Origin of the sequence: Curtobacterium sp. MCLR17_051, assembly GCF_003234395.1 — a bacterium.
GTDB classification, from domain to species: Bacteria; Actinomycetota; Actinomycetes; order Actinomycetales; family Microbacteriaceae; genus Curtobacterium; species Curtobacterium flaccumfaciens.
In genome coordinates, this window is sequence record NZ_QKTA01000004.1 from 57672 (window position 1) to 173014 (window position 115343).

Here is a 115343-nt window from a genome sequence, read left to right on the forward strand (position 1 = left end):
GCAGCGGAAGTCCCGGGACCACCTGTGGATGCACTTCGCCCGGCACGGTGCGAACCAGGCCGGCGCCGACGTGCCGATCATGGTGCGCGGCGAGGGCCACCACGTCTACGACAGCCACGGCAAGGAGTACATCGACGGGCTGTCCGGCCTGTTCGTCGTCGCCGCCGGGCACGGGCGGAAGCGCCTGGCCGAGATGGCCGCGAAGCAGGCGGAGACGCTGAGCTTCTTCCCGATCTGGTCGTACGCGCACCCCGCGGCGATCGAGCTCGCCGACCGGCTGGCCGAGCACGCCCCCGGTGACCTCAACAAGGTCTTCTACTCCACGGGCGGCGGCGAGGCGGTGGAGACCGCCTTCAAGCTCGCGAAGTACTACTGGAAGCTCCAGGGCAAGCCGATGAAGCACAAGGTGATCTCCCGCGCGGTCGCCTACCACGGCACCCCGCAGGGCGCCCTGGCGATCACCGGCATCCCGGCGATGAAGGAGATGTTCGAGCCCCTGACCCCCGGCGGCTTCCGGGTGCCGAACACGAACTCGTACCGCGCCGAGGAGATGGGCTTCCCCGGGGGTACCGAGGAGCAGTTCGGCTTCTGGGCGGCGGAACGGATCCGCGAGATGATCGAGTTCGAGGGCCCCGACACCGTCGCCGCGGTGTTCCTCGAGCCGGTGCAGAACTCCGGCGGCTGCTTCACCCCGCCGCCCGGGTACTTCCAGCGGGTGCGCGAGATCTGCGACGAGTACGACGTGCTGCTCGTCTCGGACGAGGTCATCTGCGCCTTCGGCCGGATCGGCACGATGTTCGCCTGCGACACCTACGGCTTCGTGCCGGACATGATCACGTGCGCCAAGGCGATGACCTCCGGGTACTCCCCGATCGGCGCGACGATCATCAGCGACCGGCTGTTCGAGCCGTTCTCCAAGGGGGACACGACCTTCTACCACGGCTACACGTTCGGCGGGCACCCGGTGTCGGCCGCCGTCGCGATGGAGAACCTCGACATCTTCGAGGAAGAGGGGCTGCTCGCCAACGTGCAGCAGAACGCCCCGCTCTTCCGCGCCGAGCTCGACACCCTGCTCGACCTGCCGATCGTCGGGGACGTCCGCGGCGACGGCTACTTCTACGGCATCGAGCTCGTCAAGGACAAGGCCACCAAGACGACCTTCGACGACGACGAGTCCGAGCGGCTGCTGCGCGGGTTCCTGTCGAAGGCGTTGTTCGACGCGGGGCTGTACTGCCGGGCCGACGACCGCGGTGACCCCGTCGTGCAGCTCGCACCGCCGCTGACGATCGGGCAGCCGGAGTTCCGCGAGATGACGTCGATCCTGCGGAGCGTCCTGTCCGAGGCCTGGACGAAGATCTGACCGTGAGCGGCTACCGGGGCGTCTCGTTCTGGCTCGACCAGCTCGCGTCCACCGGACGCGACGACCTGACGCCCCGGCCGCCGCTCGACGGCGACACGACGGCCGACGTCGCGATCGTGGGCGGTGGACTGACGGGTCTCTGGACCGCGTGGTACCTGCACCAGGCCGACCCGGGCCTCCAGATCGTCGTCCTGGAACGCGAGATCGCCGGCTTCGGCGCGTCCGGTCGGAACGGCGGCTGGTGCTCGGCGCTGTTCCCGCGGTCCGCCTCGGCGATCGCCGAGGAGCACGGGCGGGACGCCGCCCTCGCGCTCCGCGCAGCGATGCGCGACACCGTCGACGAGGTCGGCCGCGCAGCTGCCGAAGCCGAGGTCGACTGCGACTACGTGAAGGGCGGGACCGTCCTGTACGCACGCTCCGCCGTGCAGGAGCGCGCCGCCCACGACGAGGTCGCGTCCTCCGCGACATGGGGCGACGACGTGACGTGGCGGGCCGCTCGACCGGGTGACGCCGCCGGATCGGCGGGGGTCGCGTGGACCCCGGACTGCGCGCGCGTGCAGCCCGCCGCGTTGGTGCGTGGCCTCGCGGCCGCCCTGGAGGCCCGTGGCGTCCGGATCGCGGAGCACACGCCCGTCTCGTCCTGGGATCGCGGGCGTGTGGTCACGTCGCGCGGCACCGTCACGGCGGGCGCCGTGGTGATCGCGGTCGAGGGCTACGGCGCCCAGCTGGAGCAGACGAAGCGGCGGATCCTGCCGCTGTACTCGCTCATGATCGCGACGGCCCCGCTGCCGGCGTCCGCATGGGAGCGCATCGGGCTCGAGCACGGGCAGACGTTCTCCGACTACCGGCACCTGCTCGTGTACGGGCAGCGCACGGCCGACGACCGGCTGGCGTTCGGCGGCCGCGGAGCCCGCTACCACTGGGGATCCTCGATCACGCCCGGGTACGACCGGGTGCCGCGGGTGTTCGAGCACCTGCGGAGGGCCCTGGTCGACCTGTTCCCCGTCGTCGCGGACGCCCCGGTCACCCACACGTGGGGCGGCCCGCTCGGGGTGCCGCGCGACTGGTGCGCCTCGGTGACCTGGGACGGACACGTCGGCAGCGCCGGCGGGTACGTCGGGGACGGTCTGTCGACGACGAACCTGGCCGGCCGGACCCTCGCCGACCTCGTGCGCGGGGAGTCGACGGCACTGACCGCGCTACCGTGGGTGAACCACCGATCGCCCGACTGGGAGCCCGAGCCACTGCGGTTCCTCGGCGCGAACGCGGGACTCGTCGCGACCGACCTGGCCGACCGCGAAGAAGCGCTGACCGGGCGGCCGAGTCTGGCCGCTCGGCTGATGGCGCCACTGACCGGAGGGCACTGATGGCTGCCGGTCTCGACGCCGACGTCGTGGTCGTCGGGGCGGGGGTCGCCGGGCTCGCCGCCGCCCGGGCGCTCGCACTGGGCGGGCAGCGGGTCGTCGTGCTCGAGGCCCGCGACCGGATCGGCGGGCGCACCTGGACCGATTCGTCACTCGGGGTTCCGGTCGACCTCGGCGCCTCGTGGATCCACGGGGTCGACGGCAACCCGCTCTGGGCCCTGGCGCCGGCGTTCGGCATCGACACCGTGGAGTTCACGGTCGGCAGCTTCCAGTTCGACGGCCGGCCGATCGCCTGGCACGACCCGTCCGGCGCCGCTCTCTCCGCCGAGGACACGTCGGCGTTCGTCGCGGACCTCCACACCGTCGACGCGGCCCTCGACGCCGTCGTCGCGCACGCTCCCCCGCCCTCGACCTACGCGGCCGCCGTCGACACCGTGCTCCGTTCGCTGCGGTGGCAGGGCGACCGGGCCGCACGCGTCCGCGAGTACACGGCCCACCGCTCCGAGGACCTCTGCGGTGCCCCCGTGACCGTCCTCGACGCGCACGGACTCGACGAGGAGCACGTCCCCGGCGACGAGGTGGTGTTCCCCGGCGGCTACGCTCAGTACGCCCGCGCGCTGGCCGAGGGTCTCGACGTCCGGCTGTCGTCGGTCGTGCGGTCGGTGACCCAGGCCGGCGACTCCATGACCGTGGGGCTCGCCGACGGCACCACCGTCGTCGCGCCGCAGGTCGTCGTCACGGTGCCGCTCGGGGTGCTGCAGGCCGGCGACGTGGTCTTCGACCCGCCCCTGTCCGCGCCGGTGACCGGAGCGCTCGACCGGCTCGGGATGGGCACCTACGACAAGGTGTTCCTGCGGTTCCCCACACGGTTCTGGGGCGACTCGTGGGTGGTCCGGCAGCAGGGGTCCGCCGGCGTCGACTGGCACTCCTGGTACGACATGTCCCGGGTGACCGGTGCGCCGGTGCTCGCCGCCCTGGTCGGTGGCGCCGGAGCCCGTCGGCTCGAGACCCTGCCGGACGCCATGGTCGTCGACGAGGGGGTGGCGGCGCTGCGGAAGATGTTCGGCCCGTCCGTCCCCCAGCCCGAGGCGTTCCGGATCACCCGTTGGGCCGAGGACCCGTTCTCGCGGGGCTCGTACTCGTACCTCCACGTCGGGGCGTCACCCGACGACCACGACCTGCTCGGCACCCCGTCCGGCCGGGTGCAGCTCGCCGGCGAGGCCACGTGGAGCGACGACCCGGCGACGGTGCACGGTGCGCTGCTGTCCGGGCTGCGGGCAGCCGGGCGGTTGCTCGGCGCCCAGGTCGAACCGCTCTCGCTCGCCGACCCGCTGTCCAGGCCCTGAGCGCCACACCCCCGCTGGTGTCGGCCCGTGCGACACTCGCTCCGTGACCCCGACGAGGACCCGACCGCGCCACGAACACCGGGCACCGGTCGCCGTCGCGGTCCTGGTGAACCTGGCGCTGAGCCTGTTCCTGCCCGACGAGGTGCTGTTCTTCCCGTCGTGGGTGGTGCCCGTCCTGGGCGTCCTGCTGCTCACGCCGCTCATCGTCTTCAACCCGCGGCGTCTGACGCGCGAGACCGCCTGGTCACGGTGGCTGTCGTTCGCCCTGGCGGCCCTGCTCACCGTCGCCAGCCAGCTCACCGTCATCCGGACCATCACCGAGCTGCTCGGCGGCCACGCGGACGGTGCGGCCGTGCTGCTCACCGCGCTGCAGGTCTGGGTGAGCACGATCATCGTGTTCGCGCTCGTCTACTGGGAGCTCGACCGCGGGGGTCCGGTGGCGCGGCGGCGCCCCGAACTGTGGTCGACGGCCGAGGCGGACTTCCAGTTCCCCCAGGAGACCGACCCGAAGACCGCGGACTGGCGGCCGGTCTACCTCGACTACCTCTACGTGGCGATGACGAACATGATGGCGTTCAGCCCGACGGACACGATGCCGATGACCGTCCGGGCGAAGATGATCATGGCCTACCAGGCGCTCAGCGGGTTCATCCTGCTGGCGCTGGTCATCTCGCGCGCGGTCAACATCATCAGCTGAAGGTCTTGCGCTAGTTGACCATGCGATCAACAATGGCGCATGGACGTCGTCACCGCACCCTCGCTCCCGTCGCCGCTGCAGGCCGACACCAGCGCACCCCGCCGATCGCTCCGCGTCGCCCTCGTGCAGGTGCGGTGGCTCCCCGACCCGGACGAGCACCTGGCCCAGCTCGCCGACGGCATCGCGACCGCCGCAGCGCACGGTGCCACCGCGGTGTTCCTGCCCGAGCTCACGCTGCGCCGCTACCCGGGTGACACCCCGGCGAGCGGGACCCCGAAGGACCTCGCCGAGTCGCTGCAGGACGGTCCGACCGTCGCCTTCGCCCGTGCACAGGCGATCGAGCACGGGGTGTTCGTGCACGCCTCGCTGTACGAGCGGCCGGACGACGACGACCAGCCCGACGACCCCCGCGGCTACAACACCGCCGTCCTCGTCGCTCCCGACGGCACCCTGGTCGGCCGGACTCGGAAGACCCACATCCCGATCAGCGCCGGCTACCACGAGGACACGTACTTCCGCCCGGGGACCGACGACGATGCCTTCCCGGTGTACGAGCCCGCCGGACTCGACGCGCGCCTCGGGCTGCCGACCTGCTGGGACGAGTGGTTCCCCGAGGTGGCCCGGTCCTACGGCCTCGCCGGGTCCGAGGTGCTCGTGTACCCGACGGCCATCGGCTCCGAACCGACCTTCCCCGACTTCGACACCGCGCCGATCTGGCAGCGGGTGATCGTGGCGAACGGCATCACCGCCGGGCAGTTCATGGTCGTGCCGAACCGGTGGGGCGACGAGGGCGACATCACGTTCTACGGCTCGTCCTTCATCTCGGACCCGTTCGGCCGGGTGCTCGTCGAGGCGCCCCGTGACACGAGCGTGGTGCTCGTCGCCGACCTCGACCTCGACGCCCGGACGGAGTGGCTCCGGCTGTTCCCCTTCTACCTGACCCGGCGCCCCGACCTGTACGCCGGACTCGTCGACCCCGTCGACGAGGAACGCCACGCGTACGGCGCACGCGACGCGATCGACGCAGCCCTGGCCGTGGACCCGGCCACCACCGGACGCGAGGCGCGCGCATGACGTGGGTGATGCCTCCCGAGACGGCTCCGCAGGAACGCACCTGGATGGCGTTCCCGCGCCCCGGCCTGACGCTCGGCGACGACGCGGCGAGTGCCGAGGCCGCGCGGACGGCGTGGGCGACCACGGCCAACACGATCAGTGAGCACCAGCCGGTGACCGTCGTCGTGGACCCGGCCGCACGGGCGGATGCCGGTCGCCTGCTGTCGTCCGGCGTGGACGTGCTCGAGGCGCCGCTCGACGACTTCTGGATGCGCGACATCGGCCCGACGTTCGTCGTCGACGACGACACCGGGCGACTCGGCGCAGTCGACTGGGTCTTCAACGGCTGGGGCGCGAACCCGTGGTCGACCTGGACGCGTGACGCCGAGGTCGCCGCCACGGTCGCCGATGCTGCGGGAGCCAGGCGGATCCCGTCGTTGCTGGTCAACGAGGGCGGGGCGATCCACGTCGACGGCGCCGGCGCCGTGCTCGTGACGGAGACGGTGCAGCTCGACCCGCGCCGGAACCCGTACGCCGACCGGGAGCGCGTCGAGCTGGAGCTGGCGCGCACGATCGGCGCCACGCGGGTGGTCTGGCTGCCCCGTGGTCTGACGCGCGACTACGACGGCTTCGGCACCCGGGGCCACGTCGACATGGTGGCGACCTTCGCCGATCCGGGCACGGTCCTGCTGCACGCCCAGCCGGATGGCGGCCACCCGGACCACCTGGTGATGCCGCAGATCCGGCGAGCGCTCGAGCAGGCGACCGACGCGACGATCATCGAGTTGCCGGCCCCGTCGACGCTGTCGGACGACGGTGGACCGGTGGACTGGAACTACGTGAACCACGTCGTGGTGAACGACGCCGTGATCGCCTGCGCCTTCGGCGACCCGGTCGCTGACGACCGCGCCAGGGGCATCCTCGCCGAGGCGTACCCGGGCCGACGGGTCCGCTCGATCGACGCGAGACAGGTGTTCGCGCGGGGTGGTGGGCTGCACTGCATCACGCAGCAGCAACCGGTGGCCTGAACCACTGCCGCGGTGTACAGCGGGCCCCGATGACCTGTACACCGCGGCCGGTCCGCCCACTGCCGACCCGTCGGTATGGTGCTCCGAACTGATCCGGGCGACGCTGCCCGGCCCCGAAGAGCAGGGAAGTCACATGGCATCACCGATCGCGGTCACCGCGCCGGCAGCACCGGTGCGCGGCGGGTCGCTGAAGCGGAGCCTCGGGCTCTGGGCGATCGTCGGACTCGGCCTCGGCTACATGACCCCGACGGTCGTGTTCGACACCTTCGGGATCGTCTCCGAGCAGACCGACGGCGCGGTGCCGAGCGCGTACCTCATCGCCCTGGTCATCATGGCGCTCACCGCGATCAGCTACGGGAAGATGGTGCGCGTCTACCCCGCCGCCGGTTCCGCGTACACGTACGTCCGGGAGTCGATGCACCCGAACCTCGGCTTCATGGTGGGCTGGGCGTCACTGCTCGACTACCTGCTGCTGCCCATGGTGAACGCCCTGATCATCCGGCTCTACCTGGAGCAGGTGTTCCCGGGGCTGCCGCCGTGGGTGACCGTCGTCGTCTACTCGGTCTTCGTGACGACGGTGATCTGCCTGTCGATGCGCGGTACGTCGAACCTGAACATGGTGCTGCTCATCGGTGCGATCCTGGCGATGATCGCGTTCGTGGTCTTCACCGTCATCGAGCTCTCCCAGGGTGCCGGTGCGGGCACGATCGTCAGCGCCGAACCCTTCGTGCACGACGGCGTGACGATGTCGGCCCTGCTCACCGGGGCGACGGTGGTGTGCTTCTCGTTCATCGGCTTCGACGCCGTGACGATGTACACGGAAGAGGCGAAGTCGATCCGCATCATGCCGAAGGCGATCATGCTGACCGTCCTGCTCGGCGGCGCGATCTTCCTGGTCTCCGCCTACTTCGCCCAGCTCCGCTTCCCCACGAACGCACCGTTCGGTGAGTTCACCGACGACCCGCTCCCCCAGATCGGCCTGCTCGTCGGCGGTCCGGTGTTCCAGGCGGTCCTCGTGTCGGCCGGGTTCGTCGCCGCACTCGCCTCGGGTCTCGCGTCGCACGCCAGCGTCGCCCGCATGCTCATGGTGATGGGCCGGAACAACGTCCTGCCGAAGCGGGTCTTCGGCTACGTGCACCCCCGCACGCACACCCCGGTGTTCAACGTCGTCTTCGTCGGCGCGGTCACCCTGCTGGCGATGAGCTTCTCGCTCGACACGATCGCGGCCTACATCAACTTCGGCGCCCTCATCGCGTTCACCTTCGTCAACGCCACCGTGATCGTGCACTTCGCGATCCGGAACGGACGTCGTCACACGGCGGGCGACCGCTGGCGCTACATCGTGCTGCCGGGGGTCGCGATGCTCCTGACCGGGGTGCTCTGGTCGCAGCTCCATGCCGACGCCCTGATCGCAGGAGGAGTGTGGGCGGCGATCGGGTTCGTCTACCTGCTCGTCATCACGAAGGGCTTCCGGGTCGCACCGAAGGGCTTCGACGAGAACCAGCCCGTCACCGGTGTGAACAAGCAGCTGACCGACCAGGCCTGACCGGCCACCACGAGAGGACGCCATGTACGCCGTCACCGACCCCACCACGGGCACGACCCTCGAGACCTACCCGACCATCACGGACGCGGAGCTGCGCGACGCCATCGCAGCCGCCGACCGCACGCACACCGAGTGGTCACGGACGACGACGGTCGCCGACCGTGCAGCCCTGCTCCACCGGGTCGCGGACCTGTACCGGGAGCGGCACGCCGAGCTCGCCGCCACGATCGTGCGCGAGATGGCGAAGCCCATCGACCAGGCCGAGGGCGAGGTCGACTTCTGCGCCGACATCTACGACTACTACGCCGACCACGCCGAGGAGTTCCTGGCCGACCAGCCGATCACCCTTGCGGACGGGTCCGAGGGGTCCGCGTTCATCCGCAAGGCCTCCATCGGCGTCGTGCTCGGCATCATGCCGTGGAACTTCCCCGCGTACCAGATCGCCCGGTTCGCCGGCCCGAACCTGGTCATCGGCAACACCGTCCTGCTCAAGCACGCACCGCAGTGCCCGGAGTCCGCCCTGGCCATCGAGCGGATCTTCCACGACGCTGGCTTCCCGGCCGGGGCCTACACGAACGTGTTCGCGACGAACGACCAGGTCGCCGACGTCATCGCCGACCCGCGGGTGCAGGGCGTCTCGCTCACCGGTTCGGCACGCGCCGGTGCCGCGGTCGCCGAGATCGCCGGCCGGAACCTGACGAAGGTGGTGCTCGAACTCGGCGGCTCCGACCCCTTCATCGTGCTGTCCACCGACGACCTGGACGCCGTCGTCGAGTCCGCCGTCGCCACCCGGCTCGAGGGCAACGGTCAGGTCTGCAACGCCCCGAAGCGGTTCCTGGTGGTCGACGGCCTGTACGACGACTTCCTGGCGAAGTTCACCGCGGCGATGTCGGCGGTCGAACCGACCGATCCGAGCGTGCCCGGTGCCGAACTCGGTCCGTTGTCGTCCCCGGCCGCGGCCGATCGGCTGCAGGAACAGCTCGCGTCCGCCGTCGAGCAGGGTGCGACCGTCGTCACGGGCGGCGACCGCCAGGGCAACGCCTTCCTGCCGACGATCCTGACCGACGTCACGCCGGACAACGACGCCTACCGCGAGGAGTTCTTCGGCCCCGTCGCCGCCGTGTACCGCGTGGCCGACGAGGACGCGGCGATCGCCCTGGCGAACGACACCCCGTACGGCCTCGGCTCGTACCTCTTCACCACCGACGCCGACCAGGCACTCCGGGTCGCCGACCGGATCGAGGCCGGCATGGTCTACGTGAACATCGTCGGCGCGGACAGCCCGGAGCTGCCGTTCGGTGGCGTCAAGGGCAGCGGCTTCGGCCGCGAGCTCGGCCCCCTGGGGGCCGACGAGTTCGTGAACAAGAAGCTGATCCGCATCGGCTGACCGGCGCGGAGACGCCGGCGTCTCCGCCAGACGCCGCCGAATCCGCCGGCGTCTCGCCGACGGGACGGCGTCCGATCAAGACGCCGGTGTGTTGCAGCGGGCCCACGACGGACGGGAGGCGCGGTGCCAGCTGGCACCGCGCCTCCCGTCCGCTCGTCGGTCGCCGCTCCCACGTCGCCACCGGAAGACGCCGTCGTCACGCTTCGACGCCGCGGAACGCGCGAGACGCCGCCGGATCCGGCGGCGTCTCGCTGACGTGGAGGCGTCGAGCGAACACGCCGGCGTCTCACGCCGCCGCTCCGCTCGTGGGTCGCCGCTACTGCTGCGGGTCGGCGGGCTCGCCGCCGGAGTCCGTGTCGCTGTCCTGCTGCGGGTCCTCCGTCGCGTCGCCCGTGGGCGACCCGTCCGGCAGGTCCTCGGTGTACTGCTCCTGGTCCTTGGTGGGGTCGCTGGACCCGTTCGCTGCGTCACTCATGGCCCGGACGGTACGCGCGAGCGCCTGGGTACGTCAGTACCTGGACAGGTCATCCAGCCGTGACCCACCGAGGTGGTTACCGCGTCGCAGCGGCCTGCGGGACGACCGCCAGGATCTCCTCGGCGACCTCGCGGCCGATGCGCACGGCACCGTCGACGTGCTGGTAGCCCTGCCCGGCCAGGTCGCTCGAGGCGAAGCGGATCGGACCGACCGCGGCACGCTGGTCGGCGCCGTAGCGGACGAGCCCGCCCAGGTCGAAGCTCGCCGCGTAGGCGCCGCGCGTCCACTCCTCGGTGCCCCAGTCGCTCTCGTAGTAGACGACGGGCGACAGGGCCTCGTCACCGTAGTAGTGCGCCAGCGAGGCGAGCACCCGGGCCCGCCGTTCCTCGGTCGACAGCGCGAACAGGTCGTCGGCGTGCTGGTCGGAGACGAACCCGACCAGGGTCCCCTGCTCCGAACCGTGCGAGGTGTTGTCGTACGCCTCGTGCACGACCTCGTACGGGCTGAACGCGGTGCCGGACAGGCCCACCGCCCGCCAGAAGGGACGGTCGTAGACGGCGTGCACCTTGATCACGAAGCCCATCGACAGGTGCTGGTGCAGCTGGTGCTGGCGTCGGGGCAGCGGCGGCTCGTACGAGATCCGCGAGTACAGGGGCGGCGGGACCGCGACGAGTGCCTGTCGGGCGTGCACCTCGATCCCGCCGTCGGCGAGCGCGACGACCCCGTCGTCGCCCCACCGCAGCGTCCGGACCGGGGCGTTCAGGTGCACGTCGTCGCCGAGGCGCTCGGCGAGCCGCTCGGACACCTGCTGCATGCCGCCGACGACCCGCTTGTCCAGGATGAAGTCGGCGTCGACCAGGTTGGTGAAGCTCCCGGCGGACGCCGCCATCAGCAGGGCCTGCAGCGCCGAGAACGCGTGCGCGGGCTTCGTGAGCATCGCGCCGGCGATGAACAGCTCGACGTTGTCGGTCGCGACCCGGTCGGGGCTGAGGTCGTGCAGCCAGGCGCGGAACGAGACCTCGTCGAGGGCGGCCGCGTCCGGGGTCGCCCAGGGGCGCGCCGGGTCGACCTTCGCGACGTACTCGTCGACGACGGCGACGAGCCGTTCGATCTCGTTCGCCGTGGGCTCGGGCAGGGGGAAGATGTCGCCGGTGTACTCGGTCCGGGTGCCGTCGGCGTCGATGTAGACGCTGGAGCCCTCGCGGTACCGGTCGTACGTCTGCAGCCCGAGCTCGTCGAGGGTCTCGAGCAGTGCGGTCTGGTCGGGCGAGACCCACTGTCCGCCGATCTCCAGGGTCACCCCGTCGATGTCGTTCGTCCAGGTGCGGCCCCCCACGCGGTCGCGGGCCTCGAGCACGGCGACCCGCAGGCCGGCAGCCCGCAGGCGGTTCGCGGCGGTGAGACCGGCGACACCGGCTCCGATGACGACGACGTCCTTCTCGATCATCGAGCTGCTCCTTGTGCGGTCGTGGTGCTGTCGGTGTGCCGGAACGGGTCCGGGGTGAGCGTGTACATGGTCTCGAGGTACTCGGCGATGCCCTCGCCGCCGCCCTCGCGACCGAGGCCGGACTGCTTCACGCCGCCGAACGGTGCCGAGGCGTTCGACACGACCCCGGTGTTCAGCCCCAGCATGCCGGTCTCGAGCCGCTCCATCAGGCGCTGCCCGCGTGCCGGGTCCTCGGTGAACGCGTAGCCGACCAGACCGTACTCGGTGTCGTTCGCGGCGGCCACGGCCTCGTCCTCGGAGCGGAACGTGCGGATCGCGAGCACCGGCCCGAAGATCTCGTCGTCGAGGATCGCGCTGCCGGGCTGCACGTCGGTCAGGACGGTCGGCGCGTAGAACGTGCCGGGCCCGTCGACCGGGTGCCCGCCGGTCCGGACCGTCGCCCCGCGCTCGACCGCGTCGGTGACCAGGCGGTGCGCCTTGTCCACGGCGCGGGCGTCGATGAGCGGCCCGATGGCGACGCCGTCCTCGGTCCCCCGACCGACCCGCATCGCGGCGACCCGTTCGGTGACCCGGCGCGTGAACTCGTCGGCGACGTCCTCGTGCACCAGGAACCGATTCGCGGCGGTGCATGCCTGGCCGGTGTTCCGGAACTTCGCGGCGAGCGCGCCCTCCACCGCCAGGTCGAGGTCGGCGTCGGCGAACACCAGGAACGGGGCGTTGCCCCCGAGCTCCATGCTCGTCCGGAGCACGTTCTGCGCCGCCTGGCCGAGCAGTGTGCGTCCGACCGGCGTCGAACCGGTGAACGACAGCTTCCGCAGGCGGGGGTCGGCGATCACGGGCGCGGAGACGTCGGCGGCGTGCGTGGTCGGGACGACGTTGACCACCCCGGCGGGCACGCCGGCCTCGACGAGCAGGTCGGCGAACAGCAGGGTGGTCAGCGGCGTCAGTTCGGCAGGCTTCACGACGACGGTGCAGCCGGCGGCGAGCGCCGGAGCGATCTTGCGGGTCGCCATCGCCAACGGGAAGTTCCACGGCGTGATCAGGAACGCGGGCCCGACGGGCTTGTGCGCGACGGTGGCGCGGCCGGTCCCCTCGGGGTTGGTGCCGTACGAACCACCGATGCGGACCGCTTCCTCCGAGAACCAGCGGAGGAACTCGCCGCCGTACGTGACCTCGCCGCGGGCCTCGGCCAGGGGCTTGCCCATCTCCAGCGTCATCAGGAGCGCGAACTCCTCGCGTCGCTCCTGCAGCAGGTCGAACGCGCGGCGCAGCACCTCGGCGCGCTGCCGCGGGGGCGTGGTCGCCCAGCCGTGCCGTGCGGCGACGGCGGCGTCGAGCGCCTTCCGGCCGTCCTCGGGTGAGGCGTCGGCGATGTGCAGGAGTGTTTCGCCGGTCGCAGGGTCGACGACGGCGAAGGTCGCGTCGTCGGCTGCCGGCTGCCAGACACCGTCGACCAGGAGGCCCGTGGGGACGCGGTCGAGCACCGCCTGTTCGGCGGCTGGTCCGGTGGCGTCGGGGACGCTGGGCCAGGCTGTCGCGGGGATGGTCGCGCTCACGACGCGGCCAGCCCGTCGAGGACGACGGTCAGGCCGTCGCGGAGCAGGTCGTCGTCGATCGACAGCGGGGGCAGGAAGCGGACGACGTTGCCGTACGTGCCGGCCGTGAGGGCGATGACCCCGTGCTCGAACGCGTACCGCACCACCCGCCCGGTGAGCCCGGGGTCGGGATCACCGGTGGCGGGGTCGACGAGCTCCATCGCGACCATCGCACCGCGGCCGCGGACGTCGCCGATGCGGGGGTCGTCGGCCTGCGCGCTGCGCAGGGCGTCGAGCAGGACCGCACCGATCTCCCCGGCGCGCTCGACGAGTCCGTCGTGCTCGAAGGCGTCGATCGCCGCGAGGGCTGCGGCGCAGGCGATCGGGTTGCCGCCGTAGGTGCCGCCGAGGCCGCCGACGTGGGTGGAGTCCATGATCGCTGCACGCCCGGTCACGCCGGACAGCGGGAGTCCGCCGGCCATCCCCTTGGCGGTCGTGACGACGTCGGGCACGATCCCCTCGTGCTCGCTGGCGAACATCGCGCCGGTGCGAGCGAACCCGGTCTGCACCTCGTCGGCGATGAACACGACGCCGTTGGCGGTGGCCCACTCGGACAGGGCGGTGAGGAACCCCGGTGCCGGGACGACGAAGCCGCCCTCGCCCTGGATCGGTTCGATCAGGACCGCGGCGGTGTTCTCGGCGCCGACCTGCTTCTCGATCTGGCTGATCGCACGCTTCGCCGCTTCGGGCCCCGACAGCCCGTCGTGGAACGGGTACGACATCGGGACGCGGTAGACCTCGGGTGCGAACGGCCCGAAGCCGTTCTTGTAGGGCTGGTTCTTCGCGGTCAGCGCCATCGTCAGGTTCGTGCGGCCGTGGTACGCGTGGTCGAAGACGACGACGGCCTGCCGACCGGTGTGCTTCCGGGCGATCTTGACGGCGTTCTCGACGGCCTCGGCCCCGGAGTTGAACAGCGCCGTCCGCTTCTCGTGGTCGCCGGGGGTCAGCCGGTTGAGCGCCTCGGCCACGGCGACGTACCCGTCGTAGGCGGCGATGGTGAAGCAGGTGTGCGTGAAGGCGGCGACCTGCTCGGTGACGGCGGCGACCACGCCGGGGTGGGCGTTGCCGACCGACGTCACGGCGATCCCGGACCCGAGGTCGACGAACGAGTTGCCGTCGGCGTCGACCACCACGCCACCACCGGCCGCGACGACCGCGATGGGCACGGCGACGCCGACCCCGGCCGCGACGGCGCCGGCCTTCCGGGCGAGCAGCTCCTGCGATCGCGGACCCGGGACGGCGGTGACGAGCCGTCGTTCCTGGGGCAGCGACGGGCCGCCGGTGGTCGCTCGGTTCGCGGACGCTGCGGTGGAGGACATGCCGCGATGGTAGGAGCCACCACCGCACACTCGTACTGTCCACGGCGTACATCGACACCCGGGCGGATCGACCCGGTGGATAGGGTGACGGCATGCCCGCAACGCTGCGCTCCCTGCTGCACCGGGGTGGACTCCACCTGCGCCCGCTCACCGACGCGGACGAGCACGCCCTCGATGCCCCGCTGTCCTGGCTGCACAGCTCGGACCTCGAGGACCCGACCCCGTTCCTCGCCGAGGGACAGGGACTGCTCACGACCGGCACGCAGTTCGGTGCCGAGGCCGACGTCCGCGACGACGTCGCCGAGGCCTACGTCCGGCGGCTCGTGGACCGCGGTGTCGTGGCGCTCGGGTTCGGCACCGAGGTCGTCCGCGCCGGCACCCCCGACGTCCTGATCGCCGCCTGCACCCAGCACGGACTGCCGCTGTTCGAGGTGCCCTACGAGACCTCCTTCATCGCGGTCGCGCAGGCCAACGCCGAAGCGGTCGCACGGGACGCCAACGCACGCGGTGCCTGGGCCCTCGCCGCGCAGCGTGCCATCTCGCTCGCCGCGATGCGACCGGACGGACTCGGCGCGACCATCGCCGAGCTGTCCCGGCAGCTCGACGGGTGGGTCGGCCTGTTCGACGTCTCCGGGCGGCTCGACCGCGGACACCCCGCCGACGCGCTACCCGCTGCCGACCTCGACCTCCTGCGGACCGAGGCGCTGCGGCTGCTGCGCTCCGGGCAGCGGGCGAGCCTGCCGGTCGCCACGGACCGGGGCGTCGGGTACACCCTGCAGACGCTCGGCAGCGGCGGGCACCTGAGCGGCGTGCTCGCGATCGCGAACGGCGGAGCCCTCGACCGGGCCGGACGCGAGGTCGTCACGGCCGTGATCGCCCTGGCCGGCCTCGCCCTGCAGCAGAACCGGGAGCTCGCCCGTGCCCGGGGGCTCCTGCGCACCGGACTCCTCACGATGCTGTCCGTCGGCGAACCCGAGGTGGTGCAGGCGACGTCCCGCGAGGTGTGGGGGCCGCTGCCCGCCGAACCCGTCCGGATCGCGGCTGTCGACGTCCCCGACCGCGACCTCGACACCGTGGTGGACCTGCTCGAACTGTGGGTGCAGGAGCGTCCGGGGCACCTGTTCTTCGCGGTCGACGACGCCGTGTTCCTCTGCGTGAACGCGGACGACACCGGGATCGTCGCCGAACTCGTCGACCGCTTCGACCTGCGCGCCGGCCTGTCCGACGGCGCCGCGTACCGGTCGTTCGGACGCGCCCGCACCGAGGCCGTGCAGGCACTCGACCGACGCCGTGAAGGACGCCCGGGCACCACCGAGTTCGGCGACCTCGCCCGAGAAGGGGTGCTCGCCCACCTCGCCCACGTCGACGTGGACGCCGGTGCCGTCGCCCGCGCGTTCCTCGCCCCGCTGCTCGACCACGACCGCACGGCCGGCACCGAGCTCACGGGCACCGTCCGGACCTGGCTGCAGGAGAACTGCGAGTACGACCGCACCGCACGGGTCCTCGGCATCCACCGGCACACCGCCCGCGCCCGGGTCGAGCACGCGGGTCGGCTCCTCGACCGTGACCTCTCCGTCTTCTCGACCCGGGCCGATCTCTGGGCAGCCTTCGTGGTCGAGGGCGCGTGACGCGTGGATACGGTGGGACGATGCCGTCGACACCGGCCCGCCGGCGCCTGAGCCCGGCCGAACGCGGAGCCCAGATCACGGCGGCCGCCGTCGAACTGGCGCGTGCCGAGGGCCTCGCGGCGGTGACGCTCCGCGGGGTCGCCGCCGTGATCGGGGTCGCGCCCTCGCTCGTCGCCCACTACCGCCCGAGCATGGAGGACCTGGTCGGCGAGACGTTCCGCACCGTCGCGGACGCCGAGGTCGCCGAGGTCCGCGCGATCGTCACCGCTGCGCCCGACCCCGTCTCCGGCCTCCGCACCCTGCTCGGTTGCGTTGCCGACCCCGCCCGCGACGACGTCGCCACCCTGTGGGCGGACGCGTGGAGCATCGGCCGCACGAACGCGGCACTGGCGACCGCGGCACGGGACGTCATGGACGACTGGCAGCGCCTCGCCACCACGGTCGTCGCCGACGGGGTGCGCGCGGGTGTGCTCCACACCGACGACCCGGACGGCGTCGGACGCCTGCTCTTCGCGCTCGTCGACGCCATCAACGGGTACGCCCTGGTCGACTACCTCGACCGCAGGACCCGCGAGGCACTGGTCCGCACGACGATCGCACGAGCGGTGGGCCTGGACGGGTCAGCCCTGTCGGGGTGACACCCGCCGCAGTGCCTCTGACCGCATTGCCACCCACTGCAGCAGCATGATCGTCTTGCCGTCGGCGATCCGACCGTCCGCCACCATCGCGAGCGCCTCGTCGAGCTGCACCTCGAGCACCTCGATGTCCTCACCCTCGTCCTCGATGCCGCCGCCGGCCTCGACTCGGTCCGCCGGGGTGTACGCGCCGAGGTAGAAGTGGACCCGCTCGGTGACCGAACCGGGGCTCATGAACACGTCACCCAGGTGCTCGAGCGCGCCGAGCCGGATGCCGAGCTCCTCGGCGGCCTCACGCCGGACCGCGGTCTCGGGGTCGTCCTCGTCGAGCAGTCCCGCCGCGGCCTCGATCAGCATGCCGTCCGGGTGTCCGTTCACGTACGCCGGCCACCGGAACTGCCGCGTGAGCAGGACGGTGCCGCGCTCGGCGTCGTACGGCAGCACCGTCGCGCCGTTCCCGCGGTCGTAGGTCTCGCGCTGCTGCCGGTCCCACCGACCGTCACGGCGCCGGACGTCGAGGGTCGTGCGACGGAGCACGTGCCACCCGTTCGACACCACCTCGACGTCCCGCACGACGACGTCCGGGTTGCGGTCCAGGGCACGGCCCACGGCGTCGAGGCCCGTCCGACCGCGGTCGTCGGGGACGTCCACTCCGGGACGTTGGACGGTGGTGCGTTCGTCGGTCACCCGGTCACCGTAGCGGGGCGCCTCGGCAGGACCCCGTCCGCTCGGTACGCTCGACGTGCCGCACCAGGGAGCGGCAGAGGGCGGTGCAGCATGACCAGGACGTTCATCCTCCGACGACCGGACCGACCGCAGGTGGTCACCGTGTCCTTCGTGCTGTGGCTGGTGTGGGTGGCAGCCTGCGTCGCGGCCACGGTGCTCCAGTTCTTCGCGACGGACGCGGCGGTCGGCCAGGCGCCGGTCCTCGCCGGGATCGTCGCCCTGGTGCTCTGGGCCCTGGTGACGTGGGCGGTGTTCCGGATGGCCGCGGGCTCCCGCGTCGCGCGCATCGTGCTCGTCGTCGTCGCGGCCTTCCGCGCGCTCCTGAGCGTCACCGGCGGCGAACTCGCGGTCCTGACGATCGCGCTGTCGGTCGTCGCCGCGGTCCTGCTGTTCCTGCCCAGCGCGCGCCCGTTCTTCGCCCCGCAGCAGGCCCGGAGAGCCGACCACGGGTTCGACGGAACCGGCGTGTCGGGGCCGAGCCGTGCCTCCAGGCCGGATGCCGACCACACGACGGACGCCGACCGGGGCTGAGGCCGGACGCGTCGACGGCCGTCCCCGGCCCGGCCCGAGAAACAGGAAAGGCCCCGGATTCCTCCGGGGCCTTTCCTGTTTTCGCCTGGTGCGCGAGGGGGGACTTGAACCCCCACGCCGTTTCCAGCACACGGACCTGAACCGTGCGCGTCTACCAATTCCGCCACTCGCGCCAGCCCCGAAACACTACCACGCACAGACGGGTGTCAACGCCAACCACTACCATGCAGTGGTTGACGACCGACGACACGGGAGACGCATGGGCCTGCTGGACAACTTCGAGCGAGGGTTGGAACGCGCCGTCAACGGCGCGTTCGCGAAGACCTTCCGCTCCGGGGTGCAGCCCGTCGAGATCTCGAGCGCCCTGCGGCGCGAGCTCGACACGAAGGCCGCGGTGGTCTCCCGCGAGCGCATCCTCGTGCCGAACGAGTTCACCGTGCGCCTGGCGCCGCCCGACTTCACGCGCATGAACGACGTCGGTCGCCCGCTCATCGACGAACTGACCCAGATGGTGCACCAACACGCCGTCGCGCAGAACTACTCGTTCTCCGGCCCGGTCACCATCCGGCTCCAGCAGGACGGCACGCTCTCGACGGGCATCCTGCAGGTCGACTCCACCACCGTGCAGCGCGACGTCGCCTGGATCCCGGTGCTCGACATCGGCTCGCAGCGACACCGACTGCACCGCGGGCGCACGGTGATCGGGCGCGGCAGCGACGCGGACATCACCATCGCGGACACCGGGACGAGCCGGAAGCACGTCGAGGTGCTGTGGGACGGCAAGCACGCCCAGGCCACCGATCTCGGCTCCACGAACGGCTCGAAACTGAACGGTCAGCACTTCCAGCAGGCGATCGTTGAGCCGGACTCCACCATCGAGATCGGTCGTACCCGTATGGTGTTCCGGGTGATCCCGGAGAACGACGGAGGTGCTCGATGACCACAGGCCTGACCCTGCTCGTCCTGCGCTTCGCGTTCCTCGCGGTGCTCTGGCTGTTCGTCTTCGTGATCGTGTTCGCCCTGCGCAGCGATCTCTTCGGCCAGCGCGTCCGCACGATCCCGACCGATCCCAAGTCGGCGCCGTCCGGGCCCAGCACCCCCACCGTCCCCGCTGCGGCGGCCCCCGGGCCCGCCTCGAGCGGTGCCTTCACCGACGTGATCGGTCAACCGAGCAGTGGGCAACGGCCCGCCTCGCCGGCCGCGGCCCGACTCGTCATCACCGAGGGTGCGCGCGAGGGCATGGAGATGCCGCTGGGTGGCGGCCCCATCACGATCGGGCGTTCGAGCGAGTCGAACGTCGTGATCCGTGACGACTACACCTCGACCAACCACGCCCGCCTCGACCTCCGCGCCGACGGCTGGCTCCTCACCGACCTCGAGTCCACGAACGGCACCTTCGTCAACGGTCAGAAGGTGAGCGCTCCCGTCCTCGTGGCAGAGGGCACGCCCATCACGATCGGGACGACGACGTTCGAGCTGCGGCGGTAACCCGGCATGACCGCTCGCACGCTGAGCGCCGCTGTGTCCCACGTGGGGCGCATCCGCGCGAACAACCAGGACTCCGGCTACGCCGGGGCGCACCTGTTCGCGGTGGCGGACGGCATGGGCGGCCACGCCGGCGGTGACGTCGCCTCGGCGATCGCGATCCGACGCATCCGCGAGGTCGACCGCGAGTTCCCGTCGGCGCACGACGCCGAGTTCGCGCTGCAGTCGGCGCTCATCGCGGCGAACCAGCTGATCACCGAGACCGTGTTCGAGCACCAGGAGCTCACCGGCATGGGCACCACGGTGTCCGCGATGATCCGCGTCGGCGAGCAGATCGCGATCGCGCACATCGGCGACTCCCGCATCTACCGTCACCGCGACGGCGAGCTGCAGCAGATCACGTCGGACCACACCTTCGTCCAGCGGCTCGTCGACAGCGGCCGGATCACGCCGGAGGAAGCCGCGGTCCACCCGCGTCGCTCCGTGCTGATGCGCGTGCTCGGCGACGTCGACGCAGCACCCGAGGTCGACACGGCGATCATGGACATCCAGCCGGGCGACCGCTGGCTGCTCTGCTCCGACGGCCTGTCCTCGTACCTGGCCGAAGAGCGCATCCGCCACGCCCTGGCGTCGAACATGGACGCCAACCAGGTCACGCAGCGCCTGGTGAAGGAGACGCTCGACCACGGCGCCCCCGACAACGTCACCGTCGTGGTGATGGACGTCACGGACACCGAACCCGAGGACGACGACGACGCGGCCACCACGGTCGGTTCCGCCGCGGCACCGCTCACCTTCGAGGCGTCGACCGGCCGCAAGCCGATCCGCCTCCCCACGATCCTGCTGCACCCGCTCAAGGTCACCACCGCCCCCGAGGACTCGCACTTCGAGCCAGAGTCCGACCAGTTCTTCGCCGAGCTCATCGCCGAGGACCGCCGACGCCGCATCCGCCGTCGGGTGTCCTGGACCGTCGCGCTCGTGGTCGCCGTCGCCGTGCTCGTCGGCGCGGTGTTCGTCGGCTGGCGGATCACGCAGGACCACTACTACGTCGGCACCGACCGGGGCACCGTCGCGATCTACAAGGGCGTGCAGCAGTCGATCGGGCCGTTGGCGCTGTCGGACGTGTACGAGGACAGCGACATCACGGTCTCGTCGCTGCCGGACTACACCCGCGAGAACGTCCGCTCCACGATCAACGCGCAGTCGCTCTCCGACGCCCGTGACATCGTCGAGCGCCTGCGCAAGGCCGCTGCGACCGGCGAGGACCAGGCCGGCACCGGTGGGGACGGCGACGCCAGCTCGTCCCCGTCGCCCTCGCCGACCCGTTCGCCGTCGCCGAGCCCCACGCGGAGCCCGCGATGAGCAACGCCACGGCCGCCCAGTCCTTCACCCAGGCGATCACGATCAAGCTCCGGGAGCCCGCTCGCGCGCGGAACCTCGAGCTCTTCCTGCTCGTCATCGCGTGCGGCATCTGCGCGGGTGCGATGGTGCTCGTGCAGCTCGGCACCAAGGGCCGGCTGTTCGACCAGTCGGTGCTCTGGGTCGGCGGCGGCATCCTCGGCCTCGCGCTGGTCATGCACGTGGTGCTGCGCGTCGTGGCCAAGAACGCCGACCCGTTCATCCTGCCGATCGCGCTCGTCCTGAACGGCATCGGCATCGCCGAGATCTACCGCATCGACGTCCACAACGGCCTGTCCGGCTGGGACGCCATCGGCGTGAAGCAGATCGTCTGGACGATGCTCGCGATGGTCCTGGCGATCATCACGCTCGTCGCCGTCCGCAACCACCGGTTCCTGCAGCGGTACCGGTACATCTTCATGGCGCTGACGATCGTCCTGCTGCTCCTGCCGATGCTGCCCGGCATCGGCACGAACATCGGTGGCGCGCGGGTCTGGATCAAGATCGGCCCGTTCTCGTTCCAGCCCGGTGAGCTCGCGAAGATCACCATGGCGCTGTTCTTCGCCGGGTACCTCGTCACCGCCCGCGACTCGCTGTCGATCGTCGGCAAGAAGTTCCTCGGCATGACGTTCCCGCGTGCCCGTGACCTCGGCCCGATCCTGGTCATGTGGGGCGCCGCGATGGCCGTCCTCGTGTTCCAGCGCGACCTCGGCACCGCCCTGCTCTACTTCGGCCTGTTCCTCGTGATGATCTACGTGGCCACGGCACGGATCAGCTGGGTCGCGATCGGTCTCACGCTGTTCATCGGTGGCGCCCTCGTCGCGCAGAGCGTCCTGGAGTACGTCCGCGGCCGCTTCGAACAGTGGCTCGACCCGTTCAACCAAGAGGTCTTCAGCCGCGACACCCAGGCGAGCTACCAGCTCGTGCAGGGCTTGTTCGGCTTCGCGAACGGCGGGATCACCGGCACCGGGCTCGGGCAGGGCCGGCCGTACATCACGCCGGTCGCCAACGCCGACTACATCGTCGCGTCGCTCGGTGAAGAGCTCGGCCTGATCGGCGTCTTCGCGATCCTCGCCCTCTTCATCGTGTTCGCCTCGCGTGGCATCCGCGTCGGGTTCATGGCGCAGGACGACTTCGGCAAGCTGCTCGGTGTCGGCTTCGGCTTCATCATCGCCCTGCAGGTGTTCGTCGTCGTCGGTGGCATCACCCGGATCATCCCGGTGACCGGTCTGACGACGCCGTTCATGGCCGCCGGTGGTTCCTCGCTCATCGCCAACTGGATCATCGCCGCGATGCTGCTGCGACTCACCGATTCCATCCCAGCCGAACAACGCGTCCAGCAGGGCGCGATCCCCGCCGCGAGCGGGCGGTCTGCGCGCGCGACCAGGAAGGAGCGTCGTCGATGAACCGACAGCTCCGCGGTGTCTCGACCGTCATCGTGCTCATGTTCGTCGCACTCTTCGTGTCGACGACGTCGATCCAGTTCTTCGCGGCCGACTCGTTGCGCGCCGACTCCCGGAACTCCCGAACCATCTTGGACAGTTACTCCACCAAGCGTGGCGCGATCCTCGTCGACGGCAGCCCGATCGCCGAGTCGACCCCGGTGGACGACCAGTACCAGTACCAGCGCAAGTACACGAACGGCGACCTGTACTCCGCGGTCACCGGGTACTTCACGATCGGGCAGGGCAACACCGGCATCGAGAGCGCCGAGAACACCGTGCTCTCGGGCAACTCGGACGCCTCGTTCTTCCAGAACCTGAACTCGATCCTCACCGGCCAGGACGTCCAGGGCGACAACGTCAACCTGACCATCGACCCGGACGTGCAGCAGGCCGCGTACGACGCGCTCGGCACCAACAGCGGCGCCGTCGTCGCGATCCAGCCGAAGACCGGCAAGATCCTCGCGATGGTGTCGAAGCCGAGCTACGACCCGAACTCGCTCACCTCGCACGACACGGCCGAGGTCAAGCGGCAGTACGACGCGCTGCTCGGGGCCGACACCGCCCCGCTGCAGAACCGTGCCATCGGCGGCGACCTGTACACCCCCGGATCGGTGTTCAAGCTCGTGGTGGCCTCGGCGGCACTCGAGGGCGGCAAGTACAACCTCGACTCCACGTTCCCGAACCCGTCACGACTGCAGCTGCCCGGCACGAGCTCGTACATCAACAACGCCGAGGGCGGCACGTGCGGCGGCGGCGACAAGGTCAAGCTCCGCACGGCCATCCAGTACTCGTGCAACATCCCCTTCGCCGAACTCGGCCAGAAGCTCGGGTACGACGCGATCAAGAGCATGGCCGACAAGTACGGCTTCGGCGACGCGATCGAGATCCCGATGGCGGCGACCGCCAGCCAGTACCCCGACGTCGACTCGACGGCCCAGCTCATGCTGAGCGCCTTCGGCCAGGCGAGCGTCCGGGTCTCCCCGCTGCAGATGGCGATGGTGTCGGCCGGCATCGCGAACGGCGGCAAGGTCATGCAGCCCTCACTCGTCGACTCGATCACCACGAGCGACCTGAAGACGGTCGAGTCCTTCTCCCCGAAGCAGTACAGTGATCCGCTGTCGTCCTCCGAGTCCGCTGACCTCACCGAGGCCATGCAGAGCGTCGTGAGCGCGGGGACCGGTACCAATGCCAAGATCGACGGTGTCGACGTCGCCGGCAAGACCGGCACGGCCGAAGGTGGCACCGGCGATCCCTACACGCTCTGGTTCACGGGGTTCGCCCCCGCCAAGGACCCGGAGGTGGCCGTCGCGGTCGTCGTCGGCAACGGCGGCGGGCTCGGGCAGTCCGGAGTCGGCAACACGGTCGCGGCCCCGGTCGCGAAGAAAGTCATGGAGGCGGTGCTGAACAAATGAGACCCACCAGCGGACTCACCTTCGGTGGGCGGTACCAGCTCTCCTCCCGGGTCGCCATCGGCGGCATGGGCGAGGTGTGGCAGGCGACCGACCTCGTCATCGGCCGAACCGTCGCACTCAAGATCCTCAAGGACGAGTACCTCGGTGACCCCGGCTTCCTCGAGCGCTTCCGCGCCGAGGCCCGGCACGCCGCCCTCGTCAACCACGAGGGCATCGCCAACGTCTTCGACTACGGCGAGGAGGACGGCAGCGCCTACCTCGTGATGGAGCTCGTCCCCGGCGAGGCCCTGTCGACCATGATCGAGCGCGAGCACACGCTCCCGGTCGACAAGGTGCTCGACATCGTCGCGCAGACCGCGAACGCCCTGCAGGCCGCACACGCGGTCGGCCTGGTGCACCGCGACATCAAGCCCGGCAACCTGCTCATCACGCCCGACGGCCGCGTCAAGATCACCGACTTCGGCATCGCGCGCATCGCCGACCAGGTCCCGCTCACCGCGACCGGTCAGGTGATGGGCACGGTGCAGTACCTGTCGCCCGAGCAGGCGAGCGGCCACCCCGCCTCGCCGTCGACCGACATCTACTCGCTCGGCATCGTCGCGTACGAGGCCCTGGCGGGTCGTCGTCCGTTCACCGGTGAGTCGCAGGTCGCGATCGCGATGGCGCACATCAACGAGCAGCCGCCGCCGCTGCCCGGGGACATCCCCGAGCCCGTCTCGGCCCTGGTCATCTCGTGCATCGCGAAGAAGCCGGCCGACCGCCCCGCGACGGCCGCGAACCTCGCACGCGCCGCACAGGCGCTGCGTCGTGGTGACGTCGCCGCAGCCACCGTGGCCGTCCCCGCGATCGCGCAGAACGGCACCGTCGCGTTCAACCCGCCGCAGGGCCAGGGGAACGACGCCGCGACCGCACTCCTCGGCACCCAGGCCGGAGCGATGGCCGGCGGACCGGGCACCCCCCGCTCGCCGGTCTCCGACGAGCCCGAGGAACCGAAGAAGAAGCGCGCCTGGATCTGGTGGGTCGTCGGCATCATCGTCGTGCTCGCCATCGCCGCCGGCGCCGCGTACGCCCTGAACGCGAACAACGCCCCGGAACCCGAGCCCACGAAGTCCTCGAGCACTCCGAAGGCGACCCGCACGCCCACACAGACCCCGTCCCCCGAGCCGACCGAGACCCGCGTCACGGTCTCGGCGGCGGACTACCAGGGGCAGAACGCCGAGCAGGTCGCGAACCAGCTCCGCGCCCGGGGCCTGCAGGCCGAGGTCGTCGCCGGGTCGAACGCCACGTCGTCCGACCAGGTCGGGACCGTCGAGTCGCTCAGCCCCGAGGGCAGCCTGGCCCCCGGCACCCTCGTCACCGTCAAGGCGTTCGGCGACGTGCTGACCGCAGCGGCGCCCGAGCGTGCCACCGGCGGGACCGTCAGCGAGTCCGGTCGTGTGACCTTCAGCTGGCCCGCGTACACGAGCTGCCCCGCCGGGTACTCGGACGTCAGCTACACGTACACGATCGACAACGGCACCGTCCCCTCGAACGGCAGCAGCTCCGGCTCCACCTCCGGTACCGCGGTGACCGTCGCCGGCGCCCAGTACGGCAAGGTGACCCTGTCGTACAAGGTGACCTGCAAGTCGCCGCAGTCCGATTCCTCGGTGGTCTCCGCGTCCTCGCCGGGCGCGCAGGTCGAGTGGACCGAGCCCACGGACCAGGAGACGACGAACCCGGACGAGGGGATCGACCCCAGCGAGGGCACGAACCCGAGCCAGGCCGGACCGCAGGACTGACCCCCTTACGGGGACTGTCGACACCGTTCGGTAACGGTTCGGTCGACCCCTCCCTGACCAGCGTCTCACCAGGTGGTGCTGCCGTACACTAGCCCGGACGAACAGACGGAGGAGTACGTGCCAGAAGGTGTGACCGCGGGGATCACGCTCCTCGCCAATCGCTACGAGATCGGTGACGTCATCGGTCGGGGCGGCATGGCGACCGTGCACCTCGGCAACGACACCCGCCTCGGCCGCAAGGTCGCGGTGAAGCTCCTCAAGCCGAGCCTCGCCAACGACCCGGCATTCCGCACGCGGTTCCGGCAGGAAGCCCAGGCCGCTGCACGCATGGCCCACCCCACCGTCGTCCGCGTGTACGACGCCGGCGAAGAGACGGTGTCCGAGCCGTCGGGCGCCGAGGTGCAGGTCCCCTTCATCGTCATGGAGTACGTCGAGGGCCGTCCACTCTCCGACATCATCGCCGAGGGCGCCGTCGCCCCGGACGAAGCCGTGCGCATCACCGAGGGCATCCTCACCGCGCTCGAGTACTCGCACCGTGCGGGCGTTGTCCACCGCGACATCAAGCCCGCCAACGTCATGGTCACCCACACCGGCCAGGTCAAGGTCATGGACTTCGGCATCGCCCGGGCCATCACCGACACCTCGGCAACGGTCGCGCAGACCACGTCGATCCTCGGCACCGCCTCGTACTTCTCACCGGAGCAGGCCCGCGGCGAGACCGTCGACGCCCGCACCGACCTCTACTCCACCGGCGTCGTGCTCTTCGAGCTCCTCACCGGTCGCGCACCGTTCCTCGGGGACACCCCGGTGGCGGTCGCGTACCAGCACGTCAGCGAGCAGCCGGTCGCACCGTCGACGATCTCGCCCGACGTGTCACCGGCCCTCGACGCCGTGACCCTCCACGCCCTGGTCAAGGACCGCACGCGCCGGTTCCAGAACGCGGCCGAGTTCCGCTCGGACCTGCAGCAGGCCGCAGCCGGCCGGGTGCCCGCGTCCACGAAGAAGCAGCAGCAGAACGCGGCGAACGATGCCTCGACCGTGCTCTTCGGCGTCGACCCCCGCACGACGACCAACGCCGCATCGGCGTTCCGCGAGCTCGACGACGACACCGCCGAGCACCGACCGCAGCGCACGCAGAACCGTCCCCCGGTCGCGTGGATCTGGGTCGGGATCCTGCTCACCGTCGCGGTCATCGTCGCCGTGGTGTTCTTCGTCGCGAACCTGCAGCCGGGCAAGCCGCCGGTGTCGTCCTCGGTCAGCGTGCCCAACGTGGCGGGGTCGACCTACAGCGCCGCGGCCAGCGCCCTCGACAAGAAGGACCTCAAGCCCGTCAAGGTCGAGGAGAACTCCGACAGCGTCGACAAGGGCACGGTCATCCGGACGGACCCGGGCTCCGGGGTGAACGTCGGGCGCAACCAGAACGTCAACGTCGTGGTCTCCCTCGGCCCGGAACGCGTCCCCGTGCCCGAGCTCAACGGGCAGTCGCAAGCGGCAGCGCAACAGTCCCTCGACGACGCCGGATTCCGTCTCGGCGCGATCTCGAGCGACTACTCCGCCGACGTCCCCGAGGGCACCGTGCTGAGCTCCGACCCCGAGTCGGGTTCCCTGCACACCAAGGGCATCGTGATCAACCTCACGATCTCCAACGGCAAGGTGCAGCTGCCCGACGTCACGCAGCAGCAGTACTCGGCGGCGAAGGCCACCGTCGAGCAGCTCGGGCTCACCGTGAACCCGGCGCCGTCCTACTCGTGCACCGGCGGACTCGTGACCCAGCAGGACACCCCTGCCGGAGACGTCGCCCAGGGCAGTGCCGTCACGCTCACCTACTGCGCACGAGCTGCGGCGCCGCCGAAGGCACCCTCGTCGAACAACGACAACAACGACAGCGGCGGCAGCAGCGGGAACAACGATCGCGGTGACGACCAGGGTGACGACGGCCGCTGAGCCGACCGTCTCCTGACGCGACCGTCCTGACGGACGGGTGACGGGCCTCCCGTCCGTCCTCCGTGCCCACAGGCACGTCCGCTCGTCGCCTCCGCTCCTGACGGCCTGGAGGCACGGCGCCCGCCCGCAACCGACCGCACGTCACGCAGATGGTCCGATCCAGTGCCCGCGAGACGCCGTCGTGTCAGCAAGACGCCCCGGAACGCGCGAGACGCCGCCGGATCCGGCGGCGTCTCGATGACACGACGGCGTCTGCCGCCATGGCCGTTCGTCAGGCGCGGTGCGTCGCGATGAGCGGCCCGAGGTCGGCGGCGCGTTCGGCGGCTCCCGACAGCCCGGTGGTCTCGAGCCAGTTGCCGACCATGCGGTACCCGCCCTCGGTCAGGACCGACTCGGGGTGGAACTGCACGCCGAACACGGGGTGCGCGCGGTGCTGGACGCCCATGATGACCCCGCCCTCGGTCCGCGCGGTCACGGTGAGCTCGTCGGGGACGGTGCCGTCGACGATCGCGAGCGAGTGGTACCGCGTGGCCGTGAAGGGGTGCGGGACGCCGGCGAAGAGCGCGCTGTCGTCGTGGTCGACCTCGGAGGTCTTGCCGTGCATGAGCTCCTCGGCGTGCGTGACCGTGGCGCCGAGCGCCTCCGCGATGGCCTGGTGCCCCAGGCAGACACCGAGCAGCGGGGTCTCGGCGGCGATGGCCGCGTGCACCGTGGGGATCGAGACGCCGGCAGCCGCCGGTGTTCCCGGACCGGGCGACAGGAGCACGCCGTCGTACTCGGCGATGCGGTCGGCGATCTCGGACTCGGGGAAGGCATCGTTGCGCACGACGTCGGTCTCGGCGCCGAGCTGCTGCACGTACCCGTTGAGCGTGTAGACGAAGCTGTCGTAGTTGTCGACGACGAGGATCCTGGTCATGGCGGTTCACCGTACTCGTGGGGGATGTGTGCGGCGGTCCGCGGGCCGATCCACACACGTGGTCACGGTAGGATACCGGCCATGGCCAAGGACAAGGACCGCACCAAGCCCGCCCGGACGACCCGAGCTGACTCGGTCGACACCGCGGGGGATGCCCCGAACCCGGTGTGGTTCAAGCCGGTCATGTTCGGCTTCATGCTCATCGGTCTGGTGTGGGTGATCGTCTTCTACATCTCGAACGCCACGCTGCCGGTTCCGAGCCTCGGCTCGTGGAACATCGTCGTCGGCTTCGGCATCATGTTCGTCGGCTTCCTCATGACCACCCGCTGGCGCTGACCCCCAGCCCGCTGTTCTCCCGACGCCCGTCGCACCGCAAGGTGCGGCGGGCGTCGTCGTTCTCCACAAGCTCGAGCGCTCCTGGAACGCACATCCTCGAGGATCCCGCCGTTCTCCACACTTTTCCCCACTCTCCACACCGTCATCCACATCCTGACCCCGGAGTTATCCACAACCGATTCCACAGTGGGGATAATCACACTGGTGTAACTCACCGTCTTTTCCACACCTGTGGATAACTCCCAGTGCCGCTGTGGACAGCTGTGGACGAGCAGGATACGGACAGCCCTGGGAACGACGAACGCCCCGCCGCAGTGCGACGGGGCGTTCGGGGAGCGTTGTGGCCGCGTCAGCCGATCGTGACCGCGTACCCGACAGCGGTGAGCGCGATGCCGAGCACCGCCGCGCCGATGATCAGCGCGATCTGCAGCGGACGCTTCCGGATGTTGCGCGTCTGTGCGAAGACGAAGCCCATCAGGAAGCCGCCGATGATCCCGCCCACGTGCGCCTGCCACGAGATGTTGACGCCGGGCAGGAACCCGATGACCAGGTTCAGCCCCATGAGCACGAGGAGCTGCACGGCGTTGTTCCCCAGGCTGCGCTGCAGCACGAAGAACGCGGCGAACAGCCCGAATATTGCACCCGAAGCACCCAGCACGGTCGTCCCCGGCGCCAGGAAGGTGACGAGCATGGACCCGAAGATCCCCGTGATGAAGTACAGCGCCACGAACCGCCAGGTGCCGAGCATGTTCTCGAGCATGCGACCGAAGATCCAGAGCGCCCACATGTTGAACAGGATGTGGAAGATGCCCGAGTGCACGAACAGCGAGGTCACCACACGCCAGGGCTGCGTCGGCAGCAGGAACGAGTTGTAGGCGAGCAAGCTCGTGAAGAACCGCCCGCTGACCTGGTCGAGCAACCAGATCGCCACCGTGATCGCCACGATGACGGTGGTGCCCTTCTGGTCGAGCATGGCGAAGCGCCGCCGAGCGACCGTGAACCCGCTGGGGGCTCCGGACGCTCGGCGGTTCGCTGCGAACTGTGCGCGCTGTTCACGCACGCACTCCGGGCAGTGCACCCCGACCGCCGCCGGCGTCTGGCACTCCGGGCAGATCGTCCGCCCACAGCGCTGGCAGAGCACGAAGCTCTGCCGGCCCGGATGCCGGTAGCAGGTGTTGTTCGGGTTGTACGCCTGGTCGGTCACGTGCTGGTCAGACGCCTTCGACGTCGATGCTCTGGATGACGACGTCCTCGACGGGCTTGTCACGACCGTCGGTCGGGACGCCCTCGATCGCGTCGACGACCGCGCGAGACTCGTCGTCGGCGACCTCACCGAAGATGGTGTGCTTGCCCTGCAGCCACGGCGTCGCCACCGTGGTGATGAAGAACTGCGAGCCGTTGGTGCCGCGGCCGCCCTGGATGCCGGCGTTCGCCATGGCGAAGATGTAGGGGTTCTGGAACGTGAGCTCCGGGGAGATCTCGTCGTCGAAGCGGTACCCGGGGCCACCGATGCCCTGGCCGAGCGGGTCGCCGCCCTGGATCATGAAGTCCTTGATGATGCGGTGGAAGATCACGCCGTCGTAGAGCTTGTCGGTCGAGACCTTGCCCGTGCCGGGGTGGGTCCACTCCTGCTGGCCCGTGGCGAGGTCGACGAAGTTCTTGACGGTCTTCGGTGCGTGGTTGCCGAACAGGTTGACGCGGATGTCGCCCTTGTTGGTGTGGATCGTTGCGACAGCGGTGTGCAGAGACATGTTCCGATTCTCGCATGCACTCCTGACCGCGGACGGATTGCACAGCTGCGGTTCCGTGACCTGTCAGGCAGTGTGGTGGCAGGATGGGGTCACGCCGATCCGATGGAGGTACCAGATGACGACGATCGAGATCCCGCGAAAGCGTCGGAAGCAGATCAAGAAGCTCAAGGGCCAGACCGCCTCGCTCCTCGGCGAGCAGCGCAAGGTCCTCGAGCACGCGAACGCGATCCTGGCTGAGGCCCGGTCGAACGCCGCGGACGCAGCTCGCAAGGACATCGCACCCCGCGTGCAGAACGCGATCGACAACGGGATCCGTCCCGCGTTCGCCACCGGCGTGCACGCTGCCACCTCGGCAGCGCAGAGCGCTTCGCACAAGTTCCAGTCCGAGGTGGTCCCCGGACTCGTCTCGACCGCTGGCTCGGTGCTGAGCGTGACCGACCTCGCGAAGGACCCCCGGGTCAAGAAGATCGTGAAGAACGCGCAGAAGAAGAGCAAGAGCGCGAAGAAGGCTGCCGCGAAGTACGTCCCGTCGCAGCAGAAGAAGGGTCTCGGCTTCGGCGGAGTCGCACTCATCATCGTCGGCGTCGTCGCCGTCGCCGGTGCTGCGTACGCCGCGTACCAGACGCTCCGCGCCGACGACGACCTCTGGGTCGCCGACGACGCTGACACGGCGGAGAAGCCCGCCGCCTGACCTCCCGGTTCGTACGAAGGGCCCCGGCTGCTGCCGGGGCCCTTCGTCGTTCTCCGGGCACACGCTGAGTGCACGGGCCGGCCGCCTGCTCTGAACGCGCCCATCCACGGACCTGGAGGCCCGCACCGGCCTGGCCCCGCGCCTCCCGTCCGCCATGCGCTCACGCGACGCGCCCCGGGGACGCCGCCGAAAGGTCGCAACCTGTCGTCTGGAGGACCCGCAGACGACAGTTCCAACCACCTCGGCGAACCGCACACGGCATGTCGCGACCACTCGAGAAGATGCCGGCCGCAGGCAGATTGGCCGACCGAGCCGCCCACGACGACCGCGCCGCCCGCGACGACCGCGCCGCAGGGGCGGCGGCGCGCATGGGCACAGAACGAAGCCCCTGGGCAGACGACGGAGTCGGCAACCAGGGGCTGATGCGAGTGGAGCCTGGGAGAATCGAACTCCCGACATCCTGCTTGCAAAGCAGGCGCTCTACCAACTGAGCTAAGGCCCCGAGTGCCACCGAGGTGATCGGCGACGGGATGGAATTGTCGTGCTGTTCCGGAGAACTGGTGGGGCTACAAGGACTTGAACCTTGGACCTCTTCGTTATCAGCGAAGCGCTCTAACCGCCTGAGCTATAGCCCCTCAGACCGGATGAAAGCCTACCGTACGATCCCGCCGGAACGAAATCGAGCAGTGGGCCCATCCGGCCCGGGTGTGTCAGTTGTTCGTGAAGCCCACGAGCAGACCGCCCGTGATCCGAACACTGAGGTTGTAGAGCACGCTCACGATGGCGCCGAGCACGGTGCCGACGACCACGTTGAGGATGCCCACGACGATGGAGAACCCGAGGACCTGGCCCAGCGAGAACTGGTCCATGATCGAGTAACTGTTCTGCCCGGTGACGTCCTTCAACAGGGCGTCGACCTGGGTGAACACACCCGTCTGGTTGAGGATGACCCACACCAGTGCCGTGGCGACCACGATCACGATGCTGCCGGCCAGGGCGATGAGGAAGCTCAGCTTCACCATCGACCAGAAGTCGACGTAGACCAGTCGCAACCGCACCTGGCGGGTGCCGACGGGTCGCTTCGCCTTCTTCTGGAGCTTCTCGGCGACACTACTCATTGCTTGACTGGTCCTCTCCGGCCTCGTCTGCGACGGGCTCGGTGTCGATGGGATCAGTGGAATCCGGGGCCGCTTCGGCTGGGCTGACCGTCTCCACCGGGCCCGCGGGCTCGATCTCGGCGTCGTCCTGGTCGTCCAGGTTCCGCTCGGTGTTCCGGGCCACCGCGATGATCCGGTCGTTCTCCGCGAACCTCGCGAAGACGACGCCCATCGTGTCACGGCCCTTGGCAGGGACCTCGGCCACGGCAGACCTTACCACCTTGCCCGATTGCAGCACGACGAGCACCTCGTCGTCCTCGCCGACGATGAGAGCGCCCACAAGATCGCCTCGGTCGAGCGCCAACTTGGCCACCTTGATGCCCAGACCACCACGGCCCTGCACCCGGTACTGGTCGACCGCGGTGCGCTTGGCGTAGCCACCCTCGGTCATCACCCAGACGAAGCCGTCGTCGGAGACGACCCGGGCCGCGAGCAGCGAGTCGCCGTCGCGGAAGGACATGCCCTTCACACCCGAGGTCGAGCGACCCATCGGACGCAGGGTGTCGTTCGTCGCCGTGAACCGGAGCGACATGCCCTGGCGGGACACCAGGAGCAGGTCGTCGTGCTCGTCGACGAGCAGCGCCTGGCGGAGCTTGTCACCGTCGCGCAGGTTGATCGCGATGATGCCGCCGGTGCGGTTCGTGTCGTACTCGGTGAGCGCGGTCTTCTTGACCAGACCGTGCTCGGTCGCGAGGACGAGGTACTGCGCCACCTCGTAGTCGCGGATGTCGAGCACCTGCTGGATCTGCTCGTCGGGCTGCATCGCGAGCAGGTTCGCGACGTGCTGGCCCTTCGCGTCGCGGCCGGCCTCCTGCAGCTCGTACGCCTTGGCGCGGTAGACCCGGCCCTGGTCGGTGAGGAACAGGAGCCAGTGGTGCGTCGTCGTGACGAAGAAGTGCTCGACGATGTCGTCGGCGCGGAGCTGGGCCCCACGGACACCTCGACCGCCACGGTGCTGCGAGCGGTACTGGTCGCTGCGCGTGCGCTTGACGTAGCCACCGCGGGTGATGGTGACGACCATCTCCTCTTCGGGGATCAGGTCTTCCATCGACATGTCGCCGTCGTAGCCGAACATGATCTCGGTACGGCGGTCGTCGCCGAAGCGGTCGACGATCTCGCTCAGCTCGTCGCGGATGATCGAGCGCTGGCGGCTCTCGGATCCGAGGATGTCCTGGAAGTCGGCGATCTTGCGCTCGAGCTCTTCGGCCTCGTCGTGGATCTTCTGACGCTCGAGGGCGGCGAGACGACGGAGCTGCAGCTCGAGGATCGCGCGCGCCTGGATCTCGTCGACGGACAGCAGGTCCATCAGGCCGGTGCGGGCCTCTTCGACGTCGGGCGAGCGGCGGATGAGCGCGATGACCTCGTCGAGGGCGTCGAGCGCAGCCAGGTAGCCGCGCAGGATGTGGGCGCGCTTCTCGGCCTCACGCAGCCGGAACTGCGTGCGGCGGACGATGACGTCGACCTGGTGGGCGACCCATGCCGAGATGAAGCCGTCGAGCGGCAGGGTACGGGGCACCCCGTCGACGATCGCGAGCATGTTCGCGCCGAAGTTCTCCTGCAACTGGGTGTGCTTGTACAGGTTGTTCAGCACGACCTTGGCGACGGCGTCACGCTTCAGCACGATCACCAGGCGCTGCCCGGTGCGGCCGGAGGTCTCGTCACGGATGTCGGCGACACCGGCGAGCTTGCCGTCCTTGACCAGCTCGGCGATCTTGATCGCCAGGTTGTCGGGGTTGACCTGGTACGGCAGCTCGGTGACGACGAGGCAGGTGCGACCCTGGATCTCCTCCACCGACACCACGGCACGCATCGTGATCGAGCCACGGCCGGTGCGGTAGGCGTCCTGGATGCCCTTGGTGCCGAGCACCTGCGCACCGGTCGGGAAGTCCGGTCCCTTGATGCGCTGCATGAGCGCGGCGAGCAGCTCTTCGCGGGTGGCGTCGGGGTTGTCGAGCGCCCACTTTGCACCCTCGGCGACCTCGCGCAGGTTGTGCGGCGGGATGTTCGTGGCCATGCCGACCGCGATGCCGACGGAGCCGTTGACGAGCAGGTTCGGGAACCGGGCCGGCAGGATCGCCGGCTCCTGCGTGCGGCCGTCGTAGTTGTCCTGGAAGTCGACGGTGTCCTCGTCGATGTCGCGGACCATCTCGAGCGCGAGCGGCGCCATCTTCGTCTCGGTGTACCGCGGGGCGGCCGCGCCGTCGTTGCCGGGCGAACCGAAGTTGCCCTGGCCGAGCGCGAGCGGGTACCGGAGCGACCACGGCTGCACCAGGCGGACGAGGGCGTCGTAGATCGCCGAGTCACCGTGCGGGTGGAACTGGCCCATGACGTCACCGACGACGCGGGAGCACTTCGAGAACGCACGGTCCGGACGGTAACCGCCGTCGAACATCGCGTAGATCACACGGCGGTGCACCGGCTTCAGGCCGTCGCGGACCTCCGGCAGGGCACGACCGACGATGACCGACATCGCGTAGTCGAGGTACGAGCGCTGCATCTCGAGCTGCAGGTCGACCTGCGAGATGCGGTCACCGGAGACGACGATGTCCCCGCTGTCGCCGTGGACGATCTCGGGCTGCTCGTCGGCGCCGTTCTCGTTGTCGTCAGCCATGTGGCTTCGTTCCCTTTCTGGACAGCCTGGAGGCTGTGGTTCCGTTGGTCGCGCCGGGCGCGACCACAGGTGGTCAGGACTGGTCGACGCGGCTCACGCCGCGCCTCCTGGCCGTTAGATGTCGAGGAAGCGGACGTCCTTGGCGTTCTGCTGGATGAACTGGCGCCGTGCGTCGACGTCCTCACCCATCAGGGTCGAGAAGGTGCTGTCGACCGCAGCCGCGTCCTCCAGCGTGACCTGCAGGAGCGTGCGGGTGTCCGGGTTCATCGTGGTGTCCCAGAGCTCCTTGTAGTCCATCTCGCCGAGGCCCTTGTAGCGCTGGATCCCGTTGTCCTTCGGGATGCGCTTGCCGGCTGCGAGGCCGGCCTGCATCAGGGCGTCGCGCTCCCGGTCGCTGAAGACGTACTCGTGCGCCGAGTTCGACCACTTCAGGCGGTACAGCGGCGGCTGCGCGAGGTACACGTAGCCGTGCTCGATGAGCGGACGCATGTAGCGGAAGAGCAGCGTGAGCAGCAGCGTGGTGATGTGCTGGCCGTCGACGTCGGCATCGGCCATCAGCACGATCTTGTGGTACCGGGCCTTGTCCGGGTCGAAGTCCTCACCGATGCCGGCACCGAACGCCGTGATCATCGACTGGATCTCCTGGTTGGCGAGGGCGCGGTCGAGCCGGGCCTTCTCGACGTTCAGGATCTTGCCGCGCAGGGGCAGGATCGCCTGGGTCATCGGGTTGCGGCCCTGCACGGCGGAACCGCCGGCGGAGTCACCCTCGACCATGAAGATCTCCGACACCGTCGGGTCCTTCGACTGGCAGTCCTTGAGCTTGCCGGGCATGCCGCCCGACTCGAGCAGCCCCTTGCGGCGGGTGGTCTCGCGCGCCTTGCGGGCGGCGAGCCGCGCCTGCGACGCCTGGATCGCCTTGCGGACGACGTCGCGTGCCTGCGTCGGGTTGCTCTCGAACCAGTGGGTCAGCTCGGTGCCGACGACGCGCTGCACGAACGACTTCGCCTCGGTGTTGCCGAGCTTGGTCTTCGTCTGCCCCTCGAACTGCGGCTCGCCGAGCTTCACGGAGATGACGGCCGTCAGCCCTTCGCGGATGTCGTCACCCGTGAGGTTGTCGTCCTTCTCCTTGATGATCTTCGTCTCGCGCGCGTAGCGGTTGACGAGGGTCGTGAGCGCGGCACGGAAGCCCTCTTCGTGGGTGCCGCCCTCGTGCGTGTTGATCGTGTTCGCGAAGGTGTGGACGCTCTCCTGGTACGAGGTGTTCCACTGCATCGCGACCTCGAGCGCGATCTTGCGCTCCGGGTCCTCGGACTCGAAGCCGATGACGTCCGGGTGGACGAGGTCGGCCTTCTTCTGCGCGTTGATGTACTCGACGTAGTCGGCGAGACCACGCTCGTACATGAAGGTGTCGTTGCGGGCCTCTTCCCCTTCTTCCGGGGCGCGCTCGTCGCGGAGGTTGATCCGCAGGCCCTTGTTCAGGAAGGCCATCTGCTGGAACCGGGTGCGCAGGGTCTCGTAGTCGAAGACGACGGACTCGAAGATCTCGGCGTTCGGCCAGAACGTGATCGTCGTGCCGGTCTCGTCGGTCTCTTCGTCCTTGGAGACGGGCGCGACAGGCACACCGTCGGTGTAGCTCTGGCGCCAGACGTGGCCCTGGCGACGGACCTCGACGTCGAGCTCGGAGCTCAGCGCGTTCACGACCGACGAACCGACGCCGTGCAGACCACCGGAGACGGCGTAGCCGCCACCGCCGAACTTGCCGCCGGCGTGCAGGACGGTGAGGACGACCTGCAGGGTCGAGACCCCCTCGGCCGCGTGGACGTCGACCGGGATGCCACGGCCGTTGTCGACGACGCGGACGCCACCGTCTTCACGGATGCTCACGTCGATGGTGTCGCAGTACCCGGCGAGGGCTTCGTCGACGGAGTTGTCGACGATCTCCTGGACCAGGTGGTGCAGGCCGCGAGGGCCGGTCGAACCGATGTACATACCCGGGCGCTTGCGGACGGCCTCGAGCCCCTCGAGCACCTGAATCTGGTCTGCGCCGTAGGACGGTTCGCTCTGCGGGGTCTCCGCGCCGAGCGGGTTCTGCCGGTCGTCTTCAGATTCTGCTGCCATGTCGAGCGTGCTCCTGCCTGCGCGCGGAACGCCCGCGCACTGCACCTCCCAGTCTACCGCAGAGCCCCCTCTTTCGAGGGCTCATCTGCCCCGCAGACGGGCTTTTCTGGCACTCCAGGATGATTTCGTCGCCTCAACCGTAGGTGTCGCGAGGACCGCGCCCCTGGACCGTCCTGGGGCCGCGTTTCCACGTGGGGGCGTCCGGGCCGGAAACCCTGATCGACTCGACCCCGGCTTCGGGGTGCCGTTCCGCGATGGTCGTCGTGACCGTCGCACGCATCAGTCGGAGCTGGGTCGCCCAGGCCGTCGAGTCGCACCGGATGACGAGTGCGCCGTCCTCGATGGTCACCGGTCGGGAGTGCTTCGCCAGCTCCTCGCCGACGACGCTCGGCCAGTCCACGAAGAGCTCAGAGCGGGCGAGGGGTTCCGTCCAACCGAGTTCCTGGGCGAGCGAACCGACGATGTCCGCGAGGCCCTTCGGCTCGCGGCCGCGCCCGTACGGCACGGTGTCGGCGTCGAACTCGCGGGCACGGCGGCGGCGGGCATCGGTGCCGCGCTTGGACGGGTCGCCGAACACCGCGCGCAGGTGGCGGTAGACCTGCGAGGGTTCGGTGGGCTTGCGGGGCTTCGGCATCAGGCTTCGGCTTCGGTCGGGTCCGTGTTGCTGTCCGCGACGGTCGCGTCCGTCTCGTCCGTCGCGTCGATCGCGTCGGTCCCGTTCGTCGCGTCCGTCGCGTCCGTCGCCGGACTGGAGGCCCGGGTCGCGTCCGTCTCGTCGGTCACGATCGTGCCCGCCTCGATCCGCACGGTGTGCGCCGCCAGCTTCCCGGGCACGTCACCGAAGACCGCGGCCGTGATGAGCACCTGCTCGTAGTCGGCGACGGCGTTCGCCAGCCGTTCCCGCCGCGATTCGTCGAGTTCGGCGAAGACGTCGTCGAGGATGATGATCGGGTCGCCCAGGTTCGACTCGGCGCGCAGGATCGAGGCGCTCGCGAGCTGGATGGCCAGCGCGAAGGACCAGGATTCGCCGTGACTCGCGTACCCGCGGGCTGGTAACCCGTTGAGCTGGAACAGAACGTCGTCCCGGTGCGGCCCCACGAGGGTGAGCCCGCGGTCGAGTTCGTCACGGCGACGACGCTCGAGGGCAGCCGCGAACGCTTCGGCAGCCGACGCGACCGTGACGGGCTCGTCGGGGGTCCCGAGCACGGGGTCGGTCGCCGCCGCGGACTCGGGGTCACCACCGCGGATCGACAGGACGCCGGTGATCGAGGCGTCGTGGTGCTCGCCGGCGACGGTCGCGTAGGCCTCCGCCACGAAGGGTGCGAGCCGCCGGGTCAGGTGGTCACGCGCCGCGACGATCTCGGCGCCGAGTCCGACGAGCCGGTCGTCCCAGACGTCGAGCGTCGACAGGGCGTTCGCCTTCGCGCCGGTGGCACGGGCCGACTTGAGCAGGGTGTTCCGCTGCCGGAGCGTGCGGTCGTAGTCGGCGAGCACGCCCTGCATCCGCGGTGCGATCTGGCCGAGCAGCTCGTCGAGCATCCGGCGTCGCCCAGCCGGCTCGCCCCGCACGAGGGCGAGGTCCTCCGGGGCGAAGAGCACACTCGTGCAGTAGCGCGGAAGCTCCCGCGGCTTGATCGCCGACCGGTTGACCTGCGCACGGTTCGCACCGGTGCGGTTGATCTGCACCTCGGCGAGGATGCTGCGGTCCTCGTGCGCGAGTCGGGCCCGGACGATCGCGGCGTCACATCCCTGACGGACGAGCGCTGCGTCGGTGGGGACGCGGTGCGAGCCGAGGGTGGAGAGGTAGCCGATCGCCTCGACCAGGTTGGTCTTGCCCTGTCCGTTGCGTCCGACGAACAGGTTCGGCCCGCGTGCGAGGTCGACGTCCGCCTCCCGGTAGTTCCGGAAGTCGGTCAGTTGGAGATGGTCGACGTGCACGCGGGCCGAGTCCGGGTTCCCCCGGGAAGTCCTAGGACTTCTTGACGGCGTGACCGCCGAACTGGTTGCGGAGCGCCGCGACGGCCTTCATCGTCGGCGAGGCGCTGCCCTGACGCGAGACGAAGCGCGCGAAGATCGACGCCGAGAGCGCCGGCATCGGCACCGCGAGCTCGATGCCCTCTTCGAGCGTCCAGCGGCCCTCACCCGAGTCCTCGACGTAGCCCTCGAGCTCGTCGAGCTTCGGGTCCTCGTTCAGCGCGAGCACCATCAGGTCGAGCAGCCAGGAACGGACGACCGTTCCGCGCTGCCAGCCGGCGAACACGGCGGGGACGTCGGTGATCAGGTCCTTGGCCTCGAGGAGCTCGTAGCCCTCGCCGTACGCCTGCATGATCGCGTACTCGATGCCGTTGTGGACCATCTTCGCGTAGTGGCCGGCGCCGATCGGGCCGGCGTGCGAGAAGCCCTCTTCACGGGGACCCTCGGGACGCAGCGCGTCGAACACGGGCATCGCGAACTCGACGTCCGCGGCGTCACCGCCGACCATGAGGCCGTAGCCGTTGTCCTTGCCCCAGACACCACCGGAGACGCCGGCGTCCATGTAGCGGATGCCGCGCGCAGCGAGCTGCTCGGCGTGCGTGGTGTCGTCCAGCCACTTCGAGTTGCCACCGTCGATGACCAGGTCGCCCTCGCCGAGGACACCGGCCAGGTCGGTGATCACGTCGTCGGTGATCTTGCCGTGCGGGACCATGACCCACACGAGACGCTTGCCCTCCGGGAGGGCAGCGGCGAGGGCGCCGAGGTCGGCGACGTCCGAGACGGCGGGGTTGGCGTCGTACCCGGTGACCTCGATCCCTGCGTTGCGGAGACGGGCACGCATGTTGTTGCCCATGCGACCAAGGCCGACAAGACCGATGTGCATGATTTCCTCTTCTGTTCGTCGTCGCGCTGATGCTGCCGGTGGTGTGCGCCAGCGCAGGTTGCCTGTTGCGCCTATCGCAGCAGCAGGTTCGGCTGCAGCAGGTACCGGTATCCATCGGTCGCTGCGGCCTCTTGCGAAGTCTGGCCGGTGATCAGCACCGGGCCCGGCTTGTTGGGGTTCTCCGTCTTGGTGAAGGAGATGCGGACGAACTCGGAGTGCACCGCGTTCAGCCCGTCCAGGAGGAAGGCGGGCTTCAACGAGACCACCGTTTCCTCGCCGGTCAACAACGCACTGATCGACTCTGACGCCTGCGCTTGTTCGGATCCGATCGCCTCGAGCGTGAGCCCGTCGACCGTGAAGGAGAACCGGAGCGCCGCTTCGCGCTCCAGGACGAGGGAGACCCGTCGGACCGCCTCGACGAGCTCCGCGGTGTTGATCACTGCGTGGTCGTTGACGGTCTCGGGGAAGAGCCGCCGGACCGGCGGGTAGTTGCCCTTGATGAGCAACGACGTCACGGTCTTGTCGTCGGCGTGGAACGCGATGAGCTCGCGGTCGGAGTTGCCGCTGATCGAGACCGACACCGTGGACGCCGAACCGAACGTGCGGCCGACCTCCTGCAGGGTGCGGGCCGGGACCAGTGCGTGCAGGGGGTCCGAGCCGACTCGGCCGGAGTCCCACGCGATGGTGCGGACGGCGACGCGGTAGCGGTCCGTGGCGATGAGGGAGAGGTCGTTGTCGCCGACCTCGAGCTGCACGCCCGTGATGACGGGGGTGACGTCGTCGCGGCTGGCGGCGACGGCGACCTGGGACACCGCTTCGGAGAACGCGTCGCCGGGGATCACACCGGTCTGCGGGCCGATCTCCGGCAGCGTCGGGTACTCCTCGACGGGCATGGACAGCAGCGTGAAGTGCGCCGATCCGCAGGAGACGGAGATCTTGGCGTCCTCGGTGGTGAACGACACGGGGGCGTTCGGCAGCCGGCTCGCGATGTCGTTCAGCAGTCGACCGGAGACCAGGACCGTGCCCGGCTCGTCGATCTGGGCCGAGATGGACGTCTGTGCCGACACCTCGTAGTCGAACGACGAGAGCGTCAGACGATCTCCGTCGGCGTGGATCAGGACGCCCGACAGGATCGGGAGGGTCGTGCGCTGCGGGAGGAGCTTCACTGCGAAGGAGACGGCTTCGGAGAAGACGTCCCGGTTGACCTCGAACTTCACAGCTGGAACCCCTGTCGATCGGCTTGGACTGTCCGGCCGCCCCATTCTGGCACAGGCGGACGGGGGCCGGATTTCTTGTCATCCCGCCGTCCACAAGGTTGTCCCGCGGAGATTGATCGTTAACCAGGAGTAATGGTGTTAACGCCTGTGCACACTGTGGATAACCCTGTGCATCCCGCTCCGCAGTAGGGAACTACACGCTTGTGACTTGTGAGCGGTGTGTGAGCGTTAACGGGATGAATGAATCTCATCTATCCACTTCCATCCCCAGTCTCCACAGGCGACCCCCCACCTGTGTACAACCGGGCGGCGTGTCCTCCACAGTTATCCACAGGCTATCCACACTGTGAGAAGTCCGGCCCATGGAACCGTCTCAGATGGTGGATGGGGCCGGGAACGGGCCGATCTCAGCGGTAACGGCGGTCCTGCTTGATGCGGCTGGTGAGCTCGGTGACCTGGTTGTAGATCGACCGACGCTCCTTCATCAGCTCGGTGATCTTCTTGTTCGCGTACATCACCGTGGTGTGGTCGCGGTTGCCGAACAGCTGCCCGATCTTGGGCAGGGACAGGCTCGTCAGCTCACGGCACAGGTACATCGCGATCTGTCGTGCCGTGGCGATCGCCTGGGAGCGGGACGACCCGTACAGGTCGTCGACGGAGAGCTTGAAGTACTCCGCGGTGTGGTTGATGATGTCGGTCGGCGCGACGACGTTGTCCTCGTCGAGGGTGATCAGGTCCTTGAGGACCGTCTGCACCAGGGCCATGTCCACGGCCGTCCGGTTCAGGCTCGCGAACGCGGTGACCCGGATCAGGGTGCCCTCGAGCTCGCGGATGTTGCTCGACACCTTCGACGCCATGAACTCGAGGATGTCGTCGGGCACCTGCAGGTGGTCGGACTGTGCCTTCTTGCGGAGGATCGCGATGCGCGTCTCGAGCTCGGGCGCCTGCACGTCGGTGATCAGGCCCCACTCGAAGCGCGATCGCATCCGGTCCTCGAACCCGGTCAGGTGCTTCGGCGCGACGTCGGACGTGATGACGACCTGCTTGTTGTGGTCGTGCAGCGTGTTGAACGTGTGGAAGAAGGCCTCCTGCGTGGAGTCCTTCCCCTGCAGGAACTGGATGTCGTCGATCAGCAGGATGTCGATGTCGCGGTACCGCTGCTGGAACTGGTTCGAGCGGTTGTTCGCGATCGAGTTGATGAAGTCGTTGGTGAACTCCTCGCTCGACACGTACCGGACGCGGATCCCCGGGTAGAGGCTCTCGGCGTAGTGCCCGATGGCGTGGAGCAGGTGGGTCTTGCCCAGCCCGGAGTCCCCGTAGATGAAGAGCGGGTTGTAGGCCTTGGCCGGTGCCTCGGCCACGGCGACCGCTGCGGCGTGGGCGAACCGGTTCGACGACCCGATGACGAAGTTGTCGAAGTTGTACTTCGGGTTGAGTCGCGACTCGGGCCGACCGCTGGTGCCGGGAGAGTCGATCTGGCTCGGGACGAACGGCGCCTCGATGTACTGGCGCGGAGCGGCACTCTGCTCGACGGCTTCCTGCACGGGCTCGGCGTACTCGGGGACGTTCGGGTCCACCCGCGGCTCCGACGCCATGTCGGGGTTGACCGTGATCGCGAAGTTCGCGACCGAGTCGTCACCGATGCGACCGACCGCCTCGGTGATCGGGATCCTGATGCGCTGTTCGAGCATGCCCCGGGTCAGGTCGTTCGGGACCTCGAGGTACAGGGTGCCGGCGAGCACGCCCTTCGGCTCGACCAGGTTCAGGAACCCGTGGAGCTGCGGCGTGATGCGGGGGTCCTCGGCGAGGAGTCCGAGTACGGATGACCAGAGGTCCTCGACGGGGTCGGCCGGCATCGTCATGTCGCGCTCGTCTCCAGGGGTCGTGTCGTGCGTTCGCTGTCGGACGAGGGTGCGTCCTGCGGGGTCGGACATGCCGTGGCGTCCTCGGCGACCGCACTCGGGACCAGGTCGTCGCCGGCGGATCGTCGGTGGCTCCGGGGGCTTCGTCGACGCCTCGTTGCCGCGGAGGTTCCCACAGGGTTGTCCACAGTGTTGTCCACGACCACCTCGAGCCGTCCGACAGGAGTACTTCCCTGTCGTACCGGCCATCGGGGCGATCGATCACACCACTGTAAAGGACCGGACCGAGTCCCACCGAACGGAAGTTGTCCCCAATGTGGAGAATGGGCTCGAGCAGCGGCAGAACCGACGGCACCGACGCAACCGGTCCGGGCGGGGTTTGACCTGCTCGCCGCTGTCACGTACCGTTAACCAGTTGACTGCGGCCCTTTGGTCGCGCCCATCTGCGTCGTTCGACACCCGGACGGCTACACATACGTGACGGCTCGCCGCGAGCAGCCGTGTGGAGAACATCATGAGCAAGCGCACCTTCCAGCCGAACAACCGCCGCCGCGCCAAGAAGCACGGCTTCCGCCTCCGCATGCGGACGCGTGCCGGCCGCGCCATCCTGTCGGCGCGTCGCGCCAAGGGCCGTACCGAGCTCTCGGCCTGATCAGGCTCATCGCCTGATCCGGTCCTCGGTCTGACCCCGGCGTCGCAGTGTTGGCCAGCGCCAACCGCATCGTGCGCGGGGATGACTACCGGAACGTCGTGCGTCGTGGTCGCAAGAGCGCCACGGCGCACGTCGTCGTGTCCGTGGTCCGTCAGCCGGTCGACCGCAACGGACCGACGCGGTTCGGCTTCATCGTCGCGAAGACGGTGGGGAACGCCGTGACCCGGAACCTGATCAGGCGGCGGCTCAAGGCGATCGCGCACGACCTGCTCGCCGAGAACCCCCAGGGCTTCGACGTGGTGGTCCGTGTACTGCCAGCCGCATCGCAGGCCGGATGGCCTACCCTGCTCGAAGACGTCACGCGCTCCTTCGCGCGCGGGGTGGAGAAGGCAGCATGAACCGCACTCTGTGGACCCGGCTTGCCTGGGTCATCGCGTTGCTCCCACGCAACGCGTGCGTCGTCGTGCTCCGGGCCTACCGTGCGGTGATCTCCCCGCTGTACGGCAACGTCTGCCGCTACCACCCGTCGTGCTCTCGGTACGCCCTCGACGCGATCCAGCAGTACGGCGTCGTCCGCGGATCCGCCATGGGCGCCTGGCGCATCGCCCGTTGCAACCCCTGGGCTGCTGGTGGCATCGACGACGTCAAGGAACGCCGTCACCCGTTCGTCGTCAACCGGTTCGGGTTCGTCCTCGCGCCGATCCCGCAGCAGCCGCACCCCGCGGTCGGAACGGCCCGGCCGGTCCTGCTCCCCCAGCGCACTCGAAAGGCGTAGCCGTCCCCATGGACATCATCGGATTCGTCCTCTGGCCGCTCAAATGGGTGGTCTCGGCCATCCTCGTCGGCTTCCACTGGATCTTCGAGAACATCGGCATGGACCCGAATGAGGGCATCACGTGGGTGCTCTCGATCATCTTCCTGACGTTCGTGGTGCGCGCAGCGCTGATCCCGATCTTCGTCCGGCAGATCAAGTCGCAGCGCCGCATGCTCGAGGTCGCGCCGCAGCTGAAGAAGATCCAGGACAAGTACAAGGGCAAGAAGGACCAGTTCTCGCGTGAGGCCATGAGCCGCGAGACGATGGCGCTCTACAAGGAGACCGGGACCAACCCGCTCAGCTCCTGCCTGCCGCTGCTGCTGCAGATGCCGATCTTCTTCTCGCTGTACTCGGTGCTGCACGAGGCCCAGATCAACCAGAAGGGCATCGGCCTGCTGACGAACGACCTCGCGGCGTCGTTCGGCAACGCGGCCCTGTTCGGTGCGCCCCTGCACGAGACGTTCACGAACGCCTCCGGGTGGGAGGTCCGTGCGATCGCGGGCTTCATGATCGTCGTGATGACGGCGTCGCAGTTCATCACGCAGCTGCAGCTCGTCGCCAAGAACATGTCGCCGGAGACCAAGGAGTCTCCGATGTACCGCCAGCAGAAGATGATGCTGTACATCCTCCCGCTGGTCTTCGTGATCTCGGGTCTGAGCTTCCCCCTCGGCGTCATGTTCTACTGGCTGGCCTCGAACCTCTGGACGATGGCGCAGCAGTACTTCGTCATCCGCAGCATGCCGACCCCCGGCTCCGAAGCCGCTCTGGCTCGTGAAGCCCGCCTGGCCAAGAAGGCACAGCGTCGCGGCACCGCCACCCCGGTCCTGGCCGAGGCCGGTGCCGGCGCCGGTGCGACGGAGATCGAGCCCGTGCGCGTCACCACCCAGCGTCAGCAGCCGGTCGGCAAGCAGCGCCAGAAGAAGAACGGGAAGAAGTAAGTGACCGAGCAGGACACCGCAGGCGCCGTCGAGACGACGGAGACCGAGACCGAGGACGCCCGCGACGAGGCGGACATCGCAGCGGACTACATCGAGGAACTCCTCGACATCTGCGACCTCGACGGCGACATCGAGATCGAGGAACGCGCCGGTCGGGTGTACCTGTCCGTCACCGATGACGGCGAGGCACTCCGCGTGCTGTCGAAGCCCGACACCGTGACGGCGCTGCAGGAGCTCACCCGGATCGCCGTGCAGGCCGAGACCGGCGAGTTCAGCCGGCTCATCCTCGACGTCGGTGGCTCGCGGGACGCCCGTGCTGACGAGCTCCAGCGGCTCGTGGACACGGCTGTCGAGCGCATCGAAGCCGGTTCGTCGTCGGCTGCGCTCCCCCCGATGTCGTCGTACGAACGCAAGCTCGTGCACGACCTGGTCGCTGAGAAGGGCTTCCACTCGGAGTCCGAGGGTGAGGGTCGGGACCGCCACACGGTCGTCACCCGATGACGGACGCACCCGTCCCGACCGAGGCAGCACCGGTGCTCGAGGCTGAGCCCGCGGCGGCTGCAGCACTCTTCGGTGACCAGATCGAGGTTGCGCGCTCGTTCACCAACGAGCTTGCGCGGCGGGGTGAGGAGCTGGGCCTGATCGGACCGCTCGAGCTGCCCCGCCTTTGGACGCGACACATCCTCAATTCTGCGTTGCTCGCACCCCTCCTGGAGGCCCGGGGTCGCGTTGCCGACGTCGGTTCAGGTGCAGGATTGCCGGGTCTCGTGCTCGCGATCGCCCGTCCGGACGTTGAGTTCGTCCTCATCGAGCCGATGGAGCGCCGGACGGATTGGCTTCGCAGTGAGTCTGATCGGCTCGGCCTGCAGAACGTCACGGTGCTCCGTGGCCGTGCTGAGGACGTAGCGGACGACGTCGTGGTCGACCAGGTCACCGCACGCGCCGTCAGTGCCCTGTCGAAGCTCATCCCTCTCACCGTGCCGCTGGTTCGCTCCGGCGGCCAGCTCATCCTGATGAAGGGTGCGCGGGTCGACGAAGAGATCGAGAAGGCCCGCAAGGTCATCCTTCGGAAGCGCCTCTCTGATGTCGAGGTGCTCGAGCTCGGAGAAGGTGTGGTCGACGAGACCACCCGCGTCTTCCGGGCTACAGTTGACTGACGCTGCGGCTCGGGCCGGGTCATCCGGCCGCCAGTGGCTCCGCGTTCCACGTGAAACATCGAACCGGGGAAGAGGCACTCGTTGAGTTCATCGACCGACTACGACGCGTCGACACCGCTCGCTCGGGAGATCGCCGACCTGAATCGCCGCCGGCGCGCGATCGCCACGCAGCAGTTCCCGCTCCCTTCCGAGACACGGATCATCACCGTCTCGAACCAGAAGGGTGGCGTCGGCAAGACGACGACGACCGTCAACCTGGCAGCGGGCCTCGCCCATGGCGGCGCTCGTGTCTTGGTCATCGACCTGGATCCGCAGGGTAATGCCTCGACCGCGCTTGGCGTCGATCACCAGGCGGAGGTCGCGAGCATCTACGACGTGATCGTCGACGAGGCACCCATGGCCGACACCGTGCAGGCCTCCCCCGAGTCGGACACCCTCTGGTGTGTGCCGGCCACCATTCACCTCGCCGGCGCCGAGATCGAGCTCGTGTCACTGGTGGCACGTGAGCAGCGTCTCCGGACCGCGCTCGACATGTACCTGCAGTCGCTGGACGAGCCGTACCACTACGTCTTCATCGACTGCCCGCCGTCACTGGGTCTGTTGACGATCAACGCCTTCGTTGCCGCGCAGGAGGTGCTCATCCCGATCCAGTGCGAGTACTACGCGCTCGAAGGACTGAGCCAGCTGCTGCGGAACATCGAGTTGATCGAGCGACACCTCAACCCGAACCTCCGAGTCTCTACAATCCTGCTGACCATGTACGACGGTCGCACGAACCTGGCGAACCAGGTGGCGAACGACGTCCGGGAGCACTTCGGTGACCAGGTCCTCAAGGCGATGATCCCGCGCTCCGTCCGCGTGAGCGAAGCACCGAGCTACGGCCAGAGCGTCGTCGCCTACGACGTGAACTCCACCGGGTCGCTGTCCTACCTGGAAGCGGCCGCCGAGATCGCAGCACGAGGAGCGAAGCACTGATGGCACCGAAGCGAACCGGACTCGGCCGAGGCATCGGCGCCCTGATCCCGACGGCGACCGATCAGCAGGACCGTCCCGTCGACGTGTTCTTCCCGACCGGTGGCTCGCCGGCATCCGCTCCGACGGCGGACGAGCTGGTGGCCGTGCCGGGGGCTCGTCTCGCAAACCTCAATCCGCTGGACGTGATCCCGAACGCGCAACAGCCGCGGAAGGAGTTCCGCGAGGAGGAGCTCCAGGAGCTCGTGCACTCGATCCGCGAGATCGGTGTCCTGCAGCCCATCGTCGTCCGGCCGATCCCCGGCGCGACGGGCACCGAGCCCCAGTACGAGCTCATCATGGGTGAGCGCCGTCTGCGGGCCACGAAGGAACTCGGCCTGAGCACGATCCCCGCGATCGTGAAGGACACCCCCGACGACGCGATGCTGCGCGACGCCCTGCTCGAGAACCTCCACCGGGCGCAGCTCAACCCCTTGGAAGAGGCATCGGCGTACCAGCAGCTCCTCGCCGACTTCGGGATCACCCAGGAACAGCTCGGGCAGCGCATCGGTCGATCGCGCCCGCAGATCACGAACACCATCCGACTCCTGCGCCTCCCCTCCCCCGTGCAGCGGCGGGTGGCCGCAGGCGTCCTCTCTGCCGGACACGCGCGCGCCATCCTCGCCGCTCCGGACGCCGAAGCGATGGAGTACCTGGCCGAGAAGATCGTCAACGAGGACCTGTCTGTCCGTGCTGCCGAGGCGATCGCGCAGCAACTCTCCGCGAAGACGCCGCCGGCGAAGCCGAAGACCGAACCGTCGAAGCGTCAGGCGCACTTCAACGATCTCGCTGAGCGGCTCGGCGACCGCCTGAACACGCGGGTGAAGATCGCGGTCGGTGCTCGCAAGAGTTCCGTCACGATCGACTTCGCGAACGGCGACGACCTCAACCGGATCCTCGGTGAGCTCGGGGTAGAGGACCTCGAGGGCTGAACCAGCCTGTGCGCGGCGTTGTGCGGCGCTGTGAGCCCCTGCGACGGTCGGGCTGGGGTCGGCGCACCTGCGACTCAATCCGGCAGCTCTGGTGGCAACACAGCGTGCCCGACGCGGCCGCTCCAGCAGTGAGGGTGGTTGGCCTCAGGTGAGATGGTGTCGACGTGACCACCATCGGCTCGCCCTTCATGCCAGCGATCCGAGGGACGTTCTTCCGAGCGGTCGACCCGAGGTTCCGTGAGATCGCTCTGGAGGGATCGCGTTCCGCCAGCCGCTACTGCAGAGCGGACGATCCGACGCGCTACGTCGGATTGCGAGTTGAGGGAGTCGAAGCTTCGATGCTTGCGAACAAGGGCGTGCGGTAGCGAAACGTTGAGATTGACGTCAAGGCCTCTCCGATCGTCTGTTCACGCGGTTCGGGCGCCTCGGGGCCCGCCGAACGCGCCGGGCGCCAACGCCGGCGCTGAGTGAGGATCCTCACGGCGAGATGTCCCACGTGGAACAGCTCGCCTCGCGAAGCAGGGAAGTCACTCAATGCCGTCGTTCCACGTGGAACATCTCGGCCCGTTCGAGGGGCAGGTGCAGAGCACGTGCCGGTGTTCCACGTGGAACATCGGCTGCAGGGTCAGGCGCGGTGGTCCCGGATGGCCTGCTCGGCGAGCTCGGCGTAGGTCCAGCCGAGGTCGAACCCGGACGCGGACAGCGCCTGCGGCAGCAGTGACGTCTCGGTGAGCCCGGGGAGCACGTTCGCCTCGAGGAACCAGGGCGTCCCAGCCCCGTCGATGATCAGGTCGACGCGGGACAGATGCCGGAGTCCCAGAGCCACGTGCGCGGCAACCGCAGCCTCCGCGGCTGCTCCGGCGAACTCGTCGGACAGTCGTGCGGGGGTGTAGAAGGTCGTCTCCCCCGCGTTGTAGCGCGCTTCGAAGCCGTAGATACCGTTGCGCGGCACGATCTCCACGGCGGAGAGCGCCACGGGGCCGTCTCCGGTGTCGATGATCCCCACGGCGACCTCGGTGCCACGGATGAGCTGCTCGACCACGACGTCGTCGCAGTACGTGTACGCCGTCACCATGGCCCGGGGCAGGTCCTTGACGTCATCGACGAGGGTCACGCCCTGCGCACTTCCGCCGCGCGCCGGCTTCACGGCGAGCGGTACCGGGTGCTCGGTCGCGATGGCCTCGAGGACGCCGACAGCGCCGAGCTCGCGGAACACGTCGTGGGAGAGCGTCACCAAACGAGGGGTACGGACGCCGGCGCGGGCGACCAGCGCTGACGCCGTCGGCTTGTCCCATGCCAACCGGGCCGACGTCGAACGTGAGCCGACGAACGGGATGTCCACGGCCTCCAGGATGCCCCGCAGGGCCCCATCCTCACCGGAGGCGCCGTGCAGGGCCGGCCACACAACGTCCGGGCGTGAATCGGCGAGAGCCGGCAGGAGCATCGCGTCGGCGTCGCGCAGGTCCACCTGCCAGCCGTAGCCGGTCAGTGAGTCGGCGACCCGACGACCGGAGCGGAGGGAGACATCTCGTTCGTGCGAGATGCCTCCGGCGACGACGACGACGTGACGACGGGTGAGCTCGGCCATGCGGGGTCCTCCGGTGTGGAACTGCGGTGCTGTGCGATCAGTACCGAGGAAAGCGCTGATCAGGAGATGTTCGGGGGCGGTGCACTGACGGACGACGTCTCGCGGACCACGGTGTTCGGGCGGGTCGTCGGGCCGAACGTCTCGATCAGTTCGAGCTCGTCGTTGACGACGTTGGCGAGTCGCTTGACGCCCACCCGGATCTGCTCGGGCGTCGGGTAGCAGAACGACAGACGGATGTGTCCGCCGCCGCGTCCGTCGGCGTAGAAGGCCGTGCCGGGCGTGTAGGCCACGAGCTCCTTGACCGCGCGCGGCAGCATGCCCTTGGAGTCGAGTGACTCGGGCAGGGTCAGCCACACGAAGAAGCCGCCGTTCGGCTTCGTCCAGGACAGGTCGGGCAGGAACTCCCCCAGTGCGGACAGCATGGCGTCACGGCGCTCGGCGTAGATGCCCCGGAAGGTGTCGACCTGACCCTTCCAGTCCGCGGCGTCGAGGTACGCGTTCACGACGTACTGGCCGAAGGAGTTCGGCGCGAGCACGGCCGATTCGTTGGCGAGCACGAGCTTCTCGCGGATGGCGTGCGGTGCGAGCGCCCAGCCGACGCGGAAGCCCGGTGCGAGGGTCTTCGAGAAGGAGCCGAGGTACACCACGCCCTCTTCGTCGATCGATCGGATCGCCTGCGGCGCCGGCTCGTCGAACCAGAGGAGCCCGTACGGGTTGTCCTCGAGCACGAGGATGTTGTTCGACCGGCAGATGTCGAGCACCTCGATGCGGCGCTCGCGGCTCATCGTGACGCCTGCCGGGTTGTGGAAGTTCGGGATCGTGTAGAGGAACTTGATTCGCTTGCCCTGGGCGCGGAGGTTCGCGATCGCTTCGCGCAGCGCCTCGGGGACGAGACCGAGCTCGTCCGTCGTGATGTGCACCGTCTCGGCCTGGTACGACCGGAAGACCCCGATCGCGCCGACGTAGGAGGGCGACTCGGCGAGCACGACGTCACCCGGATCGATGAAGAGCCGTGTGACGAGGTCGAGGGCGTGCTGCGAGCCCGTGGTGACCACGACGTCCTCGGCGCTGGCACGGATGCCCTCGAGGCTCATGACGTCCACGATGTGCTCACGGAGGGACCGCAGGCCCTGTCCGCCGCCGTACTGGAGCGCCATGGCGGAGTGCTCGTTCATGACACGGTCCAGGGAGCCCGTGACGAGCTCTCTGGGGAGCGCGGAGACGAACGGCATGCCACCGGCCAACGAGACCACTTCGGGGCGCGAGGCGACGGCGAACAGTGCTCGGACCTCGGAGGCGCTCAGCCCGGCGGTGCGCTGGGCGTAGGAGTCGTACCAGGGGTCGAGGCTGTTGCCGTTCGTCATCGAGTGCTCCGTTCAGTGGGACATTCCCGCCACACTACGACATCGGCCCGGGGAACCAGGGTTCCGCGACGGGGCCGATCGTCATCCGGTGGCTCCGGACGAGAACGGCCCCGCTCTCCGGGGAGAGCGGGGCCGTTCGGGTGGAGCGACCTACGCGAGGAACTCGGCGAGGTCGGCCTCGAGCGCGGGCTTCGGCTTGGCGCCGATGACGGTCTTGACGACCTCGCCGCCCTTGAAGACCTTCATCGCCGGGATCGACGTGATCTGGTAGTTCATGGCGGACTGGGGGTTGTCGTCCACGTTGAGCTTCACGATCTCGATCTTGCCGGCGTGCTCTTCGGCGATCTGGTCGAGGATCGGCGAGACCGCGCGACACGGGCCACACCACTCGGCCCAGAAGTCGACCAGGATCGTCTTGTCGGACTTGAGGACCTCGTCCGAGAAGGTGGCGTCGGTGACAGCCTTGGCGTTGGACATGTGTGCTCCTTCGAGAAGTCGTTCAGGGGGTACAACGGCGATGCCGTCGTGGTATTCCGAGGCGGGTCAGGCCCGGGCGGCGATGACGTCGACCATGGCGGGCTCGGTCGGGGCGACGCCCTCGGCCTCGTCCGTCAGTGCGTCGTCGAGCTCGGCGAGGTACTTCTCGGCGTCGAGCGCGGCGACCGTGCCCGAACCGGCAGCCGTGATGGCCTGACGGTAGGACGGGTCGATGACGTCACCGGCGGCGAAGACACCCGGCAGGTTGGTCTTCGACGAACGGCCCTGGACGGCGATCGTGCCCTCGGGCGCGATGTCGATCTGGCCGTGGATCAGGTGCGTGCGCGGGTCGTTGCCGATCGCGATGAACAGGCCGTCCAGCGCGAGCTCGGACTCCTCGCCCGTCACGGTGTCCTTGAGCGTGACACCCTCGACCGCGGTGTCACCCGTGATGCCGGTGACCTCCTTGTTCCAGGCGAACTCGATCTTCGGGTCGTTCATCGCGCGGTCCTGCATGATCTTCGACGCACGCAGGGAGTCCTTGCGGTGGATGACCGTCACCTTGTCGGCGAAGCGGGTGAGGAACGTTGCCTCTTCCATCGCGGAGTCGCCACCACCGACGACAGCGATGTTCTTCTGTCGGAAGAAGAAGCCGTCGCAGGTCGCGCACCACGAGACACCGTGGCCGGACAGGCGCTCTTCGTCGGGGAGCCCGAGGTGACGGTAGGCCGAGCCGGTGGCGTAGATGACCGCGAGGGCCTCGTACGTCTCGCCGGAGCCGACGGTGACCTTCTTGACCTTGCCGGTGAGGTCGACGGAGACGGCGTCGTCGTACAGGACCTCGGCACCGAACTTCTCGGCCTGTTCCTGCATCTTGATCATGAGGTCGGGGCCCTGGATCCCCTCGGGGAAGCCCGGGAAGTTCTCGACCTCGGTCGTCTTGGTGAGTTCACCGCCCGTCTCGACACTGGAGGCGACGATGAGCGGCTTGAGCTCTGCGCGCGCTGCGTAGATGCCGGCGGTGAACCCGGCCGGGCCGGAACCGATGATGATGAGCTGGCGCATGCCTGATTGCCCTTCCGTTGCGTCTGACCGGGTCAACCCATCGTACCGGCGAGGCATTCCACACGCCCCGTAAGCGTGCGGTGCCCGGCAGGGATCAGCGGCCGAGCTTGCTGCGGAGCATCCGGACGGCGTTGCCGATCTCGCCGTTCTTCGCGACGACGAGGGCTCCGAAGTACACGGCTGCCATCACCGCGCCGGCGAGGACGAGGGTGATGGCCGCTCCGGTGAAGTCGGCCATCGCGAAGCCGCTCGCCGAGAACGACCCGAAGAAGTTCACGACGAGGAGTCCCACGACGCCCGCGATGAGCGCGGCGATGACGAACTGCACGTGCGAACGGGTGACCACGGGTCCTTCGATGCCACCGAGCCGCTTGCGGACGAGCACCAGGGCGACGATCGTCTGCGCGGTGCCCGCGAGGGTGGTGCACGCTGCGATCGCGACGCCGATCGCCTCGTTCGGGAGCGTGCTGACCGCGAGGGCACCGATCACGAACAGCACCGACTGGACGCACTGCATGAGGAACGGCGTCCGGTGGTCGTGCATCGCCCAGAAGACGCGCTGGATGATGAACAACATGCTGAAGAGCACGAGCCCCGGCATGTAGGCCAGCAGGACCGCGCCGATCGACAGCGCCCCGTCGAAGGTGTTGGAGAACATGCGTCCGAACGGCACGGCGACGACCATCAGCGCGATCGAGGCGAAGACGGTGAACAGTCCGACGATCCGCAGCGAGAGCGACAGGTTCTTCCGCACAGCGTCGAGGTCGCCGCGTTCCGCGTCGTGGCTCATCCGTGTGAAGTACGCCGTCGCGATGGAGACCGTGATGATCGAGTGCGGCAGCATGAAGAGCAGCCAGGCGTTCTGCAGCACCGCGTTGCCCGCGGCACCGGAACCCAGCGATGCGACGCGTGACTGCACGATGCCGGCCAGCTGGGTGACGAGGATCATCGCGAACAGCCACCCCGCCGCGGTGCCCGTGGACTTCAGGCCGACGCCGCGCCAGCGGAAGTCAGGTCGGAAGCTCAGGCCAGCCCGGCGCCAGAAGAACGGCAGGAAGGCGGCCTGAGCGAGCACGCCCAGGGTTGCACTGCCGGCGAGGACGGCGATCTTGAGCGGAGTCCAGTCGTCGACGCCGGAGTTGGCGGCCCTGCCACCGAACATGGCGATGAAGACGACGAGCCCGGCGATCGAGATGACGTTGTTGATGAGCGGCGCCCACGTGAACGGGCCGAACACCTGCTTCGCGTTGAGGACCTCACCGAGCAGGGAGTACATCGCGTAGAAGAGGATCTGCGGCAGGCACCAGAACGCGAACGCGACCGCGAGGTCGATCTGACCGGGCGTGAACCCCTTGCCCTCGCCTGACGCGGTCTGCGCGTACACCTGCACGAGCAGTGGGGCGATCAGGGTCGCGACGACGGCGATGACGATGAACAGGGATCCGCCGAGCGTCACGATCTTGTTGACGTAGGCCGTGCCACCGTCGGTGTGCTGCTTCATCGCACGCACGATCTGCGGGATGAGCACGGCGGACAACAGGCCACCCGCGATCAGCGCGTAGATGTTGTTCGGGAGCTGGTTGGACACCGCGAACGCGTCCGCCGCCGGTGACTGCGTCTGCCCGATCGCGTACGCCAGCACGAAGGTCTTCGCGAAGCCGAGGATGCGCGACAGCATCGTGCCGGCGGCCAGCATCGCGCTCGCCCGGCCGAGGCTGCGCTCGGCGACCGGCTCGGCGTCGACGTCGGGCTGGGGCTGGCTGGTGCTGATGGTCGGCTCCTCGGGGTCGCGGTCGTCCGCGACGGTGTTGCGTGCGGCATCGGACGGGAGGCTCGGCTCGGCTCCGGCGCGCGCGATGGCGTCCTGCAGGAGGCTCTGGTCCACCGCCGCGGTCGCCGCTGCAGCCGGGGCTGCGGCCGCCGCTCCGGTGGCCGCGCCGGCCGTGGACGCGGCCACGCTGGGTGCGGGGGCCGCTCCGGAGCGGTGATCCGTGCCTCCAGGCCGGGTGGTGGACGCCTGCGCGCCCCCGACCGTCGGCTGGACCGCCAGGGGACGGTTCGGGTCGTCGTCGTCCTCGTCGTCGAGCTCGCCGTTGCGGCGGCGGATGCGCTTGCGGATGCTGCGGAAGATGCCGAAGCCGAAGATGCCGATCAGCGCGATCGCGGCGGCCGCGGTGATGACCGTCTCCCACTGCGCCTGCACGTTCAGCTCGACGGTCGCGGGCTGGGCCACGGCGACGCCGGTCGGGCTCGAGAGCGACATCGTCAACTCGACCTTGCCGTTCGCGACCGACTGCACGGGGACGGTGGCACGGGTGGAGGAATCGGGCTGGATCTCGACGACGATGTCGTTGCGGACCACCCGCAGCGCCGAGTTCGACGGCTGCACGGACAGGTGCACCGTGACCGGGTAGGCGGAGCTGTTGCGGATCGACACCGGCAGGGACGACCGGTCGCCGAGCAGGGTGAGGCTGCTCGAGTCGACGATGCCGACCTCGGTGGTGCTCTTCGCCCAGGCGGCCGTTCGGGCCTCCACCGCGGCGGCGAGCCCCTGGTCGTCGTCGCGCCACGCGTTCGAGGCGAGCGCGAGCAGACGGAGCCGAGCCGGGGCGGTCAGCTGGTTCGGGTCGCCGAGGATCGTCGCGAACGCGGAGAGCCCCTGTTCCCCCCGCACGAGTCGCTGCAGCTGGTCGATCCGGGCCTCGCCGGTGGACGCGCTGGCGAGCGTGAGCGACCCGGCGACGGCCTTCGAGGCGGTGGAGAGGTCGGCCGGGGCGACCCAGGCGGTGCTCTCGAGGGCGTCCAGCGCCTGGCTGAGCCGGGTGGAGTCGGACGGCCACTCGCGCCCGAGGGTCAGCAGGATCGGCCCCGTGGCAGTGGCGGCACGGGCCGAGGTGGCCAGCGTCGCGGTGAGCTCGGACATCGTCGACGACCAGGTCTGCCGGTCGGTGGTGGCGGCGGCTCGGCGGAGCATCGACGACATCGACTGGTCGGAGACGAGCACGTGGTCGTCGCCGATCTTCTCGGACGCGGTGATGGTGGTGTCCGCGCCGGCCGAGGTGTTGCCGCTCGAGACGATGGTGATCTTCGTGCCGGCACGCTCGAGGGCGGGCAGGTCGGCGGAGGACACCGTGCCCTCGGTCGGCCAGGCGATCGAGTCCATCGAGTACGGGAAGTCGAGCAGGGACTCCGTGGTCGGCAGCGTCTCCTGCGCCTGGTCGGTACCGTCGTCGGTCGTGGTGCCGCTCGAGGCCTCGGTGGGGGCCGGCGACGAGGTCTGCCCCGGTGTTGCCGTCGGAGTCGGTGCCGGGGTCTCGGCGCCGGGGAAGTTCTCGGACTTGACGGACTGGTCGAGGGAGATCGGCGCCAGGATGCCGTCGGACCCGGCCTGGCGCAGGCCGGTGACGTCGGCGTCGGCGTAGGGCAGCGCGAAGGTCTCGTTGCGCAGTCCTTCGAGACGCTGTAGCCAGGTGATCGCGCTCGACGGGGCGTTGTCGCCGAGGATCCGGATCGAGGCGATGATCCGCGGGTCGACGGCCACGGCGACGTTGTGGTCCTCGGCGGCGTCGAGCTGCTGCGTGAGCGTGCCGTCGACCGAGGTCGCGGCAGCGAGCACGGGCGCGGTGAGGATGCCGTCGGTCGACTTCGGCAGGGTGATCGGCATCGCGACGGAGACGCTGACCGGAGCCTGTTCGAAGTCCGGGTACCAGGTGATGGCGGAGCGGTCGACGGCGAAGGCGTCGCCCGCCGTGTACTCGGCCGCGATGCGCCGGGCGCCGAACGAGGAGTACCCGCCGAGCGCCACGTTGCCGGAGACGATCTCGACCGAGTCGATGGTGATCGATCGGTGCGCCGGGATCGCCGGGATGTCCACGGAGTCCATCGGGGCGCCGAGGTAACCGGTCGTGGTGGTGTCGCTGAGCCAACTCGCCAGGACGTCACGCGTGCTCACCGAGCGGAAGATGTCGAACTCCGCGGTGCCGGCCGGCAGCGCCGCGTCGGTGTCGTTCGTGACGGTGACCGACAGGGTGAGGTCCTGGTCGCGCTGGACGACGCCACGGTTCGCGGGGGCGATCGAGATGGTCGCCTTGCCCGCGTCTGCGGCGGCCGGATCGGCGACGTGGCTCTTGGCTGCGGACACTGTGGCGGCCGAGGCGTGATCGGTTGTGACGGGCGCGACGACCAGGCCGAGCGCGACGAGGGTCGACGCGGCTGCGGCGAGCGTGGTGCGGAGCATCTGCATACGGGGAGCGGGCCACGGGGTCGGTTCGGGCCGAGCACGAGTGTATGAGGCGCGACCATGAACAGGTCCCGTGCGCGCGCGGCTTGTGGAGAACTCGGGGCCTCGATCTGGGAGGATGAGCACCGTCATGCAGTCCGTTGCCCAGGCCGTCGAACGACTCGACGCACTCGCCACCACCGAGCCCGTCGACCTCCTCGCTCGGGCCTTCGCCGACGCCGGACACGAACTCGCCCTCGTCGGCGGCCCCGTCCGTGACGCGTTCCTCGGCCGTCCGGTGACCGATCTGGACTTCACCACCGACGCCCGGCCGGACGACATCCTGCGGATCGTCGAACCCATCGCGAGTGCCACCTGGGACGTCGGTCGTCAGTTCGGCACCATCGCCGCACGGGTCGCCGGCGAGCAGGTCGAGATCACCACGTACCGCAGCGACGTCTACGACGGCGAGACCCGCAAGCCCGAGGTCGCGTTCGGCGACACCATCGAGGACGACCTGCTCCGTCGCGACTTCACCGTCAACGCGATGGCCCTGCGGCTGCCGGACCGCGAGCTCGTCGACGTGCACGGCGGCGTCGAGGACCTGCTCGCCGCTCGGCTCCGGACGCCCCAGACCGCGGTCGTCTCGTTCCGCGACGACCCCCTGCGGATGATGCGTGCCGCACGGTTCACCTCCCAACTGGGCTTCACCGTCGACGACGACGTGCGGGCCGCGATGGAGGAACTCGTCGCATCGATCGACATCGTGTCCGCCGAGCGGGTCCGCGACGAGCTCGTCAAGCTGCTCAACACCGACGACCCGGTCCCCGGCCTCCGGCTGCTCGTCGACACCGGCCTCGCCGAGCGGTTCCTGCCCGAGCTGCCCGAGATGCGGCTCGCGGTCGATGAGCACCACCACCACAAGGACGTCTACGAGCACTCCCTCACCGTGCTCGAGCAGGCCATCGGGTACGAGGCCGAGCGGCACGCCGGCGATCCCCCGGACACCGTGCTCCGGCTCGCGGCGCTGCTGCACGACATCGGCAAGCCCGCGACGCGCAAGCTCGAGCCCGGCGGCGCCGTGAGCTTCCACCACCACGACCTGGTCGGCTCGAAGATGGCGAAGAAGCGACTCCGCGCGCTCCGCTTCGACAACGACACCATCGCCGCGGTGTCCCGCCTGATCGAGCTGCACCTGCGCTTCTTCGGGTACACCGAGGGCGCCTGGACCGACTCCGCCGTCCGCCGCTACGTCCGTGACGCCGGACCCCAGCTCGAACGGCTGCACGAGCTCACCCGTTCGGACGTCACCACCCGCAACCGCCGCAAGGCCGACCGGCTGGCGTTCGCCTACGACGACCTCGAGGACCGCATCAAGGTGCTGTCCAAGCAGGAGGAGCTCGAGTCGATCCGTCCGGACCTGACCGGTGACGACATCATGCGGATCCTCGACATCCCGCCGGGGCGTGCCGTGGGCGAGGCCTACCGGTTCCTGCTCGAGGCCCGGATGGACGAAGGGCCCCTCGGGCCGGAGACGGCCGAGGAGCGCCTGCGCGAGTGGTGGAGCACCCGAGGCGACACCAGCGCCTGAGACGCGACCGCCTAACGGGCGGGACCGCTCTCCACAGGCCGGTGGCGCGCCTCCAGGCAGTCCGGTAGGCTACCCAGGTTGCCCCTCGCGCACCTGCGTGGTCTGGGGCACATGCATCAACCCTCCTGCCCCGGGAACCGCCCGGGGCCGCTGAGACCAGAGGAGGTGGGTTCCGCATGCACCAGTACGAACTGATGGCGATCCTCGACCCCGAGATCGATGAGCGCACCGTCGCTCCCAGCCTGGACAAGTTCCTGGCCGTGATCCGCAACGCGGGTGGCACCGTCGACAACGTGGACGTCTGGGGCCGTCGCCGGCTCGCTTACGAGATCGCGAAGAAGTCCGAGGGCATCTACGCCGTCGTCGACTTCACGTCGTCGCCCGAGGCCGCCAAGGAGCTCGACCGTCAGCTCGGTCTCTCCGAGGCCGTGCTCCGCACGAAGGTCCTCCGCGCTGAAGAGGGCATCGCGCAGGTCGCCGCCCAGAAGCAGCGTGACGAGGCTCGCGCGGCCCGCAAGGCCGCCAACGCCTCCGCAACCGCGACCGCGAGCGCCGAGTAACCCGTGGCCGGCGAAACCGTCATCACGGTGGTGGGCAACCTCACCGCGGACCCCGAGCTGCGCTACACGCAGAACGGGCTCGCCGTGGCGAACTTCACCATCGCGTCGACCCCTCGCACGTTCGACCGTCAGGCGAACGAGTGGAAGGACGGCGATGCGCTGTTCCTCCGCGCGAGTGTGTGGCGCGAGTTCGCCGAGCACGTGGCGGGGTCGCTGACGAAGGGCTCGCGCGTCATCGCGCAGGGTCGTCTGCGTCAGCGTTCCTACCAGGACCGTGAGGGCCAGCAGCGCACGAGCATCGAGCTCGAGGTCGACGAGATCGGCCCGTCGCTCCGCTACGCGACCGCACAGATCACCCGCGCAGCGGGTGGCAGTGGCGGCGGTCGTGGCCAGGTCGGCGGTGGCGGCAGCGCCCCCGCGGGCAACGGCGGCGGCAACTGGAACAACAACGGTGGCGGTCAGTCGGACGCGCCCTGGTCTCCCCAGGGCGGCCAGCAGGGTGGCGGCAACGCACAGTCGAACGACGTGTGGAGCACCCCCGGCGGCAACTTCGACGACGAGACCCCGTTCTGATCCTCAGCGTTCCGACGGACACACAACTTTTCTTCTAAGGACAAATCACTATGGCTGGAAAGAGCACCGGCGACCGCCGGAAGCCTCGCGGCAAGGGCGGCAAGAACGCTGCTCCCGCGAAGTCGATCAAGGTCGGCGTCATCGACTACAAGGACGTTGCGACCCTTCGCAAGTTCATCTCGGAGCGTGGAAAGATCCGCGCCCGTCGCATCACCGGCGTCTCCGTCCAGGAGCAGCGCCTCATCGCCCGTGCCGTGAAGAACGCCCGTGAGATGGCGCTCCTCCCCTACGCCGGCTCCGGCCGCTGATCGGAGGTCGACACATGTCGAAGCTCATCCTCACCCACGAGGTCTCCGGCCTCGGTTCCGCTGGTGACGTCGTCGACGTCAAGAACGGCTACGCCCGCAACTACCTCATCCCCCAGGGCTTCGCTGTCGCGTGGTCCAAGGGCGGCGAGAAGCAGGTCGAGTCGATCCGTGCCGCGCGTACCGCGCGCGAGCTCGCCACCATCGAAGAGGCACAGGACCTCAAGATGAAGCTCGAGAACGCGACCATCACCCTGTCGGTCAAGGCCGGCAAGGACGGTCGTCTGTTCGGCTCCGTCCGTCCGGGCGACGTCGCTGACGCCGTCCAGGCGCAGGGCGTCGGCTCGCTCGACAAGCGCAAGGTCGAGGTCCCCGCGACCATCAAGACCGTCGGTGACCACGAGGCCACCGTGCGCCTGCGCGAGGACATCACTGCCGTGATCTCGCTCAAGGTCGTCGCTGCCAAGTAGCACTGACGTTCCGCTCCACGACGGGCGGGTCTCCTCAGGGAGGCCCGCCCGTCGTTGCGTTCCGGGGGCGGTCGCGCGGCTTGTCCCACGGCTGTCGCCGACATGGTCACGGGCCTGGAGGCGCGGCTCGACTCGGGCTGGCTGGTTACGGTTCAGACGGGGTCGCGCTGGCTGGGAACAGGCCGAGAACTCTTCCCACAGGAGGGGTCCTTGTCAAGTCGTTTTACACAGTGGAAACGTGTCAAATCGGAACCTTCAAGGGGTACTTGAACCCCACTTTTCCACACACCGTGTGCAACAGAAAACCCCAGGTCAAGTGGTCGAAAGTGTGTTCGCACGTGTCTTTTTCCACAGGTCCGTCCACAGTTCTCCACACAGCGCTCCGGCGTGTTCCGCAGGCTCTCCACAGAGTTATCCACAGGGCCGTTTGTTGGGGATAACTCTGGGGCCGTACGTTGGCCCAGCGACTCGGGGATGTCGGTTGCCGGGGGTAGAAACAGGGGTGCGGGTTTCGGCCGGTGGGTGCTGTCCCGCCGGTCCAGGTCCGTGTCGTCAACAGAGGAGAGCGTGTGTCGATCGCACATCTTGAGCCCGCACCGCAGGACTACGCGGAGCGCGGCATGGAACGCACCCCGCCGCACGACATGCTCGCGGAGCAGTCGACCATCGGCGGCATGCTCCTGTCGAAGGACGCCGTCGCCGACGTCATCGAGACGGCCCGTGGCGTGGACTTCTACGTCCCCAAGCACGAGGTCATCTTCGACGCCATCCTGTCGCTCTACTCGCACGGTGAACCCACCGACGTCATCGCCGTCACCGACGAGCTGACCAAGACCGGGCTGCTGTCCCGCGCCGGCGGCGCCGAGTACCTGCACAGCGTCACGAGCATGGTGCCGACCGCCGCGAACGCCGGCTACTACGCCGGCATCGTCGCCGAGAAGGCGGTGCTCCGCCGCCTGGTGGACGCCGGCACTCGCATCGTCCAGATGGGCTATGCGTCCGAGGGTGAGGTCACCGACCTCGTCAACAGCGCGCAGGCCGAGGTCTACAACGTCGCCGGTGGTGTGCAGACCGAGGACTACGTCCCGCTGACCGACGCCATCTCGGCCGCGCTCGACGAGATCGAGGCCGCCAAGGGCCGCGACGGCCAGATGACCGGCGTGCCGACCGGGTTCGCGCAGCTCGACGGCCTGACGAACGGCTTCCACCCCGGACAGCTCATCATCGTCGCTGCCCGACCCGCCCTCGGTAAGTCGACGCTGGCGCTCGACCTGTGCCGCGCCGCCGCGATCAAGCACGACCAGACCGCCGCCTTCTTCTCGCTCGAGATGGGTCGCGCCGAGATCGCGATGCGTCTGCTCTCCGCCGAGACCAGCGTGCCGCTGCAGAACATGCGCAAGGGCACCGTGGACTCCCGCGACTGGACCACCATCGCGCAGACCCGCGGTCGCATCAACGACGCCCCGTTCTTCATCGACGACTCCCCCAACATGACGCTCGTCGAGATCCGCGCCAAGTGCCGTCGACTCAAGCAGCAGCACAACCTGAAGCTCGTGGTCATCGACTACCTGCAGCTGATGACCTCGGGCAAGAAGGTCGAGAGCCGCCAGCAGGAGGTCTCCGAGTTCTCGCGTGCCCTGAAGCTGATGGCCAAGGAGCTCCAGGTGCCCGTCATCGCCCTGTCGCAGCTGAACCGTGGTCCGGAGCAGCGCGCCGACAAGAAGCCGGCGATCTCCGACCTCCGTGAGTCCGGCTCCATCGAGCAGGACGCTGACATGGTCATCCTGCTGCACCGTGAGTCGGCGTACGAGAAGGACAACCCGCGTCAGGGTGAGGCGGACCTGATCGTGGCGAAGCACCGTAACGGACCGACGGACACCATCACCGTGGCCTTCCACGGGATGTTCTCGCGGTTCGTTGACATGCCGCAGTAAGCGCATGGGTGTGCACGACGGCGCAAAGTGTCGCCGGAAAGCACAAAGTGTCGTCGGCGCTGTGAGCGACAAATTGCGTGACTTGCGAAATGGCAGCGGTGGTGGCGAGGCCGAAGAACGGCGCTAGGTGTCGTTACGCACTGCATGGGAGCACCGCCGCGATGGGTGGCCCGCACTGTGACAGCGATGGACGTATACGTACCGTAACCTGGTCGGACAACCAAGACTGCCTAATGCGGTCGCTGAGAGGGGTCAGATTGGCCGCTCGCCCTGAAGGGACAAACCGTGCGCGTGTCATCGATCCGACTGTCCAACTTTCAGTCGTTCGGCCCCATCCCGCAGACGGTCGACCTCGTTGACGTCACCTACGTGCTTGGGCCGAACGGATCCGGCAAGACCGTCGTGCTCGAGGCGCTCTCGCGTCTGTTCAGCCCGATCGCCGCGCAACAGCGCGTCCGCCCGGAGGACTTCCACGCGTCTTTCACTGACGGCATGCTCGGTGACCCCGCCTCGACGCTGTGGATTGAGGTCGACATCGACTACCCCGAGATTGAGGGAGACGAGAGAACACCCGCTATCGAGGCTTTCGCCGCGCACATGCGAATCGACGCCGACGACGCTCCCCCGAGAACTCGGATCCGGCTCACCGCGACGGTAGCGGCCGACGGACTCGTTGAGGAGTCGGTGGAGTATGTCTTGCAGGTCGATGGTGACGGCGAACCTGTCACGACCGTCGAGATGCCGCGGCTAGACCGACGACACATCGAGGTCCACTACCTCCCCGCGCGGCGAGACCCTAGCGACCACATCTCGTTCACCGCAGCGTCATTGATCGGACGCACCCTCCGGGCTGCCGACTGGACGTCCGAGCGGGACGCGCTGAAAGACCTGTCGACAGACATCTCGACCGTGCTCGGTGGCAACGACGCCGTCGCGAGTATCGCCTTGGGCTTGAAGCAGCAATGGAACGAGCTATACAAGGGCAACTTCTACTCCGACCCGTCGATCGCGTTCGGTCGAGGCGAACTCGAGGGTATCCTCCGCCTCCTCACCGTGACTTTCACGCCGACCCAGTCTGAAGGGCCCCTCCCGTTCGACAGGCTCAGCGACGGTCAGCAGTCCCTGCTCTACATCGCGCTCGTCCTGGGATGGCAAGCGCTGTCCGTCCGCGTGCTGTCGGGAGAAGAGACCTCCCTCGATGCGGACAAGCTCCGCCCGCCGGTGCACACGATCATCGCACTGGAGGAACCTGAAAATAGCCTCGCGCCGCAGTACCTCGGTCGCATCATCAGCCAGCTCGGCGCGGCCGCGGCGACGGGTACCGTGCAGTCGGTGATCGCGACCCACGCGCCCACCGTGGTGCGTCGTGTTCCACCGGAGTCGATCCGGTTCCTCCGCTTGAACCGTCGCAACGAGACCACCGTCCGCGGGATCACCCTTCCTGCCGCGAGTGACGCTGCCGCGAAGTACGTGCGTGGCGCGGTCGAAGCGTTTCCTGAGTTGTACTTCTCCCGGCTCGTGATTCTCGGGGAGGGCGACAGCGAGCTGGTGGTTCTGCCTCGTGTCCTGGCTGCCGCTGGGATCCTCGAAGACGACGCCTCCGTCTGTGTTGTACCGCTCGGTGGCCGTCACGTGCACCACTTCTGGCGGCTCCTGCATGAACTTGAGATCCCGCACCTGACCTTGCTGGATCTGGACAGCGGCCGATTCGGCGGCGGCTGGGGACGTGTGAAGACGACCGCGAAGGAACTCGCGAAGCTCGACCGGAATCCCTTTTCGGACGTGATGGACCGCATCCCGAAGTGGAACGCTACGAGAGCGTTCCCGAAGTACGGCGGGAAGGTACTGAGTGCGTTCGAGAAGGAGGGCGTGTTCTTCTCCGCGCCAGTCGACCTCGACCTGATGATGATGGAGGCGTTCCCGTCTGCCTACGGCGTCACCCCTACACCTCCCGACCCAAACATCGTCGCCGCCGTACTCGGCAAGAAAGCGTCCAACGCGCAGCAGCTCGGCAGCGGCGTCCTCGACCTCTTCGACGACTACCACGACCAGTTCGACCTCCACAGCAAGCCTGCGAGCCACCTCGCCGCGCTCACCGATCTCGATGACGCGACTCTTGTGGCGGGCATGCCCGCCGTCTTCGACCGCCTCGTCGCGCGGGTCCGGACGGAGCTACAGGGACTTCCGGAATGATCGACCCTGCCGACTGGGAGGCGACCGGCGGCTTCTCACTCGAACCGAACGCGCGCAGCGCCGCGACCGAGCAGACGCGGAACACCTTCGTCTCCGCAGGCCCCGGCACCGGTAAGACCGAGATGCTCGCGCAGCGGGCGGACTTTCTGCTGCGCACCGGGTTCTCACCGTACCCGCGGCGCATTCTGGCGCTGTCATTCAAAGTGGATGCTGCACGCAACCTCCGCGAACGTGTGCGAGCGCGCACCGGAGCTAGCGGAGCGGCCCGCGTCGACAGTCTCACCTTCGCCGCCTTCGCGAAACGCTTCGTCGACAACTTTCTGCCTGCCCTGCAAGGGCCCGATCGTCTCGACCCGGACTATGCATTGGACGAGAAGGTCCGCGTAGCTGGGCGTCAGATCACATTCGACGATCTCGTGCCGCTCGCAGTGAAGATCCTCGACAAGAACGACTTCGCCGCGCGCGTTACCCGGAAGGCGTACGGTCACGTGTTCCTAGACGAGTTCCAGGACACCACTGGTCCGCAGTACGAGCTGCTGCGGCGCCTGTTCCAGGACGGCGACGCGGTCGTCACTGCGGTCGGGGACTTCAATCAACGCATCATGGGATGGGTTCCCGACGCCAGCGACGACGTTCTCGATCACTACACCGCCGACTTCGACGCAGTCCCCTTCACTCTGTACCAAAACCGGCGCTCGGCACCTGAGGTGCGGCGCGTGGTGAACCGCATCGTCGCCGATCTCGACGAGACGTCCGCCGTGCCCGCCGACGAGACCGCCGGCGATGAGGGGACGGTCCGGGTCCTTGCGTTCGACAGTGATCGGGAGGAGGCTGACGCAGTGGCCGGCTTGATTCGGACCTGGCTCGATGACGGGGTCCCTATGGGCGAGATCGCCGTGCTGATTCGACAGCAACCGCACCTGCTCGGGCAGCAGCTCATGTGGGCTCTAGAAAGGAACGGAATCGCGTTCCGGAACGAGCAGGTGACACAGAACTCGCTGGCAGAACCGCTCGCCGAGCTGATCGTCGATTTCCTCAGGGTGGTCACCGGAGCCCGAGAACCGGACGCCTACAGCCGTCTTCTCCGTCTCAGCTCGCGGCTAAGCACGACCGAGGAAGCTGCCCTCCGCTTCGACAGCCGAATCAAGCGATTCCTGCGGGATTCTACGTCAGCGGCGAGGGACGCCGAAGGCAGCGGCATCGACGACTGGCGCACGCTCGTCGAGAACTTCCTGACGATGGTCGGCCGTCCCACCGTCAACGCCCTGTCTGCCGCTTATACCCAGGGCAACCGGTACTACGAAATCATCGACGACACACTCATGCTCCTTGAAGAGCGCATCGTCGCCGGTGACGGAGTCGCCGCGGCCGTGCGCAGGCTCGCCGAGCCAGACGCAATTCGCGTGCTCACGATCCACAAGTGCAAGGGACTCGAGTTCGAGAAGGTCATCGTCCTGGGCGTCGAGCACGAGACGTTCTGGTCCAAGTCCGGCAAGGAACGCGCCACCCTGTCCGAGTTCTTCGTCGCGGCCTCACGGGCAAAAGCCGAACTCGTGCTCACACACGCGGGGCACCGGTCCGTGGATCCGATTCCATACCGGTGGGAAGAGTGGCGCACGCCCTTCGAGAAGTACCTCGCCTACGCGGCAGGGTGACGATCCTGTGGTTCACGGGCTCCTCGTCAGTCCTCGAGCAGCGGAACGCCTCCGGGGCAGTAGTTCGATCCGCGCCGATGAAGACGTCGAGCTGGGATAAGAGTGAACCAACCCCGGGCGCCTTCCATCCTCGGAGCAATCGCGTACTGAACCGACGCGAGGATGGAAGCAGAGGCCCAACCCAGCAAGGGCAGACTCGCTGGTTATGCTCCATCTCGCGATTGCAAAGGAGAGGCTCTTGGGCAGAAGCGATTCAGAACACGGGAACTGGCAAGCGGCGAAGATCTTCGTGCCAGACGGTCATCATCTCCGGGTGGCACGAGACTCGACCGGTGCTGTGAGGACCTTGCTGTTCGAGAACGGTACGAACAAGTTGGCTGGTCCCCCCTTAGCGCTTCTCGAGCTTCGGAATCTCGAGGAGGACCAAGGTCTCAGCAAATCACCCGCAGCGAATCGAGACTCAACGTCGACAGGCGAGTTCGTCAGCGAGTTGCTCGCGGTGGCGTTGGTCGCCGCAGGCACCGCTGTCATCGAAGTTGGCACACCTCTGTTCCTTGACTGGTGGTCCGACCGAGCGTGGCCCGCCATGAAGCTCCGCTGGTCGAAACGGGGTAGCGCAACAATCGAAGCGACGACGGCAGAGAACGTTTCGCCGCAGGCCTTGATCGCTCCCGGTAGCGAGGGTGCCGCCGCCACCCCTCAAACCGATTCAGGGACCATGACTCTCGCCGAAGCGCGAGCACGACAGATCGCGATGCTCGCCGCGGTACGGTTCCTTGTCGAGCAGTGGCAGGCGTTGAACAACGCCCGAATCGTTGCTGACCCGCCTTCCTTGGGAACGGGAGATCGGCGTGAGGCGCTTACCTCAGATCGGATCGTCGCGGGCGTTCGTGCCATCGTTGACAGCAGCCGGGCGTTGATCGACGAGGACACCGCGACGAAGCTTCGTATCGTCCTCAAAGACCTGCCGGTTCGTCCAGTGTGGGGTCTTACCGCGCACACGTCCGAAGGCGAAGATGACGCGGAGAATAAGCCGAGCTGGCGGTAGCTATGGTTGAGGCCAGAACGGCTCATTCGCCAGAGCGAGTACTCCGGTCCCGCGGTCATACGCGCGGTTGATGGGGCAGGCCGACGCACTGAAAAACCAGGCCAGCTCCTTACCGTTTCGACCTCGTTGTGGTCGGAAGGAGTGCCTGATGGCCGAGCTGCGTGAAGAGCTGTCGGATCTATACGCTGTGGTGATGTCCGACGTGGTTGAAAGCGGCGGCCTCCGTCGGAACAAGTCGGCGCGCGCGTGGGACCGGGAGTTGGATTGGGTCACGGATTCGCCCCGCAAGGGCCGGGCGATGAAGTTGAGGTGCTGGGGGCACGTATGGGGGTGCAGCCTTCCCTGCGTGATGCGGATGATCTGTGTGCCGCGGTAGCGCTCGTTCCAGGATTGCGTCGGCAGGGGGTGTGCCAGCATTGCGGGATCGGGGACGTGTCAGCGCAAGCGGTTGCCCCGGATATCTGGTTCGAGCCGGTGTTGCTGTGTGTCTTCCGTCCGGATCCGTCGACGGCTGAGTCGTATGAGCGTCGGCGGCGCATCGTGGCCACGGCCTTAGCGCATTTGCTACCTCGCGCAGCCGGTGCGGGAACCGAACTTCTTGGTTGGCTTGCCCAGATTGCTTTGCTGGTTAGACGATTGTGATGGTTGCGACGGGTTCTCCTCCTGCGGCCGGTACGCCGACCATGGGGATCAGGACTTGGCCGCTAGCTTGCCCTGACCGGCGGGCTCGGATGAAGTCGTAGTCGGGCACCGAGGCCGGCAAGAGACGGATATCTCCGAGTCGATGCAAACCAGACGCGTCGAGATCATCGTGCGCGGACTGAACCGCGAGTCGCGACGCCTCAACCTGGTCAGCGAGTGAGTCGCGCACTGTTGCGACGAGGAGCATCATGTCGAGGACGAGACTGCGCTGGACGTGCGCGCGGAACGCGAGACCTCGGATACTCGCCCGATCCGGCCAGTTCTCGGTCTGCCCGGTGACCACCGCTTGGCTCATGGCGTTGACGGAGTGGCCAGTGAACTTGTCTCGGAGGGCGAGGACGAGCTGGTGCACTGGGAGGGCATCCTCCGGCACGACCCGCTCCGTGAGGTTCGCTCGGCGCCCCTTGCTGAAGCACCTCGCGTAGCTCATGATCGCTGCTTCGCCGAGACCAGACGTCACGGTGGCGGCGTTCTCAGATCCAGCGTTGATGCTTCGTGCGGCGGTCAGAAGCTCGGTCGTGAGGCGCAGATCTGCCCAGCATCCCGCTAAGTCGGCGAAACGGTCGGTCTCAGTTCCTGACGGCAGGGCCTTCGTGCTCATGAAAGAACGATCGCACAGCGGTCCTCGGAGGGGCGGCCGTGTTGAGTGCCACCCTTCGGGTTGGTGCCCCAGGACGCTGGCTACGGCGGACTTGCTCGACGCAAAGTCGGTGGTTCGACCGAGTATCGCACTCAGGAGGCGACCCGCGCCTCCACGAATGGAGGACTACCAATGTCAATCCGCATCACTCACATCCGGCTGGCGAACGGCGTTCGCGACCACGAACACATCTCCCACGTTCGATGGGTTGCCATCGGAACCGGAGAAGTCGGATCCGGTACGACTAGCTCCGTGGTCGTCTGGATCGACGACAGCAACGGCCGCGCGTACGTCGGTTCCGGCGCCGAGCAGACGCAGGTTGGAACGGTGCACCCCACGGGGAAGCCCGCCTACCTTCGCACGTATGCGGACGGAGCGTGGAGCAACAACCTGCTGTCTCTGCCGACGTTCTAGTCGGACGCTCGGAGCGCGGCGTGTACGGCGCCGAGTTCCGGGCGAGCGGCTGTCGACGAAGGCCGACGTGATTCGTGTCAGCTTACGGGGGTTCAGTTGCCGCAGCCGCGACCGTCGAAACGTGGAGAATGCCGACACCGTCACAGCAAGCTGGTGCCCCGGCAGTGGCCGCTGCGTCGACGAGGAGCAACCGGAGGCCTTCGTGGGCTCGTTCCTCGACTTTGATTCCGCCGCTCGCAATTGACCGAAGCTCAACGCGGCTCAGCGGATCGAGGGATTGGGCGGATGCGGCGGATCGGCTGAGACCTCACTATGGTGCCGATCTGCTTCCTGCGCTCCGCCCCGTTGCTCCTCAGGAGGTGAGACCCCGGTGGAGGTTGATCCCATCGCAGTTCCCACCCAGCCTCAGGTCCACTTCCGCCCTCGATTCCGACCCAAAGGCTATGACCTCTTGCTGCAAACGGTAGTGGGCACCCGACACGCCCGGCTCCCAGCCGGGGCCTTGTCGTTGAACGATCAGCGCGCCGAGTCGAAGGTTTTCCGCGTGTCGGGTGTGCAGAGCCCCGAACGTCGGCGGTTGGTCCGGCGTCAGCTGAATCAGTTCACTCCGCGCTCACACTCTGTATCCGCATCAAGCACGAGAGAGAATCACGCCGGGATCTTCCTCATCGTGTGCCGACCGATGCGCTCACCACAGCCCGACCCTTGGTGTGCGTCGAGGCTGACCGTGACCCGCAAACAGGAAAGTGGTCGATCAGCCAAATTCGCCCTACAGTATGCCCGAGACACCGACTCGACAGCTGATTGATGGGGGACCCGTGGGCGCTGAACTGATACTTGGCTGGTTGGGGAGCGCGGCGGCGGCCACGGTCGCGTCGGTGCTGGTGACGAGTTGGTGGGAGGTGCGGAAACTGGATCGGACCGAGCGCGCCACCGCGTACTCCGACTTCCTTTCGGCCTTCAGTAAGCGCTCGCAGGTCTTCAGCCTCCGGGACCAGGCCTCGAAGCGAGGAGACCAAGCGGCCGTGACCAAGCTGACGAAGAAGTCGCGGAATCTCCGCGACGACGTCTGGGACGCCTACGTCCGGATCGAGATGATCGGGAAGCAGGAGACGGTCGAAGCGGCGCTTGAGCTGATTCGGTTCCAGGACGCGCAGAACGTCGCGTTCAACAACGGCGCCAAACGCGCGCCCAACCCCGATCGAGCCGCGAAGGTGGCCGCGTTCGTTGCAGTCGCACGACGGGACTTGAAGCTCGCCAAGTTGGACACCCATCCGCTCAGACGCGGGTACAAGTCGCAGTCGGGCGTCTTGCTCGACGTGGCCACCGAGTAGCTGCGCCTGAACCGTTTGCGGCGGTACCGAAACGGCTAGGTGTGCTCGCCGCTTGTCCGTCGTCAGCGCCGGCCTATCAAGATCCAGCTCCGGCACGACCGCGGCCGAACCGCAGTCACGAACGTCCTCGCGCCGACCGTCAATCATCGCGGGACCAGTGAGGCCCACGAGACCGACATACGCGCCTCGGACGTTGACTGACGGCATGGCGAGCGTCGGCTTCGCTCGCTTCGGCGAGCCACGCAGGGCGAGTCGAACGCTCCGGTCGCCTGTCCCCCGCGGGGATATGCCCGTCCCAGGGACACGTTCCGCTTGCACGGAACCTCTAGCGTCCAGAGAGAGGCCACGACAGGTGGCAGCGGAGACCGGAGGAGTGGCAATGCTAGGACGTTCCGGCCCGATGCCCTCGCGCGTACTCGGGGCCCGACTATGACCGATCTCGTCGCAGCGCGGGGCACGAGGGGACGAGCGTTCTGGACGTCGGCGGCCGTTCCAATGGTCGCTCTGTGGGCGAGTGGCGCACCGACGCCGGTGTACCCGCTCTACGGATCAGCATGGCATCTCGCTCCGTCGGCGACGACAGCGATTTTCGCGGTCTACCCGCTGGTGCTGGTGATCGTGCTTGCGGTGTTCGGCGACCTTTCCGACGTGGTCGGACGTCGTCGCAGCATGCTCGCGGGCCTCGTCGCGATCGCCTGCGGCGCCTTCCTCTTCGCGATCGCGCCGAGCTTCGCGGTGGTTCTGGCAGGCCGGCTGCTCATGGGGGTGGGCGTTGGTCTGTCGCTGAGCCCGGCGACTGCCGCGATAGTCGACCACGCCGGCCCTGAAGCGTCGTCGCTCGCCAGCTCCGTCACGACCGCTGCCACAGCGCTGGGGTTGACGCTTGCAACGGTCGTCGGCGGTGCGCTCGTTGAATACGGGCCGTCGCCGCTTCACGCTTCCTACTGGGTTCTGCTCGGCGTCGCGCTGCTGGTCGCGATCGCGGTGAGCCGGCTGCCGGACGACCGCGGCCCACGCGCTGCGAAATGGCGCCCGCACGTCCTGCGGCTGCCCGGCAAGCTGATCGGCGTCGTCGCGGCAGCGTCGTCTTGCGTCGCAGCGGGGTACGCGTTCGGTGCTTTGGAACTTTCTCTCGGGGCTGACATCGGGGAACACCTCGTCGGGACCACGAACGCGTTCCTCGTAGGACTGATCGTGTCGGTGTCGAGCGTCGTCATCGGGTTCGTCGCGCTTCTCGCGGGGCGGTTGTCGCCGGTGATAGGCGGCCCTATCGGGGGGCTGGCCTCGCTTGCCGCGACCGCGATCCTCGTCGCGGCTGGAGCCGCCCAATCATTGGCGCTGTTCCTGGTGTTCGCCGTGCTCGGCGGCGTTGGCTACAGCCTGCTTTTCGGAGCGGGCCTGGCGATCATCAGCAAGTACTCGTCCGAACGCCACCGAGCCGCGACACTGTCGACCGTGTACCTCGTCGGATATCTCGTTCAAGGCGGAGTTGCGCTGGGGCTCGGAGCCGAAGCGACCAGCGGCGGCCTGCCTCAAGCGGTTGCCGTTGCCGTCCCCGTCGTCGGAGGCGCTGGCGTGCTCGCTCTCGTCCTGGTCCTCGTGTTCGCACGACCGCGGCACGCCGCCTCCCTGGCAGCGCGAAGCACACCGCTCCGATAGGCAGTAGCGCGATCCACATGTCGACGGCAGCGACTAGCGGGCGGTGGGCGCTGCGGCACGTCGACGTGGAGCGGCCCCCGTGGCGGCGTCCGCCCAACTCCCACGGCTGCGAGTCGTGTGTAGCGAGTCACGCGCGCTTGCGCTGAAGCCGAGGTCGTAAGCCCACAGGCGTGCCGACCGAGCCGAGGCGAGCGCTCACTCGGCTCGAATCAAAGAGCACAGCTTCGAGCGGAGCCGACCACGACGAGCGGCTCCGCTCCCTTACCTGCAGCGACGTTCGTGGTGGCCCTCCGCTCACAACGCCCCTGCACAAGGCTGTGCTCGACTCCGTCAGGGCAGGAGGACGGTCTTTCCGAAACTGCCGCCATCAGCGTGCGCCGACGCGGCGTCAGAAAGCGGGTAGGTGGCTGCCACCGTCGGGCGGAGAAGGCCCGCTTCGACAAGCTTCAGCAGTTCCCCCAGACCCAGGCGGTCGGCCTCGACGAGAAGCCCCGCGAGCCGAACACCCTGGCTCTCAGCGCGTGCGCGAGTGGCAGCCGCGACCTGCGGGATCATCGTCACGACCACTCCCCCGGGACGCACCATCTCGACGGCCTTCGCGGTGAAGTCGCCACCGAGCACGTCGATGACGACGTCGAGGTCCGACAACACGGTTGCGACATCGGTCGTGTGGTAGTCGATGACCTGGCTCGCCCCGTAGCCGCGTGCGGCGTCCACGTTCTTCGTCGACGCGAGTGCCACGACCTCTGCGCCCCGAGCTGCGGCGATCTGGATCGCGAGGTGGCCGACTCCGCCGGTCGCGCCGGTGACAAGCACTCGAGTACCGCGTCCGACGTTCGCAGTCTCGACGAGGGACTGCCAAGCGGTGAGACCAGCCAACGGCAGGGCACCGGCTTCCTCATGGGACAAGGACTCGGGCTTCGGGACGAGCGCGCGCGTGGGTGCCACCACGTATTCGGCATAAGCGCCGGCGCCCTTCGGGAAGGGCAGGAGACCGAAGACCTCGTCGCCAGGGGCAAGGAGGGTGACGCCAGGGCCGACGGCGCTGACGATGCCCGAGACATCCCAACCCAGGGTGAAGGGCGGCTGCGCGCCGAACGCGCCGGTCTGGCGGTACATGTGGTCCGCGGGGTTGACGCCCGCGGCGCGAACCTGAACGAGCACCTCGCCGACGCCGGGGACCGGACGCGGGACGTCGGCTCCGTGAAGCACTTCGGGACCACCGAGCTGGTCCTGGACTATCGCGAACATCGTTGCAGACATGCCGTCCACGCTAGATCGGACGGAATGCCCGTCCAATGGCGGACGTGACAGCATTCGATACGATTCCGCCAACCCTGCTGTCCGCCCTAGGAGACGCTTCGGGTCCGCGTGGGCGTCTCTGCGACAACGGAGAACGACCCGCCAGGTGCCCCGAGTCTTACCCCGCTGAAAGCCGCGGCTGAGGGCGTTCCCACCGGGGAGAGCATGCTTGAAGTGTGACTAAGAAGGAAGAAGTCGTGGGGATCGTGGCGTTCTCGTTCGCCCTCCGGGATGCGCCGTTAGAGCCGAACCCCGCCAACGTCGCGTTGGCCTCGGAGACGGTGGCGGCCGGCGAGAGGCAGCCGTGCCGCACGTTCGTCGTGGCGCAGTGGGAGGTCGCCCGTGCGCTCGAGCGCTCGGGCCACCCTGCTGATCACGTCGTACGCCCCAACGGGGACGGCCGCTACCTCGACTCCACTGCCGTGTGGCGCGAGGCGGCGGCGATATTGGCAAAGCAGGGAATCAGCGCCGCGCTTCCTGTGGCGAAACCCGGTCTGCACCTACTCCGCGTCCGAAGCCTGATCCGTGACAGCGGGTTCCGGCTCCTTCGAACACCGATCGGGAAGGTGCCCTACGACCGCTCGCCGCTCAACCATCAGTGGTGGACCAAGGGCCCGCTGCGGCTTTTCGCGTACTCCGTCGGTCAGGCGTTGAAAGGCCTCGAAGCCGTCTCAATGACTCCTCGTCGGGCCTTCCGCCGCGGCGGCGACGAGGAGCCTGTCGACCGCCGGAATGTCGATGTTGACCTTGACCAAGCGATGTATGGCGAGAGCTTGCAGTCCGACCCACCCGATAGCGACCGCGATCCCCGTCGCCACGGCCAGCATGGCGACCAGCGGAAGCACCCAATCGGACGGTGATGCGACCTGAGCTGATCGGAGGGCGTTCGCGTAGGACCCGTCCGCCCAGGGCATCGCGCAGATCAGCCAGGAAGCGATCATCCCGCCGCAGTAGATCATGAACCCCCCGACGTAGGGCACCGCCGACTTCCGCATCTTCAGCTCAGAATCTCGGGTGTGCTCCACGTCATTCCGGGTGTGCTCCGCGTCGCCGTTAGCGAGGAACCGCTCCCAGAGCAGCGGCGCCCGTCCGGCGACTCGCTCACGGACCAGAGCGATCTCGAATCCGCGGAGATACCGTCCCGCCCGCTCCATCCTCGAGATCTCGCCCACGTACGTGATGATCGACGCGATCGCGAACCCCGGGATCACCACTCCGAAGATGAGGAAGAAGATCGCCGCGTTCACGGGATGCGGATGATCGCTTTTCAGCGTCGCCGTGGCATACACGAGCCCCCCGCCGAAGAGCGCGGCGAGCCCCGCAAGGCTCCAATTCAACGTGGCCTGCTGCGCCTCACGTGCCTGCCGCGACTCGTCACGGACTGTCTCGTACTCGGCGAGGAGGAGCTGCGTGCCGAGGGCCGACTCGGGTCGCGCTCTCGAGCTGCGTAGCTGCGTGCGTCGTCGCATGGTGACTCCAGGTCAGGTCGCGGCAGGATCGCCTGAGCAGAGTATCCGCGACCACCGGGGCCACGGCAAGAAGGTGAACCTCCCCGACCGGCGGAACGGGCGTGACGATGCCCTCGGTGACGAGCGGCGTCGTCCACGCAGACCATCGCCGCGGAGGAACGCGCCGAGGCGGCCCGCGCGGAGGCGGCGGAGACCCGGTTTGAGCGCGATTACGAGACCGAGCAGCACGCGGAGACGCAGTCTGAGCTGGACTCTGCGCTCGGACGGATCCGGTGGCTCGAGAACGAGCTGGCCGAAGCGCACGTGCACACCTCCGGTGTCGAGACGCCCACGGAGTACTCCTCGGCTGACGTTGAGAGTTTCGGCCAGCTGCTCGAAGAAGCCCGCGCCAGGTTGCCGCTCGTGCGGATCGGCGACACCGACGACGACGCGGCGGACCTCGACGCCTGGCCTGCCTCGGCCGTGTGGGCGCGAAAGACGTGGCGGGCGCATCGCGCGCTTCAGTCGTTCGCTGAGGCGAAGGCCAACGGTTGGCGCGGAGATTTCATGCTGTGGTGCAAGAACAGCGGCGCTGTCTCAGGCGCGGTCACCGTGCCGAGCGGATGGGTCGCGATGGTCGAGAGCGACTCCGTCGAGAACAACGCGGCGTACCGCGCGGCCCGGGAGTTCCCCGTTCCAGTCGAAGCGCACGAGGACGGTCGCGTCTTCATGTGCGCTCACGTGAAGATCGTTCCCGGCGGCCGTCCGGCGCCGCGGCTGCACTTCTTCGACTCGGTCGATGTCGACGGGTTCGTCCACGTCGGCTACATCGGCGAGCACCTTCCGAACGATCAGACGAACTGATCCGCCCGATTCGGCGCCGCCTCCTGAGCAGCTGAGACGAGCGGGGCGGTCAGAGCGTCACGCCATACCGGGTCGAGCACCATGCGGCTGTCGGCGCCCACCATCATCAAGGCGTTGCGGCTCACTCCCCGGCCGCGCAGCATCCGGACCGCGCGATCCACGGAAACCGTCGCGACCGGCAGGTCGGCCCTCGCGGCGGCGAATCGTGGTCGCACCAGATCGGCGATGCGCACCGGCTCGATTTCCGCCGCGTGCAGCACCGGCGGCAGTGGCCGGCCGACCAACTCCGCCACCGTCGACGCGAGGCGCGCGACCGACACCGCTGCCACGCGCACGTCCGGGCCGCCCAGCCACGCGTCCGCCTGTCGCATGAACTCGACCAATGGAGGAATCACCCACCGGTCGCCGGCCCCGAACACCACGTGCGGTCGGACGACCGTTCCACCCGCCGCGAGGACGACGTCCTCTGCGACCGCTCGAGCCCGGGACAGCTCGGAAGAAGGCAGCCTGGGCATCCGGTCGGGCGCCTCGAACACGCCGGCGGCGCGCCCGTAGACCCCCGTCGTGCTGACGTACAGCACCCCTGCGTCCGCTGCCGCAGCCGCGTCGACGACCCGCTGGGTCGTTTCGACGTTCTCCGACCAGAGGTCGGCTCCGGAACCTGCGGTGCGGGAAGCGGCGTGCACGACGAATTGACATCCGGCGATCGCCGCTTGGAGATCGCAGTGTCGGAGGTCGCCGACGAGGTCCTCCGCGTTCTCAGCCGTTCGGACCAGCGACCGCACGGAGTGACCGGCGCGCCTGAGGGCGCGTCGGAAGGCCGACCCGATGAATCCGTTCGCGCCCGTCAGCAGGACCCGCATCGTCGCATCCTCCTGATCCGGAAATCGCACCCGATACTCTGTTGCGAGCTATACGGTGAAAGGAGGCGGCGATGGCGGATCAGCGAACACCGCAGCAGGAACGCTCGCAGGCGCGGCGCACTGTGATTCTCGCCGCCGCAGCCGAGGTGTTCGATCGAGTCGGATTCGGCAGCGCCAGCCTGTCTGAGATCGCCAAGCAGGCGGAAGTCGGTCAGGGCCTGATCTATTTCTACTTCCGGACGAAGGAAGCGATCGCCCTCGCGGTGATCGAGGAGCAGAACAGGCGCACGTTCGAGTCGATGTCCAGCGGCGAGGACGACGTCCGTACGCCGATGGTCCGGTTGATCGAGGCTTCGAGGAGCATCGGCGAGCTGCTGCTGACCGATCCGATCGTCCGAGCCGGCATTCGCCTGTCCCTCGAGCAGGGAGTCTTCGCCGAGCCCACTTCGGAGTTCTACGACGATTGGATCAAGGGCGTCATCGACGGGTTCGCGGCGGCGCAGGGCAGCGGCGAGCTGCGCGACGTCGTTCCCGTCGCCGACCTCGGAGCCAGCGTCGTCGCCTACTTCACCGGCGTGCAGCTCGTCTCGAACGTACGAAACGAGCGCAAGGACCTCATGAGGTCGCTGGAGACGATGTGGGCCATCCTCTTGAACTCCGTCGTGGCCGACGACGCGCGCGAGCGGCTGACCGTCGCGCTCCGTGAGACGTTCGGGGCGGACCGTCCTCACGGGCGCATCGCCAGCGACGCGGTGACGTAGACGCCGAACACGTTCTCGGCGAGAACCTCCGCGGTCTCCACTGGCTCCCCGTTCACCACCAGGACGCGCCGATTGTGAAGTCGCAGCTCCAACTCCTGCTGGCGCGGCGCGCGCGTTTGGAGCCGCTCGAAGCTCGCCCGCCGCATCCACATGTTGTTGCTGCGTTCCCGCGTCGCCGCGTCACCGCTGTAGAGGACGACCTGCGACATCTGAGCGGTCAGGGTCAACACTTCGAGGAAGCTCATCGGCGCGATCGAGGAACTGCGGGTGTAGCGGCAGGCCACCGCGCTCGGTTCGACGAGCCTGACGTCGGCGACGACGCCAGCAGGGTCGTCGTCGAACTCCTGAGGGCCGGCTGCCCACTCCGACGTCACAGTGAACGAGCCGATGGTGTGCTCCACCACAACCGCACCAGCGCGCGAGGGCGCTCCCACAACGCTGCGCACCGCTACTTCGTCCAGGTCTTCCACCGGGCGCGCCCCGGCGCGCACCCTCAGCGACTGCTCGAGCGGAAACGTTCCGAGCCACGGGCACCAAGCCGCGACGACCTCGTCGTGCGCGCGACTCGCGATCGTGAGCGCGTCGATCGTGCTCAGGTGCGGCCTCAGCCGCCGGCCGGACTTGATCGACCAGTCCTCGGGATACGCCAGGCGCGCCGTCGCGATGAAGGCGCCGTCGTCAGCGATCTCCGAAGGAGTCAGGGACGACTGGACCCTGCGGTGCCCGGAGCCGAGGTAGCGGGTGCCGGCGGGCCCGAGCAGCGTGTCGAATCCGTCTGTCGAGCCCCCGCCGGGCGCGAGCGGGCCTTCGAAGGTCGTGCCCTCGCGAGTGAGGGTGCTGGCGCGATCCATCGCGATTGTCATCTGTGTCTCCCCTGCAGTTCCAGACGACGAGGGGCTCCGACAGCCCCCCGAGCCGCCCATTGTTAGTTGGGCGACCACCCGAAAGTTAGGACAGGGCTTGCGGCGTCACACTCCCCAACCCTGGGTCTTGTGAGCGTGCCGCCGGCGGACGACGCGCGCGGGGAGAAAGGAGCCTGGCGAAAGACGTGAGAGCGTGCCATCGCCCGGTAGATTGAGTTGGCTGAGCGACCAAACCGCTGTTCGGGCGGTGCTTCTCCCGCGCGTCGCTTGCCGCTGACGAGGAGTTGACCACGTGCGCTTGAGCCCGCCCAGGCGCCCCCAGCGATGTGTGGGTCGTGGGCCGAGGGAGGCAGGGAAATCGTGAGCGAAGGCGCAGACCCCATGCCCTCTCAGAGCGCCGGATGGATGCCCGTGCGCGCCGGACTGACGATCAGCGCCTCGTTCGCCATGATCTGCGTCAGTGTGACGGCAGCGTCGCTGACGCCGGCGGCGAACGCACCCGACGGCATGCTCGGCGCTGTCGGCGATCTCGCCGAGGTGCTCGTGGACGACTCGGCATGGCTCCTTCCGCTGCTCTTCGGCGCCGTCCTCGCGGCGTTGGCGGTCCTCGTCGGGCAGAGTTTCACCGGCCTCCCTCCCGCCGACGTCGACGTCAACCGCCGTCGGCTGGCGGCGATGTGCTGGGTGGTGGCGGGGGTGGCCGTCGCCGACCTCGTCGTGGTCGCGATCGGAGCCGCGTTGCGCGCGGCCCTGGCGCCGCACGTTTGGGCTGTGACGGTTGCCGCCGCCCTGATCGTCGCCTCGGCGCTCTGGGTTGGGTCCGTCGTCTTCGGGCCGCCAGAGCAGCAGCTCCGAGTCCTAGCCCACACCATCGACGAAGCCGAGCGGGACGCCGCGCGCATCCCACCCGCGAACCGGTCGGGTCGACCGTGGCTTCGGCTCCTCACCAGTGCCGCAGCCACTTCGGCGACGGCGGCGATACTGGCCGTCGGTCTCGTCGTGGTGGTCATGTCGGTCGAAGGGCGTTGGGGTGGCTTCGGTGTCGTCGGGTCTCTCGCCGTTTGGTCCGCGGTCCTCGCGTCCGCGGGCTGCCTGCCTGCCGCTCTTGCTGCCGCCCTCATGCAGTCGTCCGAGAGAGCGTGGCAAGGGGCGGCTTGGTCGGCGGCGTTCGCCGTCACGACCGTGGCCCTGCCAATCGGTGCCATCGCCTCGACTCAGGGACTTGTCTTCAACACCCTGCTGCCGCTTGCCGCCGCCTACGCCCTCCCGACGCTCCTGACCCTCATGGGCCCGCGCACCTGGCTCCGCGGTCACACCCTTCGCGGTGGTGTGGACGCCGTCTACGCGAAAGTGCTTCGGGGGCGGCTGCGAAGTCTGCGCGAGGAACGTCGCCGCCTAGTGCGACTGATCGCCGCGCGCACGGCCGAGACCCCGACCGGTCCGCAGGGGCTGCACGGGCAGTAGCCGAGCCCGCTCTCCCACGTGACGGAGCCTCTCAGCGGCCCTGGCGCCTTCGCCGTTCACCGTTCGCCGTCCCCCTGAAGCCGGGCTCGCTCGAATAGGCCGAACGACCAAGTTACAGTACCCTCAGGGCCGGATGACGTCACATCCGGACCCGACGCGATGAAGCCCGACCCCTCGCGTCGCCACCCGACGGAGGGGAAGCCTATGACCGACCAGACGCCCGACCAGGCGGTGCTCGAGAGCGCCTTCCTCGAGTTCAAGCAGCAGGACTTCCCCGACGCCACCCTCGGAGACGCGTTCGAGCACTTCTGCGGCCAGGAACTGACGAAGGAGTTCGGGCTCAGCGACAACGAGGTCAAGAAGGGCGTCATCGGTGGCGACAAGGACGGCGGCGTCGACGGCTTCTACGTGGTCGTGAACGAGACCGAGGTGCTCGACATCGACAGCCCCCTGGTCGTCGGCGACGCGAAGGCGGTGAAGTCGCTCCCGCGGAACTTCGTGGTCGACGTCGTCGTGATCCAGGCCAAGTGGACGGACTCCTGGCAGAGCGACCCGCTCACTCGCATGCGCGACACGCTGGAACGCACGCTCCCCTCGAACGCGGACGTCGCAGCGCTGGAACTGACCCTCAACAGCGCGCTGATCGAGCGCACCGGCGTGTTCCGCGACCTCTACCGCAACACCCTGACCAAAGGCCCGCGGTACCGGTTCCACATCTACTACGCCACCAAGGGCCCGGACGAGAACCTGGTCGACAACCACGACGCGCACGCCAAGAGCGACGCGCTGCAGGAGTCGGTAAAGAAGCTCCTGCCTGGAAACGCGATCATCGAGGTGAGGATGCTCGGCGCTCGCGCGATGTGCGACGTGCTGTCCTCGACCCCGTCGACGACATCGACCCTGCGCTTCACCGGGCCGTTCGTCCGAGACGAGAAGTCGTTCATCGGTCTGGTCTCACTGCGGGACTACCTCGCCTTCGTCCGACAGGACGAAGGCGAGGAACTCCGCCCCGGCATCTTCGAGTCCAACGTCCGCGACTTCGCCGGCTCGAAGGTGACGGTGAACGCCGCCATCCGGACCACCCTGACCTCCGAGACCGGACCGACCTTCTGGTGGCTTAACAACGGAGTCACGGTCCTGTGCGACGTCGCCGAGGACGCGCCGCCATTGAGCATCTCGCTGACCAACCCACTGGTGGTCAACGGCCTGCAGACGTCGAACGTCATCCACGAGGCGGAGCGTGACGGCCTCATCCCGGAGGCGCGCCTCGATCAAGGGCTGATGGTGCGGATCATCGCTTCCAGCGACGACGACGTGCGGGACGGAGTGATCGCCTCCACTAACCGGCAGAACAGCATCCAGCCGACGCAGCTCCACGCCACCGAGCAGCAGCACCGGGACATCGAGTCGTACTTCGCGACGCAGGGCTGGTACTACGAACGTCGCAAGCACCAGTACCGCGGCGCCGGGAAGCCGGCGAGCCGGATCGTGAAGATGACCGACCTGTCGCAGTACATGATCGCGATCGCGCTCGGCCGCCCCGACGACGCCCGCGCCCGGCCGCAGTCGGTGCTCGGCGACAGGAGGCTGTACCCGAAGATCTTCGGCGCGGACGTCGACCGGAAGACATACCTCACAGCGGTGCGACTGATGTCGCAGGTCGACTCGTTCCTCAGCTCGGACGACGCGAAGGGGGTCTTCGACGACTTCACCAACGCGCGCTTCTACGTCGCGGTCGGATACGTCATGAAGACCCTGAAGGCGTACACGCCGGCGAAGATCCGGTGGGAGAACAACCACCACCGGATCCCGGCGAAAGCGAATCAGGCCCGCCTGGCCGACGTCCTGGCCACGCTGCAGAAGACGTACCAGGACTACCAGGAGGCGAACCCGAACGCGACCCGCGACCAGGTGTTCAAGGGCAAGGCCTTGAAGGACCTCTTCTTCGCCGCGCTCAAGCCCTGAACACCTTCGCCCCATCCCCACGGGAGAGCCGTCTCATGAACGCCATCGACCAGGCAGCCGACGCGCACGTCACCCCCGACCGCGACGCGCACACGCTCCTCGACATCACCATCGGGCAAGCGAGAATCAACCGAAACCTGGGCGCCGGCGCGGTGTTCGGTGACGTCGGCGAGCGGATCGCCGCGCACCTCACCGGCTCTCGCCGCGTCAGCGGCAAAGGCCGAGACCTCGCCCGGCGAAGCGAGCGGGACTGGGTCCGGGAAGAGCCGCACGGGTTGGCGGCGCCGGGCCCGCAGCTGGTGCCGCACCGCGCAGTCCTCGACACCTGGTCGACGACGGATCAGGCACGGTTCCACGCATGGCGCGACCGGTCCGCGGTGCAGCTCGGCGAGGTCAAGACACGCCAAGCGCGGTACCCGCTCGACGGAACCGCCCAGTACCCGCTCGACACGCGTTCCGGTGGTCCCGCGACCCCGTTCTTCCCGCTCGTGGACTTCTACGTGTTCGTGCTCTTCAACCCCGACGGGGCGATCCTGATGTGCCGCAAGCTCACGCTCGCCGAAGTGGTCGAACACGCTGCGACGCGGAACCAGCGCGGTGGCTCCTGGAACTACAAGATCGCCATCCACACCGGCATGACGCTCGGCGAGGACATCACCGACGCCGCCAACTCAGCCCTCGAGACCCTCGTCGCCACGCCCGAGGCAAAGTCGACATTGGCGCAACTGGCGTGGTGAGCCTGACGGGCGAGTAGTGACAGCCGCCCTCGGTCGCAGTCGACGATCGCCGTAGTCGGTCAGGGGCAGTCGCACTCCCACCAGTTGTCACCGCAGATGCTGCACGTGATGGGAGCGGCTCCTGGGCACGGCTCGACGTGGTGGTAGCGCGTCACTCTGCCGCCCCACGAGATCGCGATCTCTTGGCCGGCTTCGATCGGCGCGGCGCAGCCGGTGCAGGTGCCGCTGTCGTACTGGGCGATGAATCCTGGCTCGCGCTGCTGCATGGTGGTCAAGGTAACCGCGTGAGCGACATCGGTGTCGAGCCCTCGTTCGGGAGGGCACGACTTGCCCCGCCCAGGTCCCCAGGGGCGGGAAGGAACATGCGCGAACTTTCTGACGTTCCGGTCGGATGAGGTGAGACGGGTGATCGAAGTTGACGTCACAGTGGTCGGGGACCGTGACATGGCGAGGGCAGCCGCGCTGAAGGCTCGCTCCGCAGGGAATCGCGTCGCGGTTGTGAGCGACACCTTGGTGTCCGCGGCGTTGTCGGGGGTCGTCGAGCTGGCCGGCCGGGTGTCCGGCACGAAGATTCTGAACGGGAAAGTCGTGGTCACGCTCAGTAGCGGTGAGGAGATCCGGACCTCTTCGCTCGTCCCCGCTTCGATCCTGGATCCCGCGCTCTACTGCTCGATCTGAACGGCGTGCCAGCTCACCGCCTGTCGCGACGGCGGGCCGCGCGAGTGAGGATGGTTCCACAGCGATCCACGAGCGCCCTGAGGCGTGGTTGCGGGTTGTCCTGCCCCAGTGGGGGCCACGCTCGGCGACCGCGCCGCTTCTACATTCGCCGTAGTCGAAGCGACACCTCGCTTCTTCCGCGACAGGAGCAATCATGAGCACCGTCACCCCAAAACCGCGCCCCGCCATCTCCCATGTGTGCGTGCAGTCCGCCCTCGCGGAACCGCCGACCACGGAGGCTTTCTCGCGCCCCCGGGCGAGGTAGGCGTGAAGCTGCACGAGCTACCAACGTTGGCTGTGCCCGTTGGGGCACGAACTCGACCGGCGACGGCGACCCGCGAGCATACCGGGTGGGCTGCGGGGAGCCGCGAAGTCACCGGATTTGCGCAGCGAAGCCTTCGAGGAGTGCTGTGGTTGCGCGAAGAAGTCGCGGCGCGAGTTCGATATGGGCCGTCGCCAGACGGTCATCGCGCTCGTAAAGGGCGGCGAGTTCCGGCGAGGGATTGGCGTACTGCCACAGCACAGCTCCGAGCGCGGTGACGTCGGCGACCGCTTCTCGTCCGAAGCCGGACGGGAAACCTCCCATCGATCGTTCGAGGCATTTTCCCGCGCGCTCGACCGCCTCCACGGCGTGGATCTTGTATGCGGCCACAACGTCGCCACTCACCGCCCGTTCGAGATCGATGGCGGCATGGGCTAGGAGGTCGCAGAACAGCGGCAGACGCAGCATGACGTCGACTAGCTTCCGCGCAACACTCTCAGCCCGAGCGCCCTCGAGGACCGCCTCGACTCCGTCCGCGAATGCGATCCACTGCTCCGCGGCAAGCACCAGGAGGATCTCCTCCCGAGAGCTGAAGTATCGACGGACCGCGGAGATGTGCACCCCAGCGCGCTCGGCAATCGCCGTAAGCGTCAGGCCGCGAACTCCACGAGCAGCGGCAAGGTCGCGCGCGGAGGCAAGGAGGTCCTGGCGTCGCTGCTCCTTAGCAGCGACCGACCGGGCACGGCGGTAGATCTCACTCACGCTGGAATGATAACGCAACCCGCTTGCGTTGACTAACGCAAGCGGCTTGCGTAAAGTGGGCTACAATCCAAGGAGGATCCATGTCAGAACAAGTTTGGCTCGTCACCGGCAGTTCACGAGGACTCGGGCGAGACGTTGTCGAAGCCGCCCTATCGGCCGGCCATAAAGTGGTCGCGACTGCACGCCGCACCGAAGCCCTCGAGGCCCTTCGTGCGACGTACGGCGACCAGGTCATGACGCTCCCGCTTGACGTGACGGACCCCGCGCAGGCCGAGTCGGTCATCGCGACCACAATCGAGGCCTTCGGTCGTCTTGACGTCGTAGTCAACAACGCGGGCTATGCCGACATAGCTCCGATCGAGAACACGGACTTGGGCTCCTTCCATGCGCAAGTCGACGCCGTGTTCTATGGCACGGTGCACGTGACGCGGGCAGCGCTGCCGGTGTTCCGTAGGCAGGGCAGCGGCCTGTTCATCCAGGTGACTTCTGTCGGAGGGCGGCTCACCGCTCCTGGACTTGGCGCCTACCAGGCGGCGAAGTTCGCTGTCGAAGGCTTCTCCAGCGTGTTGCACCAAGAGGTCTCGCCGCTCGGCATCCGCGTCGTGCTCGCTGAGCCCGGATCGATGAGAACCGATTGGGCCGGTGACTCGATGAAGGTTGCCGCGTTCGATCCGGCGTACGACGCAACGGTCGGAGCGATGGCCCGGCGCACTCGTGAAAGCTCCGGCAACCAGCCGATCGACCCAACGGCCGTTGCTCGCGTCTTCGTCGAGATCGCTCAACACCCCTCGCCTCCGCTGCACCTGCTGCTCGGAAGCGACGCTGTCGACTACATGGCTACGTCGCTCGCGGCAACCGCAGCAGAAGATCGCCAATGGGCAAGCGTCGGGCGTTCCGTGGACTTCGAGGCCTGAGCGCGACGTAGCGAAGGTTGGCGGCAAGCGCGGGCTGCGAATCGACGTGACGACCTGCCGTAGCGCGCCGCCCAACCTGTGCGCCGGGGAGGCCGTCACGCCCTCGTAGTCGCAGCGGGCGAGTCCGACGCACGAGCAAGAACGTCCTGCAGGATGCGCTCAACCAGCGCCGTTCCGGCCACCCCGCCCTAACGGACCTGGACGCCGTCCTGTTGCTGCCCATGCCACAGCGGGTGTGTCGCCGCAGCCGGAGCACAGTCCGGAAGTGCCTCCGCGCCGTAGACGGGTGCGTCCGGGCGGGGGCCTCCGTCATCAAGGTCCGGCACGCGCCTTCCTCTGCGACCTGTGAATGAGAGACGGCAGTCGTTCGAGCGGTAGGCCGTTCCGATCGGACGACGAAGGCGCTATGCCGCTGGGGACCCCGTCTCAAGCCAAGCGTCAGCAAAAGGCTTCCATCATCGACGCCGCTCGCCGCTCGCCGCTCGCCGCTCGCGCAGCGCGCGGCGGGTGCTGCGATGGCGAGCTGCGCGGGTCGACGTCGAGCCGGGAATCCGCACGATCTGAAGCGGCGTCCGATTCCGCTCCGTCCCCTCTTACGCTCCACGCTCCAGACCACACGGTCGTCTCCCGGCGGACCCTGGCGCGGCCGCGTAATCCGGTGCGGGTGATCAGTTCACCTCCTTGAGGTGTCCCTGTTGGGAGCACGCTGAACCCGGATTCGCTCCCTACAGTCGAGCACGCAGTCGGCCATCCGGGCTGGCTTCGTCGCAGGGAGCGCATGATGAGCACAACCGAACAGTCCCCGACAACCGCCACCACCGTGACCGTCGCCACCGAGGCCGTGACCGCCGCCAACGGAGTCGGCTACGCGTACCGCCGCTTCGGGTCCAGCCCCGACGGCGTCCCGATGGTCTTCCTCATGCACTTCCGCGGCAATCTCGACAACTGGGACCCCGCCCTCGTCGACAGCATCGCCGCCGAGCGCGAGGTGATCCTCGTCGACAACGCCGGAGTCGGAGCGTCGACTGGCACCGTGCCGTCGACCGTGGCGCAGATGGCACGCGACCTGCTGGCGTTCATCGACGCGCTCGGCATCCGCACCTTCGACGTCTTCGGGTTCTCCCTTGGCGGGTTCGTCGCCCAGGACCTCGCGCTCCTGCGTCCCTGGGCTGTCCGCAGCGTCGTCCTCGCCGGCACGGGCCCCGCCGGCGCTCCGAAGATGCACGGCTGGCGGGAGGACATCGAACGTGAGTCCCGTCACGACGTGCCGACTCCGCAGAACCTGCTCTACATCTTCTTCGCGCACACGGACACCAGCCGGGCGCTCGGGGTCGAGTTCCTTGGGCGGATCAGCGCTCGGACGGATCGCGACGCCCCCACCACCCAGGCCGTCCGAGACGCCCAGTACGACGCGGTCCTCGACTGGGGTGTGCCGGACATCGCGAAGCTGGAACGACTCACCGCGATTCGGCAGCCGACGCTGATCCTGCAGGGCGACGACGATCTGATGATCCGTACTCCTGGCAGCCACACCCTCGCCGGGCTCATCCCCAACGCCCAGCTGCACATCTTTCCCGATGCGGCGCATGCGTCGATCTTCCAGTACCCCGAGGAAGCGGCGCGGTTGGTCCGAGAGTTCATCTCCACGGCGACCGCCGCCTGACTAAGGGGGTAACGCGATGGGCAACACAAGCTCGCTACTCGACCGCATCGTCGACGCGCATGGCGGTGATCGATGGGCAGAAGCGTCCAGCATCAGCGCGACCCGTCACTTCGGTGGTGCGTTTTGGGCGCTCAAGCAGGTGCCGGGAATCGCTGAGGAAGGACGATTCACGGTCGACCTACGTCGCCAGCGAAGCTCTCTCGAGCACTTCGGCGCAGACGACCTCCGCACCGAGTTCACCGGCGACCACGTCGCCGTCGTCCGCAGCACGCCGAATGGTGACGAGATCGTCGAGAAACTCGCAAACCCACGCGCTTCGTTCGCTGGGCATGTGCTCGAGACGCCGTGGAACAGGTTGCAGCTCGCCTACTTCACCGGGTACGCCATGTGGACCTACAACACGGAACCTTGGTCGTTCACCTTCCCTGGCGTGACCGTCGAAGAAGCGGGCACGTGGACCGAGCCGACCGGCGAGGTCTGGGACCGCCTCCGGGCGACCTACCCCGAATCGATCGCGACGCACACGCCGACGCAGACCCTCTACGCCGACGCTGACGGCGTCCTTCGACGACGGGACTACGAGGTCGACATCGCAGGCGCCTCCCCGAGCGTCGAGTACATGACCGGTCAGACGTGGTTCGACGGCTTGCTGCTGCCGACCGAACGCCGCATCTTCGTGCGCGACGAGTCGGGCCAGGCCCTGCCGGAGCCGCTGATCGTGTCCATTCAGATAGAGAGCGTGGTAGTCGAATGACATCAATCAACAACGCCGTGGTGCTCGTCACCGGCGCGAACGGTGGTCTCGGGACCGAGTTCGTCCGGCAGGCGCTCAAGCGTGGCGCCGCGAAGGTGTATGCGGCTGCGCGGAACCCTCGAGAGTGGGATGACGACCGGGTGGTGCCGCTGCGCCTCGACGTCACGGACGAGGAATCCGTGCACGCGGCCGCCGTGGCGGCGGACGACGTCTCCGTCCTGGTCAACAACGCCGGGGTGCTCCGCTCGGGATCGCTCATCGACGGCGACCTGGGCGGTGTCCGCGAGCAGATGGAGACCAACTTCTTCGGACCGTTGCTGGTCACTCGGGCGTTCGCGGGTGCCCTGCGACGCTCCCGCGGCGCCGTGGTGAACGTGGCGTCCGTTCTCAGTTGGCTGGCGGTCGGCAATGGGTACAGCGCGTCGAAGGCGGCGCTCTGGTCCGCGACGGACTCGATGCGTTTGGACTTCGCGCCCGACGGCGTGCAGGTCGTCGGCGCGTACCTGGCGTTCACGGACACTCCGATGACGCCCGGCGACATGCCGAAGAACGATCCGGCCGACGTCGTCCGAACGGTGCTCGGAGGGGTGGAGAGCGACGCTCACGAGGTGCTCGCAGACGACCTGACCCGTCAGGCGCGAGCGTCCCTGGCCGCGCCGGTGCATCACCGATACCAGGCTCTCGCCTCGGCGAACGGCGACTCGTCGTCTCGCCCGCAGCGGAACCCCGCTTAGCGACCGAAGAACCGGGGGCCAGCCGGCCGCTGGCCCCCTGCCCCCTGGCCGCCGGCGGACGAAAACCCTTTCGATCAGCATGGCGACCGGCACCCCGACGTGCCGATCGCGGGTCGAACCCGAATGACGACACGCACGAACGCACCGAAGGAAGCATCATGACCACCAAGATCACGCTCATCATCGACAACCCCGAGAACGTCTCCGCGTTCGAGGAGCACGTCCCGTCCCTGCTCGAGAGTGCGAGCAAGATCCCGGCCCTCCAGCGAATCGAGTCCGGCAAGGTGTGGCCGAAGGAAGACGGCACGCCCACCCCCGCCCACCGAACGCTCGACCTCTACTTCGCGACGTACGACGACGCCGCCGCAGCCGTCGCGTCCGAGCCCGGCGGCGCGTTCTTCGGCCAGCTCGCGTCCGCAGGCGGCACCTTCACCGGTCTCTTCACGGACGTGGAGCGATGACTGAGAGCGCCTACGACCTCATCGTCATCGGCGCAGGAGCGGCCGGCGAGAACGCGGCGGACTACGCCCACAAGCGTGGCCTCTCCGTCGCCATCGTCGAGTCGGAACTCGTCGGCGGTGAATGCTCGTACTGGGCGTGCATGCCCTCCAAGGCCCTCCTCCGAAGCGGACACGCTCTCGCAGCGGCGAAACGCCTCGACGGCGCCAAGCAGGCCGTGACCGGTGCCGTCAGCGCGGAGCGCGTCTTCGCCCGCCGGAACGCGTTCACGTCGAACTGGAAGGACCACGGGCAGGTCGCGTGGCTGCGCTCCGCCGACATCCCCCTCATCCGAGGGCACGCCCGTATCACTGGCAGGAACCAGATCGAGGTCGACGGCGCCACGTACTCCGCACGCGCCGCCGTCGTCATCGCGACCGGCTCGTTGCACGCCCTCCCGGACGTCCCCGGCCTCGCCGAGGCGAAGCCCTGGGGCACGCGAGAAGGCACCAGCGCACAGTCCGTTCCGGAGAGCCTCCTCGTCATCGGCGGCGGCGTCGCAGGAACCGAACTCGCGACGGCATGGGCCTCACTCGGGTCCAAGGTGACGCTCGTCGCCCGCCACACGTTGCTCGGAGGGATGGAGCCCTTCGCGGGCGAACTCGTCGCGGTCGGCATGCGCGAACTAGGAGTGGACGTCCGAACCGACGTCACCCCGAAGCGAGTGTCGCGGGACGACAGTGGAATGGTCACCGCGCAGCTCGAGGACGGCACCACCGTTGTCACGCAAGAAGTCCTCGCCGCCACCGGCCGGTCACCGCACACACGGGACCTCGGCCTCGACGCGGTCGGGTTGACGCCAGGGGAATGGCTCCACGTCGACGACACGATGCTGGTGGAAGGCACCGACTGGCTGTACGCGGTCGGCGACGTGAACAACCGGGCGCTACTCACCCATCAGGGCAAGTATCAGGCGCGCGCTGCCGGCGAGGCGATCGCAGCCCGCCACCTCGGCACCGCGCTGCAGGACGCGCCGTGGGGTGCCCACGTCGCCACCGCGGACCACGCCGCGGTCCCGCAGGTGACCTTCACCGACCCGGAGGTCGCAAGCGTCGGGCTCACCGAAGCGGCCGCGCGCGAGCAGGGCTTCACGATCCGGGCCGTGCAGTACGAACTCGGTCACGTGGCCGGCGCGTCATTGCAAGCTGACGGGTACAGCGGTCGCGCCAAGATGATCGTCGACGAGGATCGCGGCGTCCTGCTCGGGGTGACGTTCGTCGGCCAGGACGTCGCCGAGATGCTGCACGCTGCGACCGTCGCGGTGGCGGGCGAAGTGCCGATCGATCGGCTCTGGCACGCGGTGCCCGCGTATCCCACGATGAACGAGATCTGGCTGCGTCTCTTGGAGACCTACGGCCGACCCGACTGACACAGCTGTTCGTTCGTCTGTTCAGCTGAGGAAGGCGCCACCGGCGGGATCGCCGGTGGCGCCTTCGTCGTTCCGTAGGGCCGGCCGCCCGATGAGCGCCTGCAGGATCGCGCGCCCTCGCGCGGTCACTCGAAGCTGAAAGCGACCGCCTCGGCGACGTGGGTACCAAGCAGCCGGTAGTCGTTCGACGACCGCAGTCGGTCGTCGTCGCGGTCCCGGCCGGTTCGCGGTGGGATATACGTCGCGTGCCTGGTCTGCGCGCAGAAATCCGCCGACTCGCGATTCAGGGTGTCCGCCTGCCGGTCGATCAACCCATTCGGGCGGGAACGGAAGCCGGGGAGGACGCTCGGCTGTGGCATCCCCACGATGAAGGCTTTCGGGCATGACGGTGAGCAGCGAGAGATCCGGACGATGTCCTCCAGACCAGAACGCCACTGTCGTGCGTCTCGCAGCTGCGCTGCGTCAGCGATGCCGCCGACGATCAGGACGGCGTCCACCTCCCACTGTGACCTCGCCGCGGCCAGTCGCACGAGATCGGAGACGACGCCCGCCGGTGTCTCTGCGAGTTCGACCGTCACGCCACGGCCCAGACGCTGGCGAAGGGCGCGGGCGAAGAAACCGGGAAGGCCCAGTTCATGGCTGCGGACACCCCAACCGCTGGCCGCGTCCGTGCCCAGGATGAGAACCGAGACGGGCTCGGGCCCGTCGGCTCGCACGAACTTCACACCGTCAGGGCGAGGAAGCCGCATGTACGACGCGCGGGTGCGTGCGAAGTAGGCGCGAACGGCCACGCTGAGGATGAGACGCGCCCACATTGGTTGTTCTCCTTGCTCGGGACGGGGGTTGTGCCGCGTGGCGGCCCTGTCCGAATCGATCGGCGCTTTCAACGCAACGGCGAGAAGGTCACTTCGTCACGACCGCCACGTCGAAGTTCTGGTTGAAGACGTCGTCCGGGTCCCAGACCGACTTGATGGCCCGCAGGCGTCCCAGGGTGGGCTCGGGGAACGCCTCGGAGACGTGGTCGGGGTGGTGGTCGCTCTCGAAGCTCAAGTACATGCCGTCCGTGCGCTCGTGAACCGGCGCCCACGCGGCGTCGAAGGCAGGTCCGCCGCCGACAGACACCGCGGTCACCGACATGTTCTGGTGCCGATGCGCGTATGCGGTGGCGGTCGGTGCCACGTCGTTGATTGCGCCTCCGGCCGCGCGGAGTTGCACCATGTCGGCGCTGCCATTCTCCAGCATGGCGGCGATGGGCTCCGCCGCTGCCCCATCGAGATGCGTCAGCAGTCCGCTGTGCGTGGTCGCGCGCTGCTGGCCGGAGTGCGCCGCGCCGCTTGTGAGCGGCACGTTCGCGTACGGGGTGACGACTCCGCGCTGGCCGACCAAGCCCTTGAGCGCGAGGAACGGTCCCACAGCCCTTCCGGCCGCGTCCACGTCCTGACCGTCGAACACGATGGTCGCCTGCGCGAATGCCTGCGCGCCACCGCCGAGGTAGAGGAACGCGGAGACGCTCCGTGGTGCCGACTCGACGATCGACCCCCACCGGACGAGGAACGCGGCTACGTCGTCCGGCCGGTACACGGCGGTGACCTGCACGACGGCAGGGACGACGGCCGCCTCGAACTCGAAGCTCGTGACGATGCCGACGTTCGCGCCCGCCCCGCGGACCGCCCAGAACAGGTCCGGTTCATGCTGGTGGGAGACGACGTGCGTCTCGCCGTCCGCCGTGACGATCTCCGCCTGCACCAGATGATCGATCGTCAAGCCGTGCGCACGTCCGAGAAGGCCGATGCCGCCCGTGGTGGCCAGTCCGCCGACGCCGACGTCTCCCGAGTCGCCGGAGCTGATAGCGAGTCCGAGTCCGCTCAGCGCGTGAGCGACCGTACCCCAGCGGGCCCCTGGCCCGACGCGCACGCGGCGCCCGCCGAGGTGCTCGACGTCGCGCAACGCCCGCAGGTCGATGACGTCGCCGCCGGTGTTGGTCGCGATGCTGCTGATGCCGTGGCCACCGCTTCGGATGGCGAGCTGCCGGTCCGCCGCACGAGCGACGGCCAGCGCTTCAGCCACGTCCGCCGTCGTCGCGGGCAAGAACACCCGCGCCGGGCTTCCGGTGGCGGAGTAGACGTGACGCACGCCCTCATACGCGGCGTCCGTCGGCGTGACGATTCTCATGTCCTACCCCGATCAGCGTGTCTGGCCTGCGACGGGGCCGGTCGCACGGTCGACGAAGTACTGCAGCGGGGCGTCGGACAGCGGGCTGCTGCCGGCGACGAGGTGCGCGACGTGGGCGCCGATCTGGGTGGCGTCGATCCAACGAGGGTCGTCGATCCCCGCCCGCTGACGCGCACGGGTGCGCACAACGCCCAAGACGAGCTGGTGGACGCGCGGGCCCTGCCCGTTCAGCTCGGCGGCCAGCGTGACAGTCAACGACTTCGTCGCGGCCGCGCTCAACGCGACCCCGGCGCTGCCCGGGAACGGCAGGTCCGCGCTCAAGCCGTTCAGCTGCATCATCGCGCCGCCGAAAGTGACGTGCGGCAGGAACGCCCGGAAGAGGCGGAACACACTCGTCAGGTTCCCGTCGAGAAGGTCTTGCCATTCCTGATCGGTGAGGTCCAACGCTGCCTTCCGGCCCTGTCCACCCCACGACGCAACCGAGACGATGACCCCGTCGAACGGGCCGAACTCACCCGCCAAGTTCGCCACGTCCAAATCCAAGTGCTCACTCATCGCGTCAAGCAGCCGTGTCTGGAGTCTCTCCCCGAGCCCGTCAGCCTGCAGCCGAGCGGCCAGCGCGTCGAGGCGGCTCCGGTCCCGACCGGTCGCGATCACCGTCGCCCCGGCGGTAAGCGCCGACGCGACGACACCTTCGCCAACACCACCGCTGCCGCCGAGGACGACCACCGTCCGCCCCCGCAGGTCCGCAGGCGCGGTCTCCCAGGTGCCTTCATCGGTGAGGTTCGTCATTTCCTTCATTCCCTACTTCCGTCTGCGTCGCCGGTCTTGAGCCGGTCCAAATGCGCCGCGATCGAGATCAAGGCGTCGTCAAGGTGGCCCATTTGCTCCGACGTCAACGCGTCAGCGAACCAATTCGCCGCGGCACGAAGATGCGGGCCCACCGCGGCGCGGTGCGCGACGCGACCCGACTCGGTCAGCGCGATGACGGCACCGCGGCCGTCTCCTGGGGTGCCGGCGTTGCGGATCACCAACCCCCGTGCTTCGAGCCGGCGGAGCTGATGGGCGACGCGGCTCGAGTCCCAGCCCATCGACCGAGCGCACTCGCCCGGACGAGCGGCGCCCCCGGCCTCGACGATGTGCGCGAGGACTGTGAACTCCGCTTCCGAGAGGTCCGCGTCCACTCGGAGGTCCCGGCCGACCACACGCCTCAGGCGCTCGGTCACCACCTGCAGGCGCTGCCAGGCGTCCAATTGCTGTCGATTCAGACGTTCAGCCACACGCTCCTCAACTACCTGACGCGTCAGGTATTCCCAGTCCTCGTCCTCGTCCTCGTGCTTTTGCTCCGAAGTCGCTCACGGCGCGCACCCGGATCAGTTCCTGCTCGGCGCCCTCGACTTGTGGCTGGCCCTCACATTCGCCACAGATCCCGGGGGCGCACTCTCGCCGTCCACGGTGGCACCGAACCTCCTTCAATGCGACCGGGCTAGGACGCGACGCCGGCAGCCTATGCGGCCGCCCGGGCCTTCGGACGGTGCTCGCCTGCCCCAAGTGGGGACACGATGCTCGCGCCGCTTTTGCTTAGCGTCGCGTCGTCGGGTCCACCGCCCGATGGACTGAAGCGTCGTGCAACCTCGGCCGTCCTCGGGGCGTGGCGGCACGTGAACACGAATAGGGAAGCGCATGGCCGTGATAACCACTGACTACTTGATCGTCGGAGCCGGGACGGCCGGTTCGGTCCTGGCGGCGCGGCTCTCGGAGGACCCCGCGGTGCGCGTCATTCTCCTCGAAGCGGGCTCCGACTCGCAGGGCGGTGCGGCGGCGGATCCCCACACGTGGCGGTCGCTCGCGCAGACCGAACTTGACTGGGGGTTCGTCACCACCGCGCAGTCAGGGGCAGGCGAGCGTGCCATCGCCTATCCCCGGGGGAAGGCGGTCGGGGGTACGAGTGTGATCAACGCGATGATGCACGTCTGGCCGCAGCGAAGCGACTTCGTCTCTTGGCCGTCAGACGCGACCATCAGCTGGACTTTCGACGACCTGGTTCCCTTCCTGCGGAAGGCGGAGGCAGTCGCCCCGGACACGACGGAGGCGACCCACGGCACGACCGGTCCATTTCGCGTCCGCGCAGAACCCGAGAACGAATTCACCGACGCCGCCATCTCGGCGTTCGGAAACCTCCGCAACGCGTGGGTGGGACGTTTCCCTCTGGCGATCAGCGATGGCGCTCGGATGACCGTCGCGGACGCCTACCTCACACGCGATGTGCGCTCGCGCCGCAATCTGAGCATCGTCCCGGACGCGACGGTCACTCGGCTTCGGTTCGACGACGACAAGCGCTGCGTCGGCGCCGAGTTCAGCAGGCATGGGGCGACCGAGTCGGTCGTGGCGCACCGGGAAGTGATCCTCTGCGCAGGAGTCATCGGCACCCCACAGCTCCTGCAGGTCTCCGGGATCGGTGCGGCGGAGGCGCTGACCCGTCTGGGCGTGACGGTCGTCGTCGACCGTCCGGAGGTCGGTCGCAACTTCCGTGACCACCCGCTGGTCATCATGGCGTACCCGTCTAATCGGCCGGTGCCATCGGAGGACCAACGGGTCGAGGCCGGAGCGCTGGTCTACAGCGATGCCGCTCAGACCACGCCCGACCTGCACTTGTTCGTGATGCGGAACGACACTCCGGACGGCGGCAGTGCAGTGGCGGTCGGAGTGGCGGTGCTACGTCCGGAGAGCACCGGCTCGGTCACCATCGCCAGCGCGGACATCGTCGTTCCACCCCTCGTGGACCCCGGTCTCCTCAGCGCGCCGGAGGATTTGCGGCGACTGCAGTCTGGAGTCGAATTGGTCCGGGGACTGGTCCGGTCGGGCCAGCTCCAGCCGTTCACCAAGTTCGAGGTCTTGCCCGGCGCGGGCTCCGACACCGATGAGGCATTGGCACGGCGTCTTCGGGAGTTGACCGGTTTCTACTGGCACGGAGCGGGCACCGCGCGGATGGGGACGGATGCGGACGCAGTGCTCGATCCGGAACTGCGAGTCAACGGCGTTCACGCGCTTCGCGTCGTCGACGCGTCAGTCATGCCGGAGATGGTCAGCGCGAACACCAACGCGACGGTTCTGGCGATCGCGGAGCGAGCGGCGCACATCATCAGGCACGGCGCGAAAGTGGCATCCTCGGCAGCGGCCGTCAGCTGATGACCTTGTGCGCCTGCCGGTACGCGTTCGGAGCCACGCCGAGCTGCGCGGTGAGGTGACGACGCAGCGACGTCGCCGTGGAGTACCCCACGGCGGTCGCCACGTCGTCGATGCTGAGGTCGGTGGTCTCGAGCAGCCGCCGCGCCGCGACGACACGCTGCTGCGTGATCCACTTGCGCGGAGGGATTCCGGTCTCGGCGACGAACTTGCGCATGAACGTCCGCTCGCTCATGTGCGCTCGCCTCGCCAACGCCGCGGTGGTCAATGCTTCTGACAGGTTCTCGAGCGCCCACGCGCGGGCGCCCGAGGTCGAAAGGTTAGGTGCGTCTGGAACGGGACGCTCGATGAACTGCGCCTGTCCGCCCTCGCGGTGCGGTGCCACCACGCAGCGCCGTGCGGCGTAATTAGCCAGTTCCGCGCCATGGTCCTCTCGGATGAGGTGCAAGCACAGGTCGATGCCCGCGGCGGCTCCGGCTGAGGTGAGGACGCCGCCATCACCCGTGAACAGGACGTTCTCGTCCAACTCGATCTGCGGGAACCACGAACGGAACAACGGCGCGCACTGCCAATGCGTCGCGGCTTTGCGGCCCTCGAGCAGCCCGGCGGCCGCGAGGGTGAAACCTCCGGTGCAGATGGAGACAAGCCGAGCCGACGGCCGCACCCGCTCCAGCGCGTCGGCCACCTCGGCGGAGAGTTCCGATCGCAGCGACCAGGGATCGATCGGCGTCACGATGACCGTGTCAGCGAGCCCGAGCGCCTCGGGCCCGACGGAGGGCACAACCGAGAACCCGGCGTTGGTCATGATCGGTGCGCCGGTCGGAGTGCACACATCCACCACGTACGCGCCGTCCGTGGCACCGAACACCCGGGACGGAATCCCTAACTCGAACGGGTACGCCCCGTCCTGCGCGAGGACAACGACTCGATGCGGACCGTCAACAGTCATGGCGGGATTGTAGCGAAAGCTGACGTTCCGGTCGTGGGGACGCGGGCCACCCAACTCCTAACGTCATCGGCATGAGTGACACCGTGTCCGCTACGCAACGCGCGTTCGGTGGCTCTGAGGTGCTTCAGATCGGCTCCGTCGGGCGACCGGAACCCCGCGTCAGGGTCGTCCGTCCCGTTGAACGGACAGCGACCGCCCGCGTGCGAATGCGGAAGGTCGGCGGCGGCGGTGTTGCCGGCGAGGACCCAACCAGATGACCACATCGTTCGCCGACCGGCTCCGGTCGCTACGGATCAGCACCGGCATGACGCTCGAAGGACTGGCAGCCAGTTCGGGCGTCAGCATTCGAGCCATCAGCGACCTCGAGCGCGGCCGGAGCGCACGCCCACATCCACGAACCCTCGAGGCGCTCACCAAAGGGATGGACTTGGACGAGGAAGAACGGGCGTGGCTCTGGGCGGCTCTGCTCGAAGGTGCGGGCCGTCCCGATCAGGGAATCCCTCCTGCGCGCGCGACGAGTCTGGTCGGACGGTCGGAGGAGATCGCGAAACTCGCGCGGCTCCTCCAGGGCGACGAGCCTTCCACCGCGGTGATTTCCGGCCTGCCAGGCGTCGGGAAGTCGGCACTCGCCGTCGAGGCGACCGCGACCGTCCTCCCCGACGGCCATCGAGTGTTCGTCGACCTCGCCGATTTCGATGACAGCCCAGAGGCCCTGTTCGCGATCCTTCGGATCGCGCTCAGTCAGTGTGTCAATACGATTCCATGGACCCCGTCGTCCGCCATGGACAGTTGGGTGCGTTGGTGCGCGGACCACCCGACAGTCGTTCATCTCGAGGACGTCAGCGCGGAAGCGCAGCTGCGCGTGATCGATGCCGCGGAGCCACGGGCGGTCATCGCAACGACCCGTCGACGGTTCATCGGCGCCGAGACCTCACGAGTCGTACTGCAACCGCTGCCGGAGAGCGAGTCCGCCAGACAGCTGAGGATGACCGCTCCGGCCGGGAGCGTCGGCGACGAGGAACTCGCAGAGCTTGCGCGGCTGTGCGCGGGCTTGCCCCTCGCGCTCCGCATCGTCGCGGACCGCCTCCTCGCCTACCCGCATATGAACGCGGAGGATCTCCTGATACGACTCCGCCCGGAGACCGGCCGGCTCGCGGCACTCGTCGCCGGAGACCTCAGCGTCTCGAGTTCGATCAACCGGTCCTATCGCTTGCTCGACGAGCAAGAGAGGAAAGCATTCCGTGCCATCGGCCGCGAGAGTTCGGCATCGTTCAATGCCGCGGATGTCGCCGTGACGTCCGGGCTAGCCGAGATTGAGACCGTCGGCATTCTCGACCGTCTTGCCGACCTCGGAATGATCGAGCCTCTGCACGATGTGCGGTATCGAACGCACGAACTCGTTCGGCTATTCGCGGCGCAGATCAGCGAGCACTAGCCGGCAATAGCGTCGACGTGATCGAGAGTAGTTCTCTCGTTCCCCAAGACCGCATTACGAATCGGCGCGTACGGGGCCGCGTCGCCCGTAGTAGCCGTGTCGCGTGAAATCGCCTCTTGCCGTCGGAGTGTGTTCAAAGCGGTCTCACCCTCGGTAGCGGGTGTGGCGTTGAACGCGACGAGGACGTGGCCGCGACCGCCAGGGACCAGGAGCGTCTGACAGTCCAGGGTCACGAAACCGAACCCCGCAACGAATTGCCGCACGGGTCCGAGATGATGCGGGTGAGCGTCATGGCGAGCCCAGAGACGTCTGAAGTCGGCGTCTCGAACGGACAGAAGACCGACGATTTCCTGTAGGCGACGGTCGAACGGGTCACTGTTGAACCGCAGCGTGGCGACGGTGCGCGCGGCGGTCTCGTCCCAGTCCTCGAAGCCCAGGCGTGCCTCCGGGGTGAAGACCGCTAGGGGCAGGTTCACGCCCTCTGCGAGTCCGCCGCCGGTCATCGCGGTCGCAAGTTCGTTGACGACGATGACGTCCTGATTGCCGTCCATGATGTATGCGGGTGTGTCGGTCCACTGCGCCAGCAGCGCCCGGAGCCCCTCCTCGATCCGGTCTGCCATCTCCGGCTCGGTCTGATGCTTGTGCTCGCCGGACGCTATACGGGCGAGGCGCCGGAGGTATTCAAGGGCACCGTCGTCGAGCTGTAGCGCCCGACCGAGCGCTTCGATGACCTGCCCGCTGGGCTGACGGTCGCGCCCCTGTTCGAGCCGCAAGTAGTACTCCTGGCTGATGCCGGCCAGCTGAGCCACCTCGTCCCGGCGCAGCCCGGCGACTCGCCGCACGTTCAGGCTCTTGAGGCCTACGTCCTCGGGCTTCAGGAGTGCTCGACGGGCGCGCAGGTAGTCCCCGAGCGGAGAGGGATCCGTGTCAGACATTCGCTGCGGACCGTCCTTCCGAACCAAGACTTGCGGGTACTGTAACCGCTCACTAAGGGAATCAAACCTGCGGCAGGTAGTCCATGCAGTTTTTCGGCAGTTTCCCGGAAGAAGCACGGCAACTCGATCACCCTCCGGCAGAGTACGCGGCAAGGCACCGAGAGGAGGATCGAGAAAGCCGAACACAATGTCGGCGAGCGTGTCCCTGTCGGGGGCACTTTCACGCGTGTGGGGAGGCTTACTCTGCAAAGATGCCCCAAGACACTGACGCCCTGGACCGCCGCGCGAAGCTCGGCCAGCTGATCGGCCCATGGACGAACGTGCCGGCGCTCGTGTACGACCGACACCTCAACGTCGTCGTGTCGAACGAGCTTGCGGGTATCGTCCAGCCCACGTTTCGCGTTGGGTCGAATCTCGCGCGCGCGGCGTTCCTGAACGAGGAACTCGACCGCTCGCTCGGCGACGTCCCCGTGAAACACGCGCGGGTCGCCGCAGAGCTGCGTGAAGCACTCGAGACACAGGGCGAGGACGCGGCGTACGTCAGTCTCGTCGGGGAGCTGGCATCGTTGAGCGACGCCTTCGCACGGTCGTGGGCTGACGTCAGCGGCGAAGCGCCCGACGGCGTCTTCCGCTTCAAGCATGCCCGGGTCGGCACCTTCGACCTTGCCTACCACCGATTCCGCGTGCCCGGATCGGAGGGAGACACCCTGCTCGTCTGGCGAGGGGCAGACCCCCGGTCGATCGACGCTCTCGCCACCCTCAGGCCTGCGGAACGGGACTGACGGGAGCCGGCGGCCGGCCTCGTCGCCCGTGCGCTGCTTCGCGCGCCGGCCCCTCAGCGTGAACCGGTGCCGACGTACACGTCCTCCGGGCGCGTAGAGCCCATCTCGCGCTGGGCGTGCCGTCACCGAGGCGCGACATGAGCAACGCTGCTGCGGCCAGCGCGCGCCACCCAGGTCAGGCTACGGACTGCATCCGGATCGATTCGGCGGCTGGGTGACTGTCCGTGACACGTTCGCGAAGGGAGTCGATAGCCGTCGCGGCGACCGTGCCCGGCTCGGCGTGGAACACCACGAGGACATGGCCCTCGGTGCCGGGCACGATGAGCGTCTGACAGGTGAGACTGACCGCGCCGAAGGGGGCGATGACCTGGTCTATCGGTCCCACGTAGTGGGGCCGAGCATCGTGCCGCGCCCAAAGACGACGGAAGTCTGCGTTGCGCAGGTACAGCTGGCCGACGATCTCGTGCAGGCGCGGGTCCGTCGGGTCCGAACCGTGTCGAAGCGTGGCGGCGGTGCGAACAGCCGTGTCCTCCCAGTCCGGATCGGCGGCCCGCCAACCCTCGGAGAAGACGAGAAGCGGAAGATTGACTCCCGGTTCAAGGGCCCCCGGCGCCATCGCTCGGGCGAGGTCGTTGGACATCAGGACGTCCTGGTTTCCGTCCATGAGGTAGGCCGGCGTGTGCTTCCACTGAGAGAACAGCGCGTGGATGCTCGCTTGCGTCTGCGGAGTGAGCGACTCCTTCTTCATCGGGCGCCGCCCGTTCGTCTGGATCTGGACGAGCCTCGACATGTACTCGAACGCCGACGCGTCGAGCTGAAGGGCGCGGCTGAGCGCTTGCAGCACCTGCGCAGAGGGCCTGCTGTCATGCCCTTGTTCCAGCCGCAAGTAGTAGCCGGCACTGACGTCTGCGAGTTGAGCGACCTCGTCCCGCCGGAGCCCCGCGACCCGCCGCCGGGAGGCGATGGGAAGGCCGACGTCCTCCGGCGAGATGAGCGCCCGACGGGCCCGAAGGTATTCGCCGAGTGGAGTCCGCGATGCCTGCAAGTCTGCGTTCCTTCCGCCGGTGCCGGGGGACCGGCATGACGCAAGTCTCGCCAAGCGACGCATAGGTGCACATCGGCTGAATGACGCAGATTGAACGGGCGGAGCCCTAAGCCGCGGTCGTGCGAAGCGCGACGACGCCAGCTAGCTGAGAACGTCGGGTCACTCCGAGCTTGCTGAACGCCCGTCGCAGGTGAGACCCGACCGTACGGTGGGACAGGTACATCTGATCCGCGATCTCTTTGTTCGTCATGCCGCGAGACGCGAGGCGCGCCACGACGAGTTCTTGCGAGGTCAGTGGAGCCACCACCGCCGACTTTTCGGCGAGGGTCTCCGGCAGGCTGGCCGTTCGCACCCCCGCGGCGCGCAGCTCTTCCCGGGCACGGTCAGCGAGTTTGACCAAGCGGTGTGACTCGAACGTCTCCAAAGCGTTCGACAGGAATTCTCGGGCCTCGACGATGCGCCGCTCCCGGCGTAGCCATTCGCCGTACAGGAGCTGGGTCCGAGCGAGGTGGATGGCGGGCACGGACGGAGCCTGGCCCGCTTCGAGGCTCGCTCTAAAGAGGTCCTCGGCGTCTGGACCGGCACTGAGGAGGGCGCGGACGCGGGCGACGACGACGTCGACTGCTGGAGCACCGGTGCCTGCCGCCGCGTCGGCCATCGAGAGCCACTCAATGAGCGTCTGCCGCCGTCCGGCATGAATCGCCGCCTCGGCGAGTTCCGCACCAGCCCACAAAGCGACGGGGCCGTACTGCATGGCTCGGCCCAACTCGTCTGCGGCCTTGCCGTGGTTGCCGTCGTTCGCGGCGACGATCGCGGCGGCCCATCCGGTGGTCGCGGCGACGCGGGCGAACGCAGGCGCGCCCGGAAGCTGAGCGACGAGAGAGAGCGCCGATGTCGCGGCTTGATGCTCGCCACGCATCGCGCGGCCCCGCGCGAGCGCCGCCCCGGCCATCCCGGCCACAATCGGCATGTTCAATTCCTGAGCGAGCCGGAGGGCGAGTTCCGCGTCCTCAAGTCCTGAGTCGATGCGGCCGCGGTTCAGCCGGACGGTGCTGCGGCCGCAGATCGCAGTCGCCTCGTCGCTGACTCGACCCGCAGCGTGGAAGAGGTCGACGCCGGTGGTCCAGCACAGTTCCGCGAGAGCGAAGTCGTTCAATTCCTCCGCGCAGAAGGCGAGGCAGTTGAGGAGGATGCCATGAGTCTCGTCTACCTCGCCGCGGAACTCTGCGAGGGCCTCCGCACTGAATCCTTGCGTCGGGTTGGAGAGAATCAACGCGACGTCGCGAAGCGCTAGCGTCTCGTCTTGTGTCGCCGAAGCCACCGCGTCGGCGACACGTGCGCGCAAGGCCGCCGGTTCCTGCAGGATGTAGCACTTCGCGGCTGCCCAGACCAGGACCTCCACTCGAGCATTCGGCTCGACGAAGCTTTCCGCGAGTGCCAGTAACTGCTCAGCGCTGCGACCCCGATAGTCCGCGGTCATGCTCAGGACCCATTCGGTCCGGGCGAATTGCAGCAGAGTGGCGACGTCGGTTTCGGCCGGTTGTGCTTCGTCCAGGAGCCGGCCGCAAAGTTGAGGATCGCCGCCTTGCCTGGCTGCTTCCGCTGCCTCGACCAGGCGACGGGCCCGTGCCCCGGCTGACGGGGAAAGCTCGGCGGCACGTCGCCACGCGGCCACGGCCTCGGACTTGGCGCCTCGACGTGACGCCTTCAAGGCCGCGTCGTCAAGCTCTCGGGCGATCTCCTCGTCCCAACCCACAGTCGCGGCAGCGCGATGACGGGTGCGTCGAGCGGGATCCTCCGTCACGGTCGCCAACACCTTGTGGGCTGCGGCGCGAGAAGCGAAGTCCGCCGCTTCGTACAGTGCTGAGCCGATGAGCGGGTGCCGGAACGAGAAACGGTTGTCTTTGAGAACCAGGAGCCGTGCGCGTTCAGCCGCAGCGAAGTCGTCCTGGCTGAGCCGTGAGGCGGCCGCGGCGGCGAGTATCTCGGCGGCGGGGGCCCCTTCGCCCGCGGCGGCGAGCAGCATCGCCTGGCGAGTCTCGGGCGCTAGCCGATTCGCCTCAGCGAGGAACACCTGCTCGATGCGGGAGGTCACCGGCAGAGGCCCGTCGATGTACGCAATCGAGGACTGCTCGCTCGACAGCTCCGACAGTGCGAGGGGGTTCCCCAGGGACTGGCGCAGGATCCGGTCGCGGACGGCCGCGCTGATGTCGGGGGCCTTCTCGTCTATGAGCGCTTGCGCCTGGCTCGCGTCCAGGGGCGTCAGTGTCAGTGACGTCTGGAAGTCGACCTCGCGACCCGCACCGTCGGGGACCGGACGGGTGAACGCGACGACCAACGCTTTCGTGTTGGCCAGGCGCCGCGGCAACAGTGCGAGGACGTCAGCTGTCGAGGGGTCGAGCCAGTGCAGATCGTCGACCAGGAGGAGAACCGGTGCCTCCTGGGCTGCGTCTTCGATGAGCGCGAGCACCGCCAGCGCCAGAAGCAGCGGATCGACTCCTTCGCCATCTCCGACGCCAAGGACGACTTCCAGTGCCGCCCGCTGCCGCGGGGGCAGCTTCTCGACGCCATCGAGTACGGGGCGGAGCAGCTCGTGCAGCCCAGCGAACCCCGTCGTCGACCCGCTCCTCAGACCCGCGCACGAGAGCACGGTGAAGCCCTGCGCTCGTGCGGAGCGGGCAGTCACCTCCGCCAGCGCGGACTTCCCGATGCCCGGGTCGCCGATCATCAGCAGGCCGCTTCCTCGGCCTTCTGCCGCGGCCTCGATGCTGTCGTGCACGGCAGCGACGTGTGCGTCACGCCCGATCAGCAAGGTCGCAGCCATGGCGCAATCATAGGTGGCCGCGACGCCGCATCGTGGGTTGCGGCCCGCGCGATCGCACGTCTCAGACCGAAGTGGCCTGCAAGGTGGTCTAGGTCTCGCCGGTGCCGGCTCAGCGCGTGCCTGTCCCTGCCATGTATATGACTCCGAGAGGGGCACGTTGGCGGCCGTCGCCTGCCCTAGCTTCGAAGAGCTGGCGCACTTCGATCGTCAGTCGAGGGAGGCGTTGTCGTGCGGAACGGATTCAAGCCGGTGCTCGGGAGCGAGCATGTCGCGAACGGCGCGTCATCGATGGTGCCTCCCTGCGTGGACCTCGCAGTCGTCGGCGGTGACCGCGGTACGTGGCCCGGCGCGCTGATCGACAAGTGGGTGCCTCATGACGCCTGACCTGCTCCTTCAGCTTCGGAACGACCCGAAGGAGTGGCATCGTCGCGGACTGCGATCGCCGGCCGAGATCGAGCTTCTCGTTCACGAACGACTGATTCCGAACGAGCCGTGCTACCACGACTTCTTCCTGTCACGCGCAGCCGCCGGCCCTGGGCAGTCCTAGGACGCGCGGAGTGTTGTGCTGACTAGGCGAAGGGTCCGCGCGGGACTGCTCTCCTCCGTGCGGCGGCGGCCATTGCCCTCTCTCTATCCCGTCACGGCTCCCGAGGCACGTCGTCCCCAGATCTGAGAAGCGCGAAGGTCTCCTTCTCCGCGTTCTGGTAAGCCTCGTAGAGGCGTCCCACTTCGAGGAGGTCGGCGAGGGCTCGTTCGGCGTCCTCGGCAGTCCGCGCGGGGGAAACGTCCCAGGTGTTCGCGTAGGCCGTGTTGGCCGCCTCGAAGGCGTCACGAGCGGAGCGCGCTTCTTCCATGAGTTGACGGATGAGGCTCGCCCGCAGGCGCTGGTCCTCTGGCATGTCGGCGAGTTCTTCGTCCGTGACGGGTTCGTGATCGTAGAAGTCGTCCATCGCCCTACTGTCCCGTATGCCATCCCCTACCGCCACCGATCACGCTTTGGGGGCACCCGCCATCGCAGCGCCGTGACCCCGAGCACCCTCCCTCCTGCCGCTTCTTGACCACGCGCGGGAGAAGAACCGACCAAGGCGTCGCAGCGGAACAAGCCGCCCGAGCACGGGGTGATCGAGAGGCGGAAAGAAAAGGCTTAGGGACCCACGTCGCGGCGGCTCTCAGAGACGAGGGCGCGCACCCGCCCAGCCGACCTCGCGTCGGTCTGGACGGGCGCGCGCCCTCGTCCGCTGGTCGAACTCGCGATCGATCAGCTGATGACCCGCCCGGGCACGACCGGTCGGGGGTCGGCGCTTCGCTGCCGTAGAAGGGCCACCGACCGTACGGCGATCGCCCCGACGAGGAGTGTCGCGAGCCCCACGACGAGCCAGGAGGCCGCCAGATACACCCATCCGTCGCCTGCCGAGGTCAGCACCCTCACCCCGTAGGTCGCGCTCGCACCCGCCGTGAACGTCATCGCCCAGAAGCCGATCGCGAATCCACTGGCCAAGTAGCGGCGGATGAGGAACAGGTGCGGGAGCAGGAACGCCACCATCGTGCCCGTGAGGACGGTGTGGACGACGGACGGCGACCCCTCGGTGATCGCCCACCACGCGTTTCCGGCGACGGCGGGCGGTGCGGACAAGATCGCCAGCGTCGGCAGGAGCGGCGCGGGGATCGCGGGGCCGGTCATCAATCGGCCGAGGAGGACGCTTCCGACGAAGAGCCAGAACAGGATCCCGGCGGAGAAGAACCCCATCGCGAGCACGCGGTGCCCGATCGTGGCGAGCCCCTGAGCAGCGAGCAGCGACGCTGCCACAGTCGGAAGGAGGTACCCGCCGTGCAACGTCACTTGGTCCCGGGGGGCGACGAGCAGAGTGGTCAGGAACCAGGCGCCGAAAGCGGTGGTGAGGACGAGCATCAGCCATACGCCGACCGCGCCGACGGTCGGCCAGACCGTGGCGAGATGGGCGGAGAGCAGGGAGCCGATGACGGGGACCAAGGCTGCGAACGGACCGAGCACGGGGTGGCGAAGGTCGGACCTCACTGCGGCGAACCCTCCGGGGCGGCCGAGGTAGCGGACGATGGTCACGATCCAGACGATGGCCGCGACGACCCAGATCACTTCGCCGATTGCGGCTGGCGCGTTCAGCTCCGCCGTGGCTGCGGTCCAGGTTCCGGCGATGCCGGCCGTGCCGAAGGCGATGCCGAATGTGTTGAGTGGCAGGCGCGGTTTGACCGCGTTGTTGATGCTCATGGAGTCCTCCGAGCGGAAGTGGACGATGAAGTCAGTTGGGAAGGCGAAGTCGCGTCGTAGAACGCGGAAGGCGCGGCCCTGGTGGGGCCGCGCCTTCTGTCTCGCTGGGGAGCGGGTCAGCCCTTGATCCAGGCGAGGACGTCCTGCTGGAGGGCCTTGCGGTAGTCGCCGTGGATGCCGTGCGGTGCGCCCGGGTAGACCTTCAGGGTGCCGTCCTGGACGAGCTTGATCGCCTTGTGGGCGGCCGCGTCGATCGGCACGATCTGGTCGTCCTCGCCGTGGTTGATGAGGATCGGGACGGTGAGGGCCTTGAGGTCCTCGTTCTGGTCGGTCTCGGAGAACGCCTTCACGCAGTCGTACGCCGCGGACAGGTTCACGAGCTGGCCCTGGCGCCAGAAGTCGAGCTTCGCGCCGTACGAGACGTCGCGGCCGTGATTGGCGCCGAAGAAGCTCTCGGACAGGTCGAGCCAGAACTGCGATGCGTCCTCGAGCACACCCGCGCGGATGCCGTCGAAGACGTCGATCGGGGCACCCTCGGGATTGCTGTCCGACTTGACCATGATCGGCGGGATCGCACCGGCGGTGATGACCTTCGCGACCCGGCCGTTCGCGTACTCAGCGGCGTAGCGGACGACCTCACCGCCGCCGGTGGAGTGGCCGAACACGATGACGTCGTGCAGGTCGAGGTGCTCGATGAGGGCGGCGAGGTCCTTCGCGTACTGGTCGATGGTGTGGCCGACGGCGGTCTTCTCGGAACGGCCGTGACCGCGGCGGTCGTGGGCGATGGTGCGGTAGCCGTTCTCGCTGAAGAACTTCAGCTCCGGCTGCCACGCGTCCGAGCTGAGCGGCCAGCCGTGCGCGAAGACGATCGGCTGTCCTTCGCCCTGCTCGGTGTAGTACATCTCGATGCCGTCGGGGAGGGTGAACGTGGGCATTGCGTGCTCCTTGCGTCGTGGTCGAAGCCGCGACGTCGGGTCGGCGGCGAGACCGACGCTACGAGCCGATGCAGCTCGAGGCGTGTCCCCATCAGGGGCACCCTTCGTCAGTGCGTGCGAGGTCATGCTGAGTGCGGCGGGGCCTCTTGGTCGCGCCTCGAGAATGGTGTCTGCGACGACGAGTTGCGGGACCTTGAATAGGCAACTGAGGGAGCATCCATGTCTCACGCGATGGTCATCACGGAGTTCGGCGGACCAGACGTTCTGCAGTGGCGGGAGGTCGCGCCGCCGGAGCCGCGACGGGGTGAAGTGCTCATCCGGGTGAAGGCTGCGGCGGTCGGGCCGACGGATCTGCGCATCCGGGCGGGCGATCTCACCGCGGTGTTCCCGCAGCGCGCCGGAGACGTGTTGGGTTTCGAGGCGGCCGGTGTCGTCGAGGCCGTCGGGGAAGGAGCCGAAGCGCGTGTCGGTGATGAGGTGGCGGCCCTGTTGCCCGCGCAGGGTGGCTACGGCGAGCTGGTTGCCACGCCCGTCTGGTATCCGAAGCCCGAATCGGTGACTTGGGAAGCGGCGGCCGCGCTGCCCGCGCAGGCCGACGCCGCGGTGGGAACGTTGCGGCAGGTCGGCGTCGTGGAAGGCGAGACGCTGGTGGTGCTCGGCGCCGTGGGCGCAGTCGGCATCGTCGTGACCCAACTCGCGCACGCGCAAGGCGTCCGGGTCATCGGAGCAGCCAAAGGGCGTGACGCGGACCTCGTCCGTGAACTGGGCGGCGAGTTCGTCCCCTATGGCGCTGACGTCTTCGACCGGATCGACGCACGTGTGGACGCGGTCATCGCCGCTGCCGGTCACGGCGCACTGCTGCCGGCCGCGACCGCGACTGGTGACCCTCGCCGGGTCGCGACGCTCACCGGAGGACCTGACGTCGCGTCGTCCGGGGTGATCCTGTCGCATCCGAGCCCGGACCGTGCTCCGGACGCGTTGGAGGTCACGATGCCCCTGCTCGCCGCTGGGAAGCTGCGCCTCAAGCGGACCCGCGTGCTGCCCATCACGGAGGCGGCCGAAGCGCATCGCCTTCTGGAGTCAGGCGAGTCGCACGACAAGATCGTGCTCGCTTTCGAGTAGTCGCCTCGGCCTCCGGTCCGCTGCCTCTGTGCGGTGGTAATCGCCGCGACGTGGTGCATGGCCGGCCGCTCGTTCGGTGCTGCGGGCCGCGGACCGCCTCAGGTCGGGCGCGCGCCTTGCGCACCGGGCGGCTGCGGACGGCGAGCGTGGGTGCCCCGCGGGGGGACATGTTCGCGAGTGGCACGCGGACATACCGTCCCCGCATGCACTCTCACATCACTGAGTACCTCGGGAACCGGTTCTCCGTTCCGTTGGTCGCGGAGTTCGCCGACGTCGTCGCGGCGTTCGAGAGCGCCGTGCCCGCGTTCGATCAGCCTGGGCTCGTCGCCGAGATCGAACGACACCGCGACTGGGACACCGTCGAGACCTGGACGATGCAGAACGCGCCTCATGGTCTCCTGCGCTACTGGCGGCTGGAGCCCACCAGCTTGATGGCGATATCAGGGGGCACGGCCTCCTGCGTGACGTATCTCGTCGGCAACCACGTGTTCGCGCAGCGGATGTTCCGCTTCGATCCGCGCGTCATGGCGCTGACGCCGCTGAGGTGCACGATCTCGCAGCGGGTAGGTGAGCCCGTGCTGCTGACCTCGGACGTTCCTAGCTCCGCGCTCGGTTCCTTCGGGGACGGACGCATCACCGCGGTCGGACGCTTCCTCGACCGTGAACTCGCTGCGTTGCTGCGGCTGTTGGGCGCGTCCGTCCCTGAGGTTCTCGCACCGACGTGATGCAGCGCGTCCTCCTCGGGAACCGGAGCGCGGCGGGTCTCGAATGGGGCAGCTCACACCCCTGACCCGGTGCGGGTGCCCCTGACGGGGACACGCTTCGATCGTGGTCAAAGTGATCCAGTTATGCCAAGCACGCGTGGCTGCCAATCAGACGCTCGGCGGCCGCGTGTGCTGACGGCACCGGCGCGGTGCCGGTCCCGCCCACAAAGGAGCGAACGATGTGGTCGCAGCGCGTTGAGGAGGGGACGCCGACGGCGGCGCTCCGGCGGCCGCCCTGCCAGACGGGACCTCGGTTCGGCCTCAGCCGTGCCGCGGGTCCGTGTGGCGGGCGCGGCAGCGTCACGTTCCGACGGGAAGCCGACGCCTGGTCGAGTTCGCCGACGAGGCCGGCTCGCTTACCGAATGCTTCCTGCGGAGCAAGCGCATGAGTGTCAACGAGACTCTTGCCTGGGTGGTGGCCTTCCTCATCGTGACGGTCGCCGTGTCCGCTGCGGCCCGTCGAGCGGGCGGCTCGGCGCCGGTCGCCTTGGTGGCGATCGGCGTCGCCGTGTCGTACATCCCCGGTGTGCCGCTGGTGAGCGTGGAACCCGACTTCGTCCTTTCCGTCTTGCTGCCGCCCTTGCTCTTCGCCGCCGCGTTGCGAACGTCCCTCGCGGACGTTCGAGCCCGCCGGCAGTCGCTTTTCCTGCTCTCGGTCGGACTCGTGGCGTTCACAACGGTCGTCGTCGGGTTCACCGCGTGGGCGCTCGTGCCGTCGCTCTCGCTCGCCGCGGCTTTCGCGTTCGGTGCGGTGGTCGCCCCCACGGACGCGGTCGCGGTCAGCGCGGTGACACGACGCACACCGCTTCCGCGGCTCCTCGGTTCCGTCATCGAAGGAGAGAGCCTGTTGAACGACGCGACCGCGCTCGTCGCGCTGAACACCGCCGTGCTCGCGATCGTCAGCACCTTCGACCCGATCCGCGCGGCCGGCGAGTTCGTGCTCGCAGTGGTGGGCGGTACCGGGATCGGCCTGCTGGTGGCTTTCGCCATGGGGCTGCTGCGGCGCAAGATCACAGCTCCCGTGCTCGACACGAGCCTGTCCCTCGTCACGCCGTACGTCGCGTTCTTGCTCGCGCACGCGATCGGCGCCTCGGGACCGCTCGCGGTCGTTGTGACGGGCCTGTTCCTCGGTTACCGGGCCCCGGTGTTGCAGTCGGCGGAGGCGAGACTCGCCGAGTCCTTGAACTGGCGGACGATTGAGTTCCTCCTCGAGAACGCGGTGTTCATGCTGATCGGTCTCAGCCTGCCCGCGATCCTGCGCGGCGCACTGGATTCCGGTATCCCGATCGGTCAAGCGGTGCTCATCATCACGGGTGTCTTCGTGGCCGTGGTCGTCGCCCGACTGGCGTGGAGCTTCGGCATCACGGCGATCTACCGGTGGGGTCCTCCCGCCATGCGTCGACGAAGCTGGCAGTGGCGCCTCAACCTGCCGGTCACCGTCGCCGGTGTGCGAGGCGTCGTCACGCTGGCGGCCGTCTTCCTGCTGCCGGATGAGACGCCGCACCGAGCGTTTCTGCAGTTCCTGGCGTTCGTCGTGGTCGTGTGTTCGTTGCTCGTCGGTCTCAGCCTGCCCTGGGTGATGCGCCGAGTCGCCCTCGCCCCGCCCAATCTCGACCAGGAACGGATGGAGCGGCAGCTGCTGATGGCGGAGGCGCGTTCGGCGAGCCTTCGACTCGTCGACACGATCGAGCCCGGGCAGTACGAGGAGCGTGTGCGCGAACGGGTCAGGATCGACGCGGCGTTCCTCGGGGAGACGCTCATCGGAGACGAACAGCGGCGTGCGACCCGCACTGAGGCGTACGCCGACCTGCGGATGCGGGCGATCACCGAGGAGCGGAGGACAGTTCTCCGGGCGCGTATGGAGGGCCGGTATTCCGAGGCGACGGTGCGTGCGGTCTTGACGGTGTTGGACATCGAGGAAGCCGCAGTCAGCGCGACGATCCCTGATCGCTCGTCCTGACCGTCGGCCAGCGGCGTGCTCGGGCCAACCAGCATGAGGCAGCCGCCACCGACCGAAGACCCCGTGCGGTGGTCAAAGCGGCCCGAGAGCAGGTCTGCGCTGTCGGACGCGCGATCACGCGGGAGGTCCGACCATGCCTCCGAGACACCGCGTGCTGGCGTTCTGGATGCCCCTGTCCGGGGCAGGCTCCCCGTCAGCACCCGACCTACGCTCAGCCTCGTCCTCAAACGATCGGAGTCCTGATGCCCCCCGTCCAGTTCACCCGCGAGTCACCCGCAGTCGGCCGGATCACCTTCTCGAACCCTCCAGTCGGATTCGTGACGGGTAAGGCCGTCCGCGACCTCATCGACATCGTCCAGAGCCTCGCCAGCGACGACGAACTGAAGGTCCTCGTCTTCGACAGCGCCGACGAGGACTACTTCCTCAACCACTTCGACCTGGCGCACCTGAACGAGTTCCCCGGCGGTCCGGCATGGATGGACCTGGTCGTCTCGCTGTCCCAGGCGCCTTACGTCACGATCGCGCTCATCCGAGGGCGCACACGCGGAGGCGGCAACGAACTCGCCCTCGCTCTGGACCTTCGCTACGCCAGCCGGGAGCGCGCCCTGTTCGGGCAGCCCGAGGTCGGCACCGCACTCGTGCCCGGTGGCGGAGGAACGGAACGCCTGCCTCGCCAGATCGGCAGGGACCGAGCGCTGGAGGTGGTTCTCACAAGCGCCGACTACGACGCGGAGACCGCCGAGCGATGGGGCTGGGTGACCCGGACTCTCAATGACGAGATGCTCGACGACTACGTGGCGGGCGTGGTCGACCGACTCGCCTCGTTCGATCGGACGGCACTCGCCACGGCGAAGGCCATGGTGAACCGGTCCGCGCTCCCCTCGGAGGCCGAGCTGGAGTCGGCGTACAAGACGTTCCAGGCCCTGACCGCCTCACCGTCTTTCCGGGCCCGCGCCGCCAGCAACGACGCGCCTGCGCTCACCGAGGAGCAGCTCGTTGCCTCGGAACGGAACCTCGGCGACTTCATCGGCGCCGCGGCGCGCAAGCGCGCTGCGGCCGAGGCAGCAGCCCGCTGACCGGCCACTGCCACCCCGTCCGCACGGATCTGACACGTAAGGAAGACCTTTGAGCAACTTGGAATTCGCCGTCAAGCACGCGGAACGCGTCGGCGTCACCCGCGACCTGCCGTACGGCGATGAGGACCTACGTCGAGTGGCGAACAGCGCGACGCTGATCTACGGAGACGATGAGGCGCTGCTGGTCGATTCGTTCACGACACGTGAGCAGAACGATGAGCTGGTCGAATGGGTCCGCTCGTTCGGCAAGCGACTGACCAGGATCTACATCACCCACGGGCACGGCGACCACCTGTTCGGGCTGAACCAGCTCCTGGCCGCGTTCCCCGACGCCGAAGCGGTCGCAACCCCTGAAACAATCGACACCGCCCGCCACCAGGGCAGCGACGAGTACATGGCATCGTTCTGGGACGCCCTCTTCCCCGGTCAGATCGCCCGCCCGATTGTGTTCCCCACACCGCTGACCGGCGACCGCCTCGACGTCGAGGGACACGAGATCCGTGTGATCCCCACCGGGCACACCGACACCGAGTTCACCACGGCCGTGTGGGTGCCAGAACTTCGCCTCCTCGTCGCAGGCGACGCCGTCTACGACGAGACGCACACCTACCTCGCCGAGACCAGCGCAGAGTCCCGAGAGGCGTGGGCGGCGACCCTCGACCGTCTCAGCGCGCTCCGGCCCGCCGCGATCGTCGCCGGCCACGGATGGCCCGGCCGGACCGTCGGTCCCGATGCGATCGATGCGACCGCGACGTACCTCCGCGACTTCAACGTCGAGGCGGCCCGCGCTGCGACCGCGGAGGACCTCTTCGACGCGATGATGCGCAAGTACGGCGACCGACGGAACCCGGGATCGCTCTGGGGCGGCGCGAAGCGTGCGATGAGCTGACCGCTGCTCCAACGGGCTCGGGCGCCGGCGCTGCCCGAGCCCCGCACCGTCTACCCGACAGTCGTGGCGTGAGAGCTGAGAACCCGGCTCCCCGCCGAACACGGGAACGCCCAGGGCGTCGCAGCCCCGGGCCGAAAAGCGACCGACACCAACCCGGCATGCTCCTCCGCCCTGCGGACAACAGGCCACGAACGCTGGCAGGAAAGCAGACCATGGTCCACCACGACCTCATCGTCCTCGGCGCGGGCCCGGGCGGATACGTCGCCGCCGTTCGAGCGGCGCAGCTCGGGCTCGACGTCGCCGTCGTCGAGGAGAAGTACTGGGGCGGGGTGTGCCTGAACATCGGGTGCGTTCCCGCCAAGGCGCTGATCCGCAACGCGGAGATCGTTCGCGCCGTCACGCAGGACGCCGCCGCGTTCGGAATCTCCGGCGAGGTCTCCGTGGACTATGGGACGGCGTTCGATCGCAGCCGCAAGGTCAGTGACGCCCGCGCGAAGGGCGTGAAGTTCCTCATGCGGAAGAACGGCATCACGCAGTACGACGGCCGCGGCACCTTCACAGACCCGACACGACTCCGCGTCGACCTGCACGACGCCTCCGTCGAAGAGCTGTCGTTCCGGTACGCGATCATCGCCACCGGTTCCACGACCCGGCTGCTGCCCGGCGTCACCCTCTCCGAGAACGTCGTCACCTACAAGGAAGTGATCCTGGCACGAGAGCTGCCGGCGTCCATCGTCATCATCGGAGCCGGTGCGATCGGCCTCGAGTTCGCGTACATCCTCCGGAACTACGGGGTGCAGGTCACCGTCATCGAGTACTTCGACAGACCCCTCCCGAACGAAGACGTCGACGTCTCCAAGGAAGTGCGACGGCAACTCCGGAAGCTCGACGTGCCGATTCTCACGTCGACTCGCGTCCACACGGTCAGTGACGACGGCTCGCAGGCCCACGTGACTTACAGAGGGCCGGACGGTGCAGAAGGCGCCATCAGCGCCGACAAGGCCCTCGTCGCAGTCGGATTCGCTCCCAATGTCGACGGATTCGGCTTGGAACGCACAGGCGTCGCCGTCGACGACCGAGGCGCGATCGGCGTCGACAACGTCATGCGCACGAGCGTGCCGCACATTTTCGCGATCGGCGACGTCACCGCGAAGCTGCAGCTGGCACATGTCGCCGAAGCGCAGGGCCTCGTCGCGGCGGAGACCATCGCCGGCGCGGAGACCATGCCGATCGACGACTACCGGATGATGCCTCGCGCCACCTACCTCCAACCGCAGGTGGCGAGCTTCGGTCTCACCGAGCAGCAAGCCCGTGACGCCGGACACGACGTCGTCGTCGCGACGTTCCCCATGGCAGCGAACGCGAAAGCGCAAGCGCTCGGAGACCCCTCTGGGTTCGTCAAACTCATCGCCGATCGAACCCACCTCGAACTCCTCGGCGGACACATGGTGGGGCACGACGTCTCCGAACTGCTGCCCGAACTCACGCTCGCACAGAAATGGGACCTCACGGCGCTCGAACTCGGCCGGAACGTGCACACCCATCCCAGCCTCTCGGAATCGCTGCAAGACGCATTCCACGGACTTCAGGGACATTTCATCAACATCTGACGACGACGGGCGGGGCCCCGCACCCGCGCGCCGACGGTCGAGACGCCTTCCAGCCACGACCGATCACGAGTCGCAGCCTTCGCTCCTGCGCCGAACCCGCCGCCCATCTCCCTCAAAAGAACAACCGAGGATCACATGACCCACACCGTCGAAGCGCGAGACGTCCGGAAGGGATACCCGGACGCCACGGGACGCCGCACCGAGATCATCCGAGGAGTGTCGCTGGACGTCGCCCCGGGCGAGATGGTCAGCATCGTCGGCCCAAGCGGGTCGGGTAAGTCCACGCTTCTGTACGGCCTCTCGGGGCTGGAGCCCGCGGACGCAGGGACCGTCACCATCGACGGCGTCGACATCGGAGCCCTGTCGCCAACACGACTGGCGCGGTTCCGTCGGGAGAAGGTGGGCTTCGTCTTTCAGTCGTACAACCTGATTCCCGCGCTCACCGTCCGCGAGAACGTGACGTTGCCGCTGCGTCTGGCGCGTGGCCGCGTCGTCGAAAGCGAAGTGCAGGCCGCGTTGGCGGCCGTCGGGATCGCCGAGCTGGCGCACCAGCGCCCCGGTGCGCTCTCCGGCGGGCAGCAGCAGCGAGTCGCGATCGCCCGCGTCCTCGTCACCAGTCCACGCGTAGTCTTCGCCGACGAGCCGACAGGGGCGCTCGACACGGTCACGGGATCCGTCGTGCTGGACCTGCTTCGCGAGAGCGCCCGAGGCGACCGGTCCGTTGTCATGGTCACCCACGACCTCGACGCCGCAGCCCGCGCGGACCGCGTGCTGGTCCTCCAAGACGGACTCATCCGCGAGGAACTGCGAGACCCGGATCCGCGCATCGTGTTCGATGCCGTAGCTCGCGCCTCTGCGTGGAGGACCGGCCAGTGATCCGACTCGTGTTCGCCGACGCGCTCCTCAACTGGCGGATCTGGGTCGGGGCGTTCGTTGTCGCCGTCGCGGCGACCGCGGCCGGCGCGGTGCCAGCCACCCTGCTACGCACCGCGATCGACACCGGGGGGCGAGCCTCCCTCGGGCTCGACGCGATCGCCGGGACCGTCATCGCGTTCACCACCGTG

At 68.4% G+C, this 115343-nt stretch carries 103 protein-coding genes and 3 tRNA genes (2 of these 106 cut by a window edge); 64 read left to right on the forward strand and 42 right to left on the reverse strand.

Going from position 1 to position 115343, the window contains the following annotated elements:
- The 8 genes from DEJ06_RS05570 to DEJ06_RS05605 form a co-directional block, all read left to right on the forward strand.
- On the forward strand, window positions 1-1360 hold the 3' portion of the coding sequence (locus DEJ06_RS05570) for an aspartate aminotransferase family protein (protein WP_084740608.1). The gene continues 98 nt to the left of window position 1, outside the view; the window shows 1360 of its 1458 coding nt (coding positions 99-1458); its start codon lies beyond the left edge, outside the window; it ends in the stop codon at window positions 1358-1360.
- Window positions 1361-1362: 2 nt separating this feature from the next.
- Window positions 1363-2727: an FAD-binding oxidoreductase gene (locus tag DEJ06_RS05575; protein ID WP_111032502.1), complete on the forward strand. Its 1365-nt coding sequence runs from the start codon at window positions 1363-1365 to the stop codon at window positions 2725-2727.
- The gene (locus tag DEJ06_RS05580) at window positions 2727-4070 is read left to right on the forward strand and encodes an NAD(P)/FAD-dependent oxidoreductase (RefSeq protein ID WP_111038673.1); all 1344 of its coding nucleotides are present in this window, start codon (window positions 2727-2729) and stop codon (window positions 4068-4070) included. The genes DEJ06_RS05575 and DEJ06_RS05580 overlap by 1 nt, the downstream gene beginning before the upstream one ends.
- 43 nt (window positions 4071-4113) lie before the next feature.
- Complete coding sequence (locus DEJ06_RS05585) at window positions 4114-4767, forward strand: DUF1345 domain-containing protein (RefSeq protein ID WP_111038674.1); 654 nt, start codon at window positions 4114-4116, stop codon at window positions 4765-4767.
- Between the two features lie 39 nt (window positions 4768-4806).
- Window positions 4807-5841 (forward strand): nitrilase-related carbon-nitrogen hydrolase, encoded by a 1035-nt coding sequence (locus DEJ06_RS05590; RefSeq protein WP_111038675.1) that lies wholly within the window; start codon window positions 4807-4809, stop codon window positions 5839-5841.
- Entirely contained in the window at window positions 5838-6848 is a 1011-nt protein-coding gene (locus DEJ06_RS05595) for an agmatine/peptidylarginine deiminase (RefSeq protein ID WP_111038676.1), read from the forward strand. Before DEJ06_RS05590 ends, DEJ06_RS05595 begins: the two co-directional genes overlap by 4 nt.
- Window positions 6849-6981: 133 nt before the next feature.
- Window positions 6982-8394, forward strand: a complete 1413-nt coding sequence (locus DEJ06_RS05600; protein WP_111038677.1) for an APC family permease — start codon at window positions 6982-6984, stop codon at window positions 8392-8394.
- Window positions 8395-8416: 22 nt separating this feature from the next.
- Window positions 8417-9781 (forward strand): NAD-dependent succinate-semialdehyde dehydrogenase, encoded by a 1365-nt coding sequence (locus tag DEJ06_RS05605; RefSeq protein WP_111038678.1) that lies wholly within the window; start codon window positions 8417-8419, stop codon window positions 9779-9781.
- A 316-nt stretch (window positions 9782-10097) separates the two neighbouring features.
- Here DEJ06_RS05605 and DEJ06_RS18200 read toward each other — a convergent pair whose 3' ends face one another.
- From DEJ06_RS18200 to gabT, 4 genes are all read right to left on the reverse strand, one after another.
- Window positions 10098-10256, reverse strand: coding sequence for a hypothetical protein (locus DEJ06_RS18200; RefSeq protein WP_155896911.1), 159 nt, complete (start codon window positions 10254-10256; stop codon window positions 10098-10100).
- 76 nt (window positions 10257-10332) lie between these two features.
- Complete coding sequence (locus tag DEJ06_RS05610) at window positions 10333-11703, reverse strand: NAD(P)/FAD-dependent oxidoreductase (RefSeq protein ID WP_111038679.1); 1371 nt, start codon at window positions 11701-11703, stop codon at window positions 10333-10335.
- Window positions 11700-13187: an NAD-dependent succinate-semialdehyde dehydrogenase gene (locus DEJ06_RS05615; protein WP_111038762.1), complete on the reverse strand. Its 1488-nt coding sequence runs from the start codon at window positions 13185-13187 to the stop codon at window positions 11700-11702. The genes DEJ06_RS05610 and DEJ06_RS05615 overlap by 4 nt, the downstream gene beginning before the upstream one ends.
- 68 nt (window positions 13188-13255) lie before the next feature.
- The gene (gene gabT, locus DEJ06_RS05620; RefSeq protein WP_111038680.1) at window positions 13256-14617 is read right to left on the reverse strand and encodes a 4-aminobutyrate--2-oxoglutarate transaminase; all 1362 of its coding nucleotides are present in this window, start codon (window positions 14615-14617) and stop codon (window positions 13256-13258) included.
- Between the two features lie 92 nt (window positions 14618-14709).
- Between gabT and DEJ06_RS05625 the strand changes: the two genes are divergently transcribed.
- Window positions 14710-16245 carry a PucR family transcriptional regulator gene (locus DEJ06_RS05625; protein WP_111038681.1) on the forward strand — a complete coding sequence of 512 codons (1536 nt, stop codon included), beginning with the start codon at window positions 14710-14712 and terminating at the stop codon, window positions 16243-16245.
- Between the two features lie 20 nt (window positions 16246-16265).
- The gene (locus tag DEJ06_RS05630) at window positions 16266-16883 is read left to right on the forward strand and encodes a TetR/AcrR family transcriptional regulator (RefSeq protein ID WP_111038682.1); all 618 of its coding nucleotides are present in this window, start codon (window positions 16266-16268) and stop codon (window positions 16881-16883) included.
- On the opposite strand, the gene DEJ06_RS05635 is transcribed toward DEJ06_RS05630, so the two are convergent.
- Window positions 16866-17567, reverse strand: a complete 702-nt coding sequence (locus tag DEJ06_RS05635; protein ID WP_111038683.1) for an NUDIX domain-containing protein — start codon at window positions 17565-17567, stop codon at window positions 16866-16868. The genes DEJ06_RS05630 and DEJ06_RS05635 overlap by 18 nt on opposite strands.
- Window positions 17568-17657: 90 nt before the next feature.
- Between DEJ06_RS05635 and DEJ06_RS05640 the strand changes: the two genes are divergently transcribed.
- Window positions 17658-18137 (forward strand): hypothetical protein, encoded by a 480-nt coding sequence (locus DEJ06_RS05640; protein ID WP_071404146.1) that lies wholly within the window; start codon window positions 17658-17660, stop codon window positions 18135-18137.
- Window positions 18138-18223: 86 nt separating this feature from the next.
- Here DEJ06_RS05640 and DEJ06_RS05645 read toward each other — a convergent pair.
- A tRNA-Leu gene (locus tag DEJ06_RS05645) sits at window positions 18224-18310 on the reverse strand.
- Between the two features lie 86 nt (window positions 18311-18396).
- Between DEJ06_RS05645 and DEJ06_RS05650 the strand changes: the two genes are divergently transcribed.
- From DEJ06_RS05650 to pknB, 7 genes are all read left to right on the forward strand, one after another.
- Window positions 18397-19077, forward strand: a complete 681-nt coding sequence (locus DEJ06_RS05650) for a DUF3662 and FHA domain-containing protein (protein ID WP_110863674.1) — start codon at window positions 18397-18399, stop codon at window positions 19075-19077.
- Window positions 19074-19625: an FHA domain-containing protein gene (locus tag DEJ06_RS05655; RefSeq protein ID WP_071404144.1), complete on the forward strand. Its 552-nt coding sequence runs from the start codon at window positions 19074-19076 to the stop codon at window positions 19623-19625. Before DEJ06_RS05650 ends, DEJ06_RS05655 begins: the two co-directional genes overlap by 4 nt.
- Window positions 19626-19631: 6 nt before the next feature.
- On the forward strand, window positions 19632-20984 hold the full coding sequence (locus tag DEJ06_RS05660; RefSeq protein WP_071404143.1) for a Stp1/IreP family PP2C-type Ser/Thr phosphatase: 1353 nt from the start codon (window positions 19632-19634) through the stop codon (window positions 20982-20984).
- On the forward strand, window positions 20981-22426 hold the full coding sequence (locus DEJ06_RS05665; protein WP_071404142.1) for an FtsW/RodA/SpoVE family cell cycle protein: 1446 nt from the start codon (window positions 20981-20983) through the stop codon (window positions 22424-22426). Before DEJ06_RS05660 ends, DEJ06_RS05665 begins: the two co-directional genes overlap by 4 nt.
- Window positions 22423-23877 (forward strand): penicillin-binding protein 2, encoded by a 1455-nt coding sequence (locus DEJ06_RS05670; RefSeq protein ID WP_110863675.1) that lies wholly within the window; start codon window positions 22423-22425, stop codon window positions 23875-23877. Before DEJ06_RS05665 ends, DEJ06_RS05670 begins: the two co-directional genes overlap by 4 nt.
- Entirely contained in the window at window positions 23874-25655 is a 1782-nt protein-coding gene (locus DEJ06_RS05675; protein WP_111038685.1) for a serine/threonine-protein kinase, read from the forward strand. The genes DEJ06_RS05670 and DEJ06_RS05675 overlap by 4 nt, the downstream gene beginning before the upstream one ends.
- Before the next feature lie 117 nt (window positions 25656-25772).
- Window positions 25773-27599, forward strand: coding sequence for a Stk1 family PASTA domain-containing Ser/Thr kinase (gene pknB / locus DEJ06_RS05680; protein ID WP_258372375.1), 1827 nt, complete (start codon window positions 25773-25775; stop codon window positions 27597-27599).
- 271 nt (window positions 27600-27870) lie between these two features.
- Here pknB and DEJ06_RS05685 read toward each other — a convergent pair whose 3' ends face one another.
- Window positions 27871-28515, reverse strand: coding sequence for an aminodeoxychorismate/anthranilate synthase component II (locus tag DEJ06_RS05685; protein WP_111022494.1), 645 nt, complete (start codon window positions 28513-28515; stop codon window positions 27871-27873).
- Between the two features lie 81 nt (window positions 28516-28596).
- On the opposite strand from DEJ06_RS05685, the gene DEJ06_RS05690 reads away from it, so the two are divergent.
- A complete protein-coding gene (locus DEJ06_RS05690; RefSeq protein ID WP_071404137.1) occupies window positions 28597-28851 on the forward strand; it encodes a cell division protein CrgA in 255 nt (84 codons plus the stop codon).
- A gap of 349 nt (window positions 28852-29200) precedes the next feature.
- Here DEJ06_RS05690 and DEJ06_RS05695 read toward each other — a convergent pair whose 3' ends face one another.
- Together DEJ06_RS05695 and DEJ06_RS05700 are read right to left on the reverse strand one after the other, a co-directional pair.
- Window positions 29201-30055: a rhomboid family intramembrane serine protease gene (locus tag DEJ06_RS05695; protein ID WP_111038687.1), complete on the reverse strand. Its 855-nt coding sequence runs from the start codon at window positions 30053-30055 to the stop codon at window positions 29201-29203.
- Between the two features lie 7 nt (window positions 30056-30062).
- A complete protein-coding gene (locus DEJ06_RS05700; protein WP_027466924.1) occupies window positions 30063-30602 on the reverse strand; it encodes a peptidylprolyl isomerase in 540 nt (179 codons plus the stop codon).
- Between the two features lie 115 nt (window positions 30603-30717).
- Between DEJ06_RS05700 and DEJ06_RS05705 the strand changes: the two genes are divergently transcribed.
- Window positions 30718-31293, forward strand: a complete 576-nt coding sequence (locus DEJ06_RS05705; RefSeq protein ID WP_051597033.1) for a hypothetical protein — start codon at window positions 30718-30720, stop codon at window positions 31291-31293.
- Between the two features lie 429 nt (window positions 31294-31722).
- On the opposite strand, the gene DEJ06_RS05710 is transcribed toward DEJ06_RS05705, so the two are convergent.
- The 10 genes from DEJ06_RS05710 to dnaA all read right to left on the reverse strand — a co-directional run bounded on the left by DEJ06_RS05710 (window position 31723) and on the right by dnaA (window position 43115).
- A tRNA-Ala gene (locus DEJ06_RS05710) sits at window positions 31723-31795 on the reverse strand.
- A 56-nt stretch (window positions 31796-31851) separates the two neighbouring features.
- A tRNA-Ile gene (locus DEJ06_RS05715) sits at window positions 31852-31928 on the reverse strand.
- A gap of 75 nt (window positions 31929-32003) precedes the next feature.
- Window positions 32004-32411 carry a DUF3566 domain-containing protein gene (locus tag DEJ06_RS05720; RefSeq protein WP_027466922.1) on the reverse strand — a complete coding sequence of 136 codons (408 nt, stop codon included), beginning with the start codon at window positions 32409-32411 and terminating at the stop codon, window positions 32004-32006.
- Window positions 32404-35061 (reverse strand): DNA gyrase subunit A, encoded by a 2658-nt coding sequence (gene gyrA / locus DEJ06_RS05725; RefSeq protein WP_071404135.1) that lies wholly within the window; start codon window positions 35059-35061, stop codon window positions 32404-32406. Before gyrA ends, DEJ06_RS05720 begins: the two co-directional genes overlap by 8 nt.
- Before the next feature lie 114 nt (window positions 35062-35175).
- Complete coding sequence (gene gyrB, locus DEJ06_RS05730; RefSeq protein ID WP_071404134.1) at window positions 35176-37179, reverse strand: DNA topoisomerase (ATP-hydrolyzing) subunit B; 2004 nt, start codon at window positions 37177-37179, stop codon at window positions 35176-35178.
- A 133-nt stretch (window positions 37180-37312) separates the two neighbouring features.
- Window positions 37313-37813 carry a DUF721 domain-containing protein gene (locus DEJ06_RS05735; protein ID WP_027466919.1) on the reverse strand — a complete coding sequence of 167 codons (501 nt, stop codon included), beginning with the start codon at window positions 37811-37813 and terminating at the stop codon, window positions 37313-37315.
- Window positions 37813-39117 carry a DNA replication/repair protein RecF gene (gene recF, locus DEJ06_RS05740; protein ID WP_111038688.1) on the reverse strand — a complete coding sequence of 435 codons (1305 nt, stop codon included), beginning with the start codon at window positions 39115-39117 and terminating at the stop codon, window positions 37813-37815. The genes DEJ06_RS05735 and recF overlap by 1 nt, the downstream gene beginning before the upstream one ends.
- A 31-nt stretch (window positions 39118-39148) precedes the next feature.
- Window positions 39149-40036: a phosphogluconate dehydrogenase (NAD(+)-dependent, decarboxylating) gene (gene gnd, locus DEJ06_RS05745; protein ID WP_110863683.1), complete on the reverse strand. Its 888-nt coding sequence runs from the start codon at window positions 40034-40036 to the stop codon at window positions 39149-39151.
- Between the two features lie 71 nt (window positions 40037-40107).
- Window positions 40108-41253, reverse strand: coding sequence for a DNA polymerase III subunit beta (gene dnaN / locus DEJ06_RS05750; protein ID WP_027466916.1), 1146 nt, complete (start codon window positions 41251-41253; stop codon window positions 40108-40110).
- A 407-nt stretch (window positions 41254-41660) separates the two neighbouring features.
- Window positions 41661-43115: a chromosomal replication initiator protein DnaA gene (dnaA, locus tag DEJ06_RS05755; protein ID WP_071404155.1), complete on the reverse strand. Its 1455-nt coding sequence runs from the start codon at window positions 43113-43115 to the stop codon at window positions 41661-41663.
- 514 nt (window positions 43116-43629) lie between these two features.
- Between dnaA and rpmH the strand changes: the two genes are divergently transcribed.
- From rpmH to DEJ06_RS05795, 8 genes are all read left to right on the forward strand, one after another.
- A complete protein-coding gene (gene rpmH, locus DEJ06_RS05760) occupies window positions 43630-43767 on the forward strand; it encodes a 50S ribosomal protein L34 (RefSeq protein ID WP_022889115.1) in 138 nt (45 codons plus the stop codon).
- Between the two features lie 47 nt (window positions 43768-43814).
- Window positions 43815-44165 (forward strand): ribonuclease P protein component, encoded by a 351-nt coding sequence (rnpA, locus tag DEJ06_RS05765; RefSeq protein ID WP_111038689.1) that lies wholly within the window; start codon window positions 43815-43817, stop codon window positions 44163-44165.
- The gene (yidD, locus tag DEJ06_RS05770; RefSeq protein ID WP_017887819.1) at window positions 44162-44542 is read left to right on the forward strand and encodes a membrane protein insertion efficiency factor YidD; all 381 of its coding nucleotides are present in this window, start codon (window positions 44162-44164) and stop codon (window positions 44540-44542) included. The genes rnpA and yidD overlap by 4 nt, the downstream gene beginning before the upstream one ends.
- An 8-nt stretch (window positions 44543-44550) precedes the next feature.
- Window positions 44551-45519 (forward strand): membrane protein insertase YidC, encoded by a 969-nt coding sequence (gene yidC, locus DEJ06_RS05775; RefSeq protein WP_111038690.1) that lies wholly within the window; start codon window positions 44551-44553, stop codon window positions 45517-45519.
- Window positions 45520-46020: a R3H domain-containing nucleic acid-binding protein gene (locus DEJ06_RS05780; RefSeq protein ID WP_110863687.1), complete on the forward strand. Its 501-nt coding sequence runs from the start codon at window positions 45520-45522 to the stop codon at window positions 46018-46020.
- A complete protein-coding gene (gene rsmG, locus DEJ06_RS05785; RefSeq protein WP_071404128.1) occupies window positions 46017-46676 on the forward strand; it encodes a 16S rRNA (guanine(527)-N(7))-methyltransferase RsmG in 660 nt (219 codons plus the stop codon). The genes DEJ06_RS05780 and rsmG overlap by 4 nt, the downstream gene beginning before the upstream one ends.
- Window positions 46677-46757: 81 nt before the next feature.
- Entirely contained in the window at window positions 46758-47651 is an 894-nt protein-coding gene (locus DEJ06_RS05790; RefSeq protein WP_269149421.1) for a ParA family protein, read from the forward strand.
- Window positions 47651-48619, forward strand: a complete 969-nt coding sequence (locus DEJ06_RS05795) for a ParB/RepB/Spo0J family partition protein (RefSeq protein WP_111038691.1) — start codon at window positions 47651-47653, stop codon at window positions 48617-48619. The genes DEJ06_RS05790 and DEJ06_RS05795 overlap by 1 nt, the downstream gene beginning before the upstream one ends.
- Before the next feature lie 625 nt (window positions 48620-49244).
- Here the strand turns inward: DEJ06_RS05795 and DEJ06_RS05800 are convergent.
- The 5 genes from DEJ06_RS05800 to DEJ06_RS18485 form a co-directional block, all read right to left on the reverse strand.
- Window positions 49245-50207, reverse strand: coding sequence for a D-alanine--D-alanine ligase (locus DEJ06_RS05800; RefSeq protein ID WP_111038692.1), 963 nt, complete (start codon window positions 50205-50207; stop codon window positions 49245-49247).
- 59 nt (window positions 50208-50266) lie between these two features.
- Window positions 50267-51571, reverse strand: a complete 1305-nt coding sequence (locus DEJ06_RS05805) for a PLP-dependent aminotransferase family protein (RefSeq protein WP_111038693.1) — start codon at window positions 51569-51571, stop codon at window positions 50267-50269.
- A gap of 150 nt (window positions 51572-51721) precedes the next feature.
- Window positions 51722-52048 (reverse strand): thioredoxin, encoded by a 327-nt coding sequence (trxA, locus tag DEJ06_RS05810; protein WP_017887828.1) that lies wholly within the window; start codon window positions 52046-52048, stop codon window positions 51722-51724.
- Window positions 52049-52114: 66 nt separating this feature from the next.
- Window positions 52115-53113, reverse strand: coding sequence for a thioredoxin-disulfide reductase (trxB, locus tag DEJ06_RS05815; protein ID WP_110863691.1), 999 nt, complete (start codon window positions 53111-53113; stop codon window positions 52115-52117).
- Window positions 53114-53207: 94 nt separating this feature from the next.
- A complete protein-coding gene (locus DEJ06_RS18485) occupies window positions 53208-57350 on the reverse strand; it encodes a DUF6049 family protein (protein WP_220036484.1) in 4143 nt (1380 codons plus the stop codon).
- 133 nt (window positions 57351-57483) lie between these two features.
- On the opposite strand from DEJ06_RS18485, the gene DEJ06_RS05825 reads away from it, so the two are divergent.
- The 9 genes from DEJ06_RS05825 (at window position 57484) to DEJ06_RS18010 (ending at window position 67661) form a co-directional block, all read left to right on the forward strand.
- Complete coding sequence (locus DEJ06_RS05825) at window positions 57484-58923, forward strand: CCA tRNA nucleotidyltransferase (protein ID WP_111038763.1); 1440 nt, start codon at window positions 57484-57486, stop codon at window positions 58921-58923.
- A gap of 176 nt (window positions 58924-59099) precedes the next feature.
- Complete coding sequence (gene rpsF, locus DEJ06_RS05830) at window positions 59100-59483, forward strand: 30S ribosomal protein S6 (RefSeq protein ID WP_027466903.1); 384 nt, start codon at window positions 59100-59102, stop codon at window positions 59481-59483.
- A 3-nt stretch (window positions 59484-59486) separates the two neighbouring features.
- Window positions 59487-60056: a single-stranded DNA-binding protein gene (locus tag DEJ06_RS05835; protein ID WP_111038694.1), complete on the forward strand. Its 570-nt coding sequence runs from the start codon at window positions 59487-59489 to the stop codon at window positions 60054-60056.
- A gap of 50 nt (window positions 60057-60106) precedes the next feature.
- Entirely contained in the window at window positions 60107-60364 is a 258-nt protein-coding gene (rpsR, locus tag DEJ06_RS05840) for a 30S ribosomal protein S18 (RefSeq protein ID WP_017887834.1), read from the forward strand.
- Between the two features lie 14 nt (window positions 60365-60378).
- A complete protein-coding gene (rplI, locus tag DEJ06_RS05845; RefSeq protein ID WP_027466901.1) occupies window positions 60379-60831 on the forward strand; it encodes a 50S ribosomal protein L9 in 453 nt (150 codons plus the stop codon).
- Between the two features lie 569 nt (window positions 60832-61400).
- Window positions 61401-62765, forward strand: a complete 1365-nt coding sequence (gene dnaB / locus DEJ06_RS05850) for a replicative DNA helicase (protein ID WP_031260130.1) — start codon at window positions 61401-61403, stop codon at window positions 62763-62765.
- A gap of 291 nt (window positions 62766-63056) precedes the next feature.
- Complete coding sequence (locus tag DEJ06_RS05855) at window positions 63057-64958, forward strand: ATP-dependent endonuclease (protein WP_220036485.1); 1902 nt, start codon at window positions 63057-63059, stop codon at window positions 64956-64958.
- Entirely contained in the window at window positions 64955-66613 is a 1659-nt protein-coding gene (locus DEJ06_RS05860) for a UvrD-helicase domain-containing protein (protein ID WP_111038696.1), read from the forward strand. The genes DEJ06_RS05855 and DEJ06_RS05860 overlap by 4 nt, the downstream gene beginning before the upstream one ends.
- Before the next feature lie 205 nt (window positions 66614-66818).
- The gene (locus DEJ06_RS18010; RefSeq protein ID WP_146245794.1) at window positions 66819-67661 is read left to right on the forward strand and encodes a hypothetical protein; all 843 of its coding nucleotides are present in this window, start codon (window positions 66819-66821) and stop codon (window positions 67659-67661) included.
- Window positions 67662-68289: 628 nt separating this feature from the next.
- On the opposite strand, the gene DEJ06_RS05875 is transcribed toward DEJ06_RS18010, so the two are convergent.
- The gene (locus DEJ06_RS05875) at window positions 68290-68964 is read right to left on the reverse strand and encodes a hypothetical protein (RefSeq protein ID WP_111038699.1); all 675 of its coding nucleotides are present in this window, start codon (window positions 68962-68964) and stop codon (window positions 68290-68292) included.
- A gap of 171 nt (window positions 68965-69135) precedes the next feature.
- Here DEJ06_RS05875 and DEJ06_RS05880 point away from each other — a divergent pair, with 171 nt between their 5' ends.
- From DEJ06_RS05880 to DEJ06_RS05890, 4 genes are all read left to right on the forward strand, one after another.
- Window positions 69136-69417, forward strand: a complete 282-nt coding sequence (locus DEJ06_RS05880; RefSeq protein ID WP_111038700.1) for a DUF3892 domain-containing protein — start codon at window positions 69136-69138, stop codon at window positions 69415-69417.
- Between the two features lie 121 nt (window positions 69418-69538).
- Window positions 69539-69661 carry a hypothetical protein gene (locus DEJ06_RS18555; RefSeq protein WP_258372376.1) on the forward strand — a complete coding sequence of 41 codons (123 nt, stop codon included), beginning with the start codon at window positions 69539-69541 and terminating at the stop codon, window positions 69659-69661.
- A gap of 574 nt (window positions 69662-70235) precedes the next feature.
- Window positions 70236-70751, forward strand: a complete 516-nt coding sequence (locus DEJ06_RS05885; RefSeq protein ID WP_111038701.1) for a hypothetical protein — start codon at window positions 70236-70238, stop codon at window positions 70749-70751.
- Between the two features lie 429 nt (window positions 70752-71180).
- Window positions 71181-72410 (forward strand): MFS transporter, encoded by a 1230-nt coding sequence (locus tag DEJ06_RS05890; RefSeq protein ID WP_111038702.1) that lies wholly within the window; start codon window positions 71181-71183, stop codon window positions 72408-72410.
- A gap of 330 nt (window positions 72411-72740) precedes the next feature.
- Here the strand turns inward: DEJ06_RS05890 and DEJ06_RS05895 are convergent, their stop codons facing one another.
- Both DEJ06_RS05895 and DEJ06_RS05900 read right to left on the reverse strand, forming a co-directional pair.
- Window positions 72741-73673, reverse strand: coding sequence for an NADP-dependent oxidoreductase (locus DEJ06_RS05895; RefSeq protein WP_111038764.1), 933 nt, complete (start codon window positions 73671-73673; stop codon window positions 72741-72743).
- Between the two features lie 710 nt (window positions 73674-74383).
- Window positions 74384-75181: a hypothetical protein gene (locus tag DEJ06_RS05900; RefSeq protein ID WP_111038703.1), complete on the reverse strand. Its 798-nt coding sequence runs from the start codon at window positions 75179-75181 to the stop codon at window positions 74384-74386.
- A gap of 303 nt (window positions 75182-75484) precedes the next feature.
- Between DEJ06_RS05900 and DEJ06_RS05905 the strand changes: the two genes are divergently transcribed.
- On the forward strand, window positions 75485-76024 hold the full coding sequence (locus DEJ06_RS05905; RefSeq protein ID WP_111038704.1) for a hypothetical protein: 540 nt from the start codon (window positions 75485-75487) through the stop codon (window positions 76022-76024).
- Here the strand turns inward: DEJ06_RS05905 and DEJ06_RS05910 are convergent.
- Complete coding sequence (locus DEJ06_RS05910) at window positions 76012-76887, reverse strand: NAD(P)-dependent oxidoreductase (RefSeq protein ID WP_111038705.1); 876 nt, start codon at window positions 76885-76887, stop codon at window positions 76012-76014. The two genes, DEJ06_RS05905 and DEJ06_RS05910, sit on opposite strands and share 13 nt — an antisense overlap.
- A gap of 71 nt (window positions 76888-76958) precedes the next feature.
- Between DEJ06_RS05910 and DEJ06_RS05915 the strand changes: the two genes are divergently transcribed.
- The gene (locus tag DEJ06_RS05915; protein WP_111038706.1) at window positions 76959-77648 is read left to right on the forward strand and encodes a ScbR family autoregulator-binding transcription factor; all 690 of its coding nucleotides are present in this window, start codon (window positions 76959-76961) and stop codon (window positions 77646-77648) included.
- Here the strand turns inward: DEJ06_RS05915 and DEJ06_RS05920 are convergent.
- On the reverse strand, window positions 77615-78511 hold the full coding sequence (locus DEJ06_RS05920; protein WP_181436690.1) for an AvrD family protein: 897 nt from the start codon (window positions 78509-78511) through the stop codon (window positions 77615-77617). The two genes, DEJ06_RS05915 and DEJ06_RS05920, sit on opposite strands and share 34 nt — an antisense overlap.
- Before the next feature lie 360 nt (window positions 78512-78871).
- On the opposite strand from DEJ06_RS05920, the gene DEJ06_RS05925 reads away from it, so the two are divergent.
- The 3 genes from DEJ06_RS05925 to DEJ06_RS05935 all read left to right on the forward strand — a co-directional run bounded on the left by DEJ06_RS05925 (window position 78872) and on the right by DEJ06_RS05935 (window position 82677).
- The gene (locus DEJ06_RS05925) at window positions 78872-79975 is read left to right on the forward strand and encodes a hypothetical protein (protein ID WP_146245796.1); all 1104 of its coding nucleotides are present in this window, start codon (window positions 78872-78874) and stop codon (window positions 79973-79975) included.
- Between the two features lie 204 nt (window positions 79976-80179).
- Window positions 80180-81940 carry an AIPR family protein gene (locus DEJ06_RS05930; RefSeq protein WP_111038709.1) on the forward strand — a complete coding sequence of 587 codons (1761 nt, stop codon included), beginning with the start codon at window positions 80180-80182 and terminating at the stop codon, window positions 81938-81940.
- A 35-nt stretch (window positions 81941-81975) separates the two neighbouring features.
- On the forward strand, window positions 81976-82677 hold the full coding sequence (locus DEJ06_RS05935; protein WP_111038710.1) for a hypothetical protein: 702 nt from the start codon (window positions 81976-81978) through the stop codon (window positions 82675-82677).
- 59 nt (window positions 82678-82736) lie between these two features.
- Here DEJ06_RS05935 and DEJ06_RS05940 read toward each other — a convergent pair whose 3' ends face one another.
- Window positions 82737-82943: a hypothetical protein gene (locus DEJ06_RS05940; protein ID WP_111038711.1), complete on the reverse strand. Its 207-nt coding sequence runs from the start codon at window positions 82941-82943 to the stop codon at window positions 82737-82739.
- A gap of 139 nt (window positions 82944-83082) precedes the next feature.
- Here DEJ06_RS05940 and DEJ06_RS05945 point away from each other — a divergent pair, with 139 nt between their 5' ends.
- Complete coding sequence (locus DEJ06_RS05945; RefSeq protein ID WP_111038712.1) at window positions 83083-83355, forward strand: hypothetical protein; 273 nt, start codon at window positions 83083-83085, stop codon at window positions 83353-83355.
- Window positions 83356-83767: 412 nt separating this feature from the next.
- Here DEJ06_RS05945 and DEJ06_RS05950 read toward each other — a convergent pair whose 3' ends face one another.
- Window positions 83768-84418, reverse strand: coding sequence for a TetR family transcriptional regulator (locus tag DEJ06_RS05950; protein ID WP_181436692.1), 651 nt, complete (start codon window positions 84416-84418; stop codon window positions 83768-83770).
- 80 nt (window positions 84419-84498) lie between these two features.
- On the opposite strand from DEJ06_RS05950, the gene DEJ06_RS05955 reads away from it, so the two are divergent.
- The 6 genes from DEJ06_RS05955 (at window position 84499) to DEJ06_RS05980 (ending at window position 90350) form a co-directional block, all read left to right on the forward strand.
- Window positions 84499-85332: an SDR family NAD(P)-dependent oxidoreductase gene (locus DEJ06_RS05955; RefSeq protein ID WP_111038714.1), complete on the forward strand. Its 834-nt coding sequence runs from the start codon at window positions 84499-84501 to the stop codon at window positions 85330-85332.
- A gap of 781 nt (window positions 85333-86113) precedes the next feature.
- Window positions 86114-86995, forward strand: a complete 882-nt coding sequence (locus DEJ06_RS05960; protein WP_111038765.1) for an alpha/beta fold hydrolase — start codon at window positions 86114-86116, stop codon at window positions 86993-86995.
- 16 nt (window positions 86996-87011) lie between these two features.
- Window positions 87012-87749, forward strand: coding sequence for a hypothetical protein (locus tag DEJ06_RS05965; RefSeq protein WP_111038715.1), 738 nt, complete (start codon window positions 87012-87014; stop codon window positions 87747-87749).
- Window positions 87746-88483: an SDR family oxidoreductase gene (locus DEJ06_RS05970; protein WP_111038716.1), complete on the forward strand. Its 738-nt coding sequence runs from the start codon at window positions 87746-87748 to the stop codon at window positions 88481-88483. Before DEJ06_RS05965 ends, DEJ06_RS05970 begins: the two co-directional genes overlap by 4 nt.
- 158 nt (window positions 88484-88641) lie before the next feature.
- Window positions 88642-88944 carry an EthD family reductase gene (locus DEJ06_RS05975; RefSeq protein ID WP_111038717.1) on the forward strand — a complete coding sequence of 101 codons (303 nt, stop codon included), beginning with the start codon at window positions 88642-88644 and terminating at the stop codon, window positions 88942-88944.
- On the forward strand, window positions 88941-90350 hold the full coding sequence (locus DEJ06_RS05980) for an NAD(P)/FAD-dependent oxidoreductase (protein WP_111038718.1): 1410 nt from the start codon (window positions 88941-88943) through the stop codon (window positions 90348-90350). The genes DEJ06_RS05975 and DEJ06_RS05980 overlap by 4 nt, the downstream gene beginning before the upstream one ends.
- A gap of 125 nt (window positions 90351-90475) precedes the next feature.
- Here the strand turns inward: DEJ06_RS05980 and DEJ06_RS05985 are convergent, their stop codons facing one another.
- From DEJ06_RS05985 to DEJ06_RS06000, 4 genes are all read right to left on the reverse strand, one after another.
- Window positions 90476-91141, reverse strand: a complete 666-nt coding sequence (locus DEJ06_RS05985; RefSeq protein ID WP_146245797.1) for a GDSL-type esterase/lipase family protein — start codon at window positions 91139-91141, stop codon at window positions 90476-90478.
- A 112-nt stretch (window positions 91142-91253) separates the two neighbouring features.
- Window positions 91254-92522, reverse strand: a complete 1269-nt coding sequence (locus DEJ06_RS05990; RefSeq protein WP_111038720.1) for an FAD-binding oxidoreductase — start codon at window positions 92520-92522, stop codon at window positions 91254-91256.
- Window positions 92523-92534: 12 nt separating this feature from the next.
- The gene (locus DEJ06_RS05995) at window positions 92535-93314 is read right to left on the reverse strand and encodes an SDR family oxidoreductase (RefSeq protein ID WP_181436694.1); all 780 of its coding nucleotides are present in this window, start codon (window positions 93312-93314) and stop codon (window positions 92535-92537) included.
- Between the two features lie 5 nt (window positions 93315-93319).
- Window positions 93320-93802, reverse strand: coding sequence for a MarR family winged helix-turn-helix transcriptional regulator (locus tag DEJ06_RS06000; protein WP_111038722.1), 483 nt, complete (start codon window positions 93800-93802; stop codon window positions 93320-93322).
- Between the two features lie 403 nt (window positions 93803-94205).
- Here DEJ06_RS06000 and DEJ06_RS06005 point away from each other — a divergent pair, with 403 nt between their 5' ends.
- Window positions 94206-95711, forward strand: coding sequence for a GMC family oxidoreductase (locus DEJ06_RS06005; protein WP_111038723.1), 1506 nt, complete (start codon window positions 94206-94208; stop codon window positions 95709-95711).
- On the opposite strand, the gene DEJ06_RS06010 is transcribed toward DEJ06_RS06005, so the two are convergent.
- Window positions 95704-96657 (reverse strand): GlxA family transcriptional regulator, encoded by a 954-nt coding sequence (locus DEJ06_RS06010; RefSeq protein WP_111038724.1) that lies wholly within the window; start codon window positions 96655-96657, stop codon window positions 95704-95706. The genes DEJ06_RS06005 and DEJ06_RS06010 overlap by 8 nt on opposite strands.
- A gap of 253 nt (window positions 96658-96910) precedes the next feature.
- Here DEJ06_RS06010 and DEJ06_RS06015 point away from each other — a divergent pair, with 253 nt between their 5' ends.
- On the forward strand, window positions 96911-98092 hold the full coding sequence (locus DEJ06_RS06015; RefSeq protein ID WP_111038725.1) for a helix-turn-helix domain-containing protein: 1182 nt from the start codon (window positions 96911-96913) through the stop codon (window positions 98090-98092).
- Here the strand turns inward: DEJ06_RS06015 and DEJ06_RS06020 are convergent.
- A complete protein-coding gene (locus DEJ06_RS06020; protein WP_181436696.1) occupies window positions 98089-99027 on the reverse strand; it encodes a helix-turn-helix transcriptional regulator in 939 nt (312 codons plus the stop codon). The genes DEJ06_RS06015 and DEJ06_RS06020 overlap by 4 nt on opposite strands.
- Before the next feature lie 251 nt (window positions 99028-99278).
- On the opposite strand from DEJ06_RS06020, the gene DEJ06_RS06025 reads away from it, so the two are divergent.
- Complete coding sequence (locus DEJ06_RS06025) at window positions 99279-99809, forward strand: hypothetical protein (RefSeq protein WP_181436698.1); 531 nt, start codon at window positions 99279-99281, stop codon at window positions 99807-99809.
- A 175-nt stretch (window positions 99810-99984) separates the two neighbouring features.
- Here DEJ06_RS06025 and DEJ06_RS06030 read toward each other — a convergent pair whose 3' ends face one another.
- The 5 genes from DEJ06_RS06030 to DEJ06_RS06050 all read right to left on the reverse strand — a co-directional run bounded on the left by DEJ06_RS06030 (window position 99985) and on the right by DEJ06_RS06050 (window position 106858).
- Window positions 99985-100854, reverse strand: a complete 870-nt coding sequence (locus DEJ06_RS06030; RefSeq protein WP_181436700.1) for a helix-turn-helix domain-containing protein — start codon at window positions 100852-100854, stop codon at window positions 99985-99987.
- 106 nt (window positions 100855-100960) lie between these two features.
- Window positions 100961-103678, reverse strand: a complete 2718-nt coding sequence (locus DEJ06_RS06035; protein ID WP_111038729.1) for a LuxR family transcriptional regulator — start codon at window positions 103676-103678, stop codon at window positions 100961-100963.
- 638 nt (window positions 103679-104316) lie between these two features.
- On the reverse strand, window positions 104317-104628 hold the full coding sequence (locus DEJ06_RS06040; RefSeq protein WP_111038730.1) for a hypothetical protein: 312 nt from the start codon (window positions 104626-104628) through the stop codon (window positions 104317-104319).
- A gap of 308 nt (window positions 104629-104936) precedes the next feature.
- Entirely contained in the window at window positions 104937-105923 is a 987-nt protein-coding gene (locus DEJ06_RS06045) for a C4-dicarboxylate transporter (protein WP_111038731.1), read from the reverse strand.
- Window positions 105924-106039: 116 nt separating this feature from the next.
- The gene (locus tag DEJ06_RS06050; RefSeq protein ID WP_111038732.1) at window positions 106040-106858 is read right to left on the reverse strand and encodes an alpha/beta fold hydrolase; all 819 of its coding nucleotides are present in this window, start codon (window positions 106856-106858) and stop codon (window positions 106040-106042) included.
- Window positions 106859-107077: 219 nt separating this feature from the next.
- Here DEJ06_RS06050 and DEJ06_RS06055 point away from each other — a divergent pair, with 219 nt between their 5' ends.
- The 8 genes from DEJ06_RS06055 to DEJ06_RS06090 form a co-directional block, all read left to right on the forward strand.
- A complete protein-coding gene (locus DEJ06_RS06055; protein ID WP_111038733.1) occupies window positions 107078-107980 on the forward strand; it encodes an NADP-dependent oxidoreductase in 903 nt (300 codons plus the stop codon).
- A gap of 251 nt (window positions 107981-108231) precedes the next feature.
- Window positions 108232-108705, forward strand: coding sequence for a hypothetical protein (locus DEJ06_RS06060; protein ID WP_146245798.1), 474 nt, complete (start codon window positions 108232-108234; stop codon window positions 108703-108705).
- A 424-nt stretch (window positions 108706-109129) separates the two neighbouring features.
- Window positions 109130-110704, forward strand: coding sequence for a sodium:proton antiporter (locus DEJ06_RS06065; protein WP_111038735.1), 1575 nt, complete (start codon window positions 109130-109132; stop codon window positions 110702-110704).
- Between the two features lie 242 nt (window positions 110705-110946).
- Entirely contained in the window at window positions 110947-111780 is an 834-nt protein-coding gene (locus DEJ06_RS06070) for an enoyl-CoA hydratase/isomerase family protein (protein ID WP_111038736.1), read from the forward strand.
- Between the two features lie 49 nt (window positions 111781-111829).
- Window positions 111830-112669, forward strand: coding sequence for an MBL fold metallo-hydrolase (locus DEJ06_RS06075; RefSeq protein ID WP_111038737.1), 840 nt, complete (start codon window positions 111830-111832; stop codon window positions 112667-112669).
- A 212-nt stretch (window positions 112670-112881) separates the two neighbouring features.
- The gene (lpdA, locus tag DEJ06_RS06080) at window positions 112882-114279 is read left to right on the forward strand and encodes a dihydrolipoyl dehydrogenase (protein ID WP_111038738.1); all 1398 of its coding nucleotides are present in this window, start codon (window positions 112882-112884) and stop codon (window positions 114277-114279) included.
- Between the two features lie 135 nt (window positions 114280-114414).
- A complete protein-coding gene (locus DEJ06_RS06085; RefSeq protein WP_111038739.1) occupies window positions 114415-115155 on the forward strand; it encodes an ABC transporter ATP-binding protein in 741 nt (246 codons plus the stop codon).
- On the forward strand, window positions 115152-115343 hold the beginning of the coding sequence (locus tag DEJ06_RS06090) for a hypothetical protein (protein ID WP_111038740.1). The gene runs 1143 nt beyond the window's last position; 192 of the gene's 1335 nt are visible here — the first part of the coding sequence; its start codon is at window positions 115152-115154; its stop codon lies off the right edge, out of view. The genes DEJ06_RS06085 and DEJ06_RS06090 overlap by 4 nt, the downstream gene beginning before the upstream one ends.

Coding starts and splice junctions, on each gene's coding strand:
- DEJ06_RS06005 (WP_111038723.1), top strand. CDS start 94,206: ATGGCCGTGATAACCACTGACTACTTGATCGTCGGAGCCGGGACGGCC.
- trxA (WP_017887828.1), bottom strand. CDS start 52,048: ATGTCCAACGCCAAGGCTGTCACCGACGCCACCTTCTCGGACGAGGTC.
- DEJ06_RS06015 (WP_111038725.1), top strand. CDS start 96,911: ATGACCACATCGTTCGCCGACCGGCTCCGGTCGCTACGGATCAGCACC.
- DEJ06_RS05625 (WP_111038681.1), top strand. CDS start 14,710: ATGCCCGCAACGCTGCGCTCCCTGCTGCACCGGGGTGGACTCCACCTG.
- DEJ06_RS05705 (WP_051597033.1), top strand. CDS start 30,718: ATGACGACGATCGAGATCCCGCGAAAGCGTCGGAAGCAGATCAAGAAG.
- DEJ06_RS05900 (WP_111038703.1), bottom strand. CDS start 75,181: ATGCGACGACGCACGCAGCTACGCAGCTCGAGAGCGCGACCCGAGTCG.
- rpsF (WP_027466903.1), top strand. CDS start 59,100: ATGCACCAGTACGAACTGATGGCGATCCTCGACCCCGAGATCGATGAG.
- gyrA (WP_071404135.1), bottom strand. CDS start 35,061: ATGGCTGACGACAACGAGAACGGCGCCGACGAGCAGCCCGAGATCGTC.
- DEJ06_RS05590 (WP_111038675.1), top strand. CDS start 4,807: ATGGACGTCGTCACCGCACCCTCGCTCCCGTCGCCGCTGCAGGCCGAC.
- DEJ06_RS05825 (WP_111038763.1), top strand. CDS start 57,484: ATGCAGTCCGTTGCCCAGGCCGTCGAACGACTCGACGCACTCGCCACC.
- DEJ06_RS05655 (WP_071404144.1), top strand. CDS start 19,074: ATGACCACAGGCCTGACCCTGCTCGTCCTGCGCTTCGCGTTCCTCGCG.
- yidD (WP_017887819.1), top strand. CDS start 44,162: ATGAACCGCACTCTGTGGACCCGGCTTGCCTGGGTCATCGCGTTGCTC.
- rsmG (WP_071404128.1), top strand. CDS start 46,017: ATGACGGACGCACCCGTCCCGACCGAGGCAGCACCGGTGCTCGAGGCT.
- DEJ06_RS05630 (WP_111038682.1), top strand. CDS start 16,266: ATGCCGTCGACACCGGCCCGCCGGCGCCTGAGCCCGGCCGAACGCGGA.
- DEJ06_RS06040 (WP_111038730.1), bottom strand. CDS start 104,628: ATGGACGACTTCTACGATCACGAACCCGTCACGGACGAAGAACTCGCC.
- gabT (WP_111038680.1), bottom strand. CDS start 14,617: ATGTCCTCCACCGCAGCGTCCGCGAACCGAGCGACCACCGGCGGCCCG.
- DEJ06_RS05965 (WP_111038715.1), top strand. CDS start 87,012: ATGGGCAACACAAGCTCGCTACTCGACCGCATCGTCGACGCGCATGGC.
- DEJ06_RS06010 (WP_111038724.1), bottom strand. CDS start 96,657: ATGACTGTTGACGGTCCGCATCGAGTCGTTGTCCTCGCGCAGGACGGG.
- DEJ06_RS05895 (WP_111038764.1), bottom strand. CDS start 73,673: ATGTCTGCAACGATGTTCGCGATAGTCCAGGACCAGCTCGGTGGTCCC.
- DEJ06_RS05910 (WP_111038705.1), bottom strand. CDS start 76,887: ATGCGGGTCCTGCTGACGGGCGCGAACGGATTCATCGGGTCGGCCTTC.
- DEJ06_RS05610 (WP_111038679.1), bottom strand. CDS start 11,703: ATGATCGAGAAGGACGTCGTCGTCATCGGAGCCGGTGTCGCCGGTCTC.
- trxB (WP_110863691.1), bottom strand. CDS start 53,113: ATGCGCCAGCTCATCATCATCGGTTCCGGCCCGGCCGGGTTCACCGCC.
- DEJ06_RS06065 (WP_111038735.1), top strand. CDS start 109,130: ATGAGTGTCAACGAGACTCTTGCCTGGGTGGTGGCCTTCCTCATCGTG.
- rplI (WP_027466901.1), top strand. CDS start 60,379: ATGTCGAAGCTCATCCTCACCCACGAGGTCTCCGGCCTCGGTTCCGCT.
- DEJ06_RS06055 (WP_111038733.1), top strand. CDS start 107,078: ATGTCTCACGCGATGGTCATCACGGAGTTCGGCGGACCAGACGTTCTG.
- yidC (WP_111038690.1), top strand. CDS start 44,551: ATGGACATCATCGGATTCGTCCTCTGGCCGCTCAAATGGGTGGTCTCG.
- DEJ06_RS05675 (WP_111038685.1), top strand. CDS start 23,874: ATGAGACCCACCAGCGGACTCACCTTCGGTGGGCGGTACCAGCTCTCC.
- DEJ06_RS06050 (WP_111038732.1), bottom strand. CDS start 106,858: ATGCCCACGTTCACCCTCCCCGACGGCATCGAGATGTACTACACCGAG.
- DEJ06_RS05720 (WP_027466922.1), bottom strand. CDS start 32,411: ATGAGTAGTGTCGCCGAGAAGCTCCAGAAGAAGGCGAAGCGACCCGTC.
- DEJ06_RS05660 (WP_071404143.1), top strand. CDS start 19,632: ATGACCGCTCGCACGCTGAGCGCCGCTGTGTCCCACGTGGGGCGCATC.
- DEJ06_RS06045 (WP_111038731.1), bottom strand. CDS start 105,923: ATGAGCATCAACAACGCGGTCAAACCGCGCCTGCCACTCAACACATTC.
- DEJ06_RS06085 (WP_111038739.1), top strand. CDS start 114,415: ATGACCCACACCGTCGAAGCGCGAGACGTCCGGAAGGGATACCCGGAC.
- DEJ06_RS05960 (WP_111038765.1), top strand. CDS start 86,114: ATGAGCACAACCGAACAGTCCCCGACAACCGCCACCACCGTGACCGTC.
- DEJ06_RS06070 (WP_111038736.1), top strand. CDS start 110,947: ATGCCCCCCGTCCAGTTCACCCGCGAGTCACCCGCAGTCGGCCGGATC.
- DEJ06_RS05600 (WP_111038677.1), top strand. CDS start 6,982: ATGGCATCACCGATCGCGGTCACCGCGCCGGCAGCACCGGTGCGCGGC.
- DEJ06_RS18010 (WP_146245794.1), top strand. CDS start 66,819: ATGCTCCATCTCGCGATTGCAAAGGAGAGGCTCTTGGGCAGAAGCGAT.
- DEJ06_RS05995 (WP_181436694.1), bottom strand. CDS start 93,314: ATGACGAACCTCACCGATGAAGGCACCTGGGAGACCGCGCCTGCGGAC.
- dnaA (WP_071404155.1), bottom strand. CDS start 43,115: ATGACGATGCCGGCCGACCCCGTCGAGGACCTCTGGTCATCCGTACTC.
- DEJ06_RS05940 (WP_111038711.1), bottom strand. CDS start 82,943: ATGCAGCAGCGCGAGCCAGGATTCATCGCCCAGTACGACAGCGGCACC.
- DEJ06_RS05685 (WP_111022494.1), bottom strand. CDS start 28,515: ATGACCAGGATCCTCGTCGTCGACAACTACGACAGCTTCGTCTACACG.
- DEJ06_RS05580 (WP_111038673.1), top strand. CDS start 2,727: ATGGCTGCCGGTCTCGACGCCGACGTCGTGGTCGTCGGGGCGGGGGTC.
- DEJ06_RS05935 (WP_111038710.1), top strand. CDS start 81,976: ATGAACGCCATCGACCAGGCAGCCGACGCGCACGTCACCCCCGACCGC.
- DEJ06_RS05930 (WP_111038709.1), top strand. CDS start 80,180: ATGACCGACCAGACGCCCGACCAGGCGGTGCTCGAGAGCGCCTTCCTC.
- DEJ06_RS05665 (WP_071404142.1), top strand. CDS start 20,981: ATGAGCAACGCCACGGCCGCCCAGTCCTTCACCCAGGCGATCACGATC.
- DEJ06_RS05990 (WP_111038720.1), bottom strand. CDS start 92,522: ATGAGAATCGTCACGCCGACGGACGCCGCGTATGAGGGCGTGCGTCAC.
- DEJ06_RS05980 (WP_111038718.1), top strand. CDS start 88,941: ATGACTGAGAGCGCCTACGACCTCATCGTCATCGGCGCAGGAGCGGCC.
- DEJ06_RS05795 (WP_111038691.1), top strand. CDS start 47,651: ATGGCACCGAAGCGAACCGGACTCGGCCGAGGCATCGGCGCCCTGATC.
- DEJ06_RS05650 (WP_110863674.1), top strand. CDS start 18,397: ATGGGCCTGCTGGACAACTTCGAGCGAGGGTTGGAACGCGCCGTCAAC.
- DEJ06_RS05595 (WP_111038676.1), top strand. CDS start 5,838: ATGACGTGGGTGATGCCTCCCGAGACGGCTCCGCAGGAACGCACCTGG.
- DEJ06_RS05975 (WP_111038717.1), top strand. CDS start 88,642: ATGACCACCAAGATCACGCTCATCATCGACAACCCCGAGAACGTCTCC.
- DEJ06_RS05880 (WP_111038700.1), top strand. CDS start 69,136: ATGTCAATCCGCATCACTCACATCCGGCTGGCGAACGGCGTTCGCGAC.
- DEJ06_RS05970 (WP_111038716.1), top strand. CDS start 87,746: ATGACATCAATCAACAACGCCGTGGTGCTCGTCACCGGCGCGAACGGT.
- rpsR (WP_017887834.1), top strand. CDS start 60,107: ATGGCTGGAAAGAGCACCGGCGACCGCCGGAAGCCTCGCGGCAAGGGC.
- DEJ06_RS05700 (WP_027466924.1), bottom strand. CDS start 30,602: ATGTCTCTGCACACCGCTGTCGCAACGATCCACACCAACAAGGGCGAC.
- rpmH (WP_022889115.1), top strand. CDS start 43,630: ATGAGCAAGCGCACCTTCCAGCCGAACAACCGCCGCCGCGCCAAGAAG.
- DEJ06_RS06035 (WP_111038729.1), bottom strand. CDS start 103,678: ATGGCTGCGACCTTGCTGATCGGGCGTGACGCACACGTCGCTGCCGTG.
- DEJ06_RS05915 (WP_111038706.1), top strand. CDS start 76,959: ATGGCGGATCAGCGAACACCGCAGCAGGAACGCTCGCAGGCGCGGCGC.
- DEJ06_RS05640 (WP_071404146.1), top strand. CDS start 17,658: ATGACCAGGACGTTCATCCTCCGACGACCGGACCGACCGCAGGTGGTC.
- lpdA (WP_111038738.1), top strand. CDS start 112,882: ATGGTCCACCACGACCTCATCGTCCTCGGCGCGGGCCCGGGCGGATAC.
- DEJ06_RS05860 (WP_111038696.1), top strand. CDS start 64,955: ATGATCGACCCTGCCGACTGGGAGGCGACCGGCGGCTTCTCACTCGAA.
- DEJ06_RS05875 (WP_111038699.1), bottom strand. CDS start 68,964: ATGAGCACGAAGGCCCTGCCGTCAGGAACTGAGACCGACCGTTTCGCC.
- gyrB (WP_071404134.1), bottom strand. CDS start 37,179: ATGGCAGCAGAATCTGAAGACGACCGGCAGAACCCGCTCGGCGCGGAG.
- DEJ06_RS06025 (WP_181436698.1), top strand. CDS start 99,279: ATGCCCCAAGACACTGACGCCCTGGACCGCCGCGCGAAGCTCGGCCAG.
- DEJ06_RS05890 (WP_111038702.1), top strand. CDS start 71,181: ATGACCGATCTCGTCGCAGCGCGGGGCACGAGGGGACGAGCGTTCTGG.
- gnd (WP_110863683.1), bottom strand. CDS start 40,036: ATGCACATCGGTCTTGTCGGCCTTGGTCGCATGGGCAACAACATGCGT.
- DEJ06_RS06020 (WP_181436696.1), bottom strand. CDS start 99,027: ATGTCTGACACGGATCCCTCTCCGCTCGGGGACTACCTGCGCGCCCGT.
- DEJ06_RS05955 (WP_111038714.1), top strand. CDS start 84,499: ATGTCAGAACAAGTTTGGCTCGTCACCGGCAGTTCACGAGGACTCGGG.
- DEJ06_RS05690 (WP_071404137.1), top strand. CDS start 28,597: ATGGCCAAGGACAAGGACCGCACCAAGCCCGCCCGGACGACCCGAGCT.
- DEJ06_RS05735 (WP_027466919.1), bottom strand. CDS start 37,813: ATGCCGAAGCCCCGCAAGCCCACCGAACCCTCGCAGGTCTACCGCCAC.
- DEJ06_RS05920 (WP_181436690.1), bottom strand. CDS start 78,511: ATGACAATCGCGATGGATCGCGCCAGCACCCTCACTCGCGAGGGCACG.
- DEJ06_RS05805 (WP_111038693.1), bottom strand. CDS start 51,571: ATGACGAACGGCAACAGCCTCGACCCCTGGTACGACTCCTACGCCCAG.
- DEJ06_RS18485 (WP_220036484.1), bottom strand. CDS start 57,350: ATGCTCCGCACCACGCTCGCCGCAGCCGCGTCGACCCTCGTCGCGCTC.
- DEJ06_RS18200 (WP_155896911.1), bottom strand. CDS start 10,256: ATGAGTGACGCAGCGAACGGGTCCAGCGACCCCACCAAGGACCAGGAG.
- DEJ06_RS05800 (WP_111038692.1), bottom strand. CDS start 50,207: ATGGCCGAGCTCACCCGTCGTCACGTCGTCGTCGTCGCCGGAGGCATC.
- DEJ06_RS05605 (WP_111038678.1), top strand. CDS start 8,417: ATGTACGCCGTCACCGACCCCACCACGGGCACGACCCTCGAGACCTAC.
- DEJ06_RS05670 (WP_110863675.1), top strand. CDS start 22,423: ATGAACCGACAGCTCCGCGGTGTCTCGACCGTCATCGTGCTCATGTTC.